We start from the raw sequence: 98,103 nt of genomic DNA, 5'->3' as shown, positions 1-98,103 counted from the left end.
TTGTGTTGTTGCGCTCCATCGCGTAGATCATGCGCGAGGTCGTCGCCATGTAGGTCGTGCCGGTGCCGCTCGGGCTCACGAACGCGTCCACGTACAGCAGGATCGCCAGCCAGTTCAGGTTCAGCGCGATTGCGAGTTCCGCGAACGGCGACTTGAAGGCGAACGTGTTCCAGCCCTTGAGCACGTCGGCGGGGTTGACCGCGCCGATATAGGCGATCTGCAGCAGCACGTAGATCACGAGCGCGCAGACGATCGAGCCGATCACCGCGAACGGAATGCTCTTCGACGGATTGCGCGCTTCGCCCGCGAGGTTGATCGGGCTCTGGAAGCCGTTGAACGCGAACACGATGCCGCTCGTCGCGACCGCCGTGAACACCGCCGACCAGCCATAGGGCGCGAAGTCGGTGGACTGGCCGAAGTTCTCGTGGTGAAAGCCCGTGGTCATCAGGCCGATGATGGTCAGGCCCGGGATGATGAACTTGAAGATCGTGATGGCGCTGTTGGCGCGCGCGAAGAGCGTCACGCCCCAGTAGTTGAGCATGAAGTACACGATCACGAGCAGCGCCGAGAGTCCTAATCCCGAGTGGGTTAATGACCCGTCGACGAAGAGCGCGTGGGCCCAGTCGTAGGGCCAGGTGCTCATGTACTGGATGGAGGCTTCGGCTTCGATGGGGATCACCGAGACGATGGCGATCCAGTTGGCCCAGGCGCTGATGAAGCCCACCAGCGCGCCGTGCGAGTAGCGCGCGTAGCGCACCATGCCGCCCGACTCCGGGAACATCGCGCCGAGTTCGGCGTAGGTGAGCGCGATGGCCAGAATGACCACGGCGCCGATCACCCAGGCACAGATGGCCGCCGGACCTGCAATCTTCGCCGCCTTCCACGCGCCGAACAGCCAGCCCGAACCGATGATCGAGCCGAGGCCCGTAAACATCAGCGCAAACGGGCCGATGTTCCGTTGAATAGAACTTTTCACGTCTTCTCCTGTTTCAAGAGCAGTTCGACACCGGGAGCCCCGTCTGTTGTGCGGGCGGGTTTTTACAGATATCGCAACTGCGCGCCATGCATCGATTGCACCCAAAGGCGCAACCCCCGCGCGGCGCGTAGTTTAACGGTTGCACTGCCAAAGCGCGTCAAAAATCTGCAGACTCCCTACAAAAAAAACGGTGATCGATCAAGATTTGTAAGCTCTTGTTTCGACCCTAACGTAAAAAAACATTGAGAATCTGGACTTCCTGTTGACCTTCCGGGCAATTAGCCGTATAAAGTTGGGGCAGGATTTCAAGCGGCGAGTGTGAATAGGTCTTTCGTAGTTCGCCCATCAACGGTACTCCGGCTGGTCCCATACCCCTTCCTTGATTTTCGTGCACCTCTCTGGCTTCGGCCTCAATTCATCTTTAGGAAAGTAATATGGAAACCGGTACCGTCAAGTGGTTCAACGACGCTAAGGGCTTTGGCTTCATCACGCCGGACGGCGGCGGCGAAGATCTCTTCGCGCACTTCTCGGAAATCAAAGTCGACGGCTTCAAGACGCTGCAAGAAAACCAAAAGGTGCAGTTCGAAGTTCGCACGGGCCCGAAGGGCAAGCAAGCTGCGAACATCAAGCCGGTCTAAGCACGCTGCCTTCAGCGTCCATCGGATCCCGCCAGCGGGATCCTGATGGCAAGCTTACCGAAAAACCCCACGCTTCTTCCGGAAGGTGGGGTTTTTCTTATCCGCGCTTCAGCCGAACAGGCGTTGCGCGTGAATGCCAAGGCCCGTCGCCACGCTTGCGAGGCGGTCGCCGAACACCGGGCGGGCCTGCGGGAACGCCTCCGAAAGCGCCTCGGTCAGGAACAGCAGGCCCGTGGAGCCGCCCGTGAAATAGAGCGCGCCCACGTCGGCGGTTTTCACGCCCGCCGCTTGCACCGTCTCGCGCGCGGCCTCCACGATGCGGCGCGTTTCTTCGCGACCCGCCTCGATCAGCTCGGCGTTGTCGAAAGCAAGCCGCAGATCGGACTCCACCGCCTCCAGATCGATCAGGGTCTCGCCGCCCGCCGACACACCGATCTTCGCCTCCTCGCCGCGCGCCGCCAGCGCGTGACCCAGACGCTGCTCGACCACGCGCATCAGGCGATCGTGGTGCCGCACTTCGCGATACAGGTGGCGCATCAGCTTGAGGTCGGCCGCCCGCTTCGGCGTATAGATCGTGTTGATGAGGTGCCAGGTCGCGAGGTCGAAATAGACGCGATTCGGTATTTCACGGCCTTCCGGGTCGAGCGATTGATAACCCAGTTCGCGCAGGATCGTCGCCAGTTCGACGCGGCGGTCGAAATCGGTGCCCGCAACATGGACACCGTGGTGCGCGAGGACGTCGTCCTTGCGTTCGAGCCGCTGCACGCGCGCCGGCCCCACGCGCACGAGCGAGAAGTCCGACGTGCCGCCGCCGATATCCGCCACCAGCACGAGTCCTTCTTCCGTCAGCCGCGATTCGTAGTCGAACGCGGCCGCAATCGGTTCGTACTGGAACTGGATCTCGCGAAAGCCCACCGCGCGCGCGGCAGCCTCTAACTGGTCCTGCGCGAGCTTGTCGGCCCGCGGATCCTCGTCGACGAAGAACACCGGCCGGCCCAGCACAGCCCGCGCGATCGGCTCGCCGGCGCAAGCCTCGGCGCTGCGTTTGAGGTGATCGACGAAGATCGCGATGATGTCCGTATAGCGCATGGCACTGCCGTCGCCGAGATCCGTCGTGCTCTCCGCCAGCGGCGAGCCGAGGATGCTCTTCATGGAGCGCATCAAGCGCCCGTCGAAGCCGTCGATATAGGCGCTCAGCGCCGCCCGGCCGAACTCGCGGGTGTGTTCGTCGGTATTGAAGAACACGGCGGTGGGCAGCGTGACGTGCGCCCCTTCCACGGGCGCGAGCCGCATGGCGCCGCCGGACGCGGCCGATGAGCCGGATGAAGGCAGCGCCACCGCCGAATTGGAGGTTCCGAAGTCAATCGCGCAGAACGTGGTCATGGCAGGGAAGCGTGCCGCGCAGATCGCTCGCGCACGTCAGGAAGGGCTGGGAGGGACGGGCTTTTTATCACGAAAGCCAGCTGACGGGCAACCGCGGCGCCGTGCTTCAGCGCCGCAGCGGCGGCAAAAAAAACGCGCGGGGAAGCCGCGCGTTTTCTGTCCGACTTATGGTTCAGCGGCGCGCCAGGACGGCGCGCAGGTACGTTCGAATCAGCCCTTGAACGGGTGCTTCCACGCATTCGCGTAGGCGATTTCCCCCACCGCCGCACGCGTGCGCTCGGCCTTTTCGCGGTCGCGCAGCACGGGCTCGAGCTTCTCGGCGTCGCCATAGTGGCCGATCGAGATGAACGCGAGCGGCTCCACGTCGTTCGGCAGTGCAAATTCAGTGCGGAAAGCCTGGACGTCGAAGCCGCTCATCTGGTGCGCCGCGAGCCCGAGCGCATGCGCCTGCAGCACGAGCGACATCGCCGCCGCACCCGCGTCGTACTGCGCCGTGCGATTCACTTCGCCCTTTGTATTGAGCGTCTGCGCCGTCACCGCGATCAGCACCGGCGCCGGGGTATTCCACTGCTGGTTGAACGGCACGAGCGTCGCGAAAGCGCGCTTGAACGCGGTTTCGTCGGCCGTGCGGTCGAACACGATGAAACGCCACGGCTGCATGTTGTAGCCCGAGGGCGCCCAGCGCGCCGCCTCGAGCACAGCATGCAGCGCCTCGCGGCTCACCGGCTCGTTCGAATACGCGCGCGGGCTCCAGCGGCCGGCGATCAGTTCATGGATGGGCACGGCTGTCGGTGCGGGTTTGTGCTTCGTCATGCCTTGTCTGTCCTTCAGTGAGGGCGCTCGCCCGGGGGCCACCAGCATAACCGGAGCGCGCATTTCGCGCTCGTGTGCCCCCGAAGGCCAGGGCGCCCCGCCGCTCAGACTGCCGGCACGCCCACCGCGCGCGAGCCGCGGTTGATCCGCAGCACGAGGAACGAGGCGACGAGGCACAAGCCGCCCGAAATCATCGACGCGACGGTGTACGTGCCGAGGCTCGAGCGCAGCAGTCCCGCGCCGAAGGCGGCAAAGGCCGCGCCAAGCTGATGGCCGGCCACGACCCAGCCGAACACCACGGGCGCGCGTTCCTTGCCGAAAACGTCGGTGGCAAGGCGCACCGTGGGCGGCACGGTGGCGATCCAGTCGAGGCCGTAGAACACGGCGAAGATAGGCAGACCGAAGAAGTCGATGCCGAACGCGTGCGGCAGGTAGATCAGCGAGAGCCCGCGCAGACCGTAATACCAGAAGAGCAGCACGCGGCTGTTGAAGCGGTCCGAGAGCCAGCCCGAGAGTGTCGTGCCGAACAGGTCGAAGATACCCATCGTCGCCAGCAGCGACGCGCCCTGCACTTCGCTCAGGCCGTAGTCGCCGCACATCGCGATCAGGTGGGTGCCGACATAGCCGTTCGTGCTCGCGCCGCAAATGAAGAAGCTGAAAAACAGAAGCCAGAAGTCGCGGGTGCGGCTGGCCGACGTCAGCGCGCCGAACGCGATCTTCAGCGGATTCTGTTGCTGCGGCGGCGGCGCAATGGGCGTGTCGTGATCTTCGCCGTAGGGGCGCAGCGCCATGTCGGCGGGCCGCTCCGGCAGCAGGAGCGCGACCAGCGGAATCACCGCGGCGGCCGCTATCGCCACCACCAGCACGACGGGCTGCCAGCCGTACTTCTGCGCGATTGCCGCGAGAAAGGGCAGGAACACGAGCTGGCCGGTGGCCGAACTGGCCGTGAGTATGCCCATGGCAAGGCCGCGATGTGTCGTGAACCAGCGCGTGACCACCGTTGCCGAAAGCGAGAGCGCGGCCACGCCCGTCGCGCCGCCCACCATCACGCCCCAGATCAGCACCATCTGCCACGGATGCGTCATCAGCGCCGAAAGCGCCACGCCGGCGGCCATCGCGCCGAGAGCGGCGAGCAGCGTCGGCCGCACGCCGAAGCGCTGCATCGCCGCCGCAGCGAAAGGCCCCATCAGGCCGTAGAGCGCAATGTTCACGGAGATCGCGAGCGAGATCGTCGCGCGGCTCCAGCCGAACTGATGCTCGAGCGGCACCATCATCACGCTAGGCGTCGCACGCGTGCCCGCCGCCGAGAGCAGCACCAGAAACACCACCGCCACGACGAGCCACCCGTAGTGGAAACGCCCGCCGACCATTTTTGCCGCCCAGTTCATCCTCACTCCTGTTGCTCCGTGCGGAGCCGTGTCCGTCCTGTCATTTCCCGGCATGGACGTCGCGGCAACAGTTTGTTACCGATCAGTCACAAGTGTGTTGCGATAGTAGTGACCAGTCGGTAACATGTCAAGCCGATCCCTCGGCGAGACACCCATGACCGAACATGCCCCCACTTCCCGCGCCCGAACCAAGGGCAAGCCGCGCACGCAGGTGGCGGGGCCGCGCGCGCAGGAGCATCTGCTGCTCGCGGCGGACGAACTGTTCTATCGGGAAGGCGTGCGGGCGGTGGGCGTCGAGGCTGTCGTCGAGCGCGCCGGCGTCAACAAGATGAGCCTGTACCGGCAATTTTCGTCGAAAGACGATCTGGTCGTCGCGTACCTGAAACGCTGCGACGACCGCTGCTTCGAGCGCCTCGAAGCGAGCGTCGCGAAACATCCGGGCGAGCCCGTCAAGCAACTGCTCCAGTATTTCGACGATCTGTCGCAGCGTGCTTCCGATCCCGAGTACCGCGGCTGCCCGTTCGTGAACGTCGCCGCCGAATTTCCGGACGCATCGCATCCGGCGCGTCGTTCCGTGGCCGACAACAAGGCGAAGCTGATCGCGCGATTTACCGAACTGGCTGAGGCGGCGCGCGCGGCCGATCCCGCGGCGCTCGCCAACGAACTGGCCCTGCTGACCGAGGGGATTTACGCGGCGAGCCAGACCTACGGCCCGGGTGGCGGCCCGATTCTCGCAGCGCCGCGCATGGCGAAGCTGTTGATCGAAGCGGCCTGCCGGACTCCTATGGACACAACACCCGCGAACGCCCGCTGAGACGCAAGACCTCGCCGGACCCGCCCGGCTACGCCGGTAAAATAATGCGATGACCGACACTGCCGCCCCCCGCCCCGACCACGCCGAAATTCTCGCTGCCACGCGCCACTGGCTCACGCGCGCGGTGATCGGCCTGAATCTTTGCCCGTTCGCGAAGAGCGTGCACGTGAAGCGGCAGGTTCGCTATGCAATCAGCGAGGCGACCGATCTGGCGGGCGTCCTCACCGATCTCGAAACCGAGCTGAAGGCGCTCGATGCCGCCGATCCCGAACAGATCGACACGACGCTATTGATCCTGCCCCACGCGCTCGCCGACTTTCTCGATTTCAACGACGCCCTGTACTTCGCCGATCGGCTGCTCGCGCAATTGCGCCTTGAAGGCACGCTGCAGATCGCGAGCTTTCACCCGCACTACCAGTTCGAAGGCACCGAGCCCGACGATATCGAGAACTACACGAATCGCGCCCCCTGGCCGATCCTTCATCTGCTGCGCGAGGCGAGCATCGAACGCGCGGTCGCGGCCTTCCCGGACGCCGCCGATATCTACGAACGCAATCAGGCGACACTGCGCCGCCTTGGCCTGCAAGGCTGGCGCGACTGGATGAATCGCCCCGGCGACAAAGCCGGCGATTAAGAAGGAACCGTCTCGCCGACCGGCCCGGGCGCGGGGCCCGCGCCGCTGTCGTCGGTAAAGAAGCGCTCGTTGAGCTCGGCAAGACCGAATGTGTCGAGAATCTCGGCGAGCCGCTCCGCGGGCCGGCGCCGCGGCAGATTCTTGTACTGCGCAACGATGAGCTCGTTTTTCATCGAGTGCTCCCACCCCACCAGCTCCGTCACGCTCACCTGGTAGCCGTGCGCCTCGAGCTGCAGGCAGCGCAGCACATTGGTGATCTGGCTGCCGAACTCGCGCGTGTGCAACGGATGGCGCCAGATTTCCGTCAACGCCTGGCCGAGCGACTTGCCCTTATTGCGCCGCAGCACGCCCGCTACCTCGGCCTGGCAGCACGGCACCACCACGATATGGCGGGCGCGCTTCTTGAGCGCGAAGCGTAGCGCGTCGTCGGTGGCCGTGTCGCACGCGTGCAGCGCGGTCACGACATCGACCTCGGGCGGCAGCTCGCTCGACGTGATCGAGTCCGCGACGGACAGATTCAGAAACGACATGCCCTCGAAGCCCAGCCGCTGCGCGAGTTCGCGCGAGCGCTGCACGAGTTCGTCGCGAGTTTCGATGCCGATGATGCGCGACTTGTCGTGCTGCTCCTTGAAAAACAGGTCGTAGAGGATAAAACCAAGGTAGGACTTGCCCGCGCCGTGATCGACGAGTGTGACGTCGCGGCCGTCCTGCTTCACGTCCTTGAGCAGGGGCTCGATGAACTGGAACAGGTGATAGACCTGCTTGAGCTTGCGGCGGCTATCCTGGTTCATCTTGCCGTCCCGCGTCAGGATATGAAGCTCCTTGAGGAGTTCGATGGACTGATTCGGACGGATTTCGTAAGTCTTGCTGGACATCGGTCGGGGACGGAAGAGGTATCTTTTGCCGCGCTACGTGCGACAGATGACGGAACGAAGAAGATTTACCTGCCATTTTACGGAAAAAGCACGACGAGGCCGCCATGCAAATCGAGCGGCCCGAAGCGTCCGGAACGCTGCCCCCCACGTCCGGACGGCAGGGAGGGGGTTGATTAGAAAAGACACGGAGGACATTCGTCCCCGATGTCCAGAAGGGACCAATGGGAGCGCAACCATCCGGCCATGCACCGGACGAAAGCGCATGGGAGGTCGCACCGGTCGTTCCGGCGGCGACGGATCAGGCACGTCGCAGTCTGTCGATGCGTAGCGGGCGCACGACGCTGCACGTCCTTGCACGAGGCTCGCAATGAATACGAAACCGGACGGAGATGCCGAGCAGAAATTCCAGGAACTGCTCGCGAAGCTGCTCGTCGTCCCCGAGTGGACGGAAAAGCAGCAACTGGAGCTCGAGATGGCGCGCGATATCTCGGTGGAAATGCTGCGGATTGCCGAAGAAATGCGCGACGGCGCCGGCGATCTCGAGACCTGCCTGATTCTGCTGAAGTACGCCAAGGTTCTCGACTTCGTGATGTCGGCGCTGGCCGCGCGCCGGGACATCAAGCCCCAGACGTTGCGCGTGATCTTCAAGCTTGCGGGACTGAAAGTCGACGAGGCCTATCCAGGCTAAGCACGCTTTCTCGCGCGCAAGCCCCGAAGCGCAGGCGCTGCGTCCTGCGCTTCGGCGGACGGGCTTTTGCCCGCGCTCACGCCGGCCGAACTTTCAGGCGCCATAGCGAGGTCACTTCCTTCGCGCGCGCCTCATATAGCGGGTCGGTGCGGTCTGCGGCCTTCGGGTGACGCGCGCGGATATCCTCGCGCCCCGCCACCATGAGGCCGGCGCTCGCAATCATCTCCGAGAGCGCTTCGCGTGTGCGCAGGCCGAGATGCTCGGCGAAATCGGAGAGGATCAGCCAGCCCTCGCCGCCCGGCTCCAGATGGTCCTTCAGGCCGTCCAGGAAACCGCGCAGCATGCGGCTATCCGGATCGAAGACGGCATATTCGATGGGCGAAGCGGGCCGCGCAGGCACCCACGGCGGATTGCAGACCACCAGCGGCGCGCGGCCCGGCGGGAACAGATCCGCTTCGACGACTTCGACGCGGTCCCCATGGCCGAGGCGCCCGAGATTCTCGCGAGCGCAGGCCAGGGCGCGCGGATCCTGATCGGTGGCGACGATCGTCTTCACGCCGCGCGCGGCAAGCACGGCAGCGAGCACGCCGGTGCCCGTCCCGATGTCGAACGCCTTTTCGAGCGACGGCAGCGGCGTGCGCGCGACGAGATCGACATACTCCCCACGCACAGGCGAGAACACGCCGTAGCAGGGATGAATGCACGCGTTACCCAGCGCCGGAATTTCCACGCCCTTCTTGCGCCATTCGTGCGCGCCGATCAGACCCAGCAGCTCGCGCAGCGAAACCGCCGACGCCTCCCCCGTCGCCGCGCCCCACGCCTCCTCGCAAGCGAGCCGCACGTCGGGCGCGCGGCGCAGGGAAATCGTGTAATCGCCTTCCAGCGGGATCAGCACCATGCCCAACGTGCGCGCCCGTTGCGACTGCGCCTGCCGGTGCAGATTGAATGCGTCGAGCGGCGAAGCGGGTGCCTTGCGCGGCTTGCGGTCGGCGCGGCGCGCCATCGCCTGCAGCAACTGGCGCGCGTTCTGGTAGTCGCCTCGCCAAAGCAGCGCCGTGCCCTCGCAGGCGAGACGGTAGGCGGCATCCGCCGTCGTGCGGTCGTCGGCGAGCACCACGCGCCTGGGCGGCGGCACGCCCGCCTCGGAGCGCCAGCGGACGGTGCGCGGGCCGTCGGTATCGGGCCAGCTGAGGGTGGGGATGTCGGTCATGGTATTCGTAGGCAGAACGGCGCAGCCGCGGCGGCGCCATCATATAGCAGAGCACGGTGACGTGCGGCACGGGCTCTCGTCACCCGCCACGATCATCGCCTCTTCGCGCGCGAGCGTCGACCCGTGCGAGGAGCCCGCGCTTAAAATGAGCGGCGCCCGGCGCTTTACGCGCATCGCGCAGACGACACCGAAGAAAAATCATGCCCGAGACCGACAGGAAAAGACGCGGACGCGCGCGCCGCACGGCGCTAGACGAACGTTTCTACGCGGAACTGCTGCATATCGCGGGCCTGTGCGAGACCGTCGAGAAGGGCAAGCCGGCCATCGCGCGGCAGCCCGTGCACGCGAGGACACCCGGATCGCTCGTCGAAAATGCGCTGGCCCGCATCGAGGCGCGCGACGGAGAAGCCGGTTCGGAGAGCGCGCAAGAAGAACGATTCGGCATGGTGATGCGGCTGTGCATCGCGTGGCTCAGCCGTCTTGTGTTCCTCAAGCTGCTCGAAACGCGGCTCCTCGCGCTACACGACAACGATCCCGCTTATGCGTTTCTGCGCGCGAGCCGCATTCGCTCCTTCGGAGAACTCGACGCATTGTGTCGCGATGTGCTCACCGACGCGCGCACCGGAGCCTGCGCGCGGATTCCGCCGCTTTCGGCTATTCCGCGCTTCGACGGTTCGCTCTTTGCGCCGCACGATCTGGAAGGTGTCGCGATCCCGCTCGGCACGCTCGCCGACGCGCCACCGTTACCTGTCTTCGCCGAAACGGTCCTCCGGTACGCGGATGGCGCGCTCCATCCCGTCGCCTATCTGCTCGATTTTCTCGATGCGTACGATTTCGCAAGCGAAGCACCGCTACCGGGCAATGCGGGCAAACCGAAGATCGATACCGCGACGCTCGGTCTGATCTTCGAAAAATTCAACGGCTACCGTGACGGCGCGTGGTTCACGCCGGGGCGCGTCGCCATGCACCTGTGCCAGGCGGCGATCGAATCGGCCACGATTCGCCGGTTCAACGAACGCAAGGGTTGGCACTGCGAAACCATCGATCAGCTATGCCAGGCAATCACGGATCGCGACGAGGCGCGTGAAATCGTGGACGGCCTGCTCGTCTGCGATCCAGCGGTGGGTTCCGGCCATCTGCTTGTTTCGGCGCTCAACGCCCGGATTGCGCTGAAATCGCGGCTTGGACTGCTAACCGATGCGGCAGGCCGTCCGCTCGCGGGTTATCGATTCGAGGTCGAGTCGGACCAGCTGATCGTGAAGCGCGCCAACGGCGAACCGCTGCACGGCACGGATGGGAAAAACGCGCGCCGCCGGCTCGATGCGGCGTTGTTCGGGGAAAAACGGGCGATCGTCGAGAACGGCCTCTTCGGCGTGGACATCAATCCCGATGCGGTGAGAATGGCGCAGTTGCGGCTCTGGATGGAACTGCTGCAACACGCGACCTATGACGCGAACGGCCAGTTCTCGACGCTGCCGAACCTGGACGGCAATATTCGCGTCGGCAACGCGATAATCAGCCGGCTCGGCCTCGATGCACCGATGCGTGGCACGCTGCCGGAGAAGCGCCAGGTTGTCCGAAATTATCGCGAGGCAATTTCATGCTACCGCGCCGTTGCCTGCACGCATGGTGCGCAACGGGAAAGCGCCAGCAACAGGATTGCGCAGGCACGCTCTGCCCTGCTGGCGAGGCTGCGCCCGGACACATCGCAAACAACGTCGTGCGCGCCGTCGCAAATCCACGAAGGCGCCTTCGAATGGCGCACCGAATTCCCTGAAGCGCTCGATGACGACGGCGCATTCCGCGGCTTCGACGCGGTTGTCGCCAATCCGCCGTACATCGACTCCGAACGCATGGCCAACGACGGCCTGCAGGAAATGCGCGAACACCTCGCGCAACGCTGGCCGGCGGCGAAGGGCAACTGGGACCTCTACGTCGTGTTCATGGAACTCGGCCTCGCCCTGCTCGCGCCCGCAGGCGCGATGGCGTGCCTCACGCCGGACAAGTGGCTCTCGAAGCCGTTCGGCGACGCGTTCCGCGCGCGCCACCTCGGCAAGATCGAGCGCATCGTCGCACTGGGTCGCAACGTGTTCGACCGGGCGCTGGTCGATTCGATCGTCACGGTCTACGCGCAGGAAGGCACCGCTATCGTTTCGACCGCTCAGCTTGAAGGTGACGCAGTCACGCCGCTCGCGCAAACACCGAAGGCTGAACTCGACGCGCCGTGGCGACTCGATCCCCTGCTCTCGCCGCATTACGCGTTCGTGCGGCAAATCGAGCGCTCGCACCCCGCGCTCGGTTCGCTGCTGCGTTGCGAGAATGCGTGCGCGACATCGGACGCATACCGGCTCAAGCCCCTTATCGAAGAGGCAAATGGCGGGTTCTGCGCGCGGCGCCAGTTCCGGGTGGTGAATACCGGAACGCTGGGCCGGTTCATATCGCGCTGGGGCATCAAGCCGATGACCTACCTTGGCGAGCGATACGGAGAGCCCGTGGTCGAGCGGACGCGCTTCGCGGCAGCATTCGCCAACGCGTACCGGAACCGGGCCGACGCGAAAAAGGTGATCGTGAAGGGACTCACGCGACTCGACGCCGCGCTGGACCTCGACGGCGACACGATCCCGGGAAAGACGACGCTGATCCTGTGCTCCCACGACGACGGTCTGCTGAAGTTCGCGGCAGCGGTGCTGAACTGCCCGCTTTCCGCCTTCTTTTTGCGAGCGCGGTATCCGTCGGCCAGCTATAACGGCGGCATTGCGTACACCAAAGCAATGATCGATTCGGTTCCGGTGCCGGCAGAACCCGAGGTTCGGAACGCGGTGGTCAGGCTGGTCGATGAATTGCTGGCGCTAGATCGTGCGGGGCGCGCAACCGAAGCCGTGGCCCGGGAAATCGACCTGGTGCTGTATGGGGCTTTTGGGTTGTCGGCGGAGGATATCGAGCGGGTGCTGGCCGGTTTGCCGATAACAACGACCGGCAGGCTTTCGTCCCCGGCTTTTCAACGCCCAGAAAGCACAAGGGGTTACGTGAACCTCACGTAACCCCTTGCTGTGTTTGGTGCGGCTAACTGTGCAGCGCTGGCGAATCTGTCAATAGGTCCGGCGGATAGGCTGCCGAACATAGATCCAGCACCTGGCCGCGAAACCAGCGATGAGCCGGATCGTGATCGAGGCGCGGATGCCAGATCGCCGAGATGTTGAAAGCGGGTGTGGATAGTGGAAGCTCGAAGCACTGCAAACCGTTGGCGCTCGCGTAATCCGGAATAAATGCATTGCCGAGACAGGAACGCGGAACGACAGCTAGCAAGTCGGAACGACGCGCTAACTGCATGGCGTTGGTATAGGACGGCACCACCACCAATAGCTTTCGTTGCATGCCTTGCAGTTCCAGGGCCGTGTCGACGGAGTTTTCTGCTTCACCGGTACGCGAGATCATCACATGGCCGTATTCAGTCCATTGCTCTACGCTGATCCTTTCATCGCCCAGCAGCGGATGTTTGAGGCGGCATACGCCGACATAGCGATCGCGGAATAACAAACGCGTTCGTACCTCGGGGGCGGATGCCCTGACGATACCGATCTCCAGATCTATCGTGCCTTCCCTCAGCGCTTGCGCGCTCCAGTCCTGCTTGAGCGCAAAGCGAATCTGCACACCGGGTGCCGCGCGGTGGACCCGGTCCATCAAGGCCGCACCAAGCAGGTCAATGAAACCTTCGCCGGCTCGCAGCGTAAAACGTTGTTCAAGGGTGGAAATGTCGAACCGATGTTCGGCGCGACTCAGCGTGCCTTCCGCTTCCCGGACCAGAGTGGAAACACGCAGGCTCAGTTGCTCGGCATAAGGCGTTAGCACCAGCGTGCGTCCGGCCTGAAGCAGCAAGCGATCACCGGTCGCCGAGCGCAGACGTGTCAGCGTGCGGCTCATGGCAGAGACGCTGAGGTTCAGGCGCCGGGCGGCCCCGGTAACGCTACGTTCGCTCAGCAATGCATCCAGTGCAGTCAGCAGGTTCAGGTCGACGCGTGTCATCCGCCCAGAATAATCGAAAACCCACCTCGTATGGCGTTTGGTGCAATCGAGGATTGCGGGCCGGGCGTCTGGTGCAAATCCGGGATTCTCTCGACAATTCATGGAATTCGTCGCCGAGAAAGGAGAACACCATGCACCGCACATCTGCCCACATATCCACTGTCCTGCTCATCGGTGCTTCGCGCGGTCTCGGCCACGCCATGGCGGCGGAGTTTCTGAAGAAGGGCTGGCACGTCGTCGGGACCGTGCGCGCCGGTGGCGGACGAACGCTTCTGCACGAGCTGGCCGACGCGCATCCAGGTCGGGTCGACATCGAAACGCTCGACATCACCCGGCCGGATCAGCTCCGGGCATTACGCCAGCGTTTGTCCGGCCGAACATTCGACGTACTGTTCGTCAATGCTGGCACGACCAATCCTGATCCGACGCAGACCATCGGCGAGGTGTCGACGGAAGATTTCGTGGATCTAATGATTACCAACGCACTCAGCCCGATGCGTGTAGTCGAAAGCCTGTCCGATCTGGTTCGGCCGGATGGTCTGATCGGGATCATGTCGTCCGGGCAAGGCAGTGTCGCTGACAACGAATCCGGCCAGCGCGAGCTTTACCGTGGCAGCAAGGCGGCACTGAACCAGTTCATGCGCAGCTTTGCCGCGCGCCAGGCGCACACGTCGCGGGCCATGCTACTGATGGCGCCCGGCTGGGTGCGTACCGACTTGGGCGGCCCCGAAGGGCGATTGTCGATCGAGGAAAGCGTTCCAGGCGCCGTGGATGTGCTTTTGGCCAAGCTGGGGCGTCCTGGCCTTGAGTATCTGGATTATCGCGGCCGGACCGTTCGATGGTGACGGTTGCAGTTTTCGCTATCCTCCTCGCTCGCCGAGAATGACGGCAGCTACTTTCTGACCGGCCAATCGAGAAGCTGGCGTTGACTAACCGCTTCTGGCCGAATTCGGAAACAGCCCGCAGCAACCTGTAACTGCACGGCCCACCGTGTCCTATGCCGCAGTCTCAATGTTCGGCTCGCGGAGCACCGCGAGCCGAACATTGCCCCCACGGCCCCTACCGCTCGTGGTCGTCAGTGATCAAAGCCACCCTGATCTGTGATCGCACCCAGATCACGGGCACCATGCAAAACGCGGATAACCATGACAGCCTGATCGTCCGAACGGTAATAAACGGCATAGGCACCGTAAAACAGCACACGCAGGCTAGATCGAGCTCAGCGCGGTCGGTTATCTGGAGCGTTCGGCTAATAGCTGTCTCCCTCGCGCAATAATGTTTTCAGGGTCGAATTTCTTTACTCGACCAGCGGCTACATCAGCCAGGCCTTGGTCGATTTCCGCCTTAAGTTCGGCCAGTTCGCTGAGCATCAGTTGACGCCGGGTTTTCCACTCCCGCAGGGCTTCGCGCACGACCTCGCTGGTCGAGGCATATTCGCCGTCTTCAACGGCCTGCCTGATGGCGCCCGCCATTTCGGGCGGCATGGTAACCGTCAGGCGTTCCAGGGTCGCAGACATGGGAAGCTCCCGTTCAGATCAGACGATCATACTGCCACCAGAACGAAATCCAAGACGCCTGGTTTGCGCGTCCTCGCACTCAGAACCGCTTGCCGCGCGGCAAGGACTACATCGCATATGCTGCGCGTCTCCATTGCACACGCATTGCACTTACTGCGCATCGCCATCGCACACGAGTTAGTTTTTTCTGCACATGGCTTATACATCGTTCGAACGAGATTAACTCTCGGCCGCAAAAACGACATGAAAAACAAGAACACGCAGGATAGGCTTGCGCCGGTTTTGGGCACCCATACAATCAATGTCGGCGTACCAGCATCTAGCCTGTGCGTCGCCGCGCCTTGAGCTCATCCAGATAGTCAGCCCAGCGCTGCATCATCACCCGCCGCTCCTTGAGAAATTTCGTACGGTTGTACGCGCTCCCGAGCGTATCGAGAACCGCATGAGCAAGTTGATGCTCGATCACCTCGGGCTTCTGCTCAAGCTCCTCATGCAGAATCGTGCGAGCCATCGCCCTGAACCCGTGCCCCGTAATTTCCGTCCGCGTCCGATCATGTTGCCGGGGCTCGACATAGGGCCGACGCTCTTCGAACCAAGCAAGTGCGATCGCCTCCGAGGTATTGTTCGCGGCCACACGCGCCGCCCGCTTATCCGCTTTCTTCGTCTCGCCCGGATCCGCCCCTAACGTTAGCTGCTCGCGCACCTCGGCACGGCGCTGACGCGCAAGGGCCAGACCAACGTCCGGATACACGCCCAAGGCTAGAGTTTTCTGCTTGCCGAGATAGGGGTACGCAAGCCGCCAATACTTGCCGCCGTTAGGCTGAACCGGCAAAAACATCCCATCGCCGTCGGTCAGCTTGTACGGCGTTTCCTTCGGCTTAGCGTTGCGCACACCCGATCTGTAAGGTTCATGTCGTAGGTACCAACACGCCATAAGCACGATGCCAACGAATATACCAACAAGCCTGCCGGATGCGATTGGATTCCCGCGGACAAAAACCGCCCCAGGAAAACAAAAAACCCCGCAGAATCAAGGACTCTAACGGGGGTTTTCGGACGACTTCGGAATAGCAAATGGTGCCGGCTGCAGGACTCGAACCCGCCACCTGATGATTACAAATCAACTGCTCTACCAGATGAGCTAAGCCGGCGTAGCCCACAATTCTACTTCATTTCACGATCTTGAGGTGGCCCTTGCCGGCTTTCGCGCCGTCGTCGCCGCCCTTTTCGGGTGTGCCGGTTTCCGGAGCATCAACAGGCTCTGCAGCCGACTCGGCCACAGCCTCTTCTTCGTGCTCGTCCCGCTCGGAGGGCAACACGTCGTCGGCATCCCCCGCCGCCGCTTCGACCGGGAACGCCATGCCCTGTCCGTTCTCGCGCGCGTAGATCGCGAGAACGTTCGCCACGGGTACCTCGATCTTGTGCGACTTGCCGGAAAACCGGGCATTGAACTCAATCGCCTCGTTGCCCATCTGCAACTGGCTTGTGGCCTCGAAGCTGATGTTCAGCACGATCTCGCCGTCGCGCACAAACTGGCGCGGCACCCGTGTCCGGTTGTCGACCCGCACCGCGATATGCGGCGTAAAACCGTTATCGGTGCACCATTCGTACAGCGCGCGAAGCAGGTACGGCTTCGTGGAAATCTCTTGCATCAACGATCCTTTGCCGGGGCCGCACGCCGCGCCGAAAACGCCGCGCACCGCGTGCCGCCCCTGATTGCCTGCAGGAATGCCCGCAGGAACTTAGCGGCGCATCACCTTTTCCGACGGCGTCAGCGCTTCGATATAGGCCGGGCGGCTGAAAATGCGCTCGGCGTACTTCATCAAAGGCGCCGCGTTCTTCGACAGTTCGATGCCGTAGTGATCGAGGCGCCACAGCAGCGGCGCGATCGCGACGTCGAGCATCGAGAACTCTTCGCCCAGCATGTACTTGTTCTTCAGGAAGATCGGCGCGAGTTGCGTGAGGCGGTCGCGGATCGCGAGGCGCGCTTTCTCGTGGTTCTTCTCGGCCGCCTTGCCCTTCTCGTTTTCGAGCGTGCTCACGTGCACGAACAGTTCCTTCTCGAAGTTGAGCAGGAAGAGGCGCGCGCGGGCGCGCTGCACCGGGTCGGCCGGCATCAGCTGCGGATGCGGGAAGCGTTCGTCGATGTACTCGTTGATGATGTTCGACTCGTACAGGATCAGGTCGCGCTCGACCAGAATCGGCACCTGACCGTAAGGATTCATCACGGCGATGTCTTCCGGTTTGTTGAACAGGTCGACGTCGCGGATTTCGAAGTCCATGCCCTTTTCGAACAACACCAGCCGGCAACGCTGGGAGAACGGGCAGGTAGTGCCGGAGTACAGAACCATCATGATTTACATTTCCTCAATAAACCCAAAAGGCCAGCGGGCGATCAATCCGTCAGACGGCTTCCAGACGGTTTGCTCGCGGCGCCGGCCCCACGTCGGTCAGGACGTGACTATTTGATATCTTTCCAGTACGCGGCGTTCAGCCGCCAGGCAAAAAAGCTCAGGACGGCGAGGAACAGCAGCACCCATACGCCTAGCTGCTTGCGGGTCTTCTGCTCCGGTTCCGACATCCAGTCCAGGTACGCCACCAGATCGCCCACGGCGGCATCATAATCCACCGGCGAAAGCTTCCCGGGCGTCACCTGATCGTACCCCGCAAAGCGGTGGGTCTTTTCCCCGCTTTCCAGGTCCGTCACGTCCTCGAACTTCGCGTTGCGTATGCCCTGCAGTTGCCAGAGCACATTCGGCATGCTCACGTTCGGATACACGAGGTTGTTCCAGCCCGTCGGCCGCGTGTCGTCGCGGTAAAAGCTGCGCAGGTACGTGTACAGCCAGTCCCGTCCGCGCGCGCGCGCTTCCACGGAGAGGTCCGGCGGCGTCACGCCGAACCACGATTTCGCGTCGTCCGGCCGCATGGCGATCGACATCGTGTTGCCGACCTTGTCGGTCGTGAACAGGAGATTGTCCTCGATCTGCTTCTGCGGAATGCCGATTTCCTCCAATGCGCTATAGCGCATCAGGTTCGCGCTGTGGCAATTCAGGCAATAGTTTACAAACAATTGCGCGCCATGTTGCAGCGAGGCAAGATTTTCGCCGTTATCGGGCGCGCGGTCGAGCGGAATGTTTTCCTGGGCTCGCACCGGCCCCGCGGCAAGCGCGCAGACCAGCGCCAGCGCGGCCACGCCAAATCTGGCGCCCGCACGCGTGAGCGCCGCATAGAGGGATTTTGTCGTCATGTTTTCCTCGCTCACGGATTAATGGGGCTTGAACCGCACGCGCTCAGGCGGCTGCTTGAACGTGCCAAGCGGCGTCCAGACCGGCATGCCGAGGAAAAACGCGAAATAGACGAGCGCGCAAACCTGCGCGATCAGCGTCGCCGCGGGCGATGGTGGTTTTGTCCCCAAAAATGCCAGCGTCAGGAATGCAATGACGAAAATCCCGAGGAAAACCTTGTGGAACGTCGGCCGGTAGCGGATCGATTTCACCGGTGCCCGGTCGAGCCACGGCAGGAAGAAGAGCGAAATCACCGCCGATCCCATCACCACCACGCCCCAGAACTTCGACTCGGTGAAGGCCATCGCGAGGATCACGAGGACGGCCAGTACGGGCAGCCCCACGCGCCATTTGCCGCGCGCCCGCACGAGCGAAAGCAGCCCGAGCAGCGCGATCACGATCATCAGCACGATCTTGAACGGGTCAGTGGTGGCGCGCAGCATCGCGTAGAACGCCGTGAAGTACCACACCGGCGCGATTTCGGGGGGCGTCTGCAACGGGTTGGCCGGGATGAAGTTGTTCGCTTCGAGGAAGTAGCCACCCATTTCCGGGGCGAAGAACACGATCGCCGCGAAGATCATCAGGAAGATGCACACGCCCATGAAGTCGTGCACCGAGTAGTACGGATGGAACGGAATGCCGTCGAGCGGAATGCCGTCCGCGTCCTTTTTCTCCTTGATCTCGATGCCGTCGGGATTGTTCGACCCCACCTCGTGCAGCGCGACGATATGCGCGATCACGAGGCCGATCAGCACGAGCGGAATCGCAATCACGTGGAACGCGAAGAAGCGGTTGAGCGTGATGTCCGACACGACATAGTCGCCGCGGATCCACAGCGAGAGGTCCGGGCCGACGAACGGAATCGCCGAAAACAGGTTCACGATCACCTGCGCGCCCCAGAACGACATCTGGCCCCAGGGAAGCAGATAACCGAAGAAGGCCTCGGCCATCAGGCACAGGAAGATCGCGCAGCCGAAGATCCAGACGAGTTCGCGCGGCTTGCGGTAAGAACCGTACAGAAGCCCGCGGAACATATGCAGATAGACGACCACGAAGAACATCGAGGCGCCTGTGGAGTGCATGTAGCGGATCAGCCAGCCCCACGGCACCTCGCGCATGATGTACTCGACCGACGCGAACGCGAGCGTCGAATCGGGCTTGTAGTTCATGGTGAGGAAGATGCCGGTGACGATCTGGTTCACCAGCACGAGCAGGGCCAGCGAGCCGAAGAAGTACCAGAAGTTGAAGTTCTTCGGCGCGTAGTACTCGGACACATGCGCGCGCCACGTCGCGGTGAGCGGAAAGCGCCTGTCGATCCAGCCGAGGAGGCCCGTCGTCTCCACCTTGTTGTCGGTTCCCGTCGCCATCACGCTTCTCCTTGTTCGTCCTTGCCGATCACGATCTGCGTCGGGGACGTGAACATGTACCGGGGGATGTCGAGGTTCTGCGGCGCGGGCTTGTTCTTGAACACGCGCCCGGCCAGGTCGTAGGTGGAGCCGTGGCACGGGCACAGGAAGCCGCCGGGCCAGTCGTCGGGCAGGTTGGGCTGCGGGCCCTCCTGGAAGCGCGGAGTCGGCGTGCAGCCCAGGTGGGTGCAGACGGCGACCGCCACGAGAATGTTCTTGTGCTCGGGACGCGAGCGGTATTCGTTCTTGCAGTATTCCGGCATCGGCATGGAGAACGGATGCTCGGAGTTCGGGTCCGCCAGTTCGGGATCGGCCTTCACGACATCGGCCATCATGCGGTCGGTGCGGTTCAGGATCCAGACCGGCTTGCCGCGCCAGGCCACCGTCATCATGCTGCCGGGCTCGAGGCCGGTGATGTCGACTTCGACGGGCGCGCCGGCGGCGCGGGCCTTTTCGGATGGTGCAAACGAAGCTACGAACGGTACGACGGTGGCAACGCCTCCTATGCCACCTGCTACGGACGTCGCAATCAGCCAGGTTCGGCGGCTGCCATCGACGCGGTCATTTTCATTGTCTCGCATCACATCGCCCCACTTCTGAGTTGGATTTATCCGTCACGCCGTGCTTACCCGCGTACTGCCGAACGCTAGTTTGCGCGAATGGAGTCGGCATTTACAAGGGGCGACCTCCAAAAAGCGCGCGAAGTCCTTGATATGTCGGGGTTTTCCCGCACGAAAAAGGCGACTTCCAGCTTGCCGTTGTAAATGCTTTCTGAATAAATCCGGCGCGGGGACGCCCCGTGCAGGACACCGTCAATCCGCTCAGACCGGATTGTGGATATCGATGAAGAGATGCTCGATGCCGAAGGTGTCGGCCAGATGCGAGCCCACGGCCTGCACGCCGAAACGCTCGGTCGCGTGATGGCCTGCTGCGAGAAACGCCACGCCGCTTTCGGCCGAAATATGGAAGGTCGGCTCTGAAATCTCGCCGGTGAGGTAGACGTCGGCACCGGCATCGATCGCAGCCTCAAAGAGCCCCTGTGCCGCGCCCGTGCACCACGCCACGCGGCGCAGCTCCCAGTCGGGATCGCCGATCACGAGCGGAGCGCGGCCGAGCGTTTGCTCGACCTGCGCCGTAAAGTGCGCAAGCGTGATCGGCATGGGCAGCGTCGCCATCCAGCCGAGGTCCTGCTCGCCGAAGCGCTGCTCGCCGATCCAGCCAAGGCGGGCGCCCAGTTGGGCATTGTTGCCCAGTTCCGGGTGGCTATCGAGCGGCAGGTGGTAGGCAAAGAGGCTCAGGTCGTTCTGGAGCAGCGTCTTGAGGCGCCGGTACTTGCGGCCGGTGATTTGCGGCGCCTCGTTCTTCCAGAAGTAGCCGTGATGGACCAGCACGGCGTCCGCGCCCCACTCCAGCGCGGCTTCGAGGAACGCGAGCGAGGCGGTCACACCCGTCGCGATCTTCTCCACCCGGCGGCGCCCTTCCACCTGCAAGCCATTGGGGCAATAGTCCTTGAAGCGCGCGGCTTCGAGAAGATTGTTCAGATACAATTCCAGTTCGATCCGATCCATATAATCCTCTAATCTTCAGATGCTTAGACGCTTTTGGCTGTTCTTCGCCCAGGCGGTGACGGTCCTGCTCGCGTTGATGTTCATCGTCGCAACGCTCAAGCCGCAGTGGCTGCAGCATCAGGGGCAATTCGGCAAGCAGCTCGCCGAACCGATCGTGGCGCTGCGGGAGGTGGCGCCCGGCATTGGCATCGGCGGCGGCCCGGCGCAGGGCTCCTATGCGGACGCCGCCCAGAAAGCGATGCCCGCGGTCGTCAACGTGTTCTCGAGCAAGGACGGATCGCTTCCGCCCGACCCGCGCCAGAACGACCCGCTGTTTCGCTACTTTTTCGGCAATCCCAACAACAATCACAAGCAGCAGGATCAGCCTGCCGCGAATCTCGGCTCGGGTGTCATTGTCAGTCCGGACGGTTACATTCTAACGAACCAGCACGTCATCGACGGCGCCGATCAAATCGAAATCGCGCTCTCGGACGGCCGCACCACGACCGCGAAGGTCGTCGGCGCCGACCCGGAGACCGATCTGGCGGTGCTCAAGATCACTCTGCCGAACCTGCCCACCATCACGCTCGGGCGCATGGATCAGGCGCGCGTGGGCGACGTGGTGCTCGCCATCGGCAATCCGTTCGGCGTGGGCCAGACGGTCACGATGGGCATCATCAGCGCGCTGGGACGCAATCATCTCGGCATCAATACGTTCGAAAACTTCATCCAGACCGACGCGCCGATCAATCCCGGCAACTCCGGCGGCGCGCTCGTGGACGTGCACGGCAATCTGCTCGGCATCAATACGGCCATTTACTCGCGCTCGGGCGGCTCGCTCGGGATCGGCTTCGCGATTCCCGTTTCCACGGCGCGCAGCGTGCTGGAGAGCATCATCACGACGGGCTCGGTCACGCGCGGCTGGATCGGCGTCGAGCCGCAGGACGTGACGCCCGAGATCGCCGAATCGTTCGGGCTGAACCAGAAGTCGGGGGCGATCGTCGCGGGCGTGCTGCAAGGCGGCCCGGCCGACAAGGCCGGCATCAAGCCCGGCGACATCCTGATTTCGGTGAACGGCGAGGAAATCACCGATACGACGCGCCTTCTGAACGTGATCGCGCAGATCAAGCCCGGCACCGACGCGAAGATCCATCTCGTGCGCAAGAACAAGGACATGGATCTCGACGTGCTGATCGGCAAGCGCCCGCCGCCGCCGAAGCAGCCGGAACAGGAAGACGGCGAGGACGACGACAACGGCGGCTGACCCTCACCCAAGATCGCCAGATACTGGAAAAGCAAAAAGGCCGCGAATTCGCCGTTCGCGGCCTTTTTTGTCCCTGCGGCACGCTGCGCGCGGGGGCGACACGGGTAAGCCTAGCTGCTGGCCGCCTGCTCCTCGTCAGCGGGCTTCTTCTCGCCGCTGCCGACGAACACGCGCGCGGCGATGATCCCGGCCTCGTAGAGCACGATCAGCGGCAGCGCGAGGATGAGCTGCGAGAACACGTCCGGCGGCGTGACGACGGCCGCGACGATGAACGCGCCGACAATCACGTACGGACGAATCTCCTTGAGCTTCTTCACCGTAAGAAGGTTCATGCGCACGAGCAGCACCACGACGATGGGCACCTCGAAAGTCACGCCGAAGGCGATGAACATGGTGAGCACGAAGCTCAGGTAATTGTCGATATCGGTCGTCATCTCCGCGCCAAGCGGCGCGTTGTAGTGCGCCATCACGCGGAAAATGGTCGGGAACACGACGAAGTAGGCGAACGCCATCCCGCACAGGAACAGCGTGTAGCTGCTCGCCACCAGCGGCGCGACGAGCTTCTTCTCGTGCTGGTAGAGGCCGGGCGCGACGAACGCCCAGATCTGGTAGAGCACGACCGGGAGCGCGATCACGAACGCGACCAGCATCGTGACCTTCATCGGCACGAAGAACGAGCCGGTGACGTCGGTGACGATCATCTTGCCGTCGCGCGGCAGGTTCTGCATAAGCGGGCGCGCGAGCAGCCGGAAAATATCTGGCGCCCAGTACACGAGCCCGACGAATACGACGATGACCGCAATGCCCGCGCGGATGATGCGGTCGCGCAGTTCGACGAGATGGGAGATGAAGGTCTCTTCGCTGCCTTCATCCTGTTTTAGCTGGGGGTCGCTCACACCGGCCCTCGATTGGAGATGGACGTACGCAAGATCGGCATCAGAAGAAGCGCACCGGCCGGCGCAGGCTGGCCGGCGTGTGCTGCGCGACACGCGCTGCGCCCGACTGCACCCGCGTGCGCCGCAACGTGGCGCGCTTGTACCAGACGGGGGTGGTGGCCTGCTTCACGCGCCAGTTCTTGCGCCTCGCCGGCACGGCGCCGGCGCTGCGCCAGGTCGATGCGTCCGCGGTGACGGCGGCAACGCCCTCTGCCGTAACGGCCGCGGCATCGGCACCGCCCGCGATGCTCGGCGACACCGAAGTCCCGGCGCTCCACGCGTCGTTCAGTTCGGCTTCCTGCTTGCGCAGGTTGTCGTGGACGGTCTTTTCGACGTTGGTCGCCGCCTGCTCGAACTCGGTCTTCATGCGACGCAGTTCGTCGAGTTCGATCTCGCGCGTGACCTCCGCCTTGACGTCGTTGATGTAGCGCTGCGCGCGGCCGAACAGGGCGCCGGCCGTGCGCGCGACGCGTGGCAACCGTTCCGGTCCGAGCACGACCAGCGCGACAACGCCGATCAGCGCCATCTTGGTAAGACCCAGATCGAGCATGAATGGAAGTTTCCGTCAGCCTGAGATGGGACGAACGACCGCTTTAGCGGTAGTCCGTACGTTCGCTCTTGTCCTTGGCCTCGACATCGACCGTGCCGCCGTTGGACGGCAGCTCGCGCTTCTGCGCGTCGGCGCCGGCGGCCTCGCTGTCACGCATGCCTTCCTTGAAACCCTTCACGGCCCCCCCCAGGTCGCTGCCGATATTGCGCAGCTTTTTCGTGCCGAAGACGAGCGCCACGATCAGCAAGACGATCAGCCAGTGCCAGATGCTCAACGAACCCATGATCCCAATTCTCCTTGACCCCGCCGCGCTTCGTGCCTGCGGCGGGAAAATCGCAGTGTGCCGTCGGCGCGCCTGCGTATTGACGCCGCCCACCGAAGCAGGAGCGGCATAACCTGAAAATAGTGCCGGTGCAGTGTGGCCGCAGTATGGCGTTAGCGTGGCAGCTTCAGCCCATGCGATGCCACGGCCGCGGACCGGCAAGCAGATGGGCGTGCAGGTGATAGACCTCCTGCCCGCCGCCAGGCCCCGTATTCACGACAGTGCGAAAACCGGTTTCGCCGCCGGTGTACGACACGCCAAGCTCCTTCGCAAGACGCGCGACCAGTACAAACATTCTACCAAGCAGCGGAGCATCGTTTTCGCCGCAATCCGAAAGGGTAGGAATATGCTGGCGCGGAATGACGAGCACGTGCGTTTGCGCTGCGGGGCGAATATCGCGAAAAGCCACGAATTCGTCGTCCTCGTAGACCCGGGTGCTCGGAATCAGCCCGTCGGCAATCTTGCAGAAGAGGCAGGTACTGCGATCGTGACTCATGATGCTCCAGGTCAGTGACACGCGATGGATGCCCGGATGCCGGGATGCTCAAACCCACCCGCGCGGGTCGGCCAGCGGCTTGTTGTCGTACAGATACAACCAGCCTTTGATGATACGGTACAACGTCCAGATTGCGACAGCCCACAGGACCGGAACGCCAACCAGCACGATGATGAGGGCAACGCCGATGAGGTGGCCGGCCAGCGCGAGCCAGAAGGTGCGGATCTGCCAGGTGAAATGCTGCTCGTAGGGCGTGCCGAGCGCCTCGTCGCGTTTGAGGTAATTCAGAATGATCGCGACGAGTATCGAGATGCCGCCGGTGAGCCAGTACACGGCGTAAAGCGCGTAAAGCACGTGCGTCAAGGTGCGCAGGCTGCGCAGACGATCCGCTTCGATCGGATCGCGAACGGTGGGAGGCGGATATCCGCCGGGCATGGACATGCTGCTCGTCTCCTGTCGATCCGGAGTTAGTGCTTTAGCACTTACTTCGGCCCCATGCGAAGCTCTTACTTTGGCCCCATGCAACGCTGTCGGCCGACCCGCCCGCCTTGCCGGCCCTGCGGCTCAGTCGCCGTTCTGCTCGCGCTCGCGGCTCTTGCGCAGCGCCTTTTCCTCAAGACCCGAAAGGCCCTCGCGGCGTTCCAGTTCCGCCAGCACGTCGGCGGGGCTCAGCTCGAAATGCGAGAGCGCCACGAGACAATGAAACCACAGATCGGCCATTTCGCCGACGAGCGCCGTCGGCGCACCGCCCTGGCGCAGATCCTTCGCCGCGAGCACGACTTCCGTCGCCTCTTCGCCGACCTTCTTGAGCACCGCGTCGTCGCCCTTATGGAAGAGGCGCGCAACGTAGGAAGCATCCGGATCGCCGCCCTTGCGGCTGTCGATCACCGCCGCGAGGCGCAGCAATGTGTCGTTGGTGGTGAGTTGCGTCATTTGTAGATATGTTCGGGGTCTTTCAGCACGGGATCGACAGTGACCCAGCGGCCCTCGTCGACGGTGCCTTCGAATTGCTGGAAGAAGCACGAATGGCGGCCCGTATGGCACGCAATGCCCGAAACCTGCTCGACCTTGAGCAGCACGACGTCCTCGTCGCAGTCGAGGCGGACGTCACGCACGTGCTGCACGTGGCCCGATTCCTCGCCCTTGAACCACAGGCGCTGGCGCGAGCGCGAGAAGTACACGGCGCGGCCCGTTTCGACCGTCTTCGCGAGGGCCTCGCGGTTCATCCACGCGAACATCAGCACGTCGCCCGTCGCCGCTTCCTGCGCGATCACGGGCACGAGGCCGTTGGCGTCCCAGTTGACCTTGTCGAGCCAGGCCGATTTTTCGATAGCGTTCGTCGTCACGTCACAACCTCACCGAGATGCCCTGATCGGCCATGAAGCGCTTCGCCTCGCCAACCGTGTGCTCGCCATAGTGGAAGATGCTTGCCGCCAGCACCGCGTCGGCGTGGCCTTTCACGATGCCGTCCGCGAGATCCGCGAGGCCGCCCACGCCGCCCGAGGCGATCACGGGAATCGGCACGGCGTCGGAGACGGCGCGCGTGAGATCGAGGTCGAAGCCGCTCTTCGTGCCGTCGCGGTCCATGCTCGTGAGCAGAATCTCGCCCGCGCCGAGCTCGGCCATCTTGCGCGCCCACTCCACCGCGTCGATGCCGGTAGCCTTGCGGCCGCCGTGCGTGAACACTTCCCAGCGCGAGGGCTCGCCCGGCGCGGAGGTCCGCTTCGCGTCGATGGCGACGACAATGCACTGCGAGCCGTACTTGTCGGCGGCGTCGCGCACGAGCTGCGGATTCGCCACCGCCGAGGAGTTCATGCTGATCTTGTCCGCGCCCGCGTTGAGCAGGCGCCGCACGTCCTCGACGGCGCGCACGCCGCCGCCGACCGTCAGCGGGATGAACACCTGCGAGGCCACCGCTTCGATGATCGGCAGGATCAGGTCGCGCTGGTCGGAGGTGGCGGTGATGTCGAGAAACGTGAGTTCGTCGGCGCCCTGCTCGTCGTAGCGGCGCGCGATTTCGACGGGATCGCCGGCATCGCGCAGCTCGACGAAATTGACGCCCTTGACGACCCGCCCGGCGGTCACGTCGAGACAGGGGATGATGCGTTTGGGTAGAGCCATGATCTTGCCGATGTTGCCAGTCGATTGAGCCGCGCGGCGCTTGACGTTATCAGGCGTCGTCCGATTCGCGCAGGCTGTCTGCGTGGGTCTGAGCCTGGGTGAAGTCCAGATCGCCCGAATAGATGGCGCGGCCGCAGATCACGCCTTCAATGCCTTCGTCTTCCACTTCGCAGAGCGCGTCGATGTCGGCCATGTTCGAGAGGCCGCCGCTCGCGATGATGGGGATCTTCACCGAGCGCGCAAGGCGCACCGTCGCCTCGATGTTGATGCCCTGAAGCATGCCGTCGCGGCCGATGTCGGTGTAGATGATCGATTCGACACCGTAGTCTTCGAACTTGCGCGCGAGATCCACGACTTCGTGGCCCGTGAGCTTGCTCCAGCCGTCGGTGGCGACCTTGCCGTCCTTCGCGTCGAGGCCGACGATGATATGGCCCCCGAATGCCGTGCACGCTTCCTGCAGGAAGCCCGGATTCTTGACCGCGGCCGTGCCGATGATCACGTACGAGAGGCCGTCGTCCAGATAGCGCTCGATCGTGTCGAGGTCGCGAATGCCGCCGCCGAGCTGCACGGGAATCCGGTCGCCCACTTCCGCAATGATCTCGCGGATCGCGTCTTCGTTCTTCGGCTTGCCTGCGAACGCGCCGTTCAGGTCGACGAGGTGCAGGCGCCGCGCGCCGCGCTCGAGCCAGTGTCGGGCCATGGCCCCCGGCTCTTCGGAGAAAATCGTCGCCTGGTCCATATCGCCTTGCTTGAGGCGTACGCAGTGACCGTCTTTGAGATCGATGGCCGGAATCAGCAGCATAGCTATCGCGTGTTATCTGGGAAGAGGGTTGAATACAGCCGGCGCCGGTCGAGAAAAAGGCCGATCCGACGCCGTTTCGCTAGTTTAGTACAAGTCTTTCGGCCGTCTTGCTGACGCAAATCGGGTTGGCGGCTGCTTTGGCCGAACGGCCGATGCCCACGCCACGCAAGCCCGCGCGAGCCATCACGGGTTCCAGTGGACGAAGTTGCGATAGACGCGCAAACCCGTTGCCGCGCTCTTTTCCGGGTGGAATTGGGTGGCGAAGATGTTATCCCGCGCCACCGCCGAGGTAAAGGCGGCGCCATAGGGCGTCTCGCCCACCGTATGAGCCGGATCGTCGGGCACGACGTAATAGCTATGCACGAAGTAGAAGTGGCTGCCGTCGGGCACGCCTTCCCACAGTGCATGAGCGCGCGTCTGGCGCACCACGTTCCAGCCCATCTGCGGCACCTTGAAGCGCGAGCCGTCGTCCTGCAGCTGCCCTGCCAGCTCGAAGCGCACGACCTTGCCGGGCAGCAGCCCGAGGCCCTTCGTGTCGCCTTCGGCGCTCCAGTCGAACAGCATCTGCTCGCCCACGCACACGCCCATCAACGGCTTCGCGCGCGACGCCTCGATCACGGCCTCCTGCAGGCCCGATTCGGCGAGCGAGCGCATGCAGTCGGGCATCGCGCCCTGGCCCGGCAGCACGACGCGGTCGGCCGCACGAATCGCCTCCGGGCGATCGACGATGGCCACGTCGGCTTCGGGCGCCGCCTGTTTCAGCGCCTGGGCGACCGAACGCAGGTTGCCCATTCCATAATCCACAATCGCAATTGAAGTCTTCATTTCGAATCAGGCCGCGTGGGCCCTGGCTCCTGGCTTGTTCTGGCGGAAGAAACGCCTACGCGCCCTTCGCATGCCATCCAATCCTCATACCCTTACGACAGGGGCAGCCCGATATCGCCGGCGCGATGCGGCGGATCGCCGGTGCCGCAAGCCGCGCGCGGGCCTCGCCGCGCTGCGCAACCGGCACGCTCGCGCCGCCACGCATAGGGCGCGGCGCGCTGACCGGAATGCGTCGGGCTTGCGCGTCGTCGAGGGTGTACGGTCGTTAAAGGCTGCCCTTCGTGGACGGAATCCGGCCCGCCGCGCGCTCATCCAGCTCGGAAGCCTGGCGCAGCGCACGGCCGAAGGCCTTGAACACGGTTTCCATCTGATGGTGGGCATTCAGCCCGCGCAGATTGTCGATGTGCAGGGTCACGCCAGCGTGGTTGACGAAGCCGCGGAAAAACTCGATCGACAGATCGACGTCGAACGTGCCGATGCGCGCGCGCGTGAACGGCACGTGGAACTCGAGCCCCGGACGGCCGGAGAAGTCGATCACGACGCGCGAAAGCGCCTCGTCGAGCGGCACGTAGGCGTGGCCGTAGCGGCGAATGCCCTTCTTGTCGCCAATGGCCTGCGCCACCGCCTGGCCGAGCGTGATGCCGACGTCCTCGACCGTATGGTGATCGTCGATATGCGTATCGCCATGCGCCTCGATTTCCAGGTCGATCAGACCGTGTCGTGCGATCTGGTCGAGCATGTGATCGAGAAACGGCACGCCGGTCGCGAGCTTCTGCTCGCCGGTGCCGTCCAGATTGATCTTGACGCGGATTTGCGTTTCGCTGGTGTTGCGAACGACTTGCGCGACGCGCATGGCAATTTCCTTCAAACAACCCGTAACAGGAGAGTTAGAGAACGAAGCTCACTTCAGCACGAGCTTCAGCGCGGCGAGGAGCTGCGCGTTTTCGTCGGGTGTCCCGACGGTGAGGCGAACACAATTCGCCAGCAATGGGTGCATTTTACTCACGTTTTTGATCAAAACTCGCGCCGTGAGCAGCGTATCGAACACCGCGGCGGCGTCCGGCACGCGCACCAGCAGGAAATTGCCGGCGCTCTCGAACACCTCGGCGCCCGGCAATTCCGCCACTTCGGCCGCGAGCACCGCGCGCCCGGTGCGCAGCTGTGCGGCCTGCGCGTCCAGCACATCCACGTGATCGAGCAGGAAATTCGCGGCGGCCTGAGTCAGCACATTGACGTTGTACGGCGGCCTCACCTTGTCGAATTCGTTGAGCCAGGAGGGGCGGCCCGCCAGGTAGCCGAGGCGGATACCCGCCAGCCCGAGCTTCGACATCGTGCGCATCACCACGACATTGTCGAACTCGCCCGCGCGCGGCATCCAGCTTTTCTGCGCGAACGGCTGGTAAGCCTCGTCGATCACGACGAGACCCTGCGCGGCCTGGGCAGCCGCGATGATGCGCTCGATATCGGCGTCGTCGAACAGCGTGCCGGTCGGATTGTTCGGGTACGCAAGCCAGATCACAGAGGGACGATGTTCGGCGATCGCGGCGAGCATGGCATCCGTGTCGAGCGTGAAATCCGCATTGAGCGGCACGCCCACGAACTCCACCTGCGCGAACTTCGCCGACATGGCGTACATCACGAAGCCCGGCACCGGCGCAAGCACCTTCGCGCCCGCTTTCGCACACGCCATCGTGATCATGCTGATGATTTCGTCCGAGCCGTTGCCGAGCAGCACGTCGCACTCGGCCGGCACGTGCATGGCGGCCTTGAGCTTCGCGATCAGCGCCTCGGGACGCGGCGCCGGATAGCGGTTCAGCGCGACCTCCGCCAGATGCTCGCCCAGTCGCGCCGCAAGATCGCCGGGCAGCGTGAACGGGTTTTCCATGGCGTCCAGCTTCACGAAGCCGGTCGCGTCGGGCACCGGATAGCTCGTCATCGCGAGCACATCGGGGCGGAGAATGTCTTGAGGTGTCGTCATGTTGGGCGGGCGGACGCGCACGATGGCGGCCAGCCCTCTATCGGACGGCTTCGGAGCCGCCCTGGTTATCGTAAGGTTCTCGCAAACGGGTCTTGCCGTTCAATGCGCCTGCAGAACGTTGCACTACCGGGCCAGCCCGCCATGGATCGCACGGCAGGGTAGTCCGGCACCGGGCCGCCGGGTTCGATCAGCCCTGCTTCATCCGGTATTCGGCGCTGCGGGCATGAGCCTGCAGGCCCTCGCCATAGGCCAGTTCGGCGGCAATCTCGCCGAGCGTCTGCGCGCCTTCCGCGCTGACCTCGATGAGGCTCGAGCGCTTGAGGAAATCATAAACGCCGAGCGGCGACGAGAAACGTGCGGTACGCGACGTAGGCAGCACGTGGTTCGGCCCCGCGCAGTAATCGCCGAGGCTCTCGCTCGTGTAGCGGCCGAGGAAGATCGCGCCGGCATGGCGGATTTCGGCGCCCCACTTCTGCGGGTCCAGCGCGGAGATCTCGAGGTGCTCGGGCGCGATCTCGTTGGCGATGGCGCAGGCTTCGGCCATGTCGCGCACCTTCACGAGCGCACCGCGATTCGTGAGCGACGTGGCAATGACCTCCGCACGCGGCATGCTGGGCAGCAGCTCGCCGATCGCCTCTTCCACGCGCGCGATGAACGCCGCGTCCGGGCACAGCAGGATCGACTGCGCGAGCTCGTCGTGCTCGGCCTGCGAGAACAGGTCCATCGCGACCCAGCGCGGGTCCGTGGTGCCGTCGCAGAGCACGAGGATTTCCGAGGGGCCCGCGATCATGTCGATGCCGACCGTGCCGAACACGCGGCGCTTGGCCGACGCCACATAGGCATTGCCGGGGCCGCAGATCTTGTCGACGGGCGGAATCGTGGCCGTGCCGTAAGCGAGCGCCGCCACCGCCTGCGCCCCGCCGATCGTGAACACGCGGTCCACGCCGCCGAGCAGCGCTGCGGCGAGCACGAGCGGATTCTTCACGCCGTCGGGCGTGGGCACGACCATGATGATCTCGCGCACGCCCGCAACGCGCGCGGGAATCGCGTTCATCAGCACCGACGACGGATACGCGGCCTTGCCGCCCGGCACGTAAAGGCCCACGCGGTCGAGCGGCGTGACCTTCTGGCCGAGCACGGTGCCGTCCGCTTCGGTGTACTGCCAGCTATGCGAGCCGCACTCGATGCGCTGCTTCTCGTGGTAGCCGCGCACGCGCGCCGCCGCCGCTTCGAGCGCCGCGCGCTGCTTGGGCTCGAGGCTCTCCAGCGCCGCTTCGAGCTCGCTCATGGGCAGCTCCAGTGCCGCGACGCTGTTGGCCGAAAGGCGATCGAAGCGGTTCGTGTAGTCGAGCACGGCGGCGTCGCCGCGCGCTTTCACGTCGGCGAGGATCTGAGCCACCGAGCGCTCGATCGCCTCGTCTTCGCTCGCCTCGAACGCGAGCACCGCGTGCAGCGCCTTCTTGAAGCCTTCGGCGCTGGAATCGAGTTTGCGAATCGTGATAGCCATGCTGATACCCATCCGTAACGGTTTGTGCGCGAGGGCGCCCTGTGCAGGCCCCTTGCGCGAACGACGCCTGCCCTGGCTGGCCTTAGCCTGCCTCGGCCGGACTCGCTTGCGCGCCGCGTAGCGACGCGCGTTCGAACGCGTCGATGAAAGGCCGCAGCGCGGCGCGCTTCAGCTTGAGCGCCGCCTGATTCACGACGAGGCGCGAGGAGATCGGCATGATCTCCTCGACCTCGACCAGATTGTTCGCGCGCAGCGTGCCGCCCGAGCTGACGAGGTCGACGATCGCGTCGGCAAGGCCGACGAGCGGCGCCAGCTCCATCGAGCCGTACAGCTTGATGAGGTCGACGTGCACGCCCTTCGCCGCGAAGTGCTGGCGCGCGGTTTCCGTGTATTTCGTCGCGACGCGCAGGCGCGCGCCCTGGCGCACCGCGTTCGCGTAATCAAAGCCCGCCGCCACAGCCACCGACATGCGGCAGCGCGCGATGTCGAGGTCGATCGGCTGATAGAGGCCGCTGCCGCCATGCTCCAGCAGCACGTCCTTGCCGGCCACGCCGAAGTCCGCGGCGCCGTATTCCACATAGGTCGGCACATCGGTTGCGCGCACGATGATCACGCGCAGGTTCGCATCGGTCGTGGGCAGGATCAGCTTGCGCGAGGTCTCGGGGTCTTCCGCCACCTGCACGCCCGCGGCGGCGAGGAGCGGCATCGTCTCTTCGAAAATGCGGCCCTTCGAGAGCGCGAGCGTAAGCGGGGCGCCTGCCGCCGCAGCCGGCGTCTGGACGGTGCTCATGCCGCGTTCCCCTTGATGCGCTTCACGTTCGCGCCGATCTTCGTCAGCTTCTCTTCCATGCGGTCGTAGCCGCGGTCGAGGTGATAGATACGGTCGATCAGCGTCTCGCCGTCGGCGCACAGGCCCGCGATCACGAGGCTCGCCGAGGCGCGCAGGTCGGTTGCCATGACCTTCGCGCCCGAGAGTTTCTCGACACCCGCCACGAGCGCCGTGTTGCCGTCGATGGTGATGCTCGCGCCCAGGCGGTTCAGTTCCTGCACGTGCATGAAGCGGTTCTCGAAGATCGTCTCCACGACCTGCGAGGTGCCGTCCGCCAGCGCGTTGAGCGCCATGAACTGCGCCTGCATGTCGGTCGGGAAGGCCGGGTATTCGGAGGTCCGCACGTTGACGGCGCGCGCGCGGCCGCTCATGCGCACGCGCATCCAGTCGTCGCCCTCTTCGATCGTCACGCCGGCTTCGCGCAGCTTTTCGGTGACGGCGTCGAGAATGCCCGGGCGCACGTGGCGCAGCGTGACGTCGCCGCCGGCGGCCGCCACCGCGCACAGGAACGTGCCGGCCTCGATGCGGTCGGGAATGACCGTGTGCTTCGCGCCGTGCAGCGCGTCGACGCCCTGGATCGTGATGCGGTCCGTGCCGATACCCTCGATTTTCGCGCCCATCGCGACGAGCAGGTTCGCGAGATCGCCCACTTCGGGCTCGCGCGCGGCGTTCTCGATCACCGTTTCGCCCTCGGCCAGCACGGCGGCCATCAGCAGGTTTTCCGTGCCGGTCACCGTGATCATGTCGGTGACGATGCGCGCGCCCTTCAGGCGCTTCGCGCGCGCTTCGATGAAGCCGTGCTCGATCGTAATCTCGGCGCCCATCGCCTGCAGGCCCTTGATGTGCTGGTCCACGGGGCGCGCGCCGATCGCGCAGCCGCCCGGCAGCGACACCTTCGCCTCGCCGAAGCGCGCGACGAGCGGCCCCAGCACGAGGATCGAGGCGCGCATGGTCTTCACGAGCTCGTAGGGCGCGACGAGATTGGTTAGCTTCGAAGCGTCGAGCTGCACGCGGCTGCCCGACTGCTCGGTGCGCACGCCCATCTGGCCGAGCAGCTTGAGCGTGGTGCGCACGTCCTGCAGGTCGGGCACGTTCTCCAGATGGACCGGCTCCGCCGTCAGAAGGCCCGCGCACAGAATGGGCAGCGCGGCATTCTTCGCGCCGGAAACGGCCACTTCCCCCGCGAGCTTCCGCCCGCCGACGATGACGAGTTTGTCCATGCCTGAGGTTTCCTGATCCGTGCGGCCTGCCTGCTGGGCCGCGTCTTTCGCTTGGGGCGAGGCGCCGCTGACGGCGCCGTCTTTATCCTGGGTGATTCGCACTGATATTCCAGATTATGCGTTCTGCCATTCGGCGGGCGTAAGCGTCTTCATGCTGAGCGCGTGGATTTCCTCGCGCATGCGATCGCCAAGTGCGGCGTAGACCAGCTGATGGCGCTGGATCAGGCGCTTGCCTTCGAAGGCCGGCGAGACGATGGTTGCGAAGAAGTGCTGGCCGTCGCCCTCCACTTCGAGGTGCTCGCATGCGAGCCCTGCCGAGATGTACTGCTTGACCTGTTCCGGTGTCGGCAACATGGTGAGAAGCTCCTGTCCTGCTTAGTGGCGCAGCTTGTAGCCGCTCGCAAGCAAACGCATCGCGAGCGCGGCGAGCGCCACGAAAAACACGAAAACAATCGAGAAGCTCCAGAACGGGCTTACGTCGGACAAGCCGAAGAACCCGTAGCGAAAGCCGTCGATCATGTAGAAAAACGGGTTGAGCCTCGACACTTCGCGCCACACGGGCGGCAACGTATGCGTGGAGTAGAACACGCCCGAGAGAAACGTGAGCGGCATGATGAGGAAGTTCTGGAACGCCGCGAGCTGGTCGAACTTCTCGGCCCAGATGCCGGCGATGAGGCCGAGCGTGCCGAGAATGGCCGAGCCGAGCACGGCGAACGCCACGATATAGAGCGGCGCGGCGAAGCTCACCGGAATGAACCAGATCGTCACCACGAACACGCCCGCGCCGACCGCCAACCCGCGCACGATCGACGCGAGCACGTAAGCTCCAAACATCTCCCAGGCGGCGAGCGGCGGCAAGAGGACAAATACGAGATTGCCCGTGATCTTCGACTGGATCAACGACGACGAGCTGTTCGCGAACGCGTTCTGCAGCACGCTCATCATCACGAGACCGGGAATCAGGAAGCTCGTGTACTCGACGCCCGGATACACCTGCACGTGACCGCGCAGCGCGTGGCCGAAAATCGTCAGATAGAGCAGTGCGGTGATGACGGGCGCGAGCACGGTCTGGAAGGCAACCTTCCAGAAACGCAGCACTTCCTTGTAGAACAGCGTTTGGAAACCGCTCATGCCAGCCCCTCGATCACTTCCGGACCGCTCATCACCTGCACGAAAACATCCTCCAGATCGGCCTTGCGGACCTCCATCTCCTCGAGCTTGCAGCCGTTCGCGCGGCACAGCGCGAGGATACGCTCGACCTCGTCGTAGTTGGCAAGACGCAGCAGGTGCTGGCGCGTGTTGACGTTCGACGGATCGACTTCGAGCGTGCGCAGCTCGGCGGGCAGCACGCCCTCCGAGAAACGCAGGAATAGCTGCGTGCCCGCGAAGCGCTGCAGGAGCGTGCTAGTGCGCTCGAGCGCCACGACTTCGCCGCGGCGCAGCATCGCGATGCGGTCGCACAGCTCCTCGGCTTCCTCCAGGTAGTGCGTGGTGAGCACGATCGTGTGGCCTTCGCGGTTCAGGCGCGCGATGAATTTCCAGAGCGTCTGGCGCAGTTCGACGTCCACGCCGGCGGTCGGCTCGTCGAGCACGATCACGGGCGGACGGTGCACGAGCGCCTGCGCCACCAGCACGCGGCGCTTCATGCCACCCGAGAGCGCGCGCATGTTGACGTCGGCTTTTTCGGTGAGGTCGAGGTTCGCCATGACCTCGTCGATCCACGCGTCGTTGTTGCGCAGGCCGAAGTAGCCGGACTGGATGCGCAGCGTCTCGCGCACCGTGAAGAACGGATCGAACACCAGCTCCTGCGGCACGACACCAAGGCTGCGGCGCGCGTTGCGGTAGTCATTCACGACGTCGTGGCCGCGCACGGCAATCGAGCCTTCGTCGGCGCGCGCGAGGCCCGCAAGAATGCTGATGAGCGTGGTCTTGCCCGCACCATTCGGGCCGAGCAGCCCGAAGAACTCGCCCTCTTCGACCGTAAAGCTGACGCCTTTGAGCGCCTGGAGCTCCTTGTAGCGCTTCTTGACGTTACGAATTTCTATGGCTGGCATGACTCGAACGCCGCCCGTCTCGTGGCGGTGCGGCTATAAAGTGCATCAATGCTGCGGGGGAAGACCGGGAAATGGGGGACAGCCCGTAGCGCCATCCGTGCCGCCGAAAATCCGGCGGCAACGCCCAAAAAACGGTTGATTATAGGGCAAAGTCGTAAGAGCCGACCTGGCCCGAAGAGACGCAGAGGAGGGAATCGCGGCGAACCCGCCCAGTCCGCCGGCAGAACCGGGGACCGGGGAGCCGCCGCGCGTCAATGTCGCTCGTGCAGGAGCGAATCGACGCCGTAGGCGTGCGCGAGGCTCGCGAGCTTGGAAGGCAGATTGAGGACGTCGAGCGTCGTGCCGCGCTCGCGCGCGGCGCGCTGCCAGGCGATCAGCACGGCCAGCGCCGACGAATCGAATTGCGTGAGGGGTGCGCAGTCGACGGCGGTCGCGCCCTGCGCGATGCGCGCCAGCCCCGCCGCGAGCGCGGCTTTCGCGCTCTCGTGGGTCAGCGCCGCACCGGTATCGAAGCGCGTGCTCACGAAGTCTTGCCCGCGGCGAGCTGCTGGTTGCGCTGCGTGAGGAACTGGATCAGGCCGTCCACGCCGCCTTGCTGGATCTTTTCCTGGAACTGTTGCTGGTAGGCCTGGATCAGCCACGCGCCGAGCACGTTGATGTCATACACGCGCCAGCCTTGCGGCGTCTTGTACAGACGGTAGTCGAGCTCGATCTGCTGGCCGTTGTTCATGACCATCGAACGCACGACGACGTCGGTGTCGTCCGGGTTCGCGCGGAACGGCCTGTACTGGATCTGCTGATCGCGCACCTGGGCGAGCGCGCCCGAGTACGTGCGGATCAGGAGCGTCTTGAACTGCTCGATGACCTGCGCCTGCTGATCCGGCGTGGCCGTGCGCCAGTTGCGGCCCATCGCCAGTTGCGTCGTGCGGCGGAAATCCATGTACGGGAGGATCTTCTCGTTGACGAGCTGCGTGATCTTGTTGATGTCGCCCGCCTGGATCGACTTGTCGCCGCGGATCTGGTCGATCACCTGCTGGGTGACCTGCTGAACCATCGTATCGGGGTTGCTGGTGTCCACCGTTTGTGCGGACGCCACACCCGTCATCGCAAAAAACATGGCGAAAAGCGGCAACAGAAAGAATTTTTTCATATCAAGTCCTGCGTGATGGGGAGAAGCGCCCCGTTGGAGCCAACAATATCACGCGAGTTCTGTCGGGCTCCATCGTTAAACTGCGAAGATTCTGCGACAACCGTTTCTTCATGTTACGCAGCAGCTTATGTCTGACAAATCGCGCGCGGCCTGCGCGTCAGCGCAGACGCAGCATCGACGGATAGCCGATACGCGCGGGCGGCACCATCTGGTCGGCCGGCACGGTCGTGTCCGACGCGCCGGTGGCCGCCGCCGCTCCGTTCGGGCCCACCAGCGGCGCCGGGCCGCCAGCCGGCAGCGCAGGCGCCGTGCCGCTCTCCTGCGCACCGGAAGCGGCAACCGCCGGCGCGGCCGTCGTTGCTCCCGACGCCGCCGTGGCACCGGCGGCCGGGGCCGCCCCTTGGTCGACGTCTTCGTACTTCGGCGGCGGCGCACCTTCGCCGTAGTCGGGCAGATTCGACGACGAACCGCCCTTGCCGTCGGACAGCTGATAGGCGCGGCGCTGCAGGTAGCCGTTGCGCACGAACGAGTACTTGTCGATGGCGGCGCCCTCGAGCAGGTCGCTCGCGCCGAGCAGGTTGGCCCGGGTGCTGACGATGTTCAGGCCGTACAGCCCCCAGCTCAGCGCCGCCGGATTGACGTAGGTCAGCGGGTTAATGAAATAGTTGCCGGCCGAGCCCACGGCGTCGCGCACCGTGCTCGGGCCAAGGAACGGCAGCACGAGGTACGGTCCGGCCGGCACGCCGTAATGCCCGAGCGTGAGACCCAGATCCTGGTCGTGCTTGGGCAGCTTCGCGAGCGTCGCCACGTCGAACAGACCGCCGACACCGAAGACCGTGTTGATCACGATCCGCATGATGTCTTCCACGCCGTCGGTGATCTTCAACTGCAGGAGGTTGTTCGCCGCGTTGTAGACGTCGCCGATATTCGAGAAGAAGTTCGTGACACTGTCACGCACCGGCTGCGGCGTCGCCCACACGTAGCCCTTGGCTACGGGCTTGAGCGCGTATTGGTCCACCTTGTCGTTGAAGGTGAAGATCGAGCGGTTGAAACCCTCCCACGGGTCGTCTTTCGACGGCGTCTGCACCGTCGCGCACCCCGAGATCGCCAGCACCGCGACACCCATCGCGGCTGCGCGCATGCGCATCGTGAACATTGTTGTTCTCCTTCTCACTTGCCTGCCGCGCCCGAGCCGGCCTCGGCCGGCGCCGGAGCCGGCGCCGAGGCGCCCGGTTTCGCCGCCCCCGAATCGGCGGCTTTGCTGTAGAGGAACTGGCCGATCAGGTTCTCCAGAACGATCGCCGACTGCGTCATGGCAATGGTGTCGCCGGCCTTGAGCATTTCGCTGTCACCACCCGGCTCCAGGCCGATGTACTGCTCGCCCAGCAGGCCCGAGGTCAGGATTTTCGCCGACGTATCCTTCGGGAACTGGTATTGCTGGTCCATGTTGATCGTCACGAGCGCCTGGTAGGTGTTCGTGTCGAAGCCGATCGACGCCACCCGGCCGACGGTCACGCCCGCGCTCTTCACGGGCGCGCGCGGCTTGAGTCCGCCGATATTGTCGAACTTGAGCTTGAGCGGATAGGTCGGCTGGAACGACAGCGAACTCATGTTGCCGGCCTTCAGCGCGAGAAACAGCAGCGCGATGAAGCCCAGCACCACGAACAGGCCGACCCAGAAGTCGAGAGCATTCTTTTTCATCGTCATCCCAATCAGAATCCGTTGCGGCGGCGCCAGCGCCCGCCGTCTTCAGGTGGAGCCGCCGAGGCGAGCCCGCGCGGCCCGCCCTCTCGCAGCCTGCGACCTTAGCTGAACATCAGTGCGGTGAGCAGGAAGTCGAGGCCCAGCACCGCGAGCGACGCGTAGACGACCGTCTTCGTGGTCGCGCGCGACACGCCCTCGGGCGTCGGCTTGGCCTCGTAGCCCTGGTAAAGCGCGGTGAACGTCACGGCGAAACCGAACACGATGCTCTTGATCACGCCGTTGCCCACGTCGGTCCAGACGTCCACGCCGCCTTGCATCTGCGACCAGAAAGCGCCCGCGTCGACGCCGATCAGCAGCACGCCCACCACGTAGCCGCCGAGTATGCCGACCGCGCTGAAGATCGCCGCGAGGATCGGCATGGCGATCACGCCCGCCCACATGCGCGGCGCGACCACGATACGCACGGGGTCGACCGCCATCATCTCCATCGCCGTCAGTTGCTCGCCGGCCTTCATGAGGCCGATTTCGGCCGTGAGCGAGGTGCCCGCGCGGCCCGCGAACAGGAGCGCCGTGACGACGGGCCCGAGCTCGCGCACGAGCGAAAGCGCCACCAGCAGGCCGAGCGCCTGTTCGGAACCGTAGCGGTTGAGCGTGTAATAGCCCTGCAGACCCAGCACGAAGCCGACGAAGAGCCCCGAGACGGCAATGATCAACAGCGAATAATTACCGACGAAGTGGATCTGCTTCGTGACAAGGCGCGGCCGCCGCAGGAGCGGGAAGAATTCGAGCACGAGACGCACGAAGAAGCGGGCCGCGTGACCGGCGCGCGTGATCTGTTCGATCACCGAGCGCCCGAGCGAACTGATGGCGCCGATCATGAGCGGCCTCCGCCGATGCCGAAATCCGCGGCGAGCGGCACGTCCGCCGGGTAATGAAAACGGAACGGGCCGTCCGGGGCGCCGTCGATGAACTGGCGCACGGTCGGGTCGGTGGAGGCACGCAGCTCGGCGGGCGTACCTTGCGCGTGCACGCCGCCGTTGGCAAGAAAGTACACATAGTCGGCGATCGCGAACGACTCCGGCACGTCGTGCGTGACGAGGATCGAGGTCGCGCCGAGCGCTTCGTTGAGCGTGCGGATCAGGTTTGCCGTGATGCCGAGCGAGATCGGGTCGAGGCCCGCGAACGGCTCGTCGTACATCATGAGTTCGGGGTCGAGCGCGATGGCGCGCGCCAGCGCGACGCGCCGGGCCATGCCGCCCGAGATCTCCGACGGCGCGAGGTCGCGGGCGCCGCGCAAGCCCACGGCGTTGAGCTTCATCAACACGAGGTCGCGGATCAGCTCTTCGGGAAGATCGGTGTGTTCGCGCAAGGCGAAGGCGACATTTTCGAACACCGACATGTCGGTGAAGAGCGCGCCGAACTGGAACAGCATGCCCATCCTGCGCCGCAGGGCATAGAGGCCCGCGCGCGACTGGGCGCCCACGTCTTCGCCATGAAACAGCACCTGGCCGCGCCGGGCGCGCACGAGACCGCCGATCAGACGCAGCACCGTCGTCTTGCCGCCGCCGGAGCCGCCCATGACCGCCACGACCTGACCGCGCCCAAAGCGCATGTTCAGGCCGGACAGGACGAGCCGGTCGCCATAGCCGAAATCGACGTCGCGCAGCTCCAGCAGGGATTCAGATGAGGATGGCACGTAAGCTGACAGTCCATTTACACGAAGGCGGGATTATAGGGCCATCATGAAAAAGCTGCCGTGACACGCCCCGTCGCCGATTCAGCCGGTAAAGGACGTCAACCCGACGTCGACCGGCCCCCCGACGGCATGGCCGGACAAACGTTCGGCCTTCCGTCAGCGGGCCATTATTGCGTAAACGCGTTCTGCAACGCAGCAACCGCTACAGCCGGGTCGGCGGCCTCGGTCACCGCCCGCACGACGGCCGCACAGCCGACGCCCGTGGCGAGCACTTGCGGCAGCACGGCGCCGTCGATGCCGCCAATCGCCACGAGCGGGACCACGCCCTCGAGAAGCTGCACGTAGCGCACGAGACGCTTGAGCCCCTGCGGCGCGGTCGGCATCGCCTTGGTGGTGGTGGGGAACACGGCGCCGAGCGCGAGATAGCTCGGGCGGAAGTGCAGCGCCGTGAGCATCTCGAAGTAGCCGTGCGTCGAGAGGCCGAGGCGCACGCCCGCCGCCGCGAGAGCGCCGAGATCCGCGTCGCGCAGGTCCTCCTGGCCGAGGTGCACGCCGTAAGCGCCCGCCGCCAGCGCCTCCTGCCAGTGGTCGTTGATGAACACGCGGGCGTCGTGCCGGCGTCCCGCCGCAACACAGCGTTCTATTTCCGCCACCAATTGCGGCGACTTCGGCTGCTTGCTGCGCAGCTGCACCGTCTTCGCGCCGTAGTCGAGCACGCGCTCGACCCAGTCGGCCGTCGGCAGCACGGGGTACAGGCCGAGCTTCGCCGGGCACGGCGCGAATGGCTGGGCCGGCGCGGCGGGCAGGCCCAGCACGCGCGGAAAGCGCGTGAAGTCGACCGGCCACGCGTACTCGCGGGTCTCGTCAACCTCATCGCCGTCGCGCCAGGCCAGCGCCAGCACGAGCGCGTCGTGCGGATCGAAGCCGCAGTCGAGGAATGCCGCCAGCGCCGGCACCCAGTCCTCGGCCAGCCCGCCTTCCAGCGCGTAGCGCACGCCGCCCAGATGCAGCGTCACGCGGCCCGCCTTGGGATCGTCGCTGGCCGCTTCGATCACGCCTGCGCCTGCGGTCATCCAGCGTGCGATGTTCGCGAGGTGCGGCGCGGCGTCGGTCACCATGATCAGGTCGCCGCCGTTCGGCGCATCCGGCGGCGTGAGGCAGATGCGCCAGGGCGCCTGCGTGGGCGGCCAGTCGCCAAGGCGTGCGCGGATGCGCTCCGCGGTGGTGGTCAACTCGTCGGCCGGCGGCCAGAACAGTTCGCGGTCCTGCAGTCGCAGCGTCTCGGTCATTGCTTGACTCCATCCTGATGCCAGAACGGCATGCCCACGACAGGCGTGCTCGCCACGGCCGCCTCGCGCTCGGCCATCGGCCCGGCGAGATACGCGGCGCGGCCCGCCTCCACGCCCAGCGCGAACGCGCGCGCCATCGCGTCCGGGTGCGTCGCCTGCGAGACTGCCGTGTTGAGCAGCACGCCGTCGAAACCCCACTCCATCACCTGTGCCGCGTGCGAGGGCACGCCAAGGCCCGCGTCGACGATCAGCGGCACGTCCGGCAGCCGTTCGCGCAGCACGCGCAGGCCGTAGGGATTGATCACCCCCTTGCCGGTGCCGATCGGCGCGCCCCACGGCATCAGCGCCTCGCAGCCCGCGTCGAGCAGACGCCGGCCGATCACGAGGTCTTCGGTGCAGTAGGGCAGCACCTTGAAGCCGTCCCTCGCGAGGCGCGACGCGGCCTCGATCAGGCCGACCGGATCGGGCTGCAGCGTGTAGTCGTCGCCGATCAGCTCGAGCTTGATCCAGTCGGTTTCGAAGACTTCACGCGCCATGTGGGCCGTCGTCACGGCCTCGTCGACGGTGAGGCAGCCCGCCGTGTTCGGCAGGAGCGGCACGCCGTGGCGCTTGAGCAGGTCGAAGAAGCCCGCTTCGGCGGTGCCGTCGTTCATCTGGCGGCGCAGCGCCACGGTGATCATGCCGGGACGCGCCGCGTCGATCGAATCGGACAGCGACTGCAGCGACGGATAGCGCGACGAGCCGAGCAGCACGCGGCTCGCGAAGGTTTCGCCGTAGAGCGTGAGCGCGTCGGCGGTGGAGGTGGTGGTCATGGCGGAGGAATCCTTGCGCGGTGGCATCGGGTCGAGGCGTCAAAGAGACGACGCGCAAAAGCACGCGAACGGGCGAGGCGGCTCAGCCGCCCGCCACCGGGCTCACGACGTCGAGGCGGTCGCCCGCCTGGAGCGCGCGCGCGCCGTGCTGGCCGCGCGCGACGAAATCGCCGTTCAGTGCGACCGCATAAGGCGGCCGCGCGCCGAACGCGGCGAGCGCGTCGGCAACGGTCGCCCCTTCGGGCAGCGTGAGCGGCTTCTGGTTGATCTGTATGTCCATGTCGATTCTGTTCACTGCAAGTCTTGTTACGGGAAACGCTCCTCGTGCAAGCCATACCGCCGCACGTCAGGCCGGCTCCTGCGCGCCCTGCGCATGCAGCATCGCGCTCCAGCGCGAGTCGCGGCGCAGCGTTTCGAAGGTGTCCTGATCGGTCACGCGCTGATCGAGCAGCGCCTCGCCGCAGCGGACCGCTTCGTCGGCCACGGCCGGCGCGATCATGAAGCCGTGCCGATAGAGGCCATTCACGCGCAAGGTTTGTGCGCCGTCCCAGATCAGCGCCGGACGATGATCGGGCAGCGTTGGACGGCACTGCGAATTGAGTTCGAGGATGCGCGCCTCGCCGAAGGCCGGATGCACGGCGAACGCGGCGCTCAGCAATTCGAGCGCCGAACGCACGCTCACCGGCGACATGTCCTCGCCTTCGATCTCGGTGGCGCCGATCACGTAGAGGTCGTTCTGCTTCGGCGCGATATAGAGCGGGTAGCGCGGATGCAGGAGACGCACGGGCCGCATGAGCCCGATGCCCGGCGCGTGCACGCGCGCGACTTCGCCGCGAATCCCGCGCAGCGAAGGCACGGCGGGCTTGGCGCCCAGGCCCCGGCAATCGATGGTCACGCGGGCGCGCGGCAGATCGGCGTCGTTCACGCTCGTGTGCCAGTGCGTTTCGACGCCCCGTTGCACGAGCCCCGCCGCCAGCGCCTTGAGCACCTGGCGGTTGTCGAGCTGCCCTTCGCCGGGCAGCAGCCAGCCGCGCGCGAAGCGCCCGGCAAGCGCGGGCTCGGCTGCGTCGAGCTCTTTGCCCGCCAGTGCGACGAAGCCTTCATCGGCGAGCCAGTGCGGCGCGTTTGCACGCACGCGGCGCTCGAAAAGCGGCGCCTCCGTACGGTCGGCGTGATGCCAGACCACGAGCGTGCCGTTGTGCTGGAAGAACACCGGCTCCGGCAGCTCCGCGAGAATCTGCGGCCACGTCTCGAGCGACGCGACGCCGAGCTCGGTGATGAGCAGCTCGGCGACGGCGGCCTCGGCCAGCGGCGCGAGCATCGCGGCCGCGACCCACGCGGCCGCGTCGGCGCCTTCGGGACCGCCGCGCTCGTAGAGCGCGACGCGGTGGCCCGCGCCGGCGAGCCGCCAGGCGACAAGGCGCCCCGAAAGCCCTCCGCCGAGAACGGCGAAGTCCGGCATGGCTGCGGCAGAGCGGGCGTTCATGACGCGACTCCGCCGCGCGCGAACCCACGCATGCCGGAACAGGCCGAAATGCTGACCGGCGCGCGGGCCAAATGAACTGAATGAACTGAGGAATAGGCGGTCATCGTATCCTTTCCGTACGGCAGCAGCAGACGTACCCAAGGACGAAACCGGCTGGCAAGGCCGGCCGGACAGGCGTATGGGGCGATGGGGCACGGGTCCCATGCACGCTTGCCCGGCGGGAAACTGGAACGGACTCCAGCAAGACTTTCCGGAAACTTCCCGCGCCGGTATTACCCGGATCGGGTGCGAAGGGTCTCTCTCAGCCTCACAGCGACATGCCCGGCATGCCGGCGAAGCACCCCTGTTTCGTCAACGGACATTAGACCACAAAAGGCGCGGAGCCCGCAAACCGCGCCGGCGCGGGCGCCGCGGCCCGCCACCGCGCATGCCGCCTTGCTCGCGCCCGACCGGCCCCGAGCATTTGCCGGGAGGTTTCCGTGCTCTGGCACAATGCCCGCAACGCCCGGATCCGCCCGCCGGCGGCCGCCGGTGAGACAATGAGCCGCGCGCGCTTACACGGCGATTGAACACGTCGATCGAACGGCGATTGAACGACGGTTAAGCCCGGCTTAAGCGGCTGGCGACAGAATCCCTGCACCGCCGTCGCCGCGCGCTCGCCTTCTCCGGCCTCGGGCCGGGTCAACATCAGGACGCACATGACCAACCTTTCTTCCCGCGCCACGCCGGATCAGCCCGAAAAGATCACGGCCTGGAGCCTGATCAAACCCTACTGGGTGTCCGAGGAGCGATGGATCGCCTGGGGGCTGCTCATCGCGATCGTCGTCATCAACCTGCTGGTCGTGTGGATCAACGTGCGGCTCAACAGCTGGAACGCCGACTTCTACAACGCGCTGCAGGGCAAGGACGTCAAGCAGTTCCCGCACCTTCTGATGATCTTCACGGTGCTCGCGTTCGCCTTCATCATCCTCGCGGTGTACGGACGCTATCTGCGCCAGATGCTCGGCTTCCGCTGGCGCCAGTGGCTCACCACGCGCTTTCTCGACGAGTGGCTCGGCAAGGGCGCGTTCTACCGTATCGAACGCGACCGGCTGGCCGACAACCCCGACCAGCGGATCAGCGACGACCTCCAGTCGTTCGCGACCAGTACGCTCTCGCTCACGCTGGACCTGCTCTCCACGGTCGTCACGCTGATCTCCTTCGTGACGATTCTCTGGACGCTCGCGGGCGCGCTTTCGATCACGCTGGGCGGCCACCCGATCGCGATTCCGGGTTACATGGTATGGGCCGCCGCGCTCTACGCCGTGCTCGGCTCCGTCGTGATCCAGAAGGTGGGCCACCCGCTCGTGTCGATCAACTACCAGCAACAGAAAGTCGAGGCGGACTTCCGCTTCGGCCTCATCCGCCTGCGCGAAAACGCCGAGCAGATCGCCTTCTACGACGGCATGAACACCGAGCTCGGCAGTGCGCAAGGCCTCTTCCAGCACATTCGCGACAACTGGTGGCGCGTGATGAAGTACACGAAGCGCCTCACCTTCGTGCTGAGCTTCTACGGGCAGATCGCCATCATCTTCCCGCTCGTCGTCGCCGCGCCGCGCTATTTCGCGGGCGCGTTCACGTTCGGCGTGCTGATGCAGATCTCGCAGGCGTTCGGCACCGTGAGCGATTCGTTCTCGTGGTTCATCAACAGTTACTCGACGCTGGTCGACTGGCGCGCCACCGTCAACCGTCTGCGCGAATTCGTGCGCGTGGTCCACTCGCCGCGCCTGAAGGAAACCGTCTCGCCCGCCACCGAGCACGGCGGCATCAACCTGCACTTCGTCGACGCGAATGCGCTCTCCACCGACCGCCTGAAGCTCGCCCTGCCTAACGGCACGCCGCTTTCGGAAGTGCGCGACGTCGCCATCAAGCCGGGCTCGCGCTGGCTCGTGCGCGGCCCCTCGGGCGCGGGCAAGAGCACGCTGATGCGCGCGCTCGCGGGCCTCTGGCCGTTCGGCGAAGGCTCGATCGACGCGCCCGTGGACGCGCGCATGATGTTCATCCCGCAGCAAAGCTATCTGCCGATCGGCACGCTCAAGGCGGCGCTCACCTACCCGTCGCCGGCCGACGACTACAGCGACGAGGACTGCCGCGAGGCGCTGCGCGCCTGCCGCCTCGAAGACTACGCGGACCGCCTCGCCGAGTCGGCGCACTGGACGCGCGTGCTCTCGCCTGGCGAGCAGCAGCGGCTGGCCGGCGCGCGCGTGCTGCTGCACAAGCCCGACTACCTGTTCCTCGACGAAGCGACGAGCGCCCTCGATTCCGACAACGAAGGCCGTCTCTACAAGCTCCTCAACGAACGCCTGCCGAAGGCGGCAATCGTGAGCGTCGCGCATCGCGAATCGCTTGCTGCCTTCCACGACGAAACGCTCGACATCGAGCGCATGCCCGAAGAGCGGATCGCCGCATAAAGGGTACCAGCGGGTGCCGGCGCAAGCGTGCCGGCGCGCGTGTCGCGCCGCTCGCCGACACCCCTGCGTCAAGCCCGTATCGAGCCCTTCATTCGCTTCCTGGCGCTTCCTCGCGCTGCCTGGCTAAGGGAAATGTAATCGAACGCTCGCCTGCGCGTTCCCTCGCGCCGTAAAATAGCCCCCGCTCCAGCATTCATGCCGCATACGGCATGACAGATGGTGGCGCACACAACAATTGGGGGAAGGCACGCGATGGGATCGTTCCAGTGGTTCACGGAACTGAACGGACGCGAGCGTCGAACGCTCTACGCCGGCTTCGGTGGCTACGCCGTCGACGCGTTCGATTTCATGATCTACTCGTTCCTGATCCCCACGCTGATCGCCTCCTGGGGTATGAGCAAGAGCGAGGCCGGGATGATCGCGACGAGCTCGCTGATCTCATCGGCGCTCGGCGGCTGGCTCGCGGGCGTGCTGGCCGACCGCTACGGCCGCGTGCGCGTGCTGCAGTGGACCATCGCGACATTCGCGGTCTTCACCTGCCTCTCCGGATTCACGAACTCGTTCTGGCAACTGCTCGCCACGCGCACGCTGCAGGGTTTCGGCTTCGGCGGCGAATGGTCGGTGGTCACGATCATGATGGCGGAGACGATCCGCGCGCCGCAGCACCGCGCCAAGGCGGTGGGCACCCTGCAGAGCAGCTGGTCGTTCGGCTGGGCCGCGGCCGCGATCTTCTACTGGGCCTTCTTCGCCGTCCTGCCCGAGGCGCTCGCCTGGCGCGCCTGCTTCTGGATCGGCATCGTGCCCGCGCTCTGGATCTTCTACGTGCGCCGCAACGTGAGCGACCCCGACGTTTTCGTGGAAACGCGGCGCGAGCGTGACCGCGGCGCCCCGCATGCGCATTTCCTGCAGATCTTCTCGCGTGCGCATCTCGCCACCACGCTGCTCGGCAGCGCGCTCTGCACCGGCATGCTCGGCGGCTACTACGCGATCACCACCTGGCTGCCCACGTACCTGAAAACCGTGCGCCATCTCTCGGTGTTCGACACGAGCGGCTACCTGATCGTGCTGATCACCGGCTCGTTTGCGGGCTATATCGTCGGCGCGATTCTCTGCGACCGCATCGGCCGGCGCACCTCGTTCGTCCTGTTCGCGCTCGGCTCGTTCGCGCTCGGCATGGCCTACACCATGCTGCCCATCACGAATGGCGCCATGCTGCTGCTCGGCTTTCCGCTCGGCCTCGTGGTGCAGGGCATCTTCGCGGGCATCGGCGCGTATCTCTCCGAGCTTTATCCAAACTCGATCCGCGGCTCCGGCCAGGGCTTTTGCTACAACCTCGGGCGCGGTCTTGGCTCGCTGTTCCCGATTCTCGTCGGCACGCTCGCGCAGTCGACGTCGCTCGTGAAAGCGATCGGCGGCGTGGCCGGCGCCGGCTATCTGCTCGTGATCGTCTCCGCCCTCTGCCTGCCCGAAACGAAGGGCAAGGCGCTCATTGCGAAATCCGCTGCACGATGAGCTCGAACGTGCTGCAATACCTCCCGTCCCACCCGAGTCGACCGGCATGAAAACGATCGTCCTCGGCGCCGGTGTGATCGGCGTCGCTACTGCGTATTATCTGAGCGAACGGGGCTGCGACGTCACCGTCATCGAGCGCGAACCCGGCGTCGCGCTCGGCACGAGCTTCGGCAACGCGGGCGTGATCGCGCCCGGCTACGTCACGCCATGGGCTGCGCCCGGCATGCCCGCGAAGCTCCTCAAATATCTGCTCAAGCCCACTTCCCCGCTCATCTTCCGGCCCACGCTCGCCCCCTCGCAATGGCGCTGGATCGCGCGCTGGCTGCGCGAATGCAACCTCGAACGCTTTCGTGTGAACAAACAGCGGATGCAGCGCATTGCCTACTACAGCCGCACCTGCCTGCACGCGTTCCGCGAAACGCACGCGTTCGAATACGGGCGCAGCCAGGGCTACCTGCAGCTCTTTCGCAGCGACTACGACCGGGAACTCGCCCAACCGGCGCTCGACGTGCTGCGCGATGCGGGCATCGCCTGGCGCGAACTCGACGCCGCGGGGTGCATGCAGATCGAGCCAGGGCTCGCGTGGTCGCAGATCAAACCGGTTGCGGGCATCTATCTGCCCGACGACGAAGCGGGCGACTGCGCGCGCTTCACGCGCGAGCTGCGCGCCGTGTGCGAAGCCAACGGGGTGCGCTTTCTGTTCGACACCGAAGTGGAAGCCCTGCAAGCCGAAGGCGGCAAGGTGAGCGGCGTGCGCGTGCGCGCCGGCCGCGGCAAGCTCAACCGGCGCGAGCAGCGCCGCGCGCCGGCCGAGGTGCTGAGCCCGTCCGCGAGCGCGCCCGAAGCATCCGACACCGCGCCGCGGACACTCGCCGCCGACGCGGTAATTGTCGCGCTAGGCGTGGAGAGCGCGGCACTCGTGGCACCGCTCGGCGTGCGCGTGCCCCTCTATCCCGTGAAGGGCTACTCGGCCACGCTGCCCGTCGTCGACGAGCAAAAGGCCCCGCGCGCCGCGCTCATGGACGAATCGCTCAAGACGGCGATCACGCGTTTCGGCCCGTATCTGCGCGTCGCGGGCACGGCGGAGCTGGGCGACCATCGCGCGACGCTGCGCGAGCAGGCGCTGCAGACGCTCATGAAAGTGCTCGACGACTGGTTCCCGCATGCGGCCACGCCCTCGTCGGCGCAGTTCTGGGTCGGACGGCGGCCCATGGTGCCGGACGGCGCGCCGCTGCTTGGCGCTTCCGGTGTCGAAGGGCTTTGGCTCAACGTCGGGCACGGCTCGACGGGCTGGGCGATGTCGATGGGCTCCGGGCGCGTGGTGGCCGATCTCGTCACGCGGCGCACGCCCGAAATCGATCTCGACGGACTCACGCTGGCGCGCTACCGGCGCAACGGGCATTGAAGCGCGGCCTCCTGCCCCTGAATATCCTGCATGCGGCTCACGCCAGCGCCACGCTGGCCAGCGCGTCGTAGCGCGCGCCCTGCCGGGCGAGCGTGCTCGAATACAGCACAAGCGCCTCGAATCGCAATGGCGGCAGCGCTTCGCCGCTCAGGGCCGCGGGCCCCGCGGCGGCGTCGCGCGCGAACCGCGCGAGCGTCACGTGCGGGCGAAATGCGCGCGCATCGAGCGGCAATCCCACCTCGCCCATCAGGGAGCGCACGCGCCAGTCGAGCGCGGTCAACGCGTCCGACATCGCCAGCGCCGCCACGATCAGCCGCGGCTGCGCGCAGCCCGGCCAGCATTCGATTTTCGTCACCGGCGCAGGCGGAACCGGCAGCGCTTGTCCGGCCAGCCGCTGCGAGAGCACCTCGCCCTGGTCGAACGACATCGCGCCGATGAACGCCACGGTCAGATGCAGCTGCGCATACGGTACGCGCCGCGCGTTGGGCGGCACGTCGAGCGCGGCCAGCGCGTCGCGCGACGCGGCATCGGGCGCGAGCGCGACGAAGCAGCGCCGCCACTGATCGGTCTCGCGGGCTTCGGACATGATCGGCAGCCGTCAAGTGAGTCGGGCAATCGCGTCATGGTAACTCGCGTGCGTCAGAACGCAAAAAAGCCGGGCACGCCTTCGGGCGCCCGGCTTCGATGTCGGCCAGAGTGCGTGCCTTAGCGTGCCTTAGCGCGGCAGCTCCGTGCGCCCCATCAGATACGCGTCAACCGAGCGCGCGCATTGGCGCCCTTCGCGGATCGCCCAGACGACGAGCGACTGGCCGCGGCGCATGTCGCCGGCGGCGAAGACCTTGTCGACCGACGTGTAGTACGCCTTCTCGCCTTCGGTCGAGGCGCGCACGTTGCCGCGCGCGTCCTTGTCGACGCCGAATGCTTCGAGCACCGGCGAGACCGGCTGCGTAAAGCCCATGGCGAGCAGCACGAGATCGGCCTTCATTTCGAACTCCGAACCGGGCACTTCGACCATCTTGCCGTCCTTCCACTCGATGCGCGCGGCGACGAGCTTCTCGACCTTGCCGTTCTTGCCTTCGAGGCGCTTCGTGGCGACCGACCAGTCGCGCTGGCAGCCTTCCTCGTGCGACGACGAGGTGCGCAGCTTGATCGGCCAATACGGCCAGACGAGCGGCTTGTTCTCCTCTTCGGGCGGCTGCGGCAGCAGTTCGAACTGCGTGACGCTCTTCGCGCCGTGGCGGTTCGAGGTGCCCACGCAGTCGGAGCCCGTATCGCCGCCGCCGATCACGACAACGTGCTTGCCCTTCGCCACGAGCTGGTCGGCCAGTTTGTCGCCCGCGTTGACCTTGTTCTGCTGCGGCAGGAATTCCATCGCGTAGTAGATGCCTTCGAGCTCGCGGCCCGGCACCGGCAGGTCGCGCGGCGTTTCCGAACCGCCCGCGATCACCACGGCGTCGAACTGCTCCTTCAGCTGGTCCGGCGTGATGGTTTCCTTCGCCGTGCTGCCGATGAATGCCGGCAATTCGCCCTTGCCAATGAAGACATTGGTGCGGAACGTCACGCCTTCGGCTTCCATCTGGCGCATGCGGCGGTCGATCAGCCACTTCTCCAGCTTGAAGTCGGGGATGCCGTAACGCAGCAGGCCGCCGATGCGGTCGTTCTTTTCGAACACCGTCACGTCATGCCCGGCGCGCGCAAGCTGCTGCGCGGCGGCGAGGCCCGCGGGGCCCGAGCCCACCACGGCGACCTTCTTGCCGGTCTTGTGCTTCGCGATCTGCGGCGCGACCCAACCTTCGGCCCAGGCCTTGTCGATGATCGCGTGCTCGATCGACTTGATGCCCACGGGATCGTCGTTGATGCCGAGCGTACAGGCCGCTTCGCACGGCGCCGGGCAGATGCGGCCCGTGAACTCGGGAAAGTTGTTGGTCGAATGCAGCACCTCGATCGCCGACTTCCAGTCCTGGCGGAAGACCAGGTCGTTGAAGTCGGGGATGATGTTGTTCACCGGGCAGCCGTTGTTGCAGAACGGAATGCCGCAGTCCATGCAGCGCGCGCCCTGGAGCTTCGCGTCCGCGTCGGTGAGTGCCGAAACGAATTCCTTGTAATGCTTCACGCGCGTAAGCGGTGCTTCGTACGCCTCATGCTGGCGCTCGTACTCGAGAAAACCGGTTGCCTTACCCATTTGGCTCTCGTCCATCCATGTATTCGGTGAGGGGATCGGCGCCCGCTGCCGCGCACTTCACGCGCAGCGGCAGGCGCTCCTTCGTCTGTTCAGTCCGTATGCCCGGGCTTCAGGCGGCCAGCACTTCCTGGTTCGCCTTCTTCGCGCCAAGCTCGCCCAGCGCGCGCTTGTATTCCGTCGGGAACACCTTCACGAACTGGCGGCGCGAGGCGTCCCAGTTCTCGAGCAGCGCCTTCGCACGCGGCGAACCCGTGAACTGAAAGTGACGCTCGACGAGTCCCTTGAGCAGCGCTTCGTCGGTCTGGCCCGCGTGCCACAGCGCGCGGTCCACGGTGCGTTCCTGTTCGGCCTGCTGCAGCACCGGATCCAGCGCGACCATCGCGCGGTTGCACTTGCCGGCGAACGTGCCGTCCGGGTCGTAGACGTAGGCCACGCCGCCCGACATGCCGGCCGCGAAATTGCGACCCGTCTCGCCGAGCACGACCACCGTGCCGCCCGTCATGTATTCGCAGCCGTGGTCGCCCGTGCCTTCGACAACCGCCGTCGCGCCCGAGTTACGCACCGCGAAGCGCTCGCCCGCGACGCCGCGCAGGAAGGCTTCGCCTTCGAGCGCGCCGTACATCACCGTGTTGCCGCAGATGATGTTTTCTTCGGACTTGCCGCGGAAGTCGTTGGTCGGACGGATGATGATGCGGCCGCCCGAGAGGCCCTTGCCGACATAGTCGTTGCCGTCGCCCACGAGGTCGAGCGTGATGCCGCGTGCGAGGAACGCGCCGAAGCTCTGGCCCGCCGTGCCCTTCAGCTGGATATGGATCGCGTCGTCGTCCAGGCCGTCGTGGCCGTACTTCTTGGCGATCACGCCCGAGAGCATCGCGCCGACCGTGCGGTTCACGTTGCGCACCGGCTGGATGAACGAGACGTGCTCGCCCGTTTCGATCGCGGCCTTTGCCTTCTCGATCAGCGTGTGGTCGAGCGCGCGGTCGAGACCGTGGTCTTGCGTGTCGACGTGCTTCTTCGCGACTTCAGCGCCGACCGACGGCTGATAGAACACGCGCGAGAAGTCGAGCCCCTTCGCCTTCCAGTGCTCCACGCCACGGCGCGTATCGAGCAGATCCGCGCGGCCGACCAGGTCGTCGAACTTGCGAATGCCCAGTTGCGCCATGATTTCGCGCACTTCTTCGGCGATGAAGAAGAAGAAGTTGACGACGTGCTCGGGCTGGCCCGAGAACTTCGCGCGCAGCACCGGATCTTGCGTGGCGACACCGACCGGGCAGGTGTTCAGGTGGCACTTGCGCATCATGATGCAGCCCTGCACGACGAGCGGCGCCGTCGCGAAGCCGAATTCGTCCGCGCCGAGCAGCGCGCCGATCACCACGTCGCGGCCCGTCTTCATCTGGCCGTCGGCCTGCACGCGAATGCGGCCGCGCAGCTGGTTCAGCACGAGCGTTTGCTGGGTTTCGGCGAGGCCGAGTTCCCACGGCGTGCCCGCATGCTTGAGCGACGAGAGCGGCGAAGCCCCCGTGCCGCCGTCATGACCGGCGATCACCACGTGATCGGCCTTCGCCTTGGCAACGCCCGCAGCGACCGTGCCCACGCCCACTTCCGACACCAGCTTCACCGAGATCGACGACACCGGGTTCACGTTCTTCAGATCGTGAATCAGCTGCGCCAGATCTTCGATCGAGTAGATGTCGTGGTGCGGCGGCGGCGAGATGAGGCCCACGCCCGGCACCGAGTAACGCAGCTTGCCGATGTACTCCGAAACCTTGTGGCCCGGCAGTTGACCGCCTTCGCCCGGCTTCGCGCCCTGCGCCATCTTGATCTGGATCTGGTCCGCCGACGACAGATACTCCGCCGACACGCCGAAGCGGCCGGAAGCCACCTGCTTGATCTTCGAACGCAGCGAGTCGCCGTCCTTCAGCGGGATGTCCTTCACGACTTCCGGCCCGATGATCGACTGCATCGTGTCGCCGTTCTTGATCGGAATACCGCGCAACTCGTTCCGGTAGCGCTTCTCGTCTTCGCCGCCTTCGCCCGTGTTCGACTTGCCGCCGATGCGGTTCATCGCTACCGCCAGCGTGGCGTGCGCTTCCGTGCTGATCGAGCCGAGCGACATCGCACCCGTGGCGAAGCGCTTGACGATTTCCTTGGCCGGCTCGACGTCGTCGATCGAGATCGCGCGCGCCGGGTCGATGCGGAATTCGAAGAGGCCGCGGAACGTCATGTGGCGCTTCGTCTGATCGTTGATCAGGTGCGCGTATTCCTTGTACGTCTGGTATGAATTGCTGCGCGCCGAGTGCTGGAGCTTGGCGATCGCGTCCGGCGTCCACATGTGGTCTTCGCCGCGCACACGGTAGGCGTACTCGCCGCCCGCGTCGAGCATATTTGCGAGAACCGGGCTGTCGCCGAACGCATCGTGATGCAGACGGATCGCTTCTTCCGCCACTTCGAACAGGCCGATGCCGCCCACCTTCGAAGCCGTGCCCCTGAAGTACTTCTGTACGAGGTCGTCGGCCAGACCGACCGCTTCGAAAATCTGCGCGCCCGTGTACGACATGTACGTGGAGATGCCCATCTTCGACATCACCTTGAGCAGGCCCTTGCCCACCGCCTTGGTGAAGTTGTAGACGGCCTTCTCCGGCGACAGATCGCCCTTCAGGCCCTGCGCCATCTGCGCGAGCGTTTCCATCGCGAGGTACGGGTGCACGGCTTCCGCGCCGAAGCCCGCGAGCAGCGCGAAATGGTGCGTTTCACGCGCCGAGCCCGTTTCCACGACGAGACCCGTGCTCGTGCGCAAGCCGTGCTCGACCAGATGCGAGTGGATCGCCGAGGTGGCGAGCAGCGCCGGAATCGCGACGTTGTCGCGGTCCGCGCGGCGGTCCGAGACGATCAGGATGTTGTAGCCCGACTTGACCGCATCCACGGCTTCCGCGCACAGCGACGCGAGGCGCGCCTCGATGCCTTCCTTGCCCCAGGCCACCGGGTAACAGATGTTCAGCTCGTAGCTGCTGAACTTGCCGCCCGTGTACTGCTCGATCGCGCGGATCTTCGCGATGTCCTTGAAGTCGAGCACCGGCTGCGACACTTCGAGACGCATCGGCGGGTTGATGTTGTTGGTGTCGAGCAGGTTCGGCTTCGGGCCGATGAACGACACGAGCGACATCACCATGTTTTCGCGGATCGGGTCGATCGGCGGGTTCGTGACCTGCGCGAACAGCTGCTTGAAGTAGTGGTAGAGCGTCTTGTTCTTGTTGGACATGACCGCCAGCGGCGAGTCGTTGCCCATCGAACCGACAGCCTCTTCACCCGACATCGCCATGGGCGCCATCAGGAACTTGAGGTCCTCCTGCGTGTAGCCGAACGCCTGCTGACGGTCGAGCAGCGCGGCGGCTTCGGCGCGCGCGGTCGCGACGTCTTCCGCCTTCGGCTCGATCTCGTCGAGCTTGATGCGCACGGCGTCGATCCAGCTCTTGTACGGCTTGGCGTTGGCGAGGTTGTCCTTCAGTTCCTTGTCGTCGATGATGCGGCCGTGCTCCATGTCGATCAGGAACATCTTGCCCGGCTGCAGGCGCCACTTCTTGACGATCTTCGACTCGGGAATCGGCAGCGTGCCGGCTTCCGACGCCATGATGACGAGGTCGTCGTCCGTGACGATGTAGCGCGCCGGACGCAGACCGTTACGGTCGAGCGTCGCGCCGATCTGGCGGCCGTCCGTGAAGGCGATCGCGGCGGGGCCGTCCCACGGCTCCATCATCGCGGCATGGTATTCGTAGAATGCCTTGCGGTTCTCGTCCATCAGCGTGTGCTGTTCCCAGGCTTCCGGGATCATCATCATCATCGCGTGGACGAGCGGGTAGCCTGCCATTACCAGCAGTTCGAGACAGTTGTCGAACGAAGCGGTGTCCGACTGGCCCGGGTAGATCAGCGGCCAGAGCTTGGGCAAGTCGCCGCCGAGCACGTGCGAGGCGATCGCGCCGGTACGGGCGTTCAGCCAGTTCACGTTGCCCTTCACGGTGTTGATTTCACCGTTGTGGGCAATCATGCGGTACGGGTGAGCCAGTTCCCACGCCGGGAACGTGTTCGTCGAGAAGCGCTGGTGCACGAGCGCCAATGCCGAGACCACGCGCTCGTCCTGCAGGTCGCGGTAGTACACGCCCACCTGCCCCGCCAGCAGCAGCCCCTTGTAGACGACCGTGCGCGCCGAGCACGACGGCACGAAGTATTCCTTGCCGTGCTTGAGCTTGAGCGCCTGAATGCGGTGGCTCGCGGTCTTGCGGATCACGTACAGCTTGCGCTCCAGCGCGTCCGTGACCATCACGTCCTTGCCGCGGCCGATGAAGATCTGGCGGATCAGCGGCTCGCTCGCCTTCACGGTGGGCGAGATCGGCATGGCGTGGTCGACCGGCACGTCGCGCCAGCCCAGCACCACCTGGCCCTCGGCGCGCACCGTGCGCTCGAGCTCCTGCTCGCAGGCGAGGCGCGAGGCGTGTTCCTTCGGCAGGAAGATCATGCCGACGCCGTACTCGCCGTTCGGCGGCAGCGTCACGCCCTGCTTGGCCATTTCCTCGCGGTAGTACGCGTCCGGAATCTGGATCAGGATGCCCGCGCCGTCGCCCATCAACGGGTCGGCGCCCACGGCGCCCCGGTGGTCGAGGTTCTCGAGAATCTTCAGGCCTTGCTGAATGATTTCGTGGCTCTTCTTGCCCTTGATGTGGGCGACGAAGCCGACGCCGCACGCGTCGTGTTCGTTTTGCGGGTCATACAGACCTTGCGCGGCGGGCACCGCGGCGCGCTGCAGGTGATCGTTCATGGGGACCGTCCAAGAATGGCCAGGGCTGGCCGTTGATTCCGTACTTTTTTGTTCCCGCCGCTTGCGCGACCGCTGTACGGCGTTGCGCGGGCGATGCGGGCTTCCCGCGTTGTGCGCCAAGGAGAGCCGAAAGGCGAATATACGCGACGAATCAAGGGCATGCAAATAAAACTGCATGATATGGACCCAATTATAAAGATGGTGCATCCGCACATCTTTTTATTGGGGCCATATTAAATAAGTGCAAAAGAAAGCGGCATCCGATGATGCCGCCTTCCTGATTAAGCCATTGATTCAAAAAGAATCAATGCGTGCCGGTGCCGGGTTTGCGCTCCTCGTGACTCGATGGCGAACTGGCCGGCGCCGGGCCGCCCGCCGGGGACGGAGCGGGCGAATGCCCCCCCGAACCGGCGGTCTGACTATCCGGATGAGCTGCCGGATGTGTTGTCGGCTGACCACTGCCGTGCCCGCCAGGCGAGTTTGCGGAGGTGGACGGCACAGCGGCCGGTTGATTCGACCCCGATATATTGGCGGCCGCTGGCGCCGAGCCCGCCGGCGCCGACGCCGGAGCCTCGCGCACCTTGCGCGGCCGACCCCGCGGCAGCGGCGAGACGCGACGGTTCGCCGTGCGCGACGCCCAATCGCGCCACGTCTCGCTGCCGAGCACCCAGCCCTTGAGCGTGGCCTGCATCAGCTGCGAGGTCTCGCGTTCGTCCAGCGGCTGTTCGCACAGCTCGCGGTAGGCGCGCTGGCGCTCGAACGGCGTGTTGCCGAGCGCCCAATACAGCGGATGGTCGGTGATCAGGCTATCGACGGTAAGCCCGATGTGATGCCGGTAGCTCGACCACCGGTAGTCCTCGGGTACGGAGACGAGACGATTGCGCTCCGGCGCCAGTTCGACCACGCGGCTCGCCAGCAGGAAGAACCGCTCGGCCTCGATCACCGTGGCCCGGTAGCGGCCTTCCCAAAGCGTGCCGCGCCGCGCATAGCGGCGGTTGAAGTGCGCCACGTAGCGCCTGCCGACGGCCTGCATGGCCTTCGGCAGGCTCGCCTCGTCGGAAGGAGTGGCGAGCAGTTGCACCGCGCCGGGCATCAGCACCCATGCGTGAACCGCCAGATGATGATCGCGCGCCGCCGCCTTCAGGCAATCGATGAAAAGCTCGTAGTCCTGGTCGTCGACGAATGCGGGCTGCTGGTCGAGTCCGCGCAGGATCACGTGCTGCGGCTGATCGGGTACATAAAGACGTGCAAGCCGTGCCATGCTCGATTTTCCATTAGTCCGTTGGTGAATACCCGCAGACCCGCCAGGCCGCGCCGGCGCTTGGTGCGCAAGGCATACGGCTTGAAGCGGAAACGTCGCGGCGCTTAGGGAGAAGCCTCTAACCGTGGCGTATGGTTTGTTGCAAACGTTATGTTCATAATGAGCGGGCCTTTTATGGAGGAGCACATATATGAAATTAAAACAGGCGCTGGCAGGTATCGCCGCGCTCGCCAGTCTTTCGGCAGCACACGCTCAATCAGCCAACACGTTCTACGTTACGACAGGGTGGTTCCACTTCGCCCCTCAGGACGGCAGCGACCCCCTCAAAATCGACAGCGTGGGCGGAACTCCCGTCAACATGTCGTTCCCGGGGACCGGTGCCGGAGTCGGTTCGGCCGATACGCTCGGCCTCAGCTTCGGCTACTTCATCACCGACCACATCTCCACGGAACTCGAACTGGGCGTCCCGCCGACCTTCGATCTGAACGGCGAGGGCGAACTGAGCCCGTACGGCAAGCTGGGTTCAGCGAAGCTCTGGAGCCCGGCGCTCCTCTTCAAGTACTACTTCAACAAGCCTGACGCCAAGTTCCGCCCGTATGCCGGTATCGGCGTGACCTACGCCTGGTTCACCGACGCCCACATCACCAATGGCGCCTTCGAACAAAGCGCGGCCCTTGGGGGTCCGACCAGCGTTTCGACAGATCGTTCCTGGGCGCCAGTGTTTAACGCAGGCTTCAACTACAACTTCACCAAGCACTGGTTCGCGGGCTTCTCGGTGTCGTACATTCCGATCAACGTGACGGCCACCCTCAACACGCAAAAGCAGACCCAGGTTGGTGTCCTGCCGCAACAAGCCGAAGCCAAGATCCACCTGAATCCGATCGTCACTTACCTGAAGGTCGGTTACAACTTCTAACTGCCGTGCCGGGCAACCGCCCGGTTCACCGCCCTCCGCCAGCCCTCTCGGCACCCGGCGGCGGGCGGCGGCGCCTCTCTCCCGCCCCCGGTCTTCACCACACACGAGCAGGCTTTCCCTGATTCTATGCCTCTGGGAAAAACCGTGCTGTCCCCGTAATCACCTAATATGACGTCCGGCCACAAAGCCCCGCCTGGCGGGCCGTCGCGGCAAGCTGCCCTGCACACCTTCGCGTGTCGGGTACCGAATTTGCGCAATACTGTGCCCATGCCGCCCGATTTTCCTGGGCGAGACAAACCGCCATCTTTGCTTTTCAAACACGGAGCCATTCATGAGCGCATTTCCCAATACGCGAGACGCCCTCGGGGAATCCTGGACGAGGACGGGTCACCGTGCGCGACGCATTGCGCGCCGCGGGCGCAGTGCCGCCGCCGACATCGCCGACGAACTGCGCGAACTGCTGGGCGAACTCGAAAAATCCCTGGGCGAAGGCACTCAGGCCGACGCCGCCGAGCTGCGTGCGGACTTGCGGAAGCGCCTCGATGTGGCGCGCGAACGCCTGGAAGCGGCGCGCGCGGCAACGCGCGAGCGCGCGGACGAGGCCATCGCCCATGCCGACGACTATGTCCGGGCCAATCCCTGGCAGGCAATCGCCATTGTGGGCGGCGTCGCGCTGATCGCCGGCGCGCTGATCGCACGCAGCCGCTGAGATGCCCCTCACCGGCGGTGCGACGAACGGCGCCGCCGCCGGCACGCCGGCTCAGCCGTCGAGGGCGTGCGGCCCGATCAGGTCGATGCGGTCGGTGCAGATCGTGTCGGCACCCCAGCGCACCAGCAGCCGCGCGCGCTCGAGATCGTTCACCGTATAGACGAGCAGGTGCAGCCCCGCCGACTTGATGCGCGCGACCAGCGCCTCGTCCAGATGGCGATGGCTTGCGTGCAGGGACACGCATTCGAGATCGGCGGTCTGCTCACGCCAGTTGGCCGGCACGCGCTCGAACAACAGCCCGCATGGCAGTTCAGGCGCGGCCTCGCGAGCCACCGCCAGCGCTTCGAATGAAAACGACGACAGAAGCGGCGCCGGCGTCGCGCCGCGCCACAGCCGCGCCGCCTCCTGCGCGACGAGGCGCCCCGTCTCCCCATCCCTGTCCGCGCACGGCTTGATTTCCACGTTGGCGGCGAGGCCCTCTTCGCGGCAGCACGCGGCGACCTGCGCGAGCGTCGGCATGCGCTCGCCGGCAAAACGCGCGTCGCGCCAACTGCCGGCGTCGAGCGCGGCCAGTTCGTCGTAGCGCAGCCGCGCCGCGGCGCCGTGGCCGTTCGACGTGCGCTCGACGGTATCGTCGTGGAGCAGGAAGACAACGTCGTCGGCGGACAGCTTCGCGTCGAACTCGACCATCGTGTGCCCGTAGCGGGCGCCCGTGCGCAGGCCCGCCAGCGTGTTCTCCGGCGCGAGCGTGCCGCCGCCGCGGTGTGCGCAGACGCGCGGATACGGCCAGGCTGTCATTCCGTGGACTCCCGGGTGCGTTGACGAGCCGCCATCAGGCATCGTCGTCGACGACGAAGAGGCGGCGGTATTCCTTCAGCGCGTAACGATCGGTCATGCCGGCGATATAGTGCGCGATCAGGCGCGGCTGCGCCGACGGATCGGGCGACTGGTACGCGGGCGGAAGGAGGCGCGAGTCCTCCGTGAACGCGGCGAACAGGCCAGTGACGACCCGCTGTGCCTTGTTCGCCATGCGCATCACGCGGTAATGCCGATACAGATTGCGGTAGAGGAACCGTTTGAGCGTCGCCGCCTGAACCGCCACGGGCGTGCTGTGCGCCACGAGCGGCGGCGCGCCGCGCACTTCGTCAATCGACTGCGGAGCATGCTTCGCCAGATTCCGGCTGGTTTCTTCGATCAGATCGACGATCAGCGTATTGATGATGCGCCGTACCGTCTCGTGTACCAGCCGGCGGCCCTCGATCCGGGGAAACTCGGCGCGGGCGGTCTCGTAGTGCGTCTGCCAGAGTTCGACTTCGGCCAGCTGCTCGATGCTGATCAGACCCGAGCGCAGGCCGTCGTCCACGTCGTGGTTGTTGTAGGCAATCTCGTCCGCGATATTCGCAATCTGCGCTTCGATCGACGGCTGACGCCCGAGCAGGAAACGTTCGCCGAGGTCGCCGAGCCGCCGCGCGTTCTCGCGCGAGCAATGCTTGAGGATGCCTTCGCGCGTCTCGAAGCAGAGATTGAGGCCGTCGAAGGCACCGTAGTGCTCCTCCAGCTCGTCCACCACGGCAAGGCTTTGCAGGTTGTGCTCGAAGCCGCCGTGCTCGCGCATGCAGTCATTGAGCGCGTCCTGGCCGGCATGACCGAAGGGGGTATGGCCAAGATCATGTGCGAGCGAGATCGCTTCGACGAGATCCTCGTTCACGCGCAGGTTGCGCGCGACCGAGCGTGCAATCTGCGCCACTTCGAGGCTGTGCGTGAGCCGCGTGCGAAAGAGATCGCCCTCGTGGTTCACGAATACCTGGGTCTTGTACTCAAGCCGCCTGAACGCCGTGGAGTGAACGATGCGGTCGCGGTCGCGCTGGAATTCGCTTCGTGCGGCAGGCGGCAGCTCCGGGTAGCGGCGCCCGCGCGTCCGGGACGCATGCGCCGCGTATGGCGCGAGCCCCGTCTCGGGCGAGGCCGCGAGGAGAGATGCGCCGGCGCCGGATCCGGGAACCCCGCCTGGCTGGTCTGCTGAAACTGCGTTGCGACTGTCGCTCACCGAGTTCTCCGCGAGGTATGGGGGCGGGCGGCGCTCAGTCCTTCGTCGCGGCGGCGAGCGTGGCCTGGACGGCTTCGTCCGGCGCGCCGGTGATCAGCGTATCGCCGAAACGCTTCAGCAGGATGAACTTGATCGCGCCGCCTTCGGCCTTCTTGTCGACCTGCATCAGGTCGACATAGCGATCGGCGCCAAGGGCCGGCGCGCGCACCGGCAGCTTCGCGGCCGCCACGACCTGCACGAGCCGTTCGCGCGAAGCCTCGTCCAGATGGCCGAGCCGCACCGAAAGATCGGCTGCCATCACCATGCCGCAACCGACCGCCTCGCCGTGCAGCCACTCGCCGTAGCCGAGTCCCGCCTCGATGGCATGGCCGAACGTGTGGCCGAAATTGAGGATCGCGCGCAGGCCGCCTTCACGCTCGTCGGCGGCCACCACGGATGCCTTGATCTCGCACGAACGCTTCACGGCATGCGCGAGCGCCTGCGGGTCGCAGCGGTTGAGCGCCTCGACGTTGGCTTCGATCCAGCTGAAAAACCCGGCGTCGGCGATGGCGCCGGTCTTGATCACCTCGGCAATCCCGGCCGCCAGCTCGCGCTCGGGCAGCGTGCGCAGCACGCCGATATCGGCGATCACGGCCTGCGGCTGGTAAAACGCGCCGATCATGTTCTTGCCGAGCGGGTGATTGATGCCCGTCTTGCCGCCCACCGACGAATCGACCTGCGACAGCAGCGTGGTCGGCACCTGGATGAACGGCACGCCGCGCATGTAGCAGGCCGCCGCAAAACCGGTCATGTCGCCGGTCACGCCGCCGCCGAGGGCGATCAGCGTGGTCTTGCGATCCGCGCGCGCCGTAAGGAGCGCATCGAAGATCTGGTTCAGCGTTTCCCAGTTCTTGCAGGCCTCGCCATCGGGCAGCACGACCGTATGGACGTCCTTGCCGAGCGGCGCGAGAGCCGCGCGCAGGGTTTCGCCGTAAAGCGGATCGACGACGGTGTTCGTGACGATCGTCACCGACTTGCCGGCGATATGCGGCGCAAACAGTTCGGTCTGGCCGAGGAGGCCCGTGCCGATGTGGATGGGGTAGGCGCGGTCGCCCAGTTCGACGTTGACGGTAATCATGCTGGCCATTATGACTGACGCGCCTTCAGCGCGCCGGGGTTCGCGCGACGCCGGCCATGTCGAGCTGCATCAGCACCATGTTGACGAGCCCGTTGACGGAAGGCCGGCCCGTTTCGATGACGAAGTCGGCGATCTCGCGGTAGAGCGGGTCGCGCACCTCGTAGAGCGCTTCCAGACGCGCCTTCGGGTCTTCGGTCTGCAGGAGCGGGCGATTCTTGTCGCGCCGCGTGCGCAGCCACAGATCGTGCGGATTGGCGCGCAGATAGACGACGAAGCCGCGCTCCTTGAGCGCGAGGCGGTTCTCGGGCCGCAGCACGGCGCCGCCGCCGGTCGCGAGGACGATGCCCTCGCGGCCGGTCAGCTCGTCGATCACGTGGGCCTCGCGCTCGCGAAAGCCCGACTCGCCTTCCAGCTCGAAGATCACGGGAATGCGGGCGCCCGTGCGGGCCTCGATCTCATGGTCGGAGTCGAAAAACTCACGCTCCAGCCGGCGCGCGACCGCCCGGCCCACGGTCGTCTTGCCGGCGCCCATGAGCCCTACGAAAAAAACATTGGCGTTTGCGTCCCGCACTTGCAGCGTTTCCTGTTTAGGTTGGTGCCGCAGCTTACTGGCAAAGCGGCGGGGTTGTCGAGCCTGCGGCCCGCGCAGCGGCGCAGGCTTGCTACCGAATCAGTGATTAGGGGTCAATTCGCTCCGACGACGCGCGGCGTAATGAACACCACCAGTTCGCTGCGCTGATCGCGGTGCGCCCGATGCGAAAAAAGCGCGCCCAAAAGGGGTATTTTGCCCAGGAGTGGCACACGCGTCACATCGTCGCGATCGTCGGACGCGTCGATACCCCCTATCGACACCGTTCCGCCGTCCTCGATCTCGACCCGCGTCTGCACGTGTTTGGTGTTGATCGCGGGCCCCGCGGCGGTCTGTTCGCCGACGCTATCCTTGGCGACGTCGAGGTCGAGGATCACGTGGCCGTCAGGCGTGATCTGCGGCTCGACCTCCAGTTTCAGACTGGCGCGACGAAACTGCACCCCCGATACGCCCTGCCCGACTTTCGCCTGGTAGGGCAGCTCGGTTCCCTGTTCGACGACGGCCCGCGTGCGGTCGGCCGTGACGACACGCGGACTCGACACCACACGCCCGCGCCCTTCGGCCTCGATGGCGCTCAACTGAACGTCGAGCAGGCGCGTGGCGTGGGCGGCGAGCAGCGAAATCCCGGCCTGCGCGGCATCGAAGCCCGAAAGCGGCCCTGCAGCCAGATCGAAGACCACGCCGTCCTTGCCGCCCTGCACGCCGCGCGCGGCGCCGTCGCTCTGGGCGGGCGTCACGCCGAGCCGCACGCCGAGTTCGTGCGACAGCCCTTCGTCGCCCTCGACGATGCGCGCCTCGATCAACACCTGCCGCGCCGGCGCATCGAGCAGGTCGATCAGATCGGCAATCTGGTCGAGGCGCGCCGGCAGATCGGTCACGAAGAGCAGATTCGTGCGCGCGTCGCCCACCGCCGCGCCGCGTTTGGACAACGCGCGCTGCGTGCCCGAGCCGCTCAGAAGGCGCCGGACGTCTTCGGCACGCGCATAGTGCAGCTCGAATGCGCGGCTCGCCAACGGTTCCAGCTCGGCGGCCCGCGCATGTGCTTCGAAGCGTTGCCGCTCACGCGCGGCCAGTTCGGCGGCAGGGGCGACCCAGATCACGTCGCCCGCACGCTCCATCGCGAGGCCATTCACCTCCAGCAGCAGGTCGAAGGCCACGCGCCATGGCACCTGTTCTAGCCGCAGCGTCACCTGGCCGCGCACGCGCTCGCTCGCGACGATATTGAGTTTCGTGAATGCCGCGAACGCATGGAGCACGGCGGCGAGTTCCGCGCGCTGGAAATTCAGCGTGATGGGGCGATCGGGCGGCAAGCCGTCGAACTTCGATGCCGGATCGCTCAGCCGTTGCGGTGCGCGCAGCGGGACGGGCGGGCCTTCGAGCGATTCGCCGGTGGGCGCGCCACTCGATCCCGGGCCGACGCGTGAATCGTCGGCCGCGCCGCTGGCCTGCTTTGCCGCCGGATTGGAGTCCTCGTTGTCTGCTGTTTTGCTGCCAGCATCATCTGCAAAGGGATTCGCGGCCCAACCCGTTATCTCGTCCGCACCCGCTCCTTCGGGCAGCGGCGGCACCGACTGTCGTAAGACGGGTTGTGCTTCGGCTCCCAGTTCGGGCAAGGGCGGCGGAATCGCAAAGGCCGCGCCAGGCACAGCGCCAAAACCGGCCAAGGCCACCAGGACCGCGCGAAGATGCCTCATTTCGCCTCCTCCGCCCAACTCAGTGTCCGGTTCGCTCCGTTGGAGGCAAGCACCACGTGCGAAGACGCAATTCGTTCGATACGACCTGTCCCAAGCGGCTGCCCTGCCCTCACGGCCTGGGTGCCCTCGGGCGTTTCGATCAGCGCGACGATAGCCGCGCGATCCTGCATGATGCCCGCCAGCCGCAGGCCTTCGCTCGTCGCTGCCGTGAAGCGGTCCGAGAATGGGTCGAACGTCGGGCCGTCGTTCCCGGCAACGCCTGCGGCTAACGGCAACGCGGGCAGGCGGTCGAAAACCTGCAGGGTCGCGGCAATCGAGAGGCCGTCTCCGTCGACTCGCCTGATCGCAATATCGACCGGCACGGCGAGCCCGGGTGCCGTGCCGAGTCCAGCGAGAAAGCCGTGCAACTGGGCAAAGCCGCCCCGCGCAACGAGCTTGAGCGTGCGGAACGTCGCAAGACCCGCTCCGCCAGCCGCGGCCGGTTCGAGTGATTGCAAGGAGAGCCCCGATCTCGACGCCAGCCCGGATAGGTTGCGGATGTCCTCGGCCGCCGTGTCCGCGTGCGCACGCTGCGCCTGCCCAGGCGCCGCCGCGGCCCTGAGCGCGGGCAGGCGCGCCACGGTCCGCTGCGCTTGCGCGAGTTCGCGCTGCGCGTCGTTCAATCGCACTTCGGACGCGCGCAGCCCGGCGAGATCGCCCACCGTGCAGGCAAGGCCCGCCAACGACGCAGCGAGCACCGCCGTTGCCACGAAAACGCCGAGCCTCTGCCGCCTGTTCCATGCGTGCAGAGCCGCCCAGTTGCGCCGCGCGGCGTCGTTCGCATCGGCGAGCGAATCTGCCCGGTCAACGAGTACGCTACTCATTTCGGATTCCTCAATCTGCCTTCACGGCTTTCGACCGCCTGCGTCGCCGGTTCCGAAGACGCGCCCTGCCAAACGACTCGCGCCATCACATGGATCGGTTCGTTACCGGCCGTCGTGTCTTTCGCCCCTGCCGCAGGCGGCGCCCGCTTCAGCTCGCGCACGCTCACTGCGCCCGCTTCGGGCAGAGTGCGCAGGTACCCTAGCCATTCGGCCACCGTGGACTCGTCAACCGCTGCGGCTTGCAGTTCCGCTTCGCCGCCGCGCTGCACGACCTGTTGCAGCGCGACGCCCACGATGCCCGCGCTGGTCAGCCCATCGAACAACGCCATCAGGCGCTTCAGCGGCTTCGCGTGCTGCTGCGCCAGTTCCGCCGCGGCATGCTGTGCGGCCGCCTCGCCTGCAAGCCGGCTCGCCTCCGCAAGCGGCAGTCGCAACCGTTGCACGGCTTGCTCGACGACCTCACGCTTTGCATCGGCACGACCGCGCGCCCACAGTTGCCAGCCGGCGAGCGGCGCGACACACGCGCATCCCAGAAGCGCCGCGGCACACCACTCGAACATCCGGCGCCACAGCAGCCGGCGCATCTCGCGCTGCCGCCACGGCAGCAAATTGAATCCGATACGCATTCCAACGCCTTGTGTGCCGCCACCGCTCCCGCGCCTCATTCACTCACTCCCCGCAGCGCAAGACCGAAGGCCACCGCGCACGACGGATCGTGCGACAGCTCCGCCGCAAGCGGCCGTTCAGGATCGGCGAGCGTCGCGCATTCGAACGGTAAGGCAGGACAGCCAAGCACTGCGCCGATATCGGCCAGCGTGAAGTGCACGCCACGCAGCAAGGCGAGGTCGCCGGCCACGACCGCGCAGCCCGGCGGCTCTTCCTGCACGAGATCGCGCAATGCTTCGACGAGGTCCGCGTACTCGAGCGCGGGAAAGCGCATCTCGCGCGCGATGGCATCGTCGGCCATGGCCCAGCCGCGCACGCCTTCGGCGCCGATCCATAGCGCCACATACGGTTCATGGGACGACAACTCGAACGCCGCCGCGTGGCGCAGCGCGCGCAGTGCGGCGTGAGCTTCGTCATCCACGGCGCACAGCGTGATGCCCGCCATGGCCGCGCACTCGATGCGTGCTTCCAGATGCGCGCGCGCCGTCGCGGCGATCGTCACCTGCGCCCCGCGAGGCGCCGTGCCGCTCCAGGGCGCCACCCGCCAGTCGACGGCGAGTTCGTGACGCTCGACGCCCGCCACGCGTTCCGCCTCCGCCAGCACGAACGGCTCCAGCTCGGCATAGATCTGCGACTCGTCCGCGTGACAGCCGGCCGGCGCGAGATGCGTGAGCGGCACGGTCGCGACAAGCGTGGCATGGGTGGGCAGCGCCATCGCGCAGCGCATCGAAGCCGCCGCGCACACGCGCGGCAACCGGCTGAACGCGCCGCGCAGCGCCTGCACGACCGCGGGGCGATCGACAATGTCCGCACCCGCCATCGCCTCCCGCGCGAGCGGCTCACTCGCCAGCCATTCAATGCGCACCGGGCCCGCGCCAAAGAGGCGCCGGCTCAGCACCGCCAGCGTGACTCCGCGCGCCGTAACGTCGACACCTGCGGCAAAACGGCGCGCGCCCAACAACATCGGCCTCCCGAACCCCATTGCAGTCCCTCACTGGCTTCGCACGCCGCGAACTATTCGGGCGTTTGCGTCAGAAAGGATTGTGCAAACGCGGCACCGCCCCGAATATTCGTCCGAACGGCCAATCCTGGCCCTGGCCGCTATTCAGGCATGAGGGGCGCGTCTACAGTAAAGGCACGCGTCTGCCGGCCTCCATGATCAACGTAAGCATCCCGAAAGCATTCGGTGTCGGACGGCTATAATCGCGGGACTGTTTTTTCGGTATCCGTATGCAAGAGATCTCGTCGCCGTCGCCCGTTCCGCCGCCCACACCACCCGTTCGGCCCAGGCGCCGGCGGCCGTGGTGGTTCAAGCTGCTCATCGGCTTCGTCGGCCTGATCGTGGCAAGCGCGGCCTGCGCGGCGCTCGTGCTCGGCTATGCGTTGATCGTTGCGACACCGAACCTGCCGTCGATCGACGCGCTCACGGACTACCGGCCCAAGGTCCCGCTGCGTATCTACACGCGCGACCACGTGCTGATCGGCGAATTCGGCGAAGAACGGCGCGACATCGTGCACATTCAGGACGTGCCGGACGATCTCAAGAAAGCCGTGCTCGCGATCGAGGACGCGCGCTTCTACGACCACGGCGGCGTGGATCTCACGGGCATCGCGCGGGCGGGCATCGTCGCGCTCACCAACGGCCACGCCACCCAGGGCGCGAGCACGATCACGATGCAGGTGGCGCGCAACTTCTTCCTCTCGAGCGAAAAGACCTACACGCGCAAGATCTACGAGATGCTGCTCGCCTATAAGATCGAATCGAAGCTCTCGAAGGACCAGATTCTCGAGGTCTACATGAACCAGATTTACCTCGGGCAGCGTGCGTACGGCTTCGCGAGCGCGGCGCGGGTGTATTTCGGCAAGGACCTGAAGAACCTCACGCTCGCCGAATGCGCGATGCTGGCTGGCCTGCCGAAGGCGCCGTCGGCCTACAACCCCGTGGTCAATCCGAAGCGGGCGAAGGTTCGTCAGGAATACATACTCGAGCGCATGCTGGAGCTGCGCTACATCACGCAGGACCAGTACGACGAGGCGGTGAAGCAGCCGCTCATCGTCAAGAGCGCGGCCAGGGAATACAGCGTCCACGCGGAGTATGTCGCCGAAATGGTTCGCCAGATGATGGTCGCGCAGTATCACGAAGAGGCCTACACCCGCGGGCTGAACGTCGTGACGACCCTCGATTCGGCCGACCAGGATGTGGCGTATCGCGCGTTGCGCAAGGGCCTGATGGACTACGAACGGCGTCACGGCTATCGCGGCCCCGAGGCATTCATCGAATTGCCGCAAGACGCCGATGACCGCGAGCAGGCCATCGACGATGCGCTCCTCGAACATCCGGACAACGGCGAACTCGTCGCGGCGGTCGTGACGTCCGCGAGCCCGAAAGAAGTCCAGGCCACCTTGATCGACGGCAACGTCGCGACCCTCCAGGGCGACGGCCTGCGCTTTGCGCAGTTCTCGCTCGGCCCGCGCGCGCAGCCCGCCCAGCGCATCCGGCCCGGCGCGATCATCCGCGTCGTGCGCGACGACTCGGGCAACTGGTCCATTACCCAGTTGCCGCAAATCGAAGGCGCGTTCATCTCCGTCGTGCCGCAGGACGGCGCGATCCGCGCACTCGTGGGCGGATTCGACTTCAACAAGAACAAGTTCAACCACGTCACGCAAGCCTGGCGCCAGCCCGGGTCCAGCTTCAAGCCGTTCATCTATTCGGCCTCGCTCGACAAAGGGCTCGGGCCCGCCACCATCATCAACGACGCGCCGCTCTTCTTCAGCGCCGCCGAAACGGGCGGCCAGGCGTGGGAGCCGAAAAACTACGGCGGCGGCTTCGATGGCCCGATGACCCTGCGCACCGCGCTCATGAAGTCGAAGAACCTCGTGTCGATCCGCATCCTCAGCCACATCGGCACGAAATACGCGCAGCAGTACATCACGCACTTCGGGTTCGACGCCGAGCGCCATCCGGCCTATCTGCCCATGGCGCTCGGCGCCGGCCTCGTCACACCGCTGCAGATGGCGGCAGGCTATGCGGTATTCGCCAACGGCGGCTACCGCATCAACCCCTATCTGATTGCCGAAGTCACGGACCAGCGCGGCATGGTGGTCGCGCAGGCGCAGCCGCTCGTGGCGCAGCAGAACGCGCCGCGCGCCATCGACCCGCGCAACGCGTACATCATGAACAGCCTCTTGCAGAGCGTCGCGCAGCGCGGCACGGGCGCGAAGTCGAACGTCCTCAAGCGCACCGACCTGGGCGGCAAGACGGGCACGACCAACGACTCGCGCGACGCGTGGTTCGCGGGCTATCAGCACACGCTCACCGCGATCGCATGGATCGGCTACGACAACCCGCACAGTCTCGGCGACAAGGAAACGGGCGGCGGCCTCGCGCTGCCCGTGTGGATCGACTACATGGCGCGCGCGCTCAACGGCGTGCCGGAGTACAGGATGCCGATGCCCGACGGTGTCGTCACATTAGGCGACGAGCTGTACTACGCCGACATGACACCCGGAAATGGTTTCGTCTCGACGGTGGGTATCAGCCAGGCGGCGCTCGATGCGGCGGGAAGCGGCGCATCGGATGCGGGCGGAGCGGCGGGAGCGGCAGGCTCTGGAGAGATGCCGGCGCCCGAGCAGGTAAACGCGAAGGAGAAGGAAGACATCATGAACCTGTTCCGTGGGCACTGAGCAGGGAGCGTAGGCGCAGCGAGGCGGTTCGAGCCTCGTCAGGGCGCAAAGCTGACCGGCTCGCCGGCCTGTTCTGTCGCGTAAGCCGACAGCGCGGAAAAGAACTCCGTGCCGCTGCGCGTATCGCGCCATTCACCGTCGACAAAGCGGTAGTGAAAACCGCCCGCCTTCGCGGCGATCCAGATCTCGCTCATCGGCGGCTGCAGGTTCACGATGATCTTGGTCCGGTTCTCGAATTCGAGTGTCAAAACATTGCCGTTGCGCTCGAGTTCGATATCGGCATCGGCCTCGTCCACGGCGCGCTCCACCGCTGCCAGCACGGCTTCCGCGCGGCTCAGGTAGTCACTGTCGGTCATGCTAAACTCCACCGGTTATTCATTCAGGGACAATTATGCGTGTCATTTCCAGGATGCGCGCAGTGGCGCCCGGCGCAATTTTAGCCATTTCAGCGGTCTTTGCACTCGTCGGCTGCGGCCAGCGCGGCGCGCTCTACATGCCCACCGTGCCGCCGCTTCCGCCCAAGCCCAATTTCGAAACGCAAGACACCGGAACGACGGCACCTGAGGCCGCGTCCGCAGCTTCGGGTGTCGAAGCGGGCTCGATTCCCGACACGTCCGGCACGCCGCTCTCACTGTCCCCGGACACCGAACTCAGCACGACCCCAACGGCGCCCGCCAGCCCGCAGCCGGCCTCCAGCGCCACGCCAACCCAATAAGACGCTCGCATGACCCAACCCGCTTTCCACCGCATCGACGGTACGTTCTACGTCGAAGGCGTCAGCGCCACCGATCTCGCCGCGCAGTTCGGCACGCCGCTCTACGTGTACTCGCGCGCGGCGCTCACCGCCGCGTGGCATGCCTACGCCGACGCGTGCGCCGGGCGCCGCGCGTCGATCCACGTCGCGGTCAAGGCGAACAGCAATCTCGCGGTGCTGAACCTGTTCGCGCGCCTCGGCGCCGGCTTCGACATCGTGTCGGGCGGCGAGCTCGCGCGCGTGCTGGCCGCGGGCGGGAAGGCGGAAAACGTCGTGTTCTCGGGCGTCGGCAAAACGGCCCACGACATGCGCACCGCGCTCGAAGCGAGCGTGAAGTGCTTCAACGTCGAGTCGATTCCCGAGCTCGACCGCCTGAATGCGGTGGCAGGCGCACTCGGCAAGAAGGCGCCGGTCTCGCTGCGCGTGAACCCGGACGTCGATCCGAAGACGCACCCCTACATCTCGACGGGCCTGAAGGCGAACAAGTTCGGCGTCGCGTTCGACGACGCGCGCGCCACCTATCGCGCGGCGGCCGCCATGCCGCACCTCGACGTCGTGGGTATCGACTGCCATATCGGCTCGCAGATCACCGAAATCGCGCCTTATCTCGACGCCATCGACAAGCTGCTCGAACTCGTCGACCAGATCGAGGCCGACGGCGTGAAGATCCACCACATCGACGTGGGTGGCGGCCTCGGCATCCGCTACAACGACGAGACCCCGCCCGAGATCGGCGCGTTCGTGCGCACGGTGCTCGACCGCATCGAGGCGCGCGGCGCGACGGACGGCACGGTGCGCGAAGTGTTCTTCGAGCCGGGCCGTTCGCTGGTCGGCAACGCGGGGGTGCTGCTCACGCGCGTGGAGTTCCTGAAGCCGGGCGCGGAGAAAAACTTCGCCATCGTCGATGCGGCGATGAACGACCTCGCCCGTCCGGCGATGTACGACGCGTACCATGCGATCGAGCCTGTCGTCGAGCGCGCCGCACCCGCCCAGACTTACGATGTGGTCGGCCCCGTCTGCGAAAGCGGCGACTGGCTCGGCCGCGCGCGCACGCTCGCAATCGAACCGGACGATCTGCTCGCGATCCGCTCGGCGGGTGCGTATGGCTTCGTGATGAGCTCGAACTACAACACGCGTCCGCGCGCCGCCGAGGTCATGGTGGACGGTACGCGCGTGCACGTCGCGCGCGAACGCGAGACGGTCGCGCAGTTGCTGGCCGGCGAACGGATCCTGCCGGATTGAGCCAGCAGCGGCGCAGCCTCGAATAAAAAAGCGACGCATCGAAAGAAACGTCGCTTTTTTGTTATGCAGAATGCGCGAGAGCGCGAGCGCCTACGTCGCCCGCACAGCGCTCCTCGACCGATACCGCGCGAGCAGCCAGGCGCCAATCCGCCAGCCGAGCAGCACGATCAGGATCGCCGCATAGAGCTTGGGCTGCGCGAGGTCATGCTTGCCCGCCTTCATCCACCAGAAGTGCAGGATCGCCAGTACGCCTATCGGATAGACAAGCCGATGCAGCGTCTGCCAGCGGCGTCCGAGCCGGCGCGCCATGCCGCGCGTCGAGGTCACGGCAAGCGGAATCAGCAGCACGAAAGCCGCAAAGCCGACCGTGATGAACGGGCGCTTGCCGACGTCCTTGAACATCGCCATCACGTCGAACCACTTGTCGAACCAGATGTACGTCGTGAAATGCAGCGCGGCGTAGAAGAACGCGTAAAGGCCAAGCATGCGGCGAAAGCGGATCAGCGCGTTCCATCCCGTGAGCCGGCGCAGCGGCGTGACGGCCAGCGTGATGCAGAGGAACACGAGCGTCCAGAGGCCCGTCGAGCGCGTGATGAACTCGATCGGATTGGCGCCGATCTGCCCGGTTATGCCAAAAAGAACGATGCGCGCGAGCGGGTACCACGCTGCCACGAATACGGCGACCTTCGCCCATGGCAGCCAGCGCGGACCGGCCGGCACTTTGACGGCAGCGCGTTTCACAGAGGCGTTCTTCGCGGCCGCGCGCGCCGCCGTTACGGGCGCGGAGCCGGCTGTCGTCGTCGATTCCATCGGTTGCTCCATTGCTGCCTCGAACCTCAGAAGGCTCAAAAGTTCTTGCGCAGATCCATGCCCTGATACATCGACGCCACCAGGTCGCCGTAGCCATTGAACATCAGCGTCTTGCGCTTGGGCGTGAAGAACCCGTCCTCGCCGATGCGCCGCTCCGTGGCCTGGCTCCAGCGCGGGTGATCGACGTTCGGGTTCACGTTCGAATAGAAACCGTACTCGTTCGGCGCGTAGGTGCTCCAGCTCGTTGGCGGCTGCGCCTCGACGAAGCGGATCTTGACGATCGATTTCGCGCTCTTGAAGCCGTACTTCCACGGCACGACGATGCGCACGGGCGCGCCGTTCTGGTTCGGCAGCACCTGGCCATACAGCCCCACCGTGAGCAGCGTCAGCGGATTCATGGCTTCATCCATGCGCAGCCCTTCGGAATACGGCCAGTTGATGATGGGATCGGAGATGCCCGGCATCTGCGAAGGGTCCGCCAGCGTGATGAACTGGACGTAGCGCGCATTGCCGGTGGGCTGGGCGCGGCGAATCAGTTCCGAGAGCGGCACACCAACCCACGGAATCACCATCGACCAGGCCTCCACGCAGCGGTGCCGGTACACGCGCTCTTCGAGCGGCGCGAGCTTGAGGATCTCGTCGATATCGTAGACCTTCGGATTCTTGACCTCGCCCTCCACGCTCACGCGCCACGGAAGCGGCCGCAACGTATGGGCGTTCTCGGCCGGGTCGCTCTTGTCGGTGCCGAACTCGTAGAAGTTGTTGTACGTGGTCACGTCCTTGTAGGGCGTCACCTTGTCGGGCACGACAAACTTCGTGTCGGTTTTCGCGGGAAGCTTCTGCGCCTTCGGATCGGGCGATGCGTACTCCGCATGGGCGCGCGTCGCGCCGAACGTTCCCGCGATACCGCCAAGCGCCAGCGCGCCCGCCGCCTGCAGCAAACGCCTGCGCTGTTCGAACACCTTTTGCGGCGTAATCTCGCTCGCCGGGATGTCGTCACCGTTGAGGAGGATCGTGCTGCTACGCCTGATCAACATGTTGCTGCTCCTATGTCGTCCACATCACCACTAACACGCGCATCGGGCGAATCTTCCGTCGGAACGAAAAAAAACCGCCGGTGCGAAGCATCCGACGGTTAGTTCGTCCTGCGGGTGGCGAAAGTTACAGCTTGCCGTAACTATGCAGACCCGAAAGGAACATGTTCACGCCCAGGAAGGCGAAGGTGGTCACGAGCAGGCCCGTGAGCGCCCACCAGGCGGCAATGCCGCCGCGCAGGCCCTTCATGAGCCGCATGTGCAGCCACGCCGCGTAGTTGAGCCAGACGATCAGGGCCCAGGTCTCCTTCGGGTCCCAGCTCCAATAACCGCCCCACGCCTGCGCGGCCCAGAGCGCGCCGAGGATCGTCGCGATCGTGAAGAACGCGAAGCCGACGGCGATCGACTTGTACATGACGTCGTCGAGCACCTCGAGCTCGGGCAGGCGGTCCGCCAGCACGCCGCGCTCCTTCAGCAGGTAGGAGACGCCCACCATGGCCGCCAGCGCGAAGCTGCCGTAGCCGATGAAATTGGCCGGGACGTGAATCTTCATCCACCAGCTCTGCAGCGCGGGCACGAGCGGCTGGATCTGCTGCGCGTCGCGCGAAATCGAGTACCACATCAGGAAGCCGACGGCCGCACTGATCACGAGCAGCACGAAGGCGCCGAGCGCACGCGTGTTGTAGTGCTTTTCGTAATACAGATAGAAAAGCGCCGTAATGAGACTGAACAGCACGAACACTTCGTAGAGATTCGAGATGGGAATGTGGCCGACGTCGGCGCCGATCAGGTACGACTCGTACCAGCGCACCATCATGCCGACGAAGCCCATCAGCACCGCCGCCCACGTGAGCCGGGTGCCGATCGCGCCGCCCGTCTCCGAACGCGAAAGGAGGCCGAGCCAGTAGAAGAACGTCGCGAGCACGAACAGCGCGCTCATCCAGAGGACGGCCGACTGGCTCGAGAGGAAGTACTTGAGGAAGAAGGCTGAATCGGCGCGCGAGAGGTCGCCCTGGTAGAGCTGGATCGCCCCGATCGAGATCACCGCGATCGCGGCCATCAGCAGGCGCGACGGCTTCCAGCGCCAGCCGAGCACGACAAGCGCCGGGGCCACGCCGCACAAAACCAGCTTGTCGTAGTAGTTCATGTGCGCGTGGTAGCGGTCCAGCGCGAAACCCGCGCCGGCCACTAGCGCCAGGGCGAACAGCCAGTCCACCACCGAAAGGCGGCGCAGGAAGGGGCGCTCGTCGAACAGCGCGTCATCGGGCAAGCCGTGCGCACCCTCGCGCGCGGCGCCCGCAGCCGCCGCGCGGTTGGCGCGGCGAGCATTGGCGGAAGAAGAAACCTGGGTCAAGTCCATGGGCTTACCGGTGTTGATCGTGAGAATCCGTGGATCGAGGCGCACGGTCCGAACCGCTTTCGCCCCCTTCGCCGCCGTCACTTTCCGGTGTGGCCCGGGGCGCTGCGCCCAGCGCGCGGCCAACCGCGTCGCGGGTGCGAGCGAACTCCTTTTCGAAGTCCAGGGTACGGCGTGCGGTCGACATCGCCATGATCACGTCCACGCCGTGATGGTCCTGATGGTTATTGTCGCTGCCTGCATCCTTCAGCCAGAACCACAGCCGCCGCTCGCGCACATAGAACATCGAGAAGATGCCAAGTACAAGGAGCAAGCTGCCAAGATACACGACTTTTTTTCCAGGTGCGCGCGTCAACTGAAATACCGAAGCTTGCACCTGCTTGAATGAATCGAGCTGTAGATAGACCGGCGCGCCGTACAGAAAGCTGTCCGAAACCGCGTTGATCGAATCCTGCACGAAGCGCGCGGAGTCCGGGTCGGGCGCGAGATCGGGCTCGCCGGCCTGCTCGCGTGCGAGCTGCCAGAGGTCCCACGTGGCCCCTTCCAGCATGCGCAGCAGGAGCCCTGCCGCCTTCTCCTGCTGATCCTTCGGCACCGACTTGTCGATAAACGCCGCCACCGCCTGAAAGCCGCCCGCGTCCTGCGGATCGGCAGGCTTCACGGCGGACTGGCCCGTGCCCGCGAAAAGAGTCAGCACGCGCAGGGCGCTGTCCTCCAGATGCTGCTGGAGCTCCTTGTTCGAATCGGGGACCGAGCGCAGTGCGAAACGATGCGCCGCCGCGGCACGCAACGCCGGATCCTCGTAGGCCGCGCGCAGCATCATCCACTCCTTCGGGGTGCCGCCGCTGTCGGCCGGAATGCGCAGGTAGCGGAACGGATCGTCGGGGTTCTCGCGCACGCCCGCGAGGAACAGGCGCGCGCCGCCCACGTCCACGGGCAGCATGTAGTTGTTGTACTCGCGCGCCTGGCCGTCCTTGTCGCGAATCTTGTACTGCACCGAAGGCCCGACGTTGTGCAGGTCGAGCGGCTTCGACGACTTCGCGCCCGAGCCAAGGCGCTCGTCGAACGCCTCCTTGAGCGATTGATGCGCCACGCCGCGCACGTCGTTCGCGCCGCTGCCGTTCGAAATGTTTTCGACGTTGATCGCGCGGAAATCGGCGAACTCGATGGTCTGGCCGTCCACGCCCGGCACCGTCTCGCCCGCCGGGAGCTTCAGCGGCGAGGCATTGCCGATCGTGCCGCCCACCGGGAAGCTCTTGGCGCTAGCGCCGGCCATGGGCCAGGCGGTCATCGACATCTGCGAGCCGCCGTCCTGGAAGCTCGACTGGTAGATCGACACGCCGTCGTATTCGAACGGCTCGTTCACCTCGACGCGGGCCGGAATGCGCTGGCCGGTCTTGTGGTCGATCACGACGATATCGCTCGCGAAGAGCTTCGGCATGCCGGTCGAGTAGTAGTCGACGATGAACTTGTTCAGCTGGATCGAGAACGGCAGGTCCTGGATCAGCGAGCCGTCGGGCTCATTCAGGATCGCCGTGGAGACGTATTGCCCCTCCGGCACCCAGGCATAGCCGCGGAACGTCGGGTTCGACGTGGAAAGCCGGTGCTCGGGCGGAATATCGTTGATGACGGCGTTGCTGCGGATCGGCGTCTTGTCGAAGAGCCACATCTGGAGCTTGATCGGCAGGTTGCTGTCGAGCAGGCCGCCGACGCAGATCACCACGATCGCGAGGTGGGCGAAGATGTAGCCGACTCTCGTGAGCGCCCCGCGCTTGGCTGCGATCAGCGTCGCGCCTTCGGATTCGCGCGTGACGAAGCGATAGCCGAGCCGCTGTGCCAGCTTGCCGAGCGCTGCGGCGGCCTCCTCGCGCGACGCGTCGGCAACCGCGAATTCGCCTTTGTGATGGAACGCGCGCAGGCTGCTTTCGCGGACCTTGTCCTTCCAGCTCTTCATGTCGGCGATCATCTTCGGGCCGTTGCGGATCACGCACAGCGAGATCGACGTGACGAGAAAGCCGAGGATCGTCATGAACCACCAGGCGCTATAGACCGTGTAGAGACTCAGCGACCGGAAGATATCGGCCCAAAACGGACCAAACTGGTTGACGTAATTGGGGTATGGGTCGTCCTGAGTAAGAACCGTGCCGATGATGCTCGCAATGGCAAGCACCACGAGCAACGCGATGGCGAAGCGCATGGAACTCAACAGCTCCACGCCACTCCTCACCGCCTTCTGGCGCACGTTCAACTGCAAACCCTGCGTGGTGACGCTCATTCAAACTCCGCTTCTAATGGCGATTCGACTCGCCAGACAGCAAAAAAGGGTGCAGGGCTGTCAGCGCCCTCACCCTTTTCTTGTTCTTCAGCCGGCACGCGCCGGCCTTTCAGTGCAGGCCGGCCGCGTAATCGGCAACGGCCTTGATCTCGTCGTCCGAAAGCCGGTGCGCGATCGTGTGCATCGCCTCGTTGTTGTTGCGCGTGCCCTGCTGGAAGGCGTCGAGCTGCGCGACGATGTACTCGGACCACTGCCCCGAGAGCCGCGGATACTGGATCGGAATGCCCTGCCCATTCGGGCCGTGACACCCGGCACAGGCCGGCACGCCCCGGTCGGCAATGCCCGCGCGCCAGATCTTCTGGCCGAGCGGCACCGTATTCGCATCGTGCGCATAGCCGGGCTTGGGTGTCTGCGAGGCGAACCAAGCGGCGGCGTTAATCATATCCTGATCCGAAAGCGCCGAGGCCATGCCGGCCATAATCGCGTTATTACGCGCAGGAGGCTTGCCACCCTGCGGTTTGAAGTCTTTGAGCTGTTTGACGAGATACTCGGCGTGCTGGCCCGCGAGCTTGGGATAGGCGCCGCCCGAGCTGTTGCCGTCCGCGCCGTGACACGCAGCGCACACCTGTGAAGCGATGGCCTGGCCACGGGCAAGATCCGGTTTGGCGGGCTCCGCCGCCGCGTGCGCCAACATCATCGAGGAACCTGCCGTAAGACCTGCCGCTATCGCAAATACGAGGCACTTCAAGGACTTGCACAGTCGATTCATTCGCGCACCTTGTTTCGTATTGTGGGAATCAGGTTCTGCAAAGTACGACGGCGACCGATCTACCTCGAAGGCCCGCGCCGGCCTCACGGGTATTCAGTAAACCATCGCATTGTACAATAGCGCGGTGGACGCAACCGCGCCAGTCGGGCCTCGCCCCGATGCCCCTTAATCGTTCCCGGCCGCTTTCCGGGCCTGCTGATCGACCAGCCTGCACCGGTCAGCTTGTCTCACCGTGTGGTTTCCCCAGATGGCCTTTCTGCTGCATCAAGCCCGCTTCTTCACGACCGTGAACCACCTGCGCGACCTGCCCGCCACGGCGCGGCCGGAAATCGCGTTCGCCGGACGTTCGAATGCCGGCAAGTCCACCGCGATCAATCTGCTGTGCAATCAGAAGCGGCTCGCCTTCGCCTCGAAGACGCCGGGACGCACCCAGCACATCAACTACTTCGGCGTGGGCCTGGCGGACGATCCCGCGGGATATCTGGTCGACTTGCCCGGCTACGGCTATGCCGAAGTGCCGGAGGCCTCGAAGGCGCACTGGGAAGCTCTGCTGTCCCAATATCTGAAGACGCGCGCACAGCTGTGCGGCCTGATTCTGATGATGGACGCACGCCGCCCGCTCACGGAACTCGACCGCCGCATGATCGAGTGGTTCGCGCCGACCGGCAAACCCATCCACGCGCTGCTGACCAAGTGTGACAAGTTGACGCGGCAGGAATGCACGCTCGCGCTGCGCACGACGAAGAAAGCCTTCGACGAATATCGTCAGCAGGGCTATGAAGGCGAACTGAGCGCGCAGTTGTTCTCGGCGCTCAAGCGCGTGGGACTCGACGAGGCGCACGCGTTGATCGAGAGCTGGCTCGTGCCGGCCGCCGACACCGCTACCTCAGACGAAACCCCGGCAAGCCCCGCCCCGTAACGATCTTCTACGCGTGCGCGGGCCGCGGTCGGCACCTGCGGGGGCGCGCTTCCTTTTTCGAGGCCCCGCGCGGCGCACGCCGTAGCGTCCGTTCGCATGCGTCTTGCACATTTGTGCCGCACATAAAAAAACCCGCCGTAAGTGCCGGCGGGCTAAACAGCCTTATCGAAAAACGACAGGCACCCGCTCAGGGAGGAGAAGCGGGGAGTTCGGCGCAGGGCGCCTCGCTCGATCGGTATGATATACCATTGTCCCGAAAAGTTTCCGGGGGCCCGGAAACGCCGTTCGATTCACGCGCAGTTCGAACCCTCCCATTGCCGTCATGAGCTTCTATCCTCATCATCGTCCGCGCCGCATGCGCCGTGACGACTTCTCGCGCCGCCTGATGCGCGAAAATCTTCTTACCACGAACGATCTGATCTATCCCGTGTTCGTCGTCGCGGGCAACAACGTGCGCGAAGCCGTGCCGTCGATGCCCGGTGTCGATCGCGTGTCGGTCGATCTCCTGATGGGTGTCGCCGAGCAGTGTGTCGAGCTTGGCGTGCCGGTGCTGTCGCTGTTCCCGGCTATCGATCCCGCACTCAAAACGCCCGACGGCATCGAAGCCACGAACCCGGACGGGCTGATTCCGCACGCCGTGCGCGAACTGAAGAAGCGCTTTCCCGACCTGGGCGTGCTGTGCGATGTCGCGCTCGATCCGTACACGAGCCACGGCCAGGACGGCGTGCTCGACGAGAACGGCTACGTCATCAATGACGAGACCGTCGAGATCCTCGTCGCGCAGGCTCGCACGCAGGCCGAAGCCGGCGTCGACATCGTCGCGCCGTCCGACATGATGGACGGCCGCATCGGCGCGGTTCGCGAGATGCTGGAGAGCGAGAACCACATCCATACGAAGATCATGGCGTATTCCGCCAAATATGCTTCGGCCTTCTACGGACCGTTCCGCGACGCGGTGGGTTCGGCGTCGAACCTGGGCAAGGGCAACAAAATGACCTACCAGATGGACCCGGCCAACACCGACGAGGCGCTGCGCGAAGTCCGCCTCGATATCGAGGAAGGCGCGGACATGGTGATGGTCAAGCCCGGCATGCCGTATCTCGACATCGTGCGCCGCGTGAAGGACGAATTCCGCTTTCCGACCTACGTGTACCAGGTGAGCGGCGAGTACGCGATGCTCAAGGCGGCGGCGCAGAACGGCTGGCTCGACCACGACAAGGTGATGATGGAGTCGCTGTTGGCGTTCAAGCGCGCGGGCGCGGACGGCATCCTCACGTACTTCGCGCTCGACGCCGCGCGGATTCTGCGCGCCCAGAAGTAAAGTCCTGTCACGCTCGGCTTAGTTTAGTTCACCCAGGTGATTGGCAATGAGAAAGGGCACGTCGATTTCGACGTGCCCTTTCTCTTTTGAGCGTGCGAGATTCGATCAGGACTGCGGAACGGGCGAGGCCATCAGCGCAGCCGGCTGATCGAGCCGATCGAGCCGCGCGAGGAAGCGGTCAGCAGGCTCGTAACCCACGACACGCAATACTTCGTGGCCCTTACCGTCGAAGAAGATGATGCCCGGCGGTCCGAACAAGCCAAATCGCTTGAGCAGCGCCTGGTCGCCGGCATTGTTCGCGGTGACGTCGGCGCGCAGCAGATCGAGCGCCTTGAGCCGCGCCTGCACGCGCGGGTCGCTGAACGTGAACTTCTCCATCTCCTTGCAGCTCACGCACCAGTCGGCGTAAAAGTCGAGCATCGCCGGCTTGCCCGAGGCGCCGAGCGCCGCGTCGAGCTGCGCCGGCGATGCGACCGCGGCAAACGCCAGATCGTTTGCCGCGGATGCGTTTGCGGGCGCTCCGGCCGTAACGGCCGTCGCGTTCGCGCCGTCCATGCGCGAAGCGAGCACGGCTAATGGGCGCAGCGGATCGGTCGAGCCCGCTGCAAGACCGACCAGCAGCGTTGCGGCCCAGATGGCGAATGCCGCTCCGAGACCGCGGCCGAGGCGTCGCCAGACGCTTGAGCCACCCGCGTTAGGCGAGAAGAGCCCCAAGGTGGCCGCGGCAAAGAGCAGCCACAGCGCCGCAAGCAGCATCTGCGCCGCCGCACCAAGCACCGGCCACACGATCCAGAGCGCGGCGGCCAGCAAAACGACGCCAAAAAACACCTTCACGCCGTCCATCCAGCTACCCGCGCGAGGCAACAGCGTGCCGGCGCCGAGCCCGATGATCATGAGCGGCACGCCAAGACCGAACCCCATCGCGAAGAGCGCGGCACCGCCGAGAACGGCGTTCCCGGTGTGCGCGATGAAAGCGAGCACGGCGAAGAGCGGCGCGGTCATACACGCGCCCACGACGAGCGCCGAGAGCGCGCCCATTACCGCGACGGCGGCGAACCTGCCGCCCGAGCGGCCCTGTGAAGCACGCGAGGCGCCGTCCTGCCAGCGTTGCGGCAAGGCGATGTCATAGCCGGCGATCAAGGTGAGCGCAAACGCGGCAAGCAGCAATGCGAACGCTCCGAGCACCCAGGGGTTCTGCAGCCACGCGCCGAGACTTTGTCCGACGAGCGCCGCCGCGATGCCGAGCACGGTGTAGACGAGCGCCATGCCGAGCACATAGACGAACGACAACGTGAAACCGCGCGCACGCGTTACGCGCGCCCCTTCGCCAACGATGATCGCCGAGAGAATCGGAATCATCGGATACGAGCACGGCAGGAGGCTCAGCACCATGCCCGCGACGAAATAGAGGCCCACCACGGCGAAGAAACCTCCGCCTTGCAGCAGCGACTGCGCATAGTCGGCGCTCGTGGCACGCTCGTACCAAGGCTCACCGATGCCGGCTGGCGCGGGTGCGGGAGTGCCCTGCGCGGCTGGTTCTGCCGCACCCGCTGTCACACCCGCCGCCGCGCTTGCCGCCGTACCCGGTCCCGCCGGCTGCAGTGCGGCCCCGCTCACGTGATAAACATGCTCCGCCGGCGGATAGCACACGCCGGCATCGGCGCAGCCCTGCGACGTTACGGCGAGATCGAACGGACCACTCGCTCTCTTCACCGGCACACGGATCGTCAGTTCGCCGCGATAGGTTTCGACGTTCTTCTGGAAGGTGGGATCAAACTTGACGTGACCCGGCGGAATATCCACCGTGCCCAACGTAGCCGTGCCGTTGCGCGTCGCGAAAGCGAAGCGCTCCCGGTACATGTAGTAGCCATCCGCGATCTTGAAATGTACGTCGACTTCGCCGGGCTGCTCCGCCGCGCTGAAGCCGAAGGCCTGATCGGGCGGCAGGAAATCGTCGTCCGCATGGGCGAGCGGCAGCGCCGCGAACATCGAAAGCGTGCAGCAAAGGAGCAACAGGAGGGACAACGCGGCGCGCAGGCACCGTTCGAAGCGGTTAAACATGGATAGGACGCTGAGTTTCGGCATTGACCCACTTCCCGTAAGCGTTCGACGCCGTGACCTGCCACGAGAGGATCTCAGGCGTGTCGTAGGGATGCTGGGTCTGGATGAACTGTTCGAGGTCGGCCGCGCGGGCCATGCTCGTCTTGAAGAGCAGTTGAATCTCGTCGGCGGATTCGATCTGGCCTTGCCAGTGATACTGCGAATGAACCGCGCCCAGCCGCGTGACACACGCCGCCAACCGCTGCGCAAGCGCGCCCGCCGCCAACCGGTCGGCGGTCGCGGCGTCGGGCACCGTGGTCAGCATCAGGGTCACATTCAGGGTCACGGCGAACTCCGGCGCAAAACTTCAGACTGGACGTTATCGTACCACCGGCCGCCAAGGCTTTCCGGCCGCGGCCAGCCCGCTCGAAGGCGGGCGCCAACGCGAAAAGCACACGCGACTTCACGGAACAAACACCAGCGCACCGCATTTATTCCAGGGCCGAAAACAAAAAAGCCAGGCTAGGCCTGGCTTTTTTGCATAACGGCTGGAGCGCCGCAGGAAGCTTATTCCGCTTCTTGCACGTTCTCTTCCGCAACTTCCGGACGATCGAGCAGTTCGACCAGTGCCATCGGAGCGTTGTCGCCCACGCGGAAACCGAACTTCAAGATGCGCAGGTAGCCGCCCGGACGGTTCGCGAAGCGCGGACCAAGCACGTCGAACAGCTTCGTGACCGAGTCACGATCGCGCAGGCGGTTGAACGCCAGACGGCGGTTTGCCAGCGACGGCTTCTTGCCGAGCGTGATGAGAGGCTCGACAACCTTACGGAGTTCCTTCGCCTTCGGCAGCGTGGTCTTGATGACTTCGTGCTCGATCAGCGAGTTGGACATGTTACGGAGCATTGCCAGACGGTGGCTGCTCGTGCGGTTCAGTTTCCGCAGACCATGACGGTGACGCATTTCAGTTTCCTTGAAACAAAGTTTTGGTCCAGCTCTTCTATCGCCTCAGCGGGTTTGATACCCCACAACCAAAGCACGGGCCGGTACGTGAAAAAAGCAAGACGCGGATTTTAAAGGAAAATCCGCGTCCGTGCCAGACTTGCTTACTTGTCCAGACCAGCCGGCGGCCAGTTTTCGAGCTTCATGCCGAGCGTGAGACCGCGCGAAGCGAGCACTTCCTTGATCTCGTTGAGCGACTTGCGACCCAGGTTCGGGGTCTTGAGCAACTCGTTCTCGGTACGCTGGATCAGGTCGCCGATGTAGTAGATGTTCTCGGCCTTCAGACAGTTCGCCGAGCGAACCGTGAGTTCGAGATCGTCCACCGGACGCAGCAGGATCGGGTCGATCTGCGGTGCGCGCGACGGGGCTTCCGCCGCCGTTTCCGTGCCTTCCAGCGCTGCGAACACCGACAGTTGATCCACGAGGATGCGGGCCGACTGGCGGATCGCTTCCTCGGGCGAGATCACGCCGTTGGTTTCGATGTTCATCACGAGCTTGTCGAGGTCGGTACGCTGCTCGACACGCGCGCTTTCCACGGCGTAGCTCACACGGCGAACCGGCGAGAACGAAGCGTCCAGCACGATGCGGCCGATGATCTTGGCCGACTCGTCGCCGTAACGGCGCACGTTGCCCGGTACATAACCGCGGCCCTTTTCGACCTTGATCTGGACGTCGAGCTTGCCGCCCTTCGTCAGACGCGCGATCACGTGGTCGGGATTGATGACCTCGCAGTCGTGCGACAGTTCGATGTCGCCCGCCGTCACGACGCCTTCGGTTTCCTTGCGCAGTGTAACCGTCACTTCGTCACGGTTATGCAGCTTGAACACCACACCCTTCAGGTTCAGCAGCAGGTTGACCACGTCCTCTTGCACACCGTCGAGCGTCGAGTACTCATGCACGACGCCTGCGATCGTCACTTCGGTCGGCGCATAGCCGATCATCGACGACAGCAGCACGCGCCGAAGCGCGTTACCCAAGGTGTGGCCATAGCCGCGTTCGAACGGCTCCATGACTACTTTCGCGTGGTTGTCGCCGAGCGATTCCACAGCGATGATCTTGGGTTTCAACAAACTGGTTTGCATAGGTTTTCCTTTTCAATACCCTCGGCTCGTTACACCGATAAGGCTGAGATGGCAACAACCTGAAAAAAACAGCCGAGGCAGCCTCCTGCGCGAAGCACAGAGGTGACCCCGGCCGTCAATCCGATTAACGCGAATACAATTCGACGATCAGGCTTTCGTTGATGTCGCTAGCGATGTCGCTGCGCTCAGGCATGCCCTTGAACGTGCCTTCGAACTTCTTCGCATCGACAGCGACCCAGCTCGCCATGCCGCCTTGCTCGGCCAGCGACAGGGCTTCGACGATACGAGCCTGCTTCTTGGCCTTTTCGCGGATCGCGATGACGTCGCCTGCCTTGACTTGCATCGACGGGATGTTCGCGACGACGCCGTTCAGCGTGAGAGCCTTGTGGCCCACGAGCTGGCGCGCTTCAGCGCGGGTCGAAGCGAAGCCCATGCGGTACACGACATTGTCGAGGCGCGATTCGAGCAGTTGCAGCAGGTTTTCGCCGGTGTTGCCCTTGCGACGGTCCGCTTCCGCGAAGTAGCGGCGGAACTGGCGCTCGAGCACGCCGTAGATGCGCTTCACCTTTTGCTTTTCGCGCAGCTGGGTGCCGTAGTCCGACGTGCGGGCGCCCGACGTGCGGCCATGCTGACCCGGCTTGCTGTCGAGCTTGCACTTGTCGGCGAGCGAGCGTCGCGCGCTCTTCAGGAAGAGGTCGGTGCCTTCACGGCGGGACAGCTTGGCCTTCGGGCCGATATAACGTGCCACGTTGCTTTCCTTCGATAATTGATCACGCAAAACCTGCCGATTTCGCGCTAGTCCGGCTCTTTGAACCGAACGGTGGGCTTAGTCAATTCAATAACGCCGTCTGCCTGCGCGCGCCATTACCGGCGGCGCAGGCAGACGGCAAAAGCGGCGCCTTAGATACGACGGCGCTTCGGCGGACGGCAGCCGTTGTGCGGAACCGGCGTCACGTCGGAGATCGCGGTGATCTTGATGCCAAGACCATGCAGCGCGCGCACCGCCGACTCGCGGCCAGGACCGGGGCCCTTGATACGCACTTCGAGGTTCTTCACGCCGTATTCCATCGCCACGCGGCCAGCCGACTCGGCTGCGACCTGAGCTGCGAAGGGGGTCGATTTGCGCGAACCCTTGAAGCCCTGACCGCCCGAGGTTGCCCAGGCAAGCGCGTTGCCCTGACGGTCGGTGATCGTGATGATGGTGTTGTTGAACGACGCGTGAACGTGAACCACGCCCTCGGCGACGTTCTTCTTAACCTTCTTGCGAACGCGTTGCGCCGCGGTGTTGTTCGAAGCCTTAGCCATTACGTTTTCCTGTAACTGTCAGTTCCGCTTACTTCTTCAGCGACTGCGCTGCGCGGCGCGGACCCTTGCGCGTACGTGCGTTGGTACGCGTACGCTGGCCACGCAGGGGCAGGCCCTTGCGATGGCGCACGCCGCGGTAGCAGCCGAGGTCCATCAGGCGCTTGATGTTCATCGTCACTTCACGGCGCAGATCGCCTTCGACGACAAACTTGCCCACTTCCTCACGCAGCTTTTCGAGATCCGCGTCGTTCAGGTCTTTGACCTTCTTGTCAAACGGGACGCCAGCGGCAACGCAAATGTTGCGCGAGCGCGTGCGGCCAACACCGAAGATCGCCGTCAGGCCAATTTCAGTGTGCTGGTGGTTCGGGATGTTAACCCCTGCGATACGAGCCATTGTTTTTCCTCAAACAAAAAGCGCAAGCGCGCTATTCAGCCTTGACGCTGCTTGTGGCGCGGGTCCGTGCTGCAGATCACGCGAACGACGCCGTTGCGCTTGATGATTTTGCAGTTGCGGCACATGCGCTTTACCGATGCCATCACTTTCATGATATTACCCTTTTTCCTAAATCACTTCGCCCGGAACACGATCCGCGCACGCGACAGATCGTAAGGCGTCAACTCAACCGTCACCTTGTCGCCCGGGAGAATGCGGATGTAGTGCATCCGCATTTTTCCGGAAATATGTCCCAGCACGACATGGCCGTTCTCCAGCTTCACCCGGAAGGTAGCGTTGGGGAGGTTTTCGATAACCTCACCCTGCATCTGGATTACATCGTCTTTGGCCATAGGTCCTTTTAACGCATCGGGACGCCGCCGCCCTTGAAGTTAGCCTTCTTGAGCAACGACTCATATTGTTGCGACATCACGTACGACTGCACCTGCGCCATGAAGTCCATTGTGACGACGACAATGATCAGCAGCGACGTTCCACCAAAATAAAACGGCACATTCCAGCGCAGCACCAGAAATTCCGGCAGCAAGCACACGAACACGATATAAATCGCACCGGCCAGCGTCAGACGCGTGAGGATGCGGTCGATATAACGGGCCGTTTGATCGCCAGGGCGGATGCCAGGTACGAACGCGCCACTCTTTTTCAGGTTGTCAGCCGTTTCCCTGCTGTTGAACACCAGTGCGGTGTAGAAGAAGCAGAAGAACACGATCGCCAACGCGTACAGCAACACGTACACGGGCTGGCCGGGCTTGAGAGCTTCGGCCACGTTGTGCAGCGTGTCCGCGAACCAGCTGTTTCGCGAACCCGAACTGAACCAGTTCAGGATGGTTGCCGGGAACAGGATGATCGACGACGCGAAGATCGGCGGAATCACACCCGACATGTTCAACTTCAGCGGCAGGTGGGACGACTGCCCGCCGTAAATCTTGTTGCCGACCTGACGCTTCGCATAGTTCACGAGGATCTTGCGCTGGCCGCGTTCGATGAACACCACCAGGTACGTCACAGCCGCGATCAGCGCGACCACGATGATGGCTGAGAACGGACCCATCGAGCCGGTTTGCACCAGCGAGAAGAGACCGCTGATCGCATTCGGGAAGCCCGCCGCGATCCCGCCGAAGATGATGATCGAGATGCCGTTGCCAAGGCCGCGTTCCGTGATCTGCTCACCAAGCCACATCAGGAACATCGTGCCCGTCACGAGCGTCACAACCGTCGTCAGACGGAACACCATGCCCGGATCCACCACGAGGCCGGGCTGGTTTTCCAGCGCGACCGCAATGCCGAACGCCTGAAACGTCGCCAGCACCACCGTGAAGACCCGCGTGTACTGCGTGATCTTGCGTTGTCCTGCCTGCCCTTCCTTCTTCAGCGCTTCCAGCTGCGGCGAGACGATCGCCATCAGCTGCAGGATGATCGACGCCGAAATATACGGCATCACACCCAGCGCAAAGATCGTGAACCGGGACAGCGCGCCACCCGAGAACATGTTGAACATGCCCAGGATGCCGCCCGCCTGGCTCTGGAAGAGCTTCGCCAACTGGTCCGGATCAATGCCCGGAACCGGAATGTGCGCGCCGATGCGATAAACGACCAGCGCCAGCAGCAGGAACACTGCACGCCGGCGCAGGTCGCCGAACTTCGGAGCGCTCCGACCGGTTTTTGCGAGACTCGGGCTAGTAGCCAAGTAGCTTCTCCGATGCAGATGCTAGTGACGGCGGGCGAACCCGCGCGCACCACTCACAATCACTCGGCAAAAGAACCGCCTGCTGCTTCGATCGCAGCACGCGCGTTCTTCGTCGCACCCAGACCCTTGACGACGACCTTGCGCTTGATCTCGCCGGTGGCGATGATCTTCGCGCTCTTCGTCAGCTCACCAACGAGGCCTGCCTGCTTGAGGGCCAGCAGATCGATTTCGTCGACCGGCAGCTTCTCGATGTCGGCGAGGCGCACTTCACCGACGAATTCCTTCGTCAGCGAGGTGAAGCCGCGCTTCGGCAGACGACGCTGCAGGGGCATCTGACCGCCTTCGAAGCCGACCTTGTGGAAGCCGCCCGAACGCGATTTCTGACCCTTGTGACCACGGCCAGCGGTCTTGCCGAGGCCGGAGCCGATGCCGCGACCGACGCGACGCTTTGCGTGCTTCGCGCCTTCTGCCGGCTTCAGGTTATTCAATTCCATTTTCAACTCCTGGAGACTTTGGTCGACCGCTTAGCCGATGACCTTGACGAGGTACGAGACCTTGTTGATCATGCCGCGCACTGCCGGCGTGTCCTGCAGCTCGGAAACCGAGTTCAGGCGACGCAGGCCGAGGCCGCGCACGGTGGCGCGGTGCGATTCGCGGGTCCCAATCAGGCTCTTGACGAGCTGAACCTTGACAGTTTTTTCAGACATGGTGCCCACCCTTAGCCCAGAATGTCTTCGACGGACTTGCCGCGCTTCGCCGCGATGTCGGCCGGGGTCGACTGCTTGCGCAGGCCGTCCAGCGTCGCACGGACGAGGTTGTACGGGTTCGTCGAGCCGTGGCTCTTGGCCACCACGTTCTGCACGCCCATCACGTCGAACACGGCGCGCATCGGGCCGCCGGCGATCACGCCGGTACCTGCCTTCGCCGGAGCGAGGAGGACCACCGATGCGCCGTGCTTGCCGTGCACTTCGTGTTGCAGGGTGCCGTTCTTCAGCGGCACCTTGAACATGTTGCGGCGAGCCTGTTCCATCGCCTTCTGGACAGCGACCGGCACTTCCTTCGCCTTGCCCTTGCCCATACCGACGCGGCCATCACCGTCGCCAACCACGGTCAGTGCGGCGAAGCCGAGAATACGGCCACCCTTCACGACCTTGGTCACGCGGTTGACCGAAATCATTTTTTCGCGAAGGCCGTCGTCGCGTTCGTCAGCCTGAACTTTCGCTTGCATCTTTGCCATGACGAATTCCTTCCTTAGAACTTGAGCCCGGCTTCACGCGCGGCCTCAGCCAGCGCCTTGACGCGGCCGTGGTAGCGGAAACCCGAGCGGTCGAAGGCGACGGATTCGATGCCGGCAGCCTTGGCCTTTTCTGCGATACGCTTGCCGATCAGCATGGCAGCGGCGACGTTGCCGCCCTTGCCCGACTGGTCAGCCAGTTGCGCACGCACTTCGGCTTCGAGCGTCGACGCGCTGGCGAGCACCTTGGTGCCGCAGGGCGAGAACACTTGCGCATAGATGTGCGTGTTCGTGCGATGCACGGCCAGGCGCGCGACCTGCAGCTCAGCGATCTTGAGACGCGTCTGACGAGCGCGGCGCAGGCGAGATTGAGTCTTATCCATGATTGCGCACCCTTACTTCTTCTTCGTTTCTTTGAGGATCACAACCTCGTCGGCATAACGCACACCCTTGCCCTTGTAGGGCTCAGGCGGGCGATAACCGCGCACTTCGGCAGCGGTTTGGCCGACTTTCTGCTTGTCGATCCCCTTGATCACGATTTCCGTTTGCGACGGGGTTTCAGCCTTGACGCCTTCCGGCATCTGGTGCACCACCGGGTGCGAGAAACCCAGCGACAGGTTCAGCTTGTCGCCTTGCGCCTGAGCACGGTAACCGACGCCAACCAGCGTCAGCTTGCGCTCGAAGCCCTTCGTCACGCCTTGCACCATGTTCGCGACAATCGCGCGCATCGTGCCCGACATCGCATTCGCTTCGCGGCTTTCGTCAGCGGCTTCGAACTTCAGCGTGCCGTTGTCGTTCACCACCTTCACGAGGCGGTTCGCCGCCTGCGAAATCGTACCCAGCGGGCCCTTGACGGTAATCTTCTCGTCGCTGAGCGTCGCCTCTGCGCCTTGCAGCGCGATCGGGCTCTTACCTACTCGAGACATGTTTCTTCTCCTTCGGCGTTAAGCGACGTAGCAGATGACTTCGCCACCCACGCCATTGGCGCGAGCCTTGCGGTCCGTCATCACACCCTTGGGCGTCGAAACGATCGCAACGCCGAGGCCATTCATGACCGACGGGATGTCGTTGCGGCCGCGGTACACACGCAGACCCGGCTTCGAGACGCGCTCGAGGCGCTCGATAACGGGACGGCCAGCGTAGTACTTCAACGCGATGTTCAATTCCGACTTCGCACCTTCGGTCTTCACCGCGAAGTCGTCGATATAACCTTCGTCCTTCAGGACCTGCGCGATCGCAATCTTGACTTTCGACGAGGGCATTTGCACCGAAACCTTCTCGACCATCTGCGCATTGCGGATGCGAGTCAGCATATCGGCGATAGGATCACTCATGCTCATTTATGTTTCTCCTATTACCAGCTCGCCTTGGTGACGCCAGGGATCTCGCCACGGAACGCGATTTCACGAATCTTGTTACGTGCGAGACCGAACTTGCGGAACGTGCCGCGCGGACGACCCGTGATCGCGCAGCGGTTACGCTTGCGGGTCGGGTTCGAGTTGCGGGGCAGTTGTTGCAGTTCGAGACGAGCCGAGTAACGCTCTTCTTCCGACTTGCTTTGGTCGTCGATGATCGCCTTCAGCGCTGCACGCTTCGGTGCAAATTTCGCTGCCAGACGAGCGCGCTTCTTTTCACGTTCGATCAGTGCCAGTTTAGCCACGGTAACCTCAGTTTCTGAACGGGAACTTGAAGCCGGCGAGCAGTGCCTTTGCTTCTTCGTCGGTCTTCGCGGTCGTCGTGATGCTGATGTTCAGCCCACGCAGCGCGTCGATCTTGTCGTAGTCGATTTCGGGGAAAATGATCTGCTCTTTCACACCGATGTTGTAGTTACCACGGCCGTCGAACGCCTTGCCCGACACACCGCGGAAGTCGCGCACGCGGGGGAGCGCAACCGTCACGAAACGGTCCAGGAATTCGTACATTGCCTGGCCACGCAGCGTGACCATCGTGCCGATCGGATAACCTTCGCGGATCTTGAAGCCGGCGATTGCCTTGCGCGACTTCGTGACGACCGGCTTCTGGCCGGCGATCTTCGTGAGGTCGCCAACGGCGTGCTCGAGAACCTTCTTGTCAGCGACGGCTTCACCAACACCCATGTTCAGGGTGATCTTGGTGAGGCGCGGCACTTCCATGACCGACTTGTAACCGAACTTCTCGATCAGGCCCGGAACGACCTTCTCTTTATAAAATTCTTGCAAACGTGCCATTTTTTACTCCGCAGCGTCAGGCGCTCAGGACAGCACCGGTCGTCTTAAGGAAACGAACCTTCTTGTCCCCTTCGACCTTGATGCCTACACGCGACGGCTTGCCGTTCGCGTCGACCAGCGCGACGTTCGAAATCTGGATCGGCATCGCCTTGGCTTCCACACCGCCCGTCGTACCCTTCATCGGGTTCGGCTTCACATGCTTCTTCGCGATGTTGATGCCTTCGACAGTCACGCGCTCTTCACCAATGGCCAGCACGACGCCGCGCTTACCCTTGTCTTTGCCGGTGATGACGATGACTTCGTCACCCTTGCGAATCTTGTTCATCGCGACTCCTTACAGCACTTCCGGCGCGAGCGAAACGATCTTCATGAATCGTTCGCTACGCAGCTCACGCGTAACCGGCCCGAAAATGCGGGTGCCGATCGGCTCAAGCTTGGTATTCAAAAGCACGGCGGCGTTGCCATCGAACTTGATCAGCGAGCCGTCTTGACGGCGCACGCCCTTCGCGGTGCGAACCACAACAGCGTTGTAGATTTCGCCCTTCTTCACGCGCCCACGCGGCGTTGCCTCCTTGACGCTCACCTTGATGATGTCGCCAATGCTGGCATAACGACGCTTCGAGCCGCCGAGCACCTTGATGCACATGACTTCACGCGCACCCGTGTTGTCGGCTACTTCAAGCCGAGATTCGGTCTGGATCATGGTTTATCTTTCCCAACTTAATCCGGTCGCGCCACCATGGCACATCCGGTCAGTCTTGGTCCCGTCAGCCGCGCCGCCACTAGAACGACCGCTCAGCTGCTTGGGTTAGAACAGCAGCGACGGCAAACGAAACCGGCCATCGCATTCCGGTGAATCTTGCAGACCCGGACTGGCGCCCGGATTTTGCTTTCCCACCTGCTTCCGCCTGCCGCTTTGCCAACAGCAAGCCTCATAAAGAGGGAAGACCAAGACTATAACTCGATAATCTTGGTCTCGCAAGCGAAATCTTTAGCGATTTCAACAACTTCACTGCCCCGGGGTTTGACAGCTGCAGCCCCGGGGTAGTGTTACTGCCTTGCAGCTGCGTCTTCAGATGACGCGTGCCGCTTCGATCAGCTTCGACACGGTCCAGGCCTTCGTCTTCGAAATCGGACGGGTTTCCTGGATTTCCACGAGGTCGCCCTCGTTGTACGTGTTCGACTCGTCGTGCGCGTGGTACTTCTTCGACTGCACGACGTACTTGCCGTAGATCGGGTGCTTGACGCGGCGCTCGACCAGAACGGTGACCGTCTTGTCCATCTTGTTGCTGACGACTTTGCCGACCAGCGTCCGCTTAAGCGAGGTTTTCACGCTTTCGTTCATTTCTGGTTCGCCTTCTCAGTCAGGACGGTCCGCACACGTGCGATGTCGCGACGAACCTTCTTCAGCTGGCTCGTGTTCGTGAGCTGCTGGGTCGCGAGTTGCATGCGCAGGCCGAATTGCGCCTTAAGCAGGTCCGACAGCTCCTTGTTGAGCGCGGCCTGGTCTTTCTGGTGAAGTTCGGATGCCTTCATCATTCACTCCTTAGGCGCCGAGCTGGCGAACCATGAAGACCGTCTTGAGCGGCAGCTTGGCTGCAGCCAGACGGAAGGCTTCACGGGCCAGTTCTTCGGACACACCATCCATTTCGTACAGCATCTTGCCCGGCTGAATCTCGGCGACGTAGTACTCCGGGTTACCCTTACCGTTACCCATACGTACTTCCGCCGGCTTTTGCGAGATCGGCTTGTCCGGGAAGATACGGATCCAGATGCGGCCGCCACGCTTGATGTGACGCGTCATTGCACGACGCGCTGCTTCAATCTGACGCGCGGTCAGGCGACCACGACCGATAGCCTTCAGACCGTATTCACCGAACGAAACCGCGTTGCCGCGGGTTGCGACACCGGTGTTACGACCCTTCTGCTCTTTGCGATACTTCCTGCGTTTCGGTTGCAGCATCGTTATTCTCCACTCTTGCCGTCACCGCCGGCGCCACGGCGCGGTGCGCCACGACGGGCCCCCGGTGCGCCTTCGCCATCACGGCGCGGACGACGATCGCCCGGGCGCGCGTTGCGGCGCGGACGCTTTTCTTCGGCGACTTCTTCCACCACCGGTGCGTCGTTGCGGCCGAGCGTGTCGCCCTTGTAGACCCAAACCTTCACGCCGATGATGCCGTACGTCGTCTTCGCTTCCGAGGTTGCGTAGTCGATGTCGGCACGCAGCGTGTGAAGCGGCACTCGACCTTCGCGATACCACTCGGTACGTGCGATTTCGATACCGTTCAGACGGCCGGCGCTCATGATCTTGATGCCCTGGGCACCCAAGCGCATCGCGTTCTGCATCGCGCGCTTCATTGCGCGACGGAACATGATGCGGCGCTCGAGCTGTTGCGTGATCGAGTCGGCGATCAGCTGCGCATCGGTTTCCGGCTTGCGGATTTCTTCGATGTTCACGTGAACCGGAACGCCCATGCGCTTCTGGAGTTCGGCCTTGAGGAGTTCGATGTCCTCGCCCTTCTTGCCGATCACCACACCCGGGCGCGAGCTGTAAATCGTGATGCGAGCGTTCTTTGCCGGACGCTCGATCACAACACGGCCCACCGAAGCGTTCTTCAGCTTCTTCTTCAGGTATTCACGAACACCGATGTCTTCCTTCAACATCGCCGCGAAATTGTTGTTGTTCGCGTACCAGCGCGAAGCCCAATTGCGGCTGACGGCCAAACGGAAGCCAGTCGGATGAATTTTCTGTCCCATCGTATGGCTCCTTAATTCCCGACCGTCACAGTGATGTGACAGGATTGCTTCTCGATGCGGTTACCGCGACCCTTTGCGCGTGCGGTGAAACGCTTCAGCGAAGCAGCCTTGTCGACGTAGATGCTCTTGATCTTGAGCTCGTCGATGTCGGCGCCCTCGTTGTGTTCCGCATTGGCGATAGCCGAAAGCACAACCTTTTTCACGATGCCAGCCGCTTTCTTCGGCGAGAACGTCAGAACGTTCAGCGCCTTGTCGACCGGCAGACCGCGGATCTGGTCAGCCACAAGGCGCGTTTTCTGCGCCGAGATGCGGGCACCGCGATGAATTGCCTTCACTTCCATCTTGATTGCCCCTTATTTCTTGGCCTTCTTGTCGGCCGCGTGACCCTTGAACGTACGGGTCAGTGCGAACTCGCCAAGCTTGTGGCCGACCATGTTTTCCGTGACATACACCGGAACGTGTTGACGGCCGTTGTGAACGGCGATCGTCAGGCCGATGAAGTCCGGCAGGATCGTCGAACGACGCGACCAGGTCTTGATCGGTTTCTTGTCGCGCGTAGCTGCAGCCGCCTCAACCTTCTTCAGCAAATGGGCGTCGCAGAACGGACCTTTCTTGATAGAACGTGCCATTGCCTACTCCTTAACGCTTGTGACGGCGCTGGACGATCATGCTCGTCGTGCGCTTGTTGCTGCGGGTGCGGTAGCCCTTCGTCGGCGTGCCCCACGGGCTCACCGGATCGCGACCTGCAGCGGTCTTGCCCTCACCACCACCGTGCGGGTGATCGACCGGGTTCATTGCAACGCCGCGGACCGTCGGGCGGATACCGCGCCAGCGGTTCGCGCCAGCCTTGCCGATTTGACGGAGGCTGTGCTCTTCGTTGCCGACTTCACCGATCGTCGCGCGGCATTCGACGTGCACGCGGCGGATTTCGCCCGAACGCAGACGAACCTGCGCGTAGACGCCTTCACGTGCCAGCAGCATTGCCGACGTACCAGCCGAACGCGCCATTTGCGCGCCCTTGCCCGGCAGCATTTCGATGCAGTGGATCGTCGTACCGACCGGGATGTTGCGGATCGGCAGGGCGTTGCCCGCGCGGATCGGCGCTTCCGAACCCGACATCAGCTGTTGACCCACCGTCGCGCCCTTCGGAGCGATGATGTAGCGGCGCTCGCCGTCTGCGTACAGAACCAGCGCGATGTTCGCGCTACGGTTCGGGTCGTACTCGAGACGCTCGATCTTTGCCGGGATACCGTCCTTGTTGCGACGGAAATCGATCACACGGTAGTGCTGCTTGTGACCGCCACCCTGGTGACGCGTCGTGATGTGACCATTGTTGTTACGGCCGGCCTTCGAGGATTGCTTTTCGAGCAGCGGCGCATACGGCGCGCCCTTGTGCAGATCCTTGTTGACGACCTTCACCATCGCGCGGCGACCCGGCGAAGTCGGCTTAACTTTCACGATTGCCATGATTACTTGGCCTCCGCTTCAAAGTTGATTTCCTGGCCGGGCTTCAGGCAGACGTACGCCTTCTTCACGTCCTTGCGCTTACCCACGAAACGGCCAAAACGCTTGTTTTTGCCCTTCTGGACCAGCACGTTGACGGAATCGACTTCCACCTTGAACAGCAGCTCGACGGCAGCCTTGACTTCCTGCTTGGTCGCGTCCGGCGCGACTTCGAACACAACTTGTTCGTTCTTGTCCGCCACCAGCGTCGCCTTTTCGGAGATCACCGGCGCGAGCAGGACCTGCATCAAACGATGATCGTTCTTGCGAATCTCGCTCATGACAGCAACTCCTCGATCTGGGCGACCGCAGCCTTCGTGATCAGAATCTTCTTGAAGTAGATCAGCGAGAGCGGGTCGGCGAAACGCGGCTCAACGACTGCCACGTGGGGCAGGTTGCGCGACGCGAGATACAGGTTCTCGTCAACCGTGTCGGTAATGACCAGCACGGACTCGAGACCCATGGCCTTGAACTTGTCGGCCAGCAGCTTCGTCTTCGGCGCTTCGAGCGACAGCTCTTCGACGACCGAGATGCGGCCTTCGCGGGCCAACTGCGAGAAGATCGAGCAGAGACCTGCACGATGCATCTTCTTGTTGACCTTGTGCGAGAAGTTTTCTTCCGGCGAGTTCGGGAAAATGCGACCACCGCCGCGCCACAGCGGGCTCGACGACATACCGGCACGAGCACGGCCCGTACCCTTCTGGCGCCACGGCTTCTTGGTGGTGTGCTTGACCTGCTCGCGATCCTTCTGCGCGCGGTTGCCGCTACGTGCGTTCGCCTGATAGGCGACGACGATCTGGTGAATCAGGGCTTCGTTATAGTCACGGCCGAACACGACGTCCGACGCGTTAACGGCAGCACCTTCCTGACCATTGGCGTTCAGGAGCTTCAGTTCCATTATTCCGCTCCTTTCTTCACGCGAGCCTTGACCGCCGGCGTCACGAAAACCTTACCGCCCTTCGCGCCCGGAACAGCACCCTTCACGAGCAGCAGCTTGCGCTCTGCGTCGATACGTGCGATTTCGAGGTTTTGCACCGTCACGGTTTCGTCACCCATGTGACCGGTCATGCGCTTGCCCGGGAACACGCGGCCCGGATCCTGCGCCATACCGATCGAACCCGGCACGTTGTGCGAGCGCGAGTTACCGTGCGAAGCACGGCCGGATGCGAAGTTGTAACGCTTGATGGTACCGGCGTAGCCCTTACCGATCGAGGTGCCTTGCACGTCGACCTTCTGGCCTTCCGAGAAGAGATCCACACCGATCACCGCGCCATTCGACAGTTCGGCAGCCTTGGCGGCGTCGATCTGGAATTCCTTGAGGATTTCACCGGCTTGAACGCCAGCTTTGGCAAGATGACCTGCGAGCGGCTTCGTCACGCGCGATGCACGACGCGTACCGAACGCAACCTGAACGGCCGTGTAGCCGTCGGTTTCAACAGTCTTGATCTGCGTCACGCGGTTGTCGGACACGTCCAGCACGGTAACGGGAATCGAGTCCCCATCGGCCGTGAAGATACGGGTCATGCCAACCTTGCGACCTACGAGTCCAAGGCTCATCGTTTTCTCCATTCCCGACTGCGATTGGTCGGGGCTAATTTACAAAGTACCGGTGCTTTTCAGGGCGCTTTTGACAAGACAACCCCAAAGGGACGCACCGATTTTTTGCGCAAATGCGCGAAAAGACGTCAAGTATAACGTCCTTTCTCGTTTTCCGCAAGCAATCAAAGACTTAGCGCCGTCAGTCAGCCCGACAGCGCTGGAGGGTCTTACTGCAGCTTGATTTCGACGTCCACACCAGCCGGCAGATCCAGCTTCATCAGCGCGTCGACGGTCTTGTCCGTCGGGTCGACGATGTCCATCAGGCGCAGGTGGGTACGGATTTCGAGCTGATCGCGCGACGTCTTGTTGACGTGCGGCGAACGCAGGATGTCGAAACGCTGGATGCGCGTCGGCAGCGGCACCGGGCCACGCACGATTGCACCCGTCCGCTTCGCCGTGTCGACGATCTCGGCAGCCGACTGGTCGATCAGGCGATAGTCGAAAGCCTTCAGGCGAATACGGATTTTCTGGTTCTGCATGACGATTCCTTGAAAAGAGCGAGGCGGACTTGCTCCGCCAGACTAGATAAAGAGCGTAGGCCTTTCCCACGGCGGAGAGCCGCGGGAAAGGCCCGGATACTGCAACTTCTACAGCGAGCCGGATATTCTACCCGA

Annotated in this window: 108 protein-coding genes, 1 tRNA gene, 2 pseudogenes and 1 riboswitch; of the genes and pseudogenes, 17 read left to right on the top strand and 94 right to left on the bottom strand. The window is 64.5% G+C overall.

Translation table 11 applies throughout. From position 1 onward, the window contains the following. Window positions 1-976, bottom strand: a 976-nt coding sequence (locus BAC01S_RS25890; protein ID WP_043203700.1) for an APC family permease, incomplete at its 3' end; no start/stop codon positions are given. A gap of 434 nt (window positions 977-1,410) precedes the next feature. On the opposite strand from BAC01S_RS25890, the gene BAC01S_RS25885 reads away from it, so the two are divergent. Further along, window positions 1,411-1,614, top strand: coding sequence for a cold-shock protein (locus BAC01S_RS25885; RefSeq protein WP_027797379.1), 204 nt, complete (start codon window positions 1,411-1,413; stop codon window positions 1,612-1,614). Window positions 1,615-1,722: 108 nt separating this feature from the next. On the opposite strand, the gene BAC01S_RS25880 is transcribed toward BAC01S_RS25885, so the two are convergent. From BAC01S_RS25880 to BAC01S_RS25870, 3 genes are all read right to left on the bottom strand, one after another. After that, complete coding sequence (locus BAC01S_RS25880) at window positions 1,723-2,997, bottom strand: Hsp70 family protein (protein ID WP_043203687.1); 1,275 nt, start codon at window positions 2,995-2,997, stop codon at window positions 1,723-1,725. 210 nt (window positions 2,998-3,207) lie between these two features. Further along, entirely contained in the window at window positions 3,208-3,810 is a 603-nt protein-coding gene (locus BAC01S_RS25875; RefSeq protein ID WP_027797377.1) for a nitroreductase family protein, read from the bottom strand. A 104-nt stretch (window positions 3,811-3,914) separates the two neighbouring features. Beyond that, complete coding sequence (locus BAC01S_RS25870) at window positions 3,915-5,198, bottom strand: MFS transporter (RefSeq protein WP_027797376.1); 1,284 nt, start codon at window positions 5,196-5,198, stop codon at window positions 3,915-3,917. 154 nt (window positions 5,199-5,352) lie between these two features. On the opposite strand from BAC01S_RS25870, the gene BAC01S_RS25865 reads away from it, so the two are divergent. Continuing rightward, window positions 5,353-6,012, top strand: a complete 660-nt coding sequence (locus tag BAC01S_RS25865) for a TetR/AcrR family transcriptional regulator (protein WP_027797375.1) — start codon at window positions 5,353-5,355, stop codon at window positions 6,010-6,012. A 49-nt stretch (window positions 6,013-6,061) separates the two neighbouring features. Beyond that, a complete protein-coding gene (locus BAC01S_RS25860; RefSeq protein WP_027797374.1) occupies window positions 6,062-6,646 on the top strand; it encodes a DUF1415 domain-containing protein in 585 nt (194 codons plus the stop codon). Here the strand turns inward: BAC01S_RS25860 and BAC01S_RS25855 are convergent. Continuing rightward, window positions 6,643-7,521, bottom strand: coding sequence for a class I SAM-dependent methyltransferase (locus BAC01S_RS25855; protein ID WP_027797373.1), 879 nt, complete (start codon window positions 7,519-7,521; stop codon window positions 6,643-6,645). The two genes, BAC01S_RS25860 and BAC01S_RS25855, sit on opposite strands and share 4 nt — an antisense overlap. A 367-nt stretch (window positions 7,522-7,888) precedes the next feature. Here BAC01S_RS25855 and BAC01S_RS25850 point away from each other — a divergent pair, with 367 nt between their 5' ends. Next, the gene (locus tag BAC01S_RS25850) at window positions 7,889-8,209 is read left to right on the top strand and encodes a hypothetical protein (RefSeq protein ID WP_027797372.1); all 321 of its coding nucleotides are present in this window, start codon (window positions 7,889-7,891) and stop codon (window positions 8,207-8,209) included. 76 nt (window positions 8,210-8,285) lie between these two features. Here the strand turns inward: BAC01S_RS25850 and BAC01S_RS25845 are convergent, their stop codons facing one another. Next, the gene (locus BAC01S_RS25845) at window positions 8,286-9,419 is read right to left on the bottom strand and encodes a methyltransferase (RefSeq protein ID WP_027797371.1); all 1,134 of its coding nucleotides are present in this window, start codon (window positions 9,417-9,419) and stop codon (window positions 8,286-8,288) included. A 200-nt stretch (window positions 9,420-9,619) separates the two neighbouring features. On the opposite strand from BAC01S_RS25845, the gene BAC01S_RS25840 reads away from it, so the two are divergent. Beyond that, a complete protein-coding gene (locus BAC01S_RS25840) occupies window positions 9,620-12,460 on the top strand; it encodes a type IIG restriction enzyme/methyltransferase (protein ID WP_027797370.1) in 2,841 nt (946 codons plus the stop codon). 22 nt (window positions 12,461-12,482) lie between these two features. Here the strand turns inward: BAC01S_RS25840 and BAC01S_RS25835 are convergent, their stop codons facing one another. Then, window positions 12,483-13,442 carry a LysR family transcriptional regulator gene (locus tag BAC01S_RS25835; RefSeq protein ID WP_027797369.1) on the bottom strand — a complete coding sequence of 320 codons (960 nt, stop codon included), beginning with the start codon at window positions 13,440-13,442 and terminating at the stop codon, window positions 12,483-12,485. 131 nt (window positions 13,443-13,573) lie between these two features. Here BAC01S_RS25835 and BAC01S_RS25830 point away from each other — a divergent pair, with 131 nt between their 5' ends. Beyond that, the gene (locus tag BAC01S_RS25830; RefSeq protein ID WP_027797368.1) at window positions 13,574-14,287 is read left to right on the top strand and encodes an SDR family NAD(P)-dependent oxidoreductase; all 714 of its coding nucleotides are present in this window, start codon (window positions 13,574-13,576) and stop codon (window positions 14,285-14,287) included. A gap of 230 nt (window positions 14,288-14,517) precedes the next feature. Here the strand turns inward: BAC01S_RS25830 and BAC01S_RS35950 are convergent, their stop codons facing one another. The 10 genes from BAC01S_RS35950 to BAC01S_RS25785 form a co-directional block, all read right to left on the bottom strand. Next, complete coding sequence (locus BAC01S_RS35950) at window positions 14,518-14,643, bottom strand: type II toxin-antitoxin system RelE/ParE family toxin (RefSeq protein ID WP_169740152.1); 126 nt, start codon at window positions 14,641-14,643, stop codon at window positions 14,518-14,520. A gap of 31 nt (window positions 14,644-14,674) precedes the next feature. Then, window positions 14,675-14,959 (bottom strand): ribbon-helix-helix domain-containing protein, encoded by a 285-nt coding sequence (locus BAC01S_RS25825; RefSeq protein ID WP_027797367.1) that lies wholly within the window; start codon window positions 14,957-14,959, stop codon window positions 14,675-14,677. A 319-nt stretch (window positions 14,960-15,278) separates the two neighbouring features. Beyond that, complete coding sequence (locus BAC01S_RS33415; RefSeq protein WP_084168866.1) at window positions 15,279-15,893, bottom strand: tyrosine-type recombinase/integrase; 615 nt, start codon at window positions 15,891-15,893, stop codon at window positions 15,279-15,281. Window positions 15,894-16,034: 141 nt separating this feature from the next. Next, window positions 16,035-16,110 (bottom strand) — tRNA-Thr (locus BAC01S_RS25815). Window positions 16,111-16,128: 18 nt separating this feature from the next. Continuing rightward, window positions 16,129-16,611, bottom strand: a complete 483-nt coding sequence (locus BAC01S_RS25810; protein WP_027797365.1) for a ClpXP protease specificity-enhancing factor — start codon at window positions 16,609-16,611, stop codon at window positions 16,129-16,131. 90 nt (window positions 16,612-16,701) lie between these two features. Then, window positions 16,702-17,313 (bottom strand): glutathione S-transferase N-terminal domain-containing protein, encoded by a 612-nt coding sequence (locus tag BAC01S_RS25805; protein WP_027797364.1) that lies wholly within the window; start codon window positions 17,311-17,313, stop codon window positions 16,702-16,704. Between the two features lie 107 nt (window positions 17,314-17,420). Further along, window positions 17,421-18,206, bottom strand: a complete 786-nt coding sequence (locus tag BAC01S_RS25800; RefSeq protein WP_084168864.1) for a cytochrome c1 — start codon at window positions 18,204-18,206, stop codon at window positions 17,421-17,423. An 18-nt stretch (window positions 18,207-18,224) separates the two neighbouring features. Then, window positions 18,225-19,610 carry a cytochrome b gene (locus BAC01S_RS25795; RefSeq protein ID WP_027797362.1) on the bottom strand — a complete coding sequence of 462 codons (1,386 nt, stop codon included), beginning with the start codon at window positions 19,608-19,610 and terminating at the stop codon, window positions 18,225-18,227. Beyond that, window positions 19,610-20,230, bottom strand: a complete 621-nt coding sequence (gene petA, locus BAC01S_RS25790) for a ubiquinol-cytochrome c reductase iron-sulfur subunit (RefSeq protein ID WP_027797361.1) — start codon at window positions 20,228-20,230, stop codon at window positions 19,610-19,612. Before petA ends, BAC01S_RS25795 begins: the two co-directional genes overlap by 1 nt. 240 nt (window positions 20,231-20,470) lie before the next feature. Next, on the bottom strand, window positions 20,471-21,217 hold the full coding sequence (locus tag BAC01S_RS25785) for a Nif3-like dinuclear metal center hexameric protein (protein WP_027797360.1): 747 nt from the start codon (window positions 21,215-21,217) through the stop codon (window positions 20,471-20,473). A gap of 19 nt (window positions 21,218-21,236) precedes the next feature. Here BAC01S_RS25785 and BAC01S_RS25780 point away from each other — a divergent pair, with 19 nt between their 5' ends. Beyond that, window positions 21,237-22,460 (top strand): Do family serine endopeptidase, encoded by a 1,224-nt coding sequence (locus BAC01S_RS25780; RefSeq protein ID WP_027797359.1) that lies wholly within the window; start codon window positions 21,237-21,239, stop codon window positions 22,458-22,460. Between the two features lie 110 nt (window positions 22,461-22,570). Here BAC01S_RS25780 and tatC read toward each other — a convergent pair whose 3' ends face one another. From tatC to BAC01S_RS25640, 28 genes are all read right to left on the bottom strand, one after another. Beyond that, a complete protein-coding gene (gene tatC, locus BAC01S_RS25775) occupies window positions 22,571-23,356 on the bottom strand; it encodes a twin-arginine translocase subunit TatC (RefSeq protein ID WP_027797358.1) in 786 nt (261 codons plus the stop codon). Window positions 23,357-23,396: 40 nt separating this feature from the next. Further along, window positions 23,397-23,945: a Sec-independent protein translocase protein TatB gene (gene tatB / locus BAC01S_RS25770; RefSeq protein WP_027797357.1), complete on the bottom strand. Its 549-nt coding sequence runs from the start codon at window positions 23,943-23,945 to the stop codon at window positions 23,397-23,399. A gap of 43 nt (window positions 23,946-23,988) precedes the next feature. Further along, window positions 23,989-24,228, bottom strand: a complete 240-nt coding sequence (gene tatA / locus BAC01S_RS25765; RefSeq protein WP_027797356.1) for a Sec-independent protein translocase subunit TatA — start codon at window positions 24,226-24,228, stop codon at window positions 23,989-23,991. A gap of 166 nt (window positions 24,229-24,394) precedes the next feature. Beyond that, window positions 24,395-24,763, bottom strand: a complete 369-nt coding sequence (locus BAC01S_RS25760; RefSeq protein ID WP_027797355.1) for a histidine triad nucleotide-binding protein — start codon at window positions 24,761-24,763, stop codon at window positions 24,395-24,397. 48 nt (window positions 24,764-24,811) lie between these two features. After that, a complete protein-coding gene (locus tag BAC01S_RS25755; RefSeq protein WP_027797354.1) occupies window positions 24,812-25,204 on the bottom strand; it encodes a DUF4870 family protein in 393 nt (130 codons plus the stop codon). Between the two features lie 123 nt (window positions 25,205-25,327). Further along, window positions 25,328-25,696 carry a phosphoribosyl-ATP diphosphatase gene (locus tag BAC01S_RS25750; RefSeq protein WP_027797353.1) on the bottom strand — a complete coding sequence of 123 codons (369 nt, stop codon included), beginning with the start codon at window positions 25,694-25,696 and terminating at the stop codon, window positions 25,328-25,330. Next, window positions 25,693-26,109 carry a phosphoribosyl-AMP cyclohydrolase gene (hisI, locus tag BAC01S_RS25745; RefSeq protein WP_027797352.1) on the bottom strand — a complete coding sequence of 139 codons (417 nt, stop codon included), beginning with the start codon at window positions 26,107-26,109 and terminating at the stop codon, window positions 25,693-25,695. Before hisI ends, BAC01S_RS25750 begins: the two co-directional genes overlap by 4 nt. 1 nt (window position 26,110) lies before the next feature. Further along, window positions 26,111-26,884 carry an imidazole glycerol phosphate synthase subunit HisF gene (hisF, locus tag BAC01S_RS25740; RefSeq protein WP_027797351.1) on the bottom strand — a complete coding sequence of 258 codons (774 nt, stop codon included), beginning with the start codon at window positions 26,882-26,884 and terminating at the stop codon, window positions 26,111-26,113. Window positions 26,885-26,933: 49 nt separating this feature from the next. Beyond that, window positions 26,934-27,686 carry a 1-(5-phosphoribosyl)-5-[(5-phosphoribosylamino)methylideneamino]imidazole-4-carboxamide isomerase gene (gene hisA, locus BAC01S_RS25735; RefSeq protein WP_027797350.1) on the bottom strand — a complete coding sequence of 251 codons (753 nt, stop codon included), beginning with the start codon at window positions 27,684-27,686 and terminating at the stop codon, window positions 26,934-26,936. A 183-nt stretch (window positions 27,687-27,869) separates the two neighbouring features. Further along, a complete protein-coding gene (hisH, locus tag BAC01S_RS25730; RefSeq protein WP_027797349.1) occupies window positions 27,870-28,511 on the bottom strand; it encodes an imidazole glycerol phosphate synthase subunit HisH in 642 nt (213 codons plus the stop codon). A 265-nt stretch (window positions 28,512-28,776) separates the two neighbouring features. Beyond that, window positions 28,777-29,364: an imidazoleglycerol-phosphate dehydratase HisB gene (gene hisB / locus BAC01S_RS25725; RefSeq protein WP_027797348.1), complete on the bottom strand. Its 588-nt coding sequence runs from the start codon at window positions 29,362-29,364 to the stop codon at window positions 28,777-28,779. Between the two features lie 48 nt (window positions 29,365-29,412). Then, the gene (hisC, locus tag BAC01S_RS25720) at window positions 29,413-30,489 is read right to left on the bottom strand and encodes a histidinol-phosphate transaminase (RefSeq protein WP_027797347.1); all 1,077 of its coding nucleotides are present in this window, start codon (window positions 30,487-30,489) and stop codon (window positions 29,413-29,415) included. Between the two features lie 187 nt (window positions 30,490-30,676). Continuing rightward, complete coding sequence (gene hisD, locus BAC01S_RS25715) at window positions 30,677-31,996, bottom strand: histidinol dehydrogenase (protein ID WP_027797346.1); 1,320 nt, start codon at window positions 31,994-31,996, stop codon at window positions 30,677-30,679. Window positions 31,997-32,078: 82 nt separating this feature from the next. Next, on the bottom strand, window positions 32,079-32,786 hold the full coding sequence (gene hisG, locus BAC01S_RS25710) for an ATP phosphoribosyltransferase (RefSeq protein ID WP_027797345.1): 708 nt from the start codon (window positions 32,784-32,786) through the stop codon (window positions 32,079-32,081). Further along, the gene (murA, locus tag BAC01S_RS25705; RefSeq protein WP_027797344.1) at window positions 32,783-34,045 is read right to left on the bottom strand and encodes a UDP-N-acetylglucosamine 1-carboxyvinyltransferase; all 1,263 of its coding nucleotides are present in this window, start codon (window positions 34,043-34,045) and stop codon (window positions 32,783-32,785) included. The genes hisG and murA overlap by 4 nt, the downstream gene beginning before the upstream one ends. 114 nt (window positions 34,046-34,159) lie before the next feature. After that, a complete protein-coding gene (locus BAC01S_RS25700; protein ID WP_027797343.1) occupies window positions 34,160-34,399 on the bottom strand; it encodes a BolA family protein in 240 nt (79 codons plus the stop codon). 21 nt (window positions 34,400-34,420) lie between these two features. Continuing rightward, the gene (locus BAC01S_RS25695) at window positions 34,421-35,176 is read right to left on the bottom strand and encodes an ABC transporter permease (protein WP_027797342.1); all 756 of its coding nucleotides are present in this window, start codon (window positions 35,174-35,176) and stop codon (window positions 34,421-34,423) included. Next, window positions 35,173-36,099 carry an ABC transporter ATP-binding protein gene (locus tag BAC01S_RS25690; protein ID WP_027797341.1) on the bottom strand — a complete coding sequence of 309 codons (927 nt, stop codon included), beginning with the start codon at window positions 36,097-36,099 and terminating at the stop codon, window positions 35,173-35,175. Before BAC01S_RS25690 ends, BAC01S_RS25695 begins: the two co-directional genes overlap by 4 nt. Window positions 36,100-36,350: 251 nt before the next feature. Next, entirely contained in the window at window positions 36,351-36,623 is a 273-nt protein-coding gene (locus BAC01S_RS25685; RefSeq protein ID WP_027797340.1) for an STAS domain-containing protein, read from the bottom strand. Beyond that, the gene (locus BAC01S_RS25680; protein ID WP_027797339.1) at window positions 36,620-37,249 is read right to left on the bottom strand and encodes an MlaC/ttg2D family ABC transporter substrate-binding protein; all 630 of its coding nucleotides are present in this window, start codon (window positions 37,247-37,249) and stop codon (window positions 36,620-36,622) included. Before BAC01S_RS25680 ends, BAC01S_RS25685 begins: the two co-directional genes overlap by 4 nt. 157 nt (window positions 37,250-37,406) lie before the next feature. Further along, the gene (locus BAC01S_RS25675) at window positions 37,407-38,405 is read right to left on the bottom strand and encodes an MlaA family lipoprotein (protein ID WP_027797338.1); all 999 of its coding nucleotides are present in this window, start codon (window positions 38,403-38,405) and stop codon (window positions 37,407-37,409) included. 14 nt (window positions 38,406-38,419) lie between these two features. Continuing rightward, the gene (gene mlaD / locus BAC01S_RS25670) at window positions 38,420-38,956 is read right to left on the bottom strand and encodes an outer membrane lipid asymmetry maintenance protein MlaD (protein ID WP_174442464.1); all 537 of its coding nucleotides are present in this window, start codon (window positions 38,954-38,956) and stop codon (window positions 38,420-38,422) included. 98 nt (window positions 38,957-39,054) lie between these two features. Continuing rightward, window positions 39,055-39,831, bottom strand: coding sequence for a lipid asymmetry maintenance ABC transporter permease subunit MlaE (gene mlaE / locus BAC01S_RS25665; RefSeq protein ID WP_027797336.1), 777 nt, complete (start codon window positions 39,829-39,831; stop codon window positions 39,055-39,057). After that, the gene (locus BAC01S_RS25660; protein WP_027797335.1) at window positions 39,828-40,649 is read right to left on the bottom strand and encodes an ABC transporter ATP-binding protein; all 822 of its coding nucleotides are present in this window, start codon (window positions 40,647-40,649) and stop codon (window positions 39,828-39,830) included. The genes mlaE and BAC01S_RS25660 overlap by 4 nt, the downstream gene beginning before the upstream one ends. A 167-nt stretch (window positions 40,650-40,816) precedes the next feature. Continuing rightward, the gene (gene thiE, locus BAC01S_RS34105; protein ID WP_084168862.1) at window positions 40,817-41,938 is read right to left on the bottom strand and encodes a thiamine phosphate synthase; all 1,122 of its coding nucleotides are present in this window, start codon (window positions 41,936-41,938) and stop codon (window positions 40,817-40,819) included. Then, complete coding sequence (locus BAC01S_RS25650) at window positions 41,935-42,750, bottom strand: thiazole synthase (protein WP_027797333.1); 816 nt, start codon at window positions 42,748-42,750, stop codon at window positions 41,935-41,937. The genes thiE and BAC01S_RS25650 overlap by 4 nt, the downstream gene beginning before the upstream one ends. A gap of 82 nt (window positions 42,751-42,832) precedes the next feature. Beyond that, a complete protein-coding gene (gene thiS, locus BAC01S_RS25645; protein ID WP_027797332.1) occupies window positions 42,833-43,030 on the bottom strand; it encodes a sulfur carrier protein ThiS in 198 nt (65 codons plus the stop codon). Window positions 43,031-43,096: 66 nt separating this feature from the next. Next, window positions 43,097-44,236 carry an FAD-dependent oxidoreductase gene (locus tag BAC01S_RS25640; RefSeq protein WP_027797331.1) on the bottom strand — a complete coding sequence of 380 codons (1,140 nt, stop codon included), beginning with the start codon at window positions 44,234-44,236 and terminating at the stop codon, window positions 43,097-43,099. A gap of 241 nt (window positions 44,237-44,477) precedes the next feature. Further along, window positions 44,478-44,591, bottom strand: a riboswitch (TPP riboswitch). 343 nt (window positions 44,592-44,934) lie between these two features. Between BAC01S_RS25640 and BAC01S_RS25635 the strand changes: the two genes are divergently transcribed. The 3 genes from BAC01S_RS25635 to BAC01S_RS25625 all read left to right on the top strand — a co-directional run bounded on the left by BAC01S_RS25635 (window position 44,935) and on the right by BAC01S_RS25625 (window position 49,603). Further along, entirely contained in the window at window positions 44,935-46,686 is a 1,752-nt protein-coding gene (locus BAC01S_RS25635; protein ID WP_027797330.1) for an ABC transporter ATP-binding protein/permease, read from the top strand. Between the two features lie 252 nt (window positions 46,687-46,938). After that, entirely contained in the window at window positions 46,939-48,198 is a 1,260-nt protein-coding gene (locus BAC01S_RS25630) for an MFS transporter (protein WP_027797329.1), read from the top strand. Between the two features lie 46 nt (window positions 48,199-48,244). Then, window positions 48,245-49,603, top strand: coding sequence for a D-amino acid dehydrogenase (locus BAC01S_RS25625; protein ID WP_027797328.1), 1,359 nt, complete (start codon window positions 48,245-48,247; stop codon window positions 49,601-49,603). Between the two features lie 37 nt (window positions 49,604-49,640). Here BAC01S_RS25625 and thpR read toward each other — a convergent pair whose 3' ends face one another. The 4 genes and pseudogenes from thpR to BAC01S_RS32585 form a co-directional block, all read right to left on the bottom strand. Next, on the bottom strand, window positions 49,641-50,189 hold the full coding sequence (thpR, locus tag BAC01S_RS25620; protein WP_027797327.1) for an RNA 2',3'-cyclic phosphodiesterase: 549 nt from the start codon (window positions 50,187-50,189) through the stop codon (window positions 49,641-49,643). 129 nt (window positions 50,190-50,318) lie between these two features. Then, window positions 50,319-51,785: a glutamate synthase subunit beta gene (locus tag BAC01S_RS25615; RefSeq protein ID WP_027797326.1), complete on the bottom strand. Its 1,467-nt coding sequence runs from the start codon at window positions 51,783-51,785 to the stop codon at window positions 50,319-50,321. A gap of 109 nt (window positions 51,786-51,894) precedes the next feature. After that, complete coding sequence (locus tag BAC01S_RS25610) at window positions 51,895-56,595, bottom strand: glutamate synthase-related protein (protein ID WP_027797325.1); 4,701 nt, start codon at window positions 56,593-56,595, stop codon at window positions 51,895-51,897. Window positions 56,596-57,166: 571 nt separating this feature from the next. Further along, window positions 57,167-57,856 (bottom strand): annotated as a pseudogene (locus BAC01S_RS32585) (transposase); the annotation flags it as partial. Between the two features lie 190 nt (window positions 57,857-58,046). Between BAC01S_RS32585 and BAC01S_RS25600 the strand changes: the two are divergent. Beyond that, a complete protein-coding gene (locus BAC01S_RS25600; RefSeq protein WP_027797324.1) occupies window positions 58,047-58,772 on the top strand; it encodes an OmpW/AlkL family protein in 726 nt (241 codons plus the stop codon). 331 nt (window positions 58,773-59,103) lie between these two features. Continuing rightward, window positions 59,104-59,481 (top strand): DUF883 family protein, encoded by a 378-nt coding sequence (locus tag BAC01S_RS25595; protein ID WP_027797323.1) that lies wholly within the window; start codon window positions 59,104-59,106, stop codon window positions 59,479-59,481. Between the two features lie 51 nt (window positions 59,482-59,532). Here the strand turns inward: BAC01S_RS25595 and ugpQ are convergent, their stop codons facing one another. From ugpQ to pilM, 8 genes and pseudogenes are all read right to left on the bottom strand, one after another. Continuing rightward, window positions 59,533-60,279 carry a glycerophosphodiester phosphodiesterase gene (ugpQ, locus tag BAC01S_RS25590; RefSeq protein ID WP_027797322.1) on the bottom strand — a complete coding sequence of 249 codons (747 nt, stop codon included), beginning with the start codon at window positions 60,277-60,279 and terminating at the stop codon, window positions 59,533-59,535. 34 nt (window positions 60,280-60,313) lie between these two features. Continuing rightward, window positions 60,314-61,438 (bottom strand): annotated as a pseudogene (locus tag BAC01S_RS25585) (deoxyguanosinetriphosphate triphosphohydrolase); the annotation flags it as partial. A 124-nt stretch (window positions 61,439-61,562) separates the two neighbouring features. Further along, window positions 61,563-62,645, bottom strand: coding sequence for a 3-dehydroquinate synthase (aroB, locus tag BAC01S_RS25580; RefSeq protein ID WP_027797320.1), 1,083 nt, complete (start codon window positions 62,643-62,645; stop codon window positions 61,563-61,565). Window positions 62,646-62,670: 25 nt separating this feature from the next. Continuing rightward, window positions 62,671-63,222, bottom strand: coding sequence for a shikimate kinase AroK (gene aroK / locus BAC01S_RS25575; protein ID WP_027797319.1), 552 nt, complete (start codon window positions 63,220-63,222; stop codon window positions 62,671-62,673). 107 nt (window positions 63,223-63,329) lie between these two features. Then, window positions 63,330-64,928, bottom strand: a complete 1,599-nt coding sequence (locus tag BAC01S_RS25570) for a type IV pilus secretin PilQ (RefSeq protein WP_156954544.1) — start codon at window positions 64,926-64,928, stop codon at window positions 63,330-63,332. Beyond that, on the bottom strand, window positions 64,925-65,791 hold the full coding sequence (locus BAC01S_RS34865) for a hypothetical protein (protein ID WP_052408842.1): 867 nt from the start codon (window positions 65,789-65,791) through the stop codon (window positions 64,925-64,927). Before BAC01S_RS34865 ends, BAC01S_RS25570 begins: the two co-directional genes overlap by 4 nt. Further along, window positions 65,788-66,375, bottom strand: coding sequence for a hypothetical protein (locus BAC01S_RS32575; protein WP_156954543.1), 588 nt, complete (start codon window positions 66,373-66,375; stop codon window positions 65,788-65,790). The genes BAC01S_RS34865 and BAC01S_RS32575 overlap by 4 nt, the downstream gene beginning before the upstream one ends. A gap of 77 nt (window positions 66,376-66,452) precedes the next feature. Next, complete coding sequence (gene pilM, locus BAC01S_RS25555) at window positions 66,453-67,421, bottom strand: type IV pilus biogenesis protein PilM (protein WP_245616678.1); 969 nt, start codon at window positions 67,419-67,421, stop codon at window positions 66,453-66,455. Window positions 67,422-67,687: 266 nt separating this feature from the next. On the opposite strand from pilM, the gene BAC01S_RS25550 reads away from it, so the two are divergent. Then, window positions 67,688-70,141 carry a penicillin-binding protein 1A gene (locus BAC01S_RS25550; RefSeq protein WP_043203676.1) on the top strand — a complete coding sequence of 818 codons (2,454 nt, stop codon included), beginning with the start codon at window positions 67,688-67,690 and terminating at the stop codon, window positions 70,139-70,141. Window positions 70,142-70,179: 38 nt separating this feature from the next. On the opposite strand, the gene cyaY is transcribed toward BAC01S_RS25550, so the two are convergent. After that, a complete protein-coding gene (cyaY, locus tag BAC01S_RS25545) occupies window positions 70,180-70,497 on the bottom strand; it encodes an iron donor protein CyaY (RefSeq protein WP_027797315.1) in 318 nt (105 codons plus the stop codon). A gap of 35 nt (window positions 70,498-70,532) precedes the next feature. Here cyaY and lptM point away from each other — a divergent pair, with 35 nt between their 5' ends. After that, on the top strand, window positions 70,533-70,856 hold the full coding sequence (lptM, locus tag BAC01S_RS25540) for an LPS translocon maturation chaperone LptM (RefSeq protein WP_027797314.1): 324 nt from the start codon (window positions 70,533-70,535) through the stop codon (window positions 70,854-70,856). Window positions 70,857-70,865: 9 nt separating this feature from the next. After that, window positions 70,866-72,137 (top strand): diaminopimelate decarboxylase, encoded by a 1,272-nt coding sequence (gene lysA / locus BAC01S_RS25535; protein ID WP_027797313.1) that lies wholly within the window; start codon window positions 70,866-70,868, stop codon window positions 72,135-72,137. A gap of 90 nt (window positions 72,138-72,227) precedes the next feature. On the opposite strand, the gene msrQ is transcribed toward lysA, so the two are convergent. From msrQ to BAC01S_RS25510, 5 genes are all read right to left on the bottom strand, one after another. After that, entirely contained in the window at window positions 72,228-72,959 is a 732-nt protein-coding gene (gene msrQ / locus BAC01S_RS25530; RefSeq protein ID WP_027797312.1) for a protein-methionine-sulfoxide reductase heme-binding subunit MsrQ, read from the bottom strand. A 23-nt stretch (window positions 72,960-72,982) separates the two neighbouring features. Then, window positions 72,983-73,984 carry a protein-methionine-sulfoxide reductase catalytic subunit MsrP gene (gene msrP / locus BAC01S_RS25525; RefSeq protein WP_027797311.1) on the bottom strand — a complete coding sequence of 334 codons (1,002 nt, stop codon included), beginning with the start codon at window positions 73,982-73,984 and terminating at the stop codon, window positions 72,983-72,985. A 124-nt stretch (window positions 73,985-74,108) separates the two neighbouring features. After that, window positions 74,109-75,341 (bottom strand): c-type cytochrome biogenesis protein CcsB, encoded by a 1,233-nt coding sequence (gene ccsB, locus BAC01S_RS25520; RefSeq protein ID WP_027797310.1) that lies wholly within the window; start codon window positions 75,339-75,341, stop codon window positions 74,109-74,111. A gap of 4 nt (window positions 75,342-75,345) precedes the next feature. Continuing rightward, window positions 75,346-77,613 (bottom strand): cytochrome c biogenesis protein ResB, encoded by a 2,268-nt coding sequence (locus BAC01S_RS25515; protein ID WP_027797309.1) that lies wholly within the window; start codon window positions 77,611-77,613, stop codon window positions 75,346-75,348. A 109-nt stretch (window positions 77,614-77,722) separates the two neighbouring features. Next, on the bottom strand, window positions 77,723-78,382 hold the full coding sequence (locus BAC01S_RS25510) for a c-type cytochrome (protein WP_027797308.1): 660 nt from the start codon (window positions 78,380-78,382) through the stop codon (window positions 77,723-77,725). A 247-nt stretch (window positions 78,383-78,629) separates the two neighbouring features. Between BAC01S_RS25510 and yihA the strand changes: the two genes are divergently transcribed. Further along, a complete protein-coding gene (yihA, locus tag BAC01S_RS25505; protein WP_027797307.1) occupies window positions 78,630-79,301 on the top strand; it encodes a ribosome biogenesis GTP-binding protein YihA/YsxC in 672 nt (223 codons plus the stop codon). A 322-nt stretch (window positions 79,302-79,623) separates the two neighbouring features. Then, window positions 79,624-80,622, top strand: coding sequence for a porphobilinogen synthase (gene hemB, locus BAC01S_RS25500; RefSeq protein WP_027797306.1), 999 nt, complete (start codon window positions 79,624-79,626; stop codon window positions 80,620-80,622). Between the two features lie 105 nt (window positions 80,623-80,727). Here the strand turns inward: hemB and dsbD are convergent, their stop codons facing one another. From dsbD to rpsJ, 31 genes are all read right to left on the bottom strand, one after another. Next, window positions 80,728-82,683, bottom strand: coding sequence for a protein-disulfide reductase DsbD (dsbD, locus tag BAC01S_RS32570; protein WP_084168859.1), 1,956 nt, complete (start codon window positions 82,681-82,683; stop codon window positions 80,728-80,730). Continuing rightward, window positions 82,676-83,002, bottom strand: coding sequence for a divalent-cation tolerance protein CutA (gene cutA / locus BAC01S_RS25490; protein WP_027797305.1), 327 nt, complete (start codon window positions 83,000-83,002; stop codon window positions 82,676-82,678). Before cutA ends, dsbD begins: the two co-directional genes overlap by 8 nt. 227 nt (window positions 83,003-83,229) lie before the next feature. Next, a complete protein-coding gene (gene rplQ / locus BAC01S_RS25485; protein ID WP_027797304.1) occupies window positions 83,230-83,622 on the bottom strand; it encodes a 50S ribosomal protein L17 in 393 nt (130 codons plus the stop codon). A 143-nt stretch (window positions 83,623-83,765) separates the two neighbouring features. Further along, window positions 83,766-84,743, bottom strand: coding sequence for a DNA-directed RNA polymerase subunit alpha (locus BAC01S_RS25480; protein WP_027797303.1), 978 nt, complete (start codon window positions 84,741-84,743; stop codon window positions 83,766-83,768). A gap of 124 nt (window positions 84,744-84,867) precedes the next feature. Further along, window positions 84,868-85,491, bottom strand: coding sequence for a 30S ribosomal protein S4 (rpsD, locus tag BAC01S_RS25475; RefSeq protein WP_027797302.1), 624 nt, complete (start codon window positions 85,489-85,491; stop codon window positions 84,868-84,870). 152 nt (window positions 85,492-85,643) lie between these two features. Continuing rightward, window positions 85,644-86,048 (bottom strand): 30S ribosomal protein S11, encoded by a 405-nt coding sequence (gene rpsK, locus BAC01S_RS25470; protein ID WP_017777173.1) that lies wholly within the window; start codon window positions 86,046-86,048, stop codon window positions 85,644-85,646. Window positions 86,049-86,076: 28 nt separating this feature from the next. Beyond that, on the bottom strand, window positions 86,077-86,442 hold the full coding sequence (gene rpsM, locus BAC01S_RS25465) for a 30S ribosomal protein S13 (RefSeq protein ID WP_027797301.1): 366 nt from the start codon (window positions 86,440-86,442) through the stop codon (window positions 86,077-86,079). 35 nt (window positions 86,443-86,477) lie between these two features. Continuing rightward, window positions 86,478-86,594 carry a 50S ribosomal protein L36 gene (gene rpmJ / locus BAC01S_RS25460; protein WP_027797300.1) on the bottom strand — a complete coding sequence of 39 codons (117 nt, stop codon included), beginning with the start codon at window positions 86,592-86,594 and terminating at the stop codon, window positions 86,478-86,480. Between the two features lie 21 nt (window positions 86,595-86,615). Beyond that, window positions 86,616-86,834 carry a translation initiation factor IF-1 gene (gene infA / locus BAC01S_RS25455; RefSeq protein WP_004521905.1) on the bottom strand — a complete coding sequence of 73 codons (219 nt, stop codon included), beginning with the start codon at window positions 86,832-86,834 and terminating at the stop codon, window positions 86,616-86,618. Between the two features lie 8 nt (window positions 86,835-86,842). Beyond that, entirely contained in the window at window positions 86,843-88,189 is a 1,347-nt protein-coding gene (gene secY / locus BAC01S_RS25450) for a preprotein translocase subunit SecY (protein WP_027797299.1), read from the bottom strand. Window positions 88,190-88,248: 59 nt separating this feature from the next. Next, window positions 88,249-88,683, bottom strand: a complete 435-nt coding sequence (gene rplO / locus BAC01S_RS25445) for a 50S ribosomal protein L15 (protein WP_027797298.1) — start codon at window positions 88,681-88,683, stop codon at window positions 88,249-88,251. 30 nt (window positions 88,684-88,713) lie between these two features. Then, window positions 88,714-88,896: a 50S ribosomal protein L30 gene (gene rpmD / locus BAC01S_RS25440; RefSeq protein WP_004202755.1), complete on the bottom strand. Its 183-nt coding sequence runs from the start codon at window positions 88,894-88,896 to the stop codon at window positions 88,714-88,716. 11 nt (window positions 88,897-88,907) lie between these two features. Continuing rightward, complete coding sequence (rpsE, locus tag BAC01S_RS25435; RefSeq protein ID WP_027797297.1) at window positions 88,908-89,426, bottom strand: 30S ribosomal protein S5; 519 nt, start codon at window positions 89,424-89,426, stop codon at window positions 88,908-88,910. Window positions 89,427-89,440: 14 nt separating this feature from the next. Then, entirely contained in the window at window positions 89,441-89,806 is a 366-nt protein-coding gene (gene rplR / locus BAC01S_RS25430; protein WP_027797296.1) for a 50S ribosomal protein L18, read from the bottom strand. A 12-nt stretch (window positions 89,807-89,818) separates the two neighbouring features. Next, window positions 89,819-90,349 (bottom strand): 50S ribosomal protein L6, encoded by a 531-nt coding sequence (rplF, locus tag BAC01S_RS25425; protein WP_027797295.1) that lies wholly within the window; start codon window positions 90,347-90,349, stop codon window positions 89,819-89,821. An 18-nt stretch (window positions 90,350-90,367) separates the two neighbouring features. Continuing rightward, a complete protein-coding gene (gene rpsH, locus BAC01S_RS25420; protein ID WP_027797294.1) occupies window positions 90,368-90,763 on the bottom strand; it encodes a 30S ribosomal protein S8 in 396 nt (131 codons plus the stop codon). Between the two features lie 14 nt (window positions 90,764-90,777). After that, a complete protein-coding gene (rpsN, locus tag BAC01S_RS25415) occupies window positions 90,778-91,083 on the bottom strand; it encodes a 30S ribosomal protein S14 (RefSeq protein ID WP_027797293.1) in 306 nt (101 codons plus the stop codon). Window positions 91,084-91,090: 7 nt separating this feature from the next. Further along, window positions 91,091-91,630 (bottom strand): 50S ribosomal protein L5, encoded by a 540-nt coding sequence (rplE, locus tag BAC01S_RS25410; protein WP_027797292.1) that lies wholly within the window; start codon window positions 91,628-91,630, stop codon window positions 91,091-91,093. A gap of 16 nt (window positions 91,631-91,646) precedes the next feature. Further along, complete coding sequence (rplX, locus tag BAC01S_RS25405) at window positions 91,647-91,955, bottom strand: 50S ribosomal protein L24 (RefSeq protein ID WP_027797291.1); 309 nt, start codon at window positions 91,953-91,955, stop codon at window positions 91,647-91,649. Window positions 91,956-91,964: 9 nt separating this feature from the next. Next, window positions 91,965-92,333 (bottom strand): 50S ribosomal protein L14, encoded by a 369-nt coding sequence (gene rplN / locus BAC01S_RS25400; RefSeq protein WP_027797290.1) that lies wholly within the window; start codon window positions 92,331-92,333, stop codon window positions 91,965-91,967. Window positions 92,334-92,702: 369 nt separating this feature from the next. Beyond that, on the bottom strand, window positions 92,703-92,975 hold the full coding sequence (gene rpsQ, locus BAC01S_RS25395; protein ID WP_027797289.1) for a 30S ribosomal protein S17: 273 nt from the start codon (window positions 92,973-92,975) through the stop codon (window positions 92,703-92,705). Then, window positions 92,972-93,166 carry a 50S ribosomal protein L29 gene (gene rpmC / locus BAC01S_RS25390; protein WP_007180130.1) on the bottom strand — a complete coding sequence of 65 codons (195 nt, stop codon included), beginning with the start codon at window positions 93,164-93,166 and terminating at the stop codon, window positions 92,972-92,974. The genes rpsQ and rpmC overlap by 4 nt, the downstream gene beginning before the upstream one ends. 10 nt (window positions 93,167-93,176) lie before the next feature. Further along, on the bottom strand, window positions 93,177-93,593 hold the full coding sequence (rplP, locus tag BAC01S_RS25385; protein WP_027797288.1) for a 50S ribosomal protein L16: 417 nt from the start codon (window positions 93,591-93,593) through the stop codon (window positions 93,177-93,179). 2 nt (window positions 93,594-93,595) lie between these two features. Next, window positions 93,596-94,387: a 30S ribosomal protein S3 gene (gene rpsC, locus BAC01S_RS25380; protein ID WP_027797287.1), complete on the bottom strand. Its 792-nt coding sequence runs from the start codon at window positions 94,385-94,387 to the stop codon at window positions 93,596-93,598. A gap of 11 nt (window positions 94,388-94,398) precedes the next feature. Beyond that, the gene (rplV, locus tag BAC01S_RS25375) at window positions 94,399-94,728 is read right to left on the bottom strand and encodes a 50S ribosomal protein L22 (protein WP_004199272.1); all 330 of its coding nucleotides are present in this window, start codon (window positions 94,726-94,728) and stop codon (window positions 94,399-94,401) included. A gap of 12 nt (window positions 94,729-94,740) precedes the next feature. Then, the gene (gene rpsS / locus BAC01S_RS25370) at window positions 94,741-95,016 is read right to left on the bottom strand and encodes a 30S ribosomal protein S19 (RefSeq protein ID WP_027797286.1); all 276 of its coding nucleotides are present in this window, start codon (window positions 95,014-95,016) and stop codon (window positions 94,741-94,743) included. A gap of 10 nt (window positions 95,017-95,026) precedes the next feature. Beyond that, entirely contained in the window at window positions 95,027-95,854 is an 828-nt protein-coding gene (gene rplB, locus BAC01S_RS25365; protein ID WP_027797285.1) for a 50S ribosomal protein L2, read from the bottom strand. A 2-nt stretch (window positions 95,855-95,856) separates the two neighbouring features. Further along, the gene (gene rplW, locus BAC01S_RS25360) at window positions 95,857-96,171 is read right to left on the bottom strand and encodes a 50S ribosomal protein L23 (RefSeq protein WP_027797284.1); all 315 of its coding nucleotides are present in this window, start codon (window positions 96,169-96,171) and stop codon (window positions 95,857-95,859) included. After that, window positions 96,168-96,788 carry a 50S ribosomal protein L4 gene (rplD, locus tag BAC01S_RS25355; protein ID WP_027797283.1) on the bottom strand — a complete coding sequence of 207 codons (621 nt, stop codon included), beginning with the start codon at window positions 96,786-96,788 and terminating at the stop codon, window positions 96,168-96,170. The genes rplW and rplD overlap by 4 nt, the downstream gene beginning before the upstream one ends. Continuing rightward, window positions 96,788-97,447: a 50S ribosomal protein L3 gene (gene rplC / locus BAC01S_RS25350; RefSeq protein WP_027797282.1), complete on the bottom strand. Its 660-nt coding sequence runs from the start codon at window positions 97,445-97,447 to the stop codon at window positions 96,788-96,790. Before rplC ends, rplD begins: the two co-directional genes overlap by 1 nt. A gap of 209 nt (window positions 97,448-97,656) precedes the next feature. Beyond that, window positions 97,657-97,968 (bottom strand): 30S ribosomal protein S10, encoded by a 312-nt coding sequence (gene rpsJ, locus BAC01S_RS25345; protein ID WP_017777154.1) that lies wholly within the window; start codon window positions 97,966-97,968, stop codon window positions 97,657-97,659. Window positions 97,969-98,103: the final 135 nt, after the last annotated feature.

The sequence above is a fragment of the Paraburkholderia acidipaludis NBRC 101816 genome, assembly GCF_000684975.1.
Taxonomy (GTDB): Bacteria; Pseudomonadota; Gammaproteobacteria; order Burkholderiales; family Burkholderiaceae; genus Paraburkholderia; species Paraburkholderia acidipaludis.
The sequence above is the reverse complement of the archived record's forward strand: the minus strand, read 5'-3'. Positions and strand labels throughout refer to the sequence as shown.

Coding starts and splice junctions, on each gene's coding strand:
- BAC01S_RS25885 (WP_027797379.1), top strand. CDS start 1,411: ATGGAAACCGGTACCGTCAAGTGGTTCAACGACGCTAAGGGCTTTGGC.
- BAC01S_RS25880 (WP_043203687.1), bottom strand. CDS start 2,997: ATGACCACGTTCTGCGCGATTGACTTCGGAACCTCCAATTCGGCGGTG.
- BAC01S_RS25875 (WP_027797377.1), bottom strand. CDS start 3,810: ATGACGAAGCACAAACCCGCACCGACAGCCGTGCCCATCCATGAACTG.
- BAC01S_RS25870 (WP_027797376.1), bottom strand. CDS start 5,198: ATGAACTGGGCGGCAAAAATGGTCGGCGGGCGTTTCCACTACGGGTGG.
- BAC01S_RS25865 (WP_027797375.1), top strand. CDS start 5,353: ATGACCGAACATGCCCCCACTTCCCGCGCCCGAACCAAGGGCAAGCCG.
- BAC01S_RS25860 (WP_027797374.1), top strand. CDS start 6,062: ATGACCGACACTGCCGCCCCCCGCCCCGACCACGCCGAAATTCTCGCT.
- BAC01S_RS25855 (WP_027797373.1), bottom strand. CDS start 7,521: ATGTCCAGCAAGACTTACGAAATCCGTCCGAATCAGTCCATCGAACTC.
- BAC01S_RS25850 (WP_027797372.1), top strand. CDS start 7,889: ATGAATACGAAACCGGACGGAGATGCCGAGCAGAAATTCCAGGAACTG.
- BAC01S_RS25845 (WP_027797371.1), bottom strand. CDS start 9,419: ATGACCGACATCCCCACCCTCAGCTGGCCCGATACCGACGGCCCGCGC.
- BAC01S_RS25840 (WP_027797370.1), top strand. CDS start 9,620: ATGCCCGAGACCGACAGGAAAAGACGCGGACGCGCGCGCCGCACGGCG.
- BAC01S_RS25835 (WP_027797369.1), bottom strand. CDS start 13,442: ATGACACGCGTCGACCTGAACCTGCTGACTGCACTGGATGCATTGCTG.
- BAC01S_RS25830 (WP_027797368.1), top strand. CDS start 13,574: ATGCACCGCACATCTGCCCACATATCCACTGTCCTGCTCATCGGTGCT.
- BAC01S_RS25825 (WP_027797367.1), bottom strand. CDS start 14,959: ATGTCTGCGACCCTGGAACGCCTGACGGTTACCATGCCGCCCGAAATG.
- BAC01S_RS33415 (WP_084168866.1), bottom strand. CDS start 15,893: ATGGCGTGTTGGTACCTACGACATGAACCTTACAGATCGGGTGTGCGC.
- BAC01S_RS25810 (WP_027797365.1), bottom strand. CDS start 16,611: ATGCAAGAGATTTCCACGAAGCCGTACCTGCTTCGCGCGCTGTACGAA.
- BAC01S_RS25805 (WP_027797364.1), bottom strand. CDS start 17,313: ATGATGGTTCTGTACTCCGGCACTACCTGCCCGTTCTCCCAGCGTTGC.
- BAC01S_RS25800 (WP_084168864.1), bottom strand. CDS start 18,206: ATGACGACAAAATCCCTCTATGCGGCGCTCACGCGTGCGGGCGCCAGA.
- BAC01S_RS25795 (WP_027797362.1), bottom strand. CDS start 19,610: ATGGCGACGGGAACCGACAACAAGGTGGAGACGACGGGCCTCCTCGGC.
- petA (WP_027797361.1), bottom strand. CDS start 20,230: ATGCGAGACAATGAAAATGACCGCGTCGATGGCAGCCGCCGAACCTGG.
- BAC01S_RS25785 (WP_027797360.1), bottom strand. CDS start 21,217: ATGGATCGGATCGAACTGGAATTGTATCTGAACAATCTTCTCGAAGCC.
- BAC01S_RS25780 (WP_027797359.1), top strand. CDS start 21,237: ATGCTTAGACGCTTTTGGCTGTTCTTCGCCCAGGCGGTGACGGTCCTG.
- tatB (WP_027797357.1), bottom strand. CDS start 23,945: ATGCTCGATCTGGGTCTTACCAAGATGGCGCTGATCGGCGTTGTCGCG.
- tatA (WP_027797356.1), bottom strand. CDS start 24,228: ATGGGTTCGTTGAGCATCTGGCACTGGCTGATCGTCTTGCTGATCGTG.
- BAC01S_RS25760 (WP_027797355.1), bottom strand. CDS start 24,763: ATGAGTCACGATCGCAGTACCTGCCTCTTCTGCAAGATTGCCGACGGG.
- BAC01S_RS25755 (WP_027797354.1), bottom strand. CDS start 25,204: ATGTCCATGCCCGGCGGATATCCGCCTCCCACCGTTCGCGATCCGATC.
- BAC01S_RS25750 (WP_027797353.1), bottom strand. CDS start 25,696: ATGACGCAACTCACCACCAACGACACATTGCTGCGCCTCGCGGCGGTG.
- hisF (WP_027797351.1), bottom strand. CDS start 26,884: ATGGCTCTACCCAAACGCATCATCCCCTGTCTCGACGTGACCGCCGGG.
- hisA (WP_027797350.1), bottom strand. CDS start 27,686: ATGCTGCTGATTCCGGCCATCGATCTCAAAGACGGTCACTGCGTACGC.
- hisH (WP_027797349.1), bottom strand. CDS start 28,511: ATGAAGACTTCAATTGCGATTGTGGATTATGGAATGGGCAACCTGCGT.
- hisB (WP_027797348.1), bottom strand. CDS start 29,364: ATGCGCGTCGCGCAAGTCGTTCGCAACACCAGCGAAACGCAAATCCGC.
- hisC (WP_027797347.1), bottom strand. CDS start 30,489: ATGACGACACCTCAAGACATTCTCCGCCCCGATGTGCTCGCGATGACG.
- hisD (WP_027797346.1), bottom strand. CDS start 31,996: ATGGCTATCACGATTCGCAAACTCGATTCCAGCGCCGAAGGCTTCAAG.
- hisG (WP_027797345.1), bottom strand. CDS start 32,786: ATGAGCACCGTCCAGACGCCGGCTGCGGCGGCAGGCGCCCCGCTTACG.
- murA (WP_027797344.1), bottom strand. CDS start 34,045: ATGGACAAACTCGTCATCGTCGGCGGGCGGAAGCTCGCGGGGGAAGTG.
- BAC01S_RS25700 (WP_027797343.1), bottom strand. CDS start 34,399: ATGTTGCCGACACCGGAACAGGTCAAGCAGTACATCTCGGCAGGGCTC.
- BAC01S_RS25695 (WP_027797342.1), bottom strand. CDS start 35,176: ATGAGCGGTTTCCAAACGCTGTTCTACAAGGAAGTGCTGCGTTTCTGG.
- BAC01S_RS25690 (WP_027797341.1), bottom strand. CDS start 36,099: ATGCCAGCCATAGAAATTCGTAACGTCAAGAAGCGCTACAAGGAGCTC.
- BAC01S_RS25680 (WP_027797339.1), bottom strand. CDS start 37,249: ATGAAAAAATTCTTTCTGTTGCCGCTTTTCGCCATGTTTTTTGCGATG.
- BAC01S_RS25675 (WP_027797338.1), bottom strand. CDS start 38,405: ATGTTCACGATGCGCATGCGCGCAGCCGCGATGGGTGTCGCGGTGCTG.
- mlaD (WP_174442464.1), bottom strand. CDS start 38,956: ATGACGATGAAAAAGAATGCTCTCGACTTCTGGGTCGGCCTGTTCGTG.
- mlaE (WP_027797336.1), bottom strand. CDS start 39,831: ATGATCGGCGCCATCAGTTCGCTCGGGCGCTCGGTGATCGAACAGATC.
- thiE (WP_084168862.1), bottom strand. CDS start 41,938: ATGACCGAGACGCTGCGACTGCAGGACCGCGAACTGTTCTGGCCGCCG.
- BAC01S_RS25650 (WP_027797333.1), bottom strand. CDS start 42,750: ATGACCACCACCTCCACCGCCGACGCGCTCACGCTCTACGGCGAAACC.
- thiS (WP_027797332.1), bottom strand. CDS start 43,030: ATGGACATACAGATCAACCAGAAGCCGCTCACGCTGCCCGAAGGGGCG.
- BAC01S_RS25640 (WP_027797331.1), bottom strand. CDS start 44,236: ATGAACGCCCGCTCTGCCGCAGCCATGCCGGACTTCGCCGTTCTCGGC.
- BAC01S_RS25635 (WP_027797330.1), top strand. CDS start 44,935: ATGACCAACCTTTCTTCCCGCGCCACGCCGGATCAGCCCGAAAAGATC.
- BAC01S_RS25630 (WP_027797329.1), top strand. CDS start 46,939: ATGGGATCGTTCCAGTGGTTCACGGAACTGAACGGACGCGAGCGTCGA.
- BAC01S_RS25625 (WP_027797328.1), top strand. CDS start 48,245: ATGAAAACGATCGTCCTCGGCGCCGGTGTGATCGGCGTCGCTACTGCG.
- thpR (WP_027797327.1), bottom strand. CDS start 50,189: ATGTCCGAAGCCCGCGAGACCGATCAGTGGCGGCGCTGCTTCGTCGCG.
- BAC01S_RS25615 (WP_027797326.1), bottom strand. CDS start 51,785: ATGGGTAAGGCAACCGGTTTTCTCGAGTACGAGCGCCAGCATGAGGCG.
- BAC01S_RS25610 (WP_027797325.1), bottom strand. CDS start 56,595: ATGAACGATCACCTGCAGCGCGCCGCGGTGCCCGCCGCGCAAGGTCTG.
- BAC01S_RS25600 (WP_027797324.1), top strand. CDS start 58,047: ATGAAATTAAAACAGGCGCTGGCAGGTATCGCCGCGCTCGCCAGTCTT.
- BAC01S_RS25595 (WP_027797323.1), top strand. CDS start 59,104: ATGAGCGCATTTCCCAATACGCGAGACGCCCTCGGGGAATCCTGGACG.
- ugpQ (WP_027797322.1), bottom strand. CDS start 60,279: ATGACAGCCTGGCCGTATCCGCGCGTCTGCGCACACCGCGGCGGCGGC.
- aroB (WP_027797320.1), bottom strand. CDS start 62,645: ATGATTACCGTCAACGTCGAACTGGGCGACCGCGCCTACCCCATCCAC.
- BAC01S_RS25570 (WP_156954544.1), bottom strand. CDS start 64,928: ATGAGGCATCTTCGCGCGGTCCTGGTGGCCTTGGCCGGTTTTGGCGCT.
- BAC01S_RS34865 (WP_052408842.1), bottom strand. CDS start 65,791: ATGAGTAGCGTACTCGTTGACCGGGCAGATTCGCTCGCCGATGCGAAC.
- BAC01S_RS32575 (WP_156954543.1), bottom strand. CDS start 66,375: ATGCGCCGGCTGCTGTGGCGCCGGATGTTCGAGTGGTGTGCCGCGGCG.
- pilM (WP_245616678.1), bottom strand. CDS start 67,421: ATGTTGTTGGGCGCGCGCCGTTTTGCCGCAGGTGTCGACGTTACGGCG.
- BAC01S_RS25550 (WP_043203676.1), top strand. CDS start 67,688: ATGCAAGAGATCTCGTCGCCGTCGCCCGTTCCGCCGCCCACACCACCC.
- cyaY (WP_027797315.1), bottom strand. CDS start 70,497: ATGACCGACAGTGACTACCTGAGCCGCGCGGAAGCCGTGCTGGCAGCG.
- lptM (WP_027797314.1), top strand. CDS start 70,533: ATGCGTGTCATTTCCAGGATGCGCGCAGTGGCGCCCGGCGCAATTTTA.
- lysA (WP_027797313.1), top strand. CDS start 70,866: ATGACCCAACCCGCTTTCCACCGCATCGACGGTACGTTCTACGTCGAA.
- msrQ (WP_027797312.1), bottom strand. CDS start 72,959: ATGGAGCAACCGATGGAATCGACGACGACAGCCGGCTCCGCGCCCGTA.
- msrP (WP_027797311.1), bottom strand. CDS start 73,984: ATGTTGATCAGGCGTAGCAGCACGATCCTCCTCAACGGTGACGACATC.
- ccsB (WP_027797310.1), bottom strand. CDS start 75,341: ATGGACTTGACCCAGGTTTCTTCTTCCGCCAATGCTCGCCGCGCCAAC.
- BAC01S_RS25515 (WP_027797309.1), bottom strand. CDS start 77,613: ATGAGCGTCACCACGCAGGGTTTGCAGTTGAACGTGCGCCAGAAGGCG.
- BAC01S_RS25510 (WP_027797308.1), bottom strand. CDS start 78,382: ATGAATCGACTGTGCAAGTCCTTGAAGTGCCTCGTATTTGCGATAGCG.
- yihA (WP_027797307.1), top strand. CDS start 78,630: ATGGCCTTTCTGCTGCATCAAGCCCGCTTCTTCACGACCGTGAACCAC.
- hemB (WP_027797306.1), top strand. CDS start 79,624: ATGAGCTTCTATCCTCATCATCGTCCGCGCCGCATGCGCCGTGACGAC.
- dsbD (WP_084168859.1), bottom strand. CDS start 82,683: ATGTTTAACCGCTTCGAACGGTGCCTGCGCGCCGCGTTGTCCCTCCTG.
- rplQ (WP_027797304.1), bottom strand. CDS start 83,622: ATGCGTCACCGTCATGGTCTGCGGAAACTGAACCGCACGAGCAGCCAC.
- BAC01S_RS25480 (WP_027797303.1), bottom strand. CDS start 84,743: ATGCAAACCAGTTTGTTGAAACCCAAGATCATCGCTGTGGAATCGCTC.
- rpsK (WP_017777173.1), bottom strand. CDS start 86,048: ATGGCTAAGGCTTCGAACAACACCGCGGCGCAACGCGTTCGCAAGAAG.
- rpsM (WP_027797301.1), bottom strand. CDS start 86,442: ATGGCTCGTATCGCAGGGGTTAACATCCCGAACCACCAGCACACTGAA.
- rpmJ (WP_027797300.1), bottom strand. CDS start 86,594: ATGAAAGTGATGGCATCGGTAAAGCGCATGTGCCGCAACTGCAAAATC.
- infA (WP_004521905.1), bottom strand. CDS start 86,834: ATGGCCAAAGACGATGTAATCCAGATGCAGGGTGAGGTTATCGAAAAC.
- rplO (WP_027797298.1), bottom strand. CDS start 88,683: ATGGAATTGAATAACCTGAAGCCGGCAGAAGGCGCGAAGCACGCAAAG.
- rpmD (WP_004202755.1), bottom strand. CDS start 88,896: ATGTCTGAAAAAACTGTCAAGGTTCAGCTCGTCAAGAGCCTGATTGGG.
- rpsE (WP_027797297.1), bottom strand. CDS start 89,426: ATGGCAAAGATGCAAGCGAAAGTTCAGGCTGACGAACGCGACGACGGC.
- rplR (WP_027797296.1), bottom strand. CDS start 89,806: ATGGATAAGACTCAATCTCGCCTGCGCCGCGCTCGTCAGACGCGTCTC.
- rplF (WP_027797295.1), bottom strand. CDS start 90,349: ATGTCTCGAGTAGGTAAGAGCCCGATCGCGCTGCAAGGCGCAGAGGCG.
- rpsH (WP_027797294.1), bottom strand. CDS start 90,763: ATGAGCATGAGTGATCCTATCGCCGATATGCTGACTCGCATCCGCAAT.
- rplE (WP_027797292.1), bottom strand. CDS start 91,630: ATGGCACGTTTGCAAGAATTTTATAAAGAGAAGGTCGTTCCGGGCCTG.
- rplX (WP_027797291.1), bottom strand. CDS start 91,955: ATGAACAAGATTCGCAAGGGTGACGAAGTCATCGTCATCACCGGCAAA.
- rplN (WP_027797290.1), bottom strand. CDS start 92,333: ATGATCCAGACCGAATCTCGGCTTGAAGTAGCCGACAACACGGGTGCG.
- rpsQ (WP_027797289.1), bottom strand. CDS start 92,975: ATGAACGAAAGCGTGAAAACCTCGCTTAAGCGGACGCTGGTCGGCAAA.
- rpmC (WP_007180130.1), bottom strand. CDS start 93,166: ATGAAGGCATCCGAACTTCACCAGAAAGACCAGGCCGCGCTCAACAAG.
- rplP (WP_027797288.1), bottom strand. CDS start 93,593: ATGCTGCAACCGAAACGCAGGAAGTATCGCAAAGAGCAGAAGGGTCGT.
- rpsC (WP_027797287.1), bottom strand. CDS start 94,387: ATGGGACAGAAAATTCATCCGACTGGCTTCCGTTTGGCCGTCAGCCGC.
- rplV (WP_004199272.1), bottom strand. CDS start 94,728: ATGGAAGTGAAGGCAATTCATCGCGGTGCCCGCATCTCGGCGCAGAAA.
- rpsS (WP_027797286.1), bottom strand. CDS start 95,016: ATGGCACGTTCTATCAAGAAAGGTCCGTTCTGCGACGCCCATTTGCTG.
- rplB (WP_027797285.1), bottom strand. CDS start 95,854: ATGGCAATCGTGAAAGTTAAGCCGACTTCGCCGGGTCGCCGCGCGATG.
- rplW (WP_027797284.1), bottom strand. CDS start 96,171: ATGAGCGAGATTCGCAAGAACGATCATCGTTTGATGCAGGTCCTGCTC.
- rplD (WP_027797283.1), bottom strand. CDS start 96,788: ATGGAACTGAAGCTCCTGAACGCCAATGGTCAGGAAGGTGCTGCCGTT.
- rplC (WP_027797282.1), bottom strand. CDS start 97,447: ATGAGCCTTGGACTCGTAGGTCGCAAGGTTGGCATGACCCGTATCTTC.
- rpsJ (WP_017777154.1), bottom strand. CDS start 97,968: ATGCAGAACCAGAAAATCCGTATTCGCCTGAAGGCTTTCGACTATCGC.